Origin of the sequence: Novosphingobium barchaimii LL02 (assembly GCF_001046635.1) — a bacterium.
Taxonomy (GTDB): domain Bacteria; phylum Pseudomonadota; class Alphaproteobacteria; order Sphingomonadales; family Sphingomonadaceae; genus Novosphingobium; species Novosphingobium barchaimii.
On the sequence record NZ_KQ130457.1, the window covers coordinates 120984 to 236326 of the forward strand.

General features: G+C 63.9%; 92 protein-coding genes and 3 pseudogenes (2 of these 95 cut by a window edge). 57 read left to right on the forward strand and 38 right to left on the reverse strand.

Features of this window, described 5'->3' with window-relative positions; translation table 11 throughout:
* Together V474_RS19470 and V474_RS19475 are read left to right on the forward strand one after the other, a co-directional pair.
* Positions 1 to 467, forward strand: the 3' portion of a protein-coding gene (locus V474_RS19470) for a VOC family protein (protein ID WP_059153072.1). It extends 385 nt beyond the left edge of the window; 467 of the gene's 852 nt are visible here — the last part of the coding sequence; the start codon falls outside the window, past its left edge; it ends in the stop codon at positions 465 to 467.
* A 70-nt stretch (positions 468 to 537) separates the two neighbouring features.
* Positions 538 to 963, forward strand: coding sequence for a putative quinol monooxygenase (locus V474_RS19475; protein ID WP_082699891.1), 426 nt, complete (start codon positions 538 to 540; stop codon positions 961 to 963).
* A gap of 42 nt (positions 964 to 1005) precedes the next feature.
* On the opposite strand, the gene V474_RS19480 is transcribed toward V474_RS19475, so the two are convergent.
* The 3 genes from V474_RS19480 to V474_RS19490 form a co-directional block, all read right to left on the reverse strand.
* The gene (locus tag V474_RS19480; protein WP_059153073.1) at positions 1006 to 1905 is read right to left on the reverse strand and encodes a LysR family transcriptional regulator; all 900 of its coding nucleotides are present in this window, start codon (positions 1903 to 1905) and stop codon (positions 1006 to 1008) included.
* Between the two features lie 325 nt (positions 1906 to 2230).
* On the reverse strand, positions 2231 to 2845 hold the full coding sequence (locus V474_RS19485) for an FMN-dependent NADH-azoreductase (RefSeq protein WP_059153074.1): 615 nt from the start codon (positions 2843 to 2845) through the stop codon (positions 2231 to 2233).
* 23 nt (positions 2846 to 2868) lie between these two features.
* A complete protein-coding gene (locus V474_RS19490) occupies positions 2869 to 3660 on the reverse strand; it encodes a DODA-type extradiol aromatic ring-opening family dioxygenase (RefSeq protein ID WP_059153075.1) in 792 nt (263 codons plus the stop codon).
* Positions 3661 to 3736: 76 nt separating this feature from the next.
* Between V474_RS19490 and V474_RS19495 the strand changes: the two genes are divergently transcribed.
* From V474_RS19495 to V474_RS26995, 5 genes and pseudogenes are all read left to right on the forward strand, one after another.
* Positions 3737 to 4633 (forward strand): LysR family transcriptional regulator, encoded by an 897-nt coding sequence (locus tag V474_RS19495; protein ID WP_059153076.1) that lies wholly within the window; start codon positions 3737 to 3739, stop codon positions 4631 to 4633.
* A gap of 324 nt (positions 4634 to 4957) precedes the next feature.
* A complete protein-coding gene (locus V474_RS19500; RefSeq protein WP_059153077.1) occupies positions 4958 to 6190 on the forward strand; it encodes an FAD-dependent oxidoreductase in 1233 nt (410 codons plus the stop codon).
* Positions 6187 to 6603: a thiol-disulfide oxidoreductase DCC family protein gene (locus tag V474_RS19505; protein ID WP_059153078.1), complete on the forward strand. Its 417-nt coding sequence runs from the start codon at positions 6187 to 6189 to the stop codon at positions 6601 to 6603. The genes V474_RS19500 and V474_RS19505 overlap by 4 nt, the downstream gene beginning before the upstream one ends.
* A pseudogene (locus tag V474_RS26990) lies at positions 6492 to 6887 on the forward strand (saccharopine dehydrogenase NADP-binding domain-containing protein); the annotation flags it as partial. The gene V474_RS19505 and the pseudogene V474_RS26990, both read left to right, overlap by 112 nt.
* Positions 6888 to 7760: 873 nt before the next feature.
* A pseudogene (locus V474_RS26995) lies at positions 7761 to 8264 on the forward strand (DUF4166 domain-containing protein); the annotation flags it as partial.
* 133 nt (positions 8265 to 8397) lie between these two features.
* On the opposite strand, the gene V474_RS19515 reads toward V474_RS26995, so the two are convergent.
* Positions 8398 to 8751: a metalloregulator ArsR/SmtB family transcription factor gene (locus V474_RS19515; protein ID WP_059153080.1), complete on the reverse strand. Its 354-nt coding sequence runs from the start codon at positions 8749 to 8751 to the stop codon at positions 8398 to 8400.
* 83 nt (positions 8752 to 8834) lie between these two features.
* Here V474_RS19515 and V474_RS19520 point away from each other — a divergent pair, with 83 nt between their 5' ends.
* Positions 8835 to 9812: an acyl-CoA desaturase gene (locus tag V474_RS19520; RefSeq protein ID WP_059153081.1), complete on the forward strand. Its 978-nt coding sequence runs from the start codon at positions 8835 to 8837 to the stop codon at positions 9810 to 9812.
* Between the two features lie 804 nt (positions 9813 to 10616).
* A pseudogene (locus V474_RS27000) lies at positions 10617 to 10871 on the forward strand (SRPBCC family protein); the annotation flags it as partial.
* A 604-nt stretch (positions 10872 to 11475) separates the two neighbouring features.
* Here V474_RS27000 and V474_RS19525 read toward each other — a convergent pair.
* Positions 11476 to 12936 (reverse strand): CYTH and CHAD domain-containing protein, encoded by a 1461-nt coding sequence (locus tag V474_RS19525; RefSeq protein WP_059153082.1) that lies wholly within the window; start codon positions 12934 to 12936, stop codon positions 11476 to 11478.
* Between the two features lie 67 nt (positions 12937 to 13003).
* Positions 13004 to 13309, reverse strand: coding sequence for a hypothetical protein (locus V474_RS19530; protein WP_059153083.1), 306 nt, complete (start codon positions 13307 to 13309; stop codon positions 13004 to 13006).
* 186 nt (positions 13310 to 13495) lie between these two features.
* Between V474_RS19530 and V474_RS19535 the strand changes: the two genes are divergently transcribed.
* From V474_RS19535 to V474_RS19545, 3 genes are all read left to right on the forward strand, one after another.
* On the forward strand, positions 13496 to 14032 hold the full coding sequence (locus V474_RS19535) for an RNA polymerase sigma factor (RefSeq protein ID WP_148649476.1): 537 nt from the start codon (positions 13496 to 13498) through the stop codon (positions 14030 to 14032).
* Positions 14029 to 14982: a FecR family protein gene (locus V474_RS19540; RefSeq protein WP_059153085.1), complete on the forward strand. Its 954-nt coding sequence runs from the start codon at positions 14029 to 14031 to the stop codon at positions 14980 to 14982. The genes V474_RS19535 and V474_RS19540 overlap by 4 nt, the downstream gene beginning before the upstream one ends.
* 120 nt (positions 14983 to 15102) lie before the next feature.
* Positions 15103 to 18081 (forward strand): TonB-dependent receptor, encoded by a 2979-nt coding sequence (locus tag V474_RS19545; RefSeq protein WP_236711348.1) that lies wholly within the window; start codon positions 15103 to 15105, stop codon positions 18079 to 18081.
* 325 nt (positions 18082 to 18406) lie between these two features.
* Here the strand turns inward: V474_RS19545 and V474_RS19550 are convergent, their stop codons facing one another.
* The 5 genes from V474_RS19550 to V474_RS19570 all read right to left on the reverse strand — a co-directional run bounded on the left by V474_RS19550 (position 18407) and on the right by V474_RS19570 (position 26111).
* Positions 18407 to 20008 (reverse strand): TPM domain-containing protein, encoded by a 1602-nt coding sequence (locus tag V474_RS19550; RefSeq protein WP_082699895.1) that lies wholly within the window; start codon positions 20006 to 20008, stop codon positions 18407 to 18409.
* Between the two features lie 13 nt (positions 20009 to 20021).
* Positions 20022 to 20870, reverse strand: a complete 849-nt coding sequence (locus V474_RS19555) for a DUF3667 domain-containing protein (protein ID WP_169795100.1) — start codon at positions 20868 to 20870, stop codon at positions 20022 to 20024.
* Positions 20871 to 21155: 285 nt separating this feature from the next.
* Positions 21156 to 22331, reverse strand: a complete 1176-nt coding sequence (locus V474_RS19560; protein WP_148649477.1) for a histidine phosphatase family protein — start codon at positions 22329 to 22331, stop codon at positions 21156 to 21158.
* Between the two features lie 13 nt (positions 22332 to 22344).
* Positions 22345 to 23475, reverse strand: coding sequence for a Ca2+-dependent phosphoinositide-specific phospholipase C (locus V474_RS19565; protein ID WP_059153089.1), 1131 nt, complete (start codon positions 23473 to 23475; stop codon positions 22345 to 22347).
* A complete protein-coding gene (locus V474_RS19570) occupies positions 23475 to 26111 on the reverse strand; it encodes a TonB-dependent receptor (protein WP_059153090.1) in 2637 nt (878 codons plus the stop codon). Before V474_RS19570 ends, V474_RS19565 begins: the two co-directional genes overlap by 1 nt.
* Before the next feature lie 549 nt (positions 26112 to 26660).
* On the opposite strand from V474_RS19570, the gene V474_RS19575 reads away from it, so the two are divergent.
* Positions 26661 to 27125, forward strand: a complete 465-nt coding sequence (locus V474_RS19575) for a nuclear transport factor 2 family protein (RefSeq protein ID WP_059153091.1) — start codon at positions 26661 to 26663, stop codon at positions 27123 to 27125.
* A 44-nt stretch (positions 27126 to 27169) separates the two neighbouring features.
* On the forward strand, positions 27170 to 27724 hold the full coding sequence (locus V474_RS19580; RefSeq protein ID WP_269085157.1) for a TetR/AcrR family transcriptional regulator: 555 nt from the start codon (positions 27170 to 27172) through the stop codon (positions 27722 to 27724).
* 517 nt (positions 27725 to 28241) lie between these two features.
* On the opposite strand, the gene V474_RS19585 is transcribed toward V474_RS19580, so the two are convergent.
* Positions 28242 to 29456: an MFS transporter gene (locus V474_RS19585; protein WP_059153092.1), complete on the reverse strand. Its 1215-nt coding sequence runs from the start codon at positions 29454 to 29456 to the stop codon at positions 28242 to 28244.
* A gap of 117 nt (positions 29457 to 29573) precedes the next feature.
* Here V474_RS19585 and V474_RS19590 point away from each other — a divergent pair, with 117 nt between their 5' ends.
* From V474_RS19590 to V474_RS25745, 7 genes are all read left to right on the forward strand, one after another.
* Positions 29574 to 30164: a TetR/AcrR family transcriptional regulator gene (locus V474_RS19590; protein WP_059153093.1), complete on the forward strand. Its 591-nt coding sequence runs from the start codon at positions 29574 to 29576 to the stop codon at positions 30162 to 30164.
* A gap of 765 nt (positions 30165 to 30929) precedes the next feature.
* Entirely contained in the window at positions 30930 to 32966 is a 2037-nt protein-coding gene (locus V474_RS19595) for a TonB-dependent siderophore receptor (protein WP_236711349.1), read from the forward strand.
* The gene (locus tag V474_RS19600) at positions 32963 to 33793 is read left to right on the forward strand and encodes an alpha/beta hydrolase (protein ID WP_059153095.1); all 831 of its coding nucleotides are present in this window, start codon (positions 32963 to 32965) and stop codon (positions 33791 to 33793) included. Before V474_RS19595 ends, V474_RS19600 begins: the two co-directional genes overlap by 4 nt.
* Positions 33790 to 34065, forward strand: a complete 276-nt coding sequence (locus V474_RS19605; protein ID WP_148649478.1) for a hypothetical protein — start codon at positions 33790 to 33792, stop codon at positions 34063 to 34065. Before V474_RS19600 ends, V474_RS19605 begins: the two co-directional genes overlap by 4 nt.
* The gene (locus tag V474_RS19610) at positions 34062 to 34364 is read left to right on the forward strand and encodes a hypothetical protein (protein WP_059153097.1); all 303 of its coding nucleotides are present in this window, start codon (positions 34062 to 34064) and stop codon (positions 34362 to 34364) included. Before V474_RS19605 ends, V474_RS19610 begins: the two co-directional genes overlap by 4 nt.
* Positions 34361 to 35926 carry a PepSY-associated TM helix domain-containing protein gene (locus V474_RS19615; protein WP_059153098.1) on the forward strand — a complete coding sequence of 522 codons (1566 nt, stop codon included), beginning with the start codon at positions 34361 to 34363 and terminating at the stop codon, positions 35924 to 35926. The genes V474_RS19610 and V474_RS19615 overlap by 4 nt, the downstream gene beginning before the upstream one ends.
* 23 nt (positions 35927 to 35949) lie before the next feature.
* Positions 35950 to 36318, forward strand: a complete 369-nt coding sequence (locus V474_RS25745) for a hypothetical protein (protein ID WP_148649479.1) — start codon at positions 35950 to 35952, stop codon at positions 36316 to 36318.
* Positions 36319 to 36471: 153 nt separating this feature from the next.
* Here V474_RS25745 and V474_RS19620 read toward each other — a convergent pair whose 3' ends face one another.
* The 3 genes from V474_RS19620 to V474_RS26300 form a co-directional block, all read right to left on the reverse strand.
* The gene (locus tag V474_RS19620) at positions 36472 to 37800 is read right to left on the reverse strand and encodes a sigma-54-dependent transcriptional regulator (protein WP_059153099.1); all 1329 of its coding nucleotides are present in this window, start codon (positions 37798 to 37800) and stop codon (positions 36472 to 36474) included.
* Entirely contained in the window at positions 37797 to 39542 is a 1746-nt protein-coding gene (locus tag V474_RS19625; protein WP_059153100.1) for a sensor histidine kinase, read from the reverse strand. Before V474_RS19625 ends, V474_RS19620 begins: the two co-directional genes overlap by 4 nt.
* 215 nt (positions 39543 to 39757) lie before the next feature.
* Entirely contained in the window at positions 39758 to 39925 is a 168-nt protein-coding gene (locus V474_RS26300) for a hypothetical protein (protein WP_169795101.1), read from the reverse strand.
* 130 nt (positions 39926 to 40055) lie between these two features.
* On the opposite strand from V474_RS26300, the gene mqo reads away from it, so the two are divergent.
* Positions 40056 to 41771, forward strand: coding sequence for a malate dehydrogenase (quinone) (gene mqo, locus V474_RS19635; protein ID WP_059153102.1), 1716 nt, complete (start codon positions 40056 to 40058; stop codon positions 41769 to 41771).
* A 64-nt stretch (positions 41772 to 41835) separates the two neighbouring features.
* Here the strand turns inward: mqo and V474_RS19640 are convergent, their stop codons facing one another.
* From V474_RS19640 to V474_RS19655, 4 genes are all read right to left on the reverse strand, one after another.
* Positions 41836 to 42072: a hypothetical protein gene (locus V474_RS19640; RefSeq protein ID WP_059153103.1), complete on the reverse strand. Its 237-nt coding sequence runs from the start codon at positions 42070 to 42072 to the stop codon at positions 41836 to 41838.
* Between the two features lie 384 nt (positions 42073 to 42456).
* Positions 42457 to 43218 carry an enoyl-CoA hydratase gene (locus V474_RS19645; RefSeq protein ID WP_059153104.1) on the reverse strand — a complete coding sequence of 254 codons (762 nt, stop codon included), beginning with the start codon at positions 43216 to 43218 and terminating at the stop codon, positions 42457 to 42459.
* 143 nt (positions 43219 to 43361) lie between these two features.
* Positions 43362 to 45872 (reverse strand): TonB-dependent receptor, encoded by a 2511-nt coding sequence (locus V474_RS19650; protein ID WP_059153105.1) that lies wholly within the window; start codon positions 45870 to 45872, stop codon positions 43362 to 43364.
* 245 nt (positions 45873 to 46117) lie between these two features.
* Entirely contained in the window at positions 46118 to 46693 is a 576-nt protein-coding gene (locus V474_RS19655) for a TetR/AcrR family transcriptional regulator (RefSeq protein ID WP_059153106.1), read from the reverse strand.
* Between the two features lie 76 nt (positions 46694 to 46769).
* Between V474_RS19655 and V474_RS19660 the strand changes: the two genes are divergently transcribed.
* The 4 genes from V474_RS19660 (at position 46770) to V474_RS19675 (ending at position 50755) form a co-directional block, all read left to right on the forward strand.
* Positions 46770 to 48563 (forward strand): flavin-containing monooxygenase, encoded by a 1794-nt coding sequence (locus V474_RS19660; protein ID WP_201786072.1) that lies wholly within the window; start codon positions 46770 to 46772, stop codon positions 48561 to 48563.
* Positions 48564 to 48604: 41 nt separating this feature from the next.
* Positions 48605 to 49363 (forward strand): SDR family NAD(P)-dependent oxidoreductase, encoded by a 759-nt coding sequence (locus tag V474_RS19665; RefSeq protein WP_059153107.1) that lies wholly within the window; start codon positions 48605 to 48607, stop codon positions 49361 to 49363.
* Positions 49364 to 49397: 34 nt separating this feature from the next.
* Positions 49398 to 49814, forward strand: a complete 417-nt coding sequence (locus V474_RS19670; RefSeq protein WP_201786073.1) for a cupin domain-containing protein — start codon at positions 49398 to 49400, stop codon at positions 49812 to 49814.
* Positions 49815 to 49924: 110 nt separating this feature from the next.
* Positions 49925 to 50755, forward strand: coding sequence for an SDR family oxidoreductase (locus V474_RS19675; RefSeq protein ID WP_082699897.1), 831 nt, complete (start codon positions 49925 to 49927; stop codon positions 50753 to 50755).
* Between the two features lie 24 nt (positions 50756 to 50779).
* On the opposite strand, the gene V474_RS19680 is transcribed toward V474_RS19675, so the two are convergent.
* The 4 genes from V474_RS19680 to V474_RS19695 all read right to left on the reverse strand — a co-directional run bounded on the left by V474_RS19680 (position 50780) and on the right by V474_RS19695 (position 56395).
* Entirely contained in the window at positions 50780 to 52180 is a 1401-nt protein-coding gene (locus V474_RS19680) for a sialidase family protein (protein WP_169795102.1), read from the reverse strand.
* Positions 52177 to 53715, reverse strand: a complete 1539-nt coding sequence (locus V474_RS26305; RefSeq protein WP_059153110.1) for a sialidase family protein — start codon at positions 53713 to 53715, stop codon at positions 52177 to 52179. The genes V474_RS19680 and V474_RS26305 overlap by 4 nt, the downstream gene beginning before the upstream one ends.
* A gap of 10 nt (positions 53716 to 53725) precedes the next feature.
* On the reverse strand, positions 53726 to 54178 hold the full coding sequence (locus V474_RS19690; RefSeq protein ID WP_148649481.1) for a hypothetical protein: 453 nt from the start codon (positions 54176 to 54178) through the stop codon (positions 53726 to 53728).
* 96 nt (positions 54179 to 54274) lie between these two features.
* Complete coding sequence (locus tag V474_RS19695) at positions 54275 to 56395, reverse strand: TonB-dependent receptor (RefSeq protein ID WP_059153112.1); 2121 nt, start codon at positions 56393 to 56395, stop codon at positions 54275 to 54277.
* A gap of 284 nt (positions 56396 to 56679) precedes the next feature.
* On the opposite strand from V474_RS19695, the gene V474_RS19700 reads away from it, so the two are divergent.
* The 3 genes from V474_RS19700 (at position 56680) to V474_RS19710 (ending at position 58689) form a co-directional block, all read left to right on the forward strand.
* Positions 56680 to 57336 carry a TetR family transcriptional regulator gene (locus V474_RS19700; protein ID WP_059153113.1) on the forward strand — a complete coding sequence of 219 codons (657 nt, stop codon included), beginning with the start codon at positions 56680 to 56682 and terminating at the stop codon, positions 57334 to 57336.
* A gap of 245 nt (positions 57337 to 57581) precedes the next feature.
* Positions 57582 to 57845: a hypothetical protein gene (locus tag V474_RS19705; RefSeq protein ID WP_148649482.1), complete on the forward strand. Its 264-nt coding sequence runs from the start codon at positions 57582 to 57584 to the stop codon at positions 57843 to 57845.
* Between the two features lie 64 nt (positions 57846 to 57909).
* Positions 57910 to 58689 carry a glutathione S-transferase family protein gene (locus V474_RS19710; RefSeq protein ID WP_059153115.1) on the forward strand — a complete coding sequence of 260 codons (780 nt, stop codon included), beginning with the start codon at positions 57910 to 57912 and terminating at the stop codon, positions 58687 to 58689.
* Positions 58690 to 58918: 229 nt separating this feature from the next.
* On the opposite strand, the gene V474_RS19715 is transcribed toward V474_RS19710, so the two are convergent.
* Both V474_RS19715 and V474_RS19720 read right to left on the reverse strand, forming a co-directional pair.
* Entirely contained in the window at positions 58919 to 60211 is a 1293-nt protein-coding gene (locus V474_RS19715) for a PQQ-dependent sugar dehydrogenase (protein WP_059153273.1), read from the reverse strand.
* A gap of 2 nt (positions 60212 to 60213) precedes the next feature.
* The gene (locus tag V474_RS19720; RefSeq protein ID WP_059153116.1) at positions 60214 to 60633 is read right to left on the reverse strand and encodes a DUF2231 domain-containing protein; all 420 of its coding nucleotides are present in this window, start codon (positions 60631 to 60633) and stop codon (positions 60214 to 60216) included.
* 393 nt (positions 60634 to 61026) lie between these two features.
* On the opposite strand from V474_RS19720, the gene V474_RS19725 reads away from it, so the two are divergent.
* From V474_RS19725 to V474_RS19740, 4 genes are all read left to right on the forward strand, one after another.
* A complete protein-coding gene (locus V474_RS19725) occupies positions 61027 to 61728 on the forward strand; it encodes a glutathione S-transferase (protein WP_059153117.1) in 702 nt (233 codons plus the stop codon).
* Between the two features lie 129 nt (positions 61729 to 61857).
* Positions 61858 to 62379 (forward strand): 2Fe-2S iron-sulfur cluster-binding protein, encoded by a 522-nt coding sequence (locus V474_RS19730; protein ID WP_082699900.1) that lies wholly within the window; start codon positions 61858 to 61860, stop codon positions 62377 to 62379.
* Positions 62376 to 63362 carry an FAD binding domain-containing protein gene (locus V474_RS19735; RefSeq protein ID WP_059153119.1) on the forward strand — a complete coding sequence of 329 codons (987 nt, stop codon included), beginning with the start codon at positions 62376 to 62378 and terminating at the stop codon, positions 63360 to 63362. Before V474_RS19730 ends, V474_RS19735 begins: the two co-directional genes overlap by 4 nt.
* Positions 63359 to 65692, forward strand: coding sequence for a xanthine dehydrogenase family protein molybdopterin-binding subunit (locus V474_RS19740; RefSeq protein WP_059153120.1), 2334 nt, complete (start codon positions 63359 to 63361; stop codon positions 65690 to 65692). Before V474_RS19735 ends, V474_RS19740 begins: the two co-directional genes overlap by 4 nt.
* A 273-nt stretch (positions 65693 to 65965) precedes the next feature.
* On the opposite strand, the gene V474_RS19745 is transcribed toward V474_RS19740, so the two are convergent.
* A complete protein-coding gene (locus V474_RS19745) occupies positions 65966 to 67129 on the reverse strand; it encodes an extracellular catalytic domain type 1 short-chain-length polyhydroxyalkanoate depolymerase (RefSeq protein WP_059153121.1) in 1164 nt (387 codons plus the stop codon).
* A gap of 240 nt (positions 67130 to 67369) precedes the next feature.
* Between V474_RS19745 and V474_RS19750 the strand changes: the two genes are divergently transcribed.
* From V474_RS19750 to V474_RS19790, 9 genes are all read left to right on the forward strand, one after another.
* Entirely contained in the window at positions 67370 to 67948 is a 579-nt protein-coding gene (locus tag V474_RS19750) for an ANTAR domain-containing response regulator (RefSeq protein ID WP_059153274.1), read from the forward strand.
* Positions 67948 to 69162, forward strand: a complete 1215-nt coding sequence (locus tag V474_RS19755) for a CmpA/NrtA family ABC transporter substrate-binding protein (RefSeq protein WP_059153122.1) — start codon at positions 67948 to 67950, stop codon at positions 69160 to 69162. Before V474_RS19750 ends, V474_RS19755 begins: the two co-directional genes overlap by 1 nt.
* A 235-nt stretch (positions 69163 to 69397) precedes the next feature.
* Complete coding sequence (locus V474_RS19760) at positions 69398 to 70660, forward strand: nitrate/nitrite transporter (protein ID WP_059153123.1); 1263 nt, start codon at positions 69398 to 69400, stop codon at positions 70658 to 70660.
* 77 nt (positions 70661 to 70737) lie between these two features.
* Positions 70738 to 71958, forward strand: a complete 1221-nt coding sequence (locus V474_RS19765; protein ID WP_059153124.1) for a hypothetical protein — start codon at positions 70738 to 70740, stop codon at positions 71956 to 71958.
* Between the two features lie 228 nt (positions 71959 to 72186).
* Positions 72187 to 74721 carry a nitrite reductase large subunit NirB gene (nirB, locus tag V474_RS19770; protein ID WP_059153125.1) on the forward strand — a complete coding sequence of 845 codons (2535 nt, stop codon included), beginning with the start codon at positions 72187 to 72189 and terminating at the stop codon, positions 74719 to 74721.
* A 5-nt stretch (positions 74722 to 74726) separates the two neighbouring features.
* Positions 74727 to 75062 carry a nitrite reductase small subunit NirD gene (gene nirD / locus V474_RS19775; RefSeq protein ID WP_059153126.1) on the forward strand — a complete coding sequence of 112 codons (336 nt, stop codon included), beginning with the start codon at positions 74727 to 74729 and terminating at the stop codon, positions 75060 to 75062.
* On the forward strand, positions 75062 to 77695 hold the full coding sequence (locus V474_RS19780; protein WP_059153127.1) for a nitrate reductase: 2634 nt from the start codon (positions 75062 to 75064) through the stop codon (positions 77693 to 77695). Before nirD ends, V474_RS19780 begins: the two co-directional genes overlap by 1 nt.
* Positions 77682 to 78494, forward strand: a complete 813-nt coding sequence (gene cobA, locus V474_RS19785; RefSeq protein WP_059153128.1) for a uroporphyrinogen-III C-methyltransferase — start codon at positions 77682 to 77684, stop codon at positions 78492 to 78494. The genes V474_RS19780 and cobA overlap by 14 nt, the downstream gene beginning before the upstream one ends.
* A 4-nt stretch (positions 78495 to 78498) precedes the next feature.
* Positions 78499 to 79722 carry a molybdopterin molybdotransferase MoeA gene (locus tag V474_RS19790; protein WP_059153129.1) on the forward strand — a complete coding sequence of 408 codons (1224 nt, stop codon included), beginning with the start codon at positions 78499 to 78501 and terminating at the stop codon, positions 79720 to 79722.
* Positions 79723 to 79868: 146 nt separating this feature from the next.
* On the opposite strand, the gene ligD is transcribed toward V474_RS19790, so the two are convergent.
* From ligD to chrA, 3 genes are all read right to left on the reverse strand, one after another.
* Positions 79869 to 82406: a DNA ligase D gene (ligD, locus tag V474_RS19795; protein WP_059153130.1), complete on the reverse strand. Its 2538-nt coding sequence runs from the start codon at positions 82404 to 82406 to the stop codon at positions 79869 to 79871.
* On the reverse strand, positions 82387 to 83268 hold the full coding sequence (gene ku / locus V474_RS19800) for a non-homologous end joining protein Ku (protein WP_059153131.1): 882 nt from the start codon (positions 83266 to 83268) through the stop codon (positions 82387 to 82389). Before ku ends, ligD begins: the two co-directional genes overlap by 20 nt.
* A gap of 330 nt (positions 83269 to 83598) precedes the next feature.
* Positions 83599 to 84804, reverse strand: a complete 1206-nt coding sequence (gene chrA, locus V474_RS19805; protein WP_236711351.1) for a chromate efflux transporter — start codon at positions 84802 to 84804, stop codon at positions 83599 to 83601.
* Positions 84805 to 85255: 451 nt separating this feature from the next.
* Here chrA and V474_RS19810 point away from each other — a divergent pair, with 451 nt between their 5' ends.
* Positions 85256 to 87742, forward strand: coding sequence for a TonB-dependent receptor (locus V474_RS19810; protein ID WP_169795103.1), 2487 nt, complete (start codon positions 85256 to 85258; stop codon positions 87740 to 87742).
* A 74-nt stretch (positions 87743 to 87816) separates the two neighbouring features.
* Here V474_RS19810 and V474_RS25750 read toward each other — a convergent pair whose 3' ends face one another.
* The 4 genes from V474_RS25750 to V474_RS19830 all read right to left on the reverse strand — a co-directional run bounded on the left by V474_RS25750 (position 87817) and on the right by V474_RS19830 (position 89773).
* Positions 87817 to 88200 carry an EF-hand domain-containing protein gene (locus tag V474_RS25750; protein WP_059153133.1) on the reverse strand — a complete coding sequence of 128 codons (384 nt, stop codon included), beginning with the start codon at positions 88198 to 88200 and terminating at the stop codon, positions 87817 to 87819.
* Between the two features lie 16 nt (positions 88201 to 88216).
* Positions 88217 to 88531, reverse strand: a complete 315-nt coding sequence (locus V474_RS26310; RefSeq protein WP_236711352.1) for a hypothetical protein — start codon at positions 88529 to 88531, stop codon at positions 88217 to 88219.
* 73 nt (positions 88532 to 88604) lie between these two features.
* A complete protein-coding gene (locus tag V474_RS25755) occupies positions 88605 to 88940 on the reverse strand; it encodes a hypothetical protein (protein ID WP_148649484.1) in 336 nt (111 codons plus the stop codon).
* Between the two features lie 83 nt (positions 88941 to 89023).
* Positions 89024 to 89773 carry a MipA/OmpV family protein gene (locus V474_RS19830; RefSeq protein WP_059153136.1) on the reverse strand — a complete coding sequence of 250 codons (750 nt, stop codon included), beginning with the start codon at positions 89771 to 89773 and terminating at the stop codon, positions 89024 to 89026.
* Between the two features lie 269 nt (positions 89774 to 90042).
* On the opposite strand from V474_RS19830, the gene V474_RS19835 reads away from it, so the two are divergent.
* Genes V474_RS19835 through V474_RS19845 form a run of 3 tightly spaced genes read left to right on the forward strand, consistent with a single transcriptional unit; the run spans position 90043 to position 93929 of the window.
* A complete protein-coding gene (locus V474_RS19835; RefSeq protein ID WP_169795105.1) occupies positions 90043 to 90579 on the forward strand; it encodes an RNA polymerase sigma factor in 537 nt (178 codons plus the stop codon).
* Positions 90569 to 91543: a FecR family protein gene (locus tag V474_RS19840; protein ID WP_059153138.1), complete on the forward strand. Its 975-nt coding sequence runs from the start codon at positions 90569 to 90571 to the stop codon at positions 91541 to 91543. The genes V474_RS19835 and V474_RS19840 overlap by 11 nt, the downstream gene beginning before the upstream one ends.
* Positions 91527 to 93929, forward strand: a complete 2403-nt coding sequence (locus V474_RS19845; RefSeq protein WP_059153139.1) for a TonB-dependent receptor domain-containing protein — start codon at positions 91527 to 91529, stop codon at positions 93927 to 93929. The genes V474_RS19840 and V474_RS19845 overlap by 17 nt, the downstream gene beginning before the upstream one ends.
* A 69-nt stretch (positions 93930 to 93998) precedes the next feature.
* Here the strand turns inward: V474_RS19845 and V474_RS26865 are convergent, their stop codons facing one another.
* The 4 genes from V474_RS26865 to V474_RS19860 form a co-directional block, all read right to left on the reverse strand.
* Positions 93999 to 94133 carry a hypothetical protein gene (locus V474_RS26865; RefSeq protein WP_269085155.1) on the reverse strand — a complete coding sequence of 45 codons (135 nt, stop codon included), beginning with the start codon at positions 94131 to 94133 and terminating at the stop codon, positions 93999 to 94001.
* A 320-nt stretch (positions 94134 to 94453) separates the two neighbouring features.
* Positions 94454 to 95911 (reverse strand): efflux transporter outer membrane subunit, encoded by a 1458-nt coding sequence (locus V474_RS19850; protein ID WP_059153140.1) that lies wholly within the window; start codon positions 95909 to 95911, stop codon positions 94454 to 94456.
* Positions 95904 to 99134, reverse strand: coding sequence for a multidrug efflux RND transporter permease subunit (locus V474_RS19855; RefSeq protein WP_059153141.1), 3231 nt, complete (start codon positions 99132 to 99134; stop codon positions 95904 to 95906). Before V474_RS19855 ends, V474_RS19850 begins: the two co-directional genes overlap by 8 nt.
* Before the next feature lie 3 nt (positions 99135 to 99137).
* Positions 99138 to 100301, reverse strand: coding sequence for an efflux RND transporter periplasmic adaptor subunit (locus V474_RS19860; protein WP_236711353.1), 1164 nt, complete (start codon positions 100299 to 100301; stop codon positions 99138 to 99140).
* A 424-nt stretch (positions 100302 to 100725) separates the two neighbouring features.
* Between V474_RS19860 and V474_RS19865 the strand changes: the two genes are divergently transcribed.
* The 11 genes from V474_RS19865 to V474_RS19915 all read left to right on the forward strand — a co-directional run bounded on the left by V474_RS19865 (position 100726) and on the right by V474_RS19915 (position 114716).
* Positions 100726 to 101664, forward strand: a complete 939-nt coding sequence (locus V474_RS19865; protein ID WP_059153142.1) for an SDR family NAD(P)-dependent oxidoreductase — start codon at positions 100726 to 100728, stop codon at positions 101662 to 101664.
* Positions 101665 to 102072: 408 nt separating this feature from the next.
* The gene (locus V474_RS19870) at positions 102073 to 104739 is read left to right on the forward strand and encodes a glycoside hydrolase family 2 TIM barrel-domain containing protein (protein ID WP_059153143.1); all 2667 of its coding nucleotides are present in this window, start codon (positions 102073 to 102075) and stop codon (positions 104737 to 104739) included.
* Positions 104740 to 105048: 309 nt separating this feature from the next.
* Positions 105049 to 106233 (forward strand): acyl-CoA dehydrogenase family protein, encoded by a 1185-nt coding sequence (locus V474_RS19875; protein WP_236711354.1) that lies wholly within the window; start codon positions 105049 to 105051, stop codon positions 106231 to 106233.
* On the forward strand, positions 106230 to 107792 hold the full coding sequence (locus V474_RS19880) for an AMP-binding protein (protein WP_059153145.1): 1563 nt from the start codon (positions 106230 to 106232) through the stop codon (positions 107790 to 107792). Before V474_RS19875 ends, V474_RS19880 begins: the two co-directional genes overlap by 4 nt.
* Before the next feature lie 30 nt (positions 107793 to 107822).
* On the forward strand, positions 107823 to 108461 hold the full coding sequence (locus V474_RS19885) for a glutathione S-transferase family protein (protein WP_059153146.1): 639 nt from the start codon (positions 107823 to 107825) through the stop codon (positions 108459 to 108461).
* A gap of 192 nt (positions 108462 to 108653) precedes the next feature.
* Entirely contained in the window at positions 108654 to 109874 is a 1221-nt protein-coding gene (locus V474_RS19890) for a thiolase family protein (RefSeq protein WP_059153147.1), read from the forward strand.
* Positions 109874 to 110290, forward strand: a complete 417-nt coding sequence (locus V474_RS19895) for a Zn-ribbon domain-containing OB-fold protein (protein ID WP_059153148.1) — start codon at positions 109874 to 109876, stop codon at positions 110288 to 110290. The genes V474_RS19890 and V474_RS19895 overlap by 1 nt, the downstream gene beginning before the upstream one ends.
* 127 nt (positions 110291 to 110417) lie before the next feature.
* Positions 110418 to 111416, forward strand: a complete 999-nt coding sequence (locus tag V474_RS19900; protein ID WP_059153149.1) for a thiamine pyrophosphate-dependent dehydrogenase E1 component subunit alpha — start codon at positions 110418 to 110420, stop codon at positions 111414 to 111416.
* A complete protein-coding gene (locus tag V474_RS19905; RefSeq protein ID WP_059153150.1) occupies positions 111416 to 112414 on the forward strand; it encodes an alpha-ketoacid dehydrogenase subunit beta in 999 nt (332 codons plus the stop codon). The genes V474_RS19900 and V474_RS19905 overlap by 1 nt, the downstream gene beginning before the upstream one ends.
* 112 nt (positions 112415 to 112526) lie before the next feature.
* A complete protein-coding gene (locus tag V474_RS19910; protein ID WP_059153151.1) occupies positions 112527 to 113519 on the forward strand; it encodes a phosphotransferase family protein in 993 nt (330 codons plus the stop codon).
* Positions 113520 to 113564: 45 nt separating this feature from the next.
* Entirely contained in the window at positions 113565 to 114716 is a 1152-nt protein-coding gene (locus tag V474_RS19915) for a hypothetical protein (RefSeq protein ID WP_059153152.1), read from the forward strand.
* Positions 114717 to 114743: 27 nt separating this feature from the next.
* Here V474_RS19915 and V474_RS19920 read toward each other — a convergent pair whose 3' ends face one another.
* Positions 114744 to 115343, reverse strand: partial view of an FAD-dependent oxidoreductase gene (locus V474_RS19920; RefSeq protein ID WP_059153153.1) — the end only. The gene runs 1071 nt beyond the window's last position; 600 of the gene's 1671 nt are visible here — the last part of the coding sequence; its start codon lies off the right edge, out of view — the gene reads right to left on this strand; the stop codon is at positions 114744 to 114746.

A 115343-nucleotide genomic window follows, 5' to 3' on the forward strand; every position in this document is an offset into this window, starting at 1 on the left:
GTGACCAGCGCCTCGACGTTCGCTTCATCCAGTTCGACAATGTCGTCATCGAGCTGCTGCAATATCGCAACGCCGGTGAGCCTATGGGCGGCCCTAACAGCTTCGCGCCGCCACTGGAGAATATGAGCCCGGCGTTCCCGCGGATGATGCACATCTGCTTCTACGTGCGCGACGATGTTGACTTCAAAAAGTTCATCACGGATCTGGAAGCCGAGTCCGCGCGCCGTGGGATGACGCAGGTGCGTGCGAACCGGACCATCCGCGTGCGCAACGAAGCCGAACGGCGCGGTGCCCCGCAGAATACCAATACAAACAAGGTCACCGTCGCACCATCGGATGGCTGGGAGCTGATCTACTGCAAAGGCCCGGAAGGGGAGCAGCTCGAATTCGTCAAGGCGCTCGGCCCGGTCAAGCAGCGCTTCGCCAATGCGCTTGAAACGCATCAACACGCGCGCACTGGTCAGTGACCATGTCGGTTCAGGGCGAACGATCCTTTGTCCCGACTACCCCTGGATATTAGCTCGACAGGAGAAAAGAATGCGCATCCCGCTCAAAGTGCTCGCCATCCCCGTGCTGACCATCGCTGCACTGACAACGCCAGCGGCGGCACAGCAAACATCAGCGGCAAAGGTCACCGTCGATTATCCACGCGTCCCAGAAGGCGCCTGGTCGATCGTTGCCGAGGTTCGTGCGAAGCCCGGCAAGGCCGAACAATTGCGCGAAGCCACATTGCCGTTGGTGGAACTGGTCCGCGGCGATCCCAAGAATCTCGTCTATTTCCTGCAGGAGGACCGGGCTGAATCCGGCCACTTCATCTTCTACGAGATCTTCGCGACACGCGAAGATTTCGAGGCGCACAACGCGATGCCCTATGTGCAGGCATGGTTCGCCAAGCTGCCCGAATTGGCCGATGGCAGCGTGGACGTGATGCAGATGGGCGTGCTGGGACAAAACCAGCGTTGACCAAAGACAGCCGGGTGCCGATCGGGCAGCCGGCCGTCTCGCTCACTTCAGGAATGCCTGCATGCGGGGCACCATGAAGTCGAGGAAACTTCGCACCCGCGCCGGCAGGAATTGTGATCCTCGGTATAGCGCATGGACATCATCCACTACGCCGATGTCGCTGTCGGCCAACAGCTCCACAAGTTCCCCCCTTTCGATGGGGCCGCGCAAATGATAGTCGGCCAGCCGGATGATCCCGACCCCGGCGATCGCCATGCGGCGCAGGGTGTCGCCATTGTTGACTAACAGCGATCCACTCAGCATCCGTTCGACAATCCGACCGCCCTCACGCATCGGCCAGACCGGCATTGCCCGGCGAAAATTGAAGCCCAGGCAATTGTGGTGGATCAGATCCTCCGGTGTCTTGGGCGTTCCATGCCGCGCGAGATAGGCGGGAGACGCAACTATGCACCGCTTCGTTTCGCCGATCTTGCGTGCCATCAGATTGGAGTCCGCCAGCTTGCCCACGCGGATCGCGACATCGGTGCGTTCGAGATAGAGATCGGCTACTTCGTCCGAGAGTGAGAGGTCGATGACCACTTTAGGATAGGCCTCGAAAAAGGCGGGCAGCAGCGGCTCCAAGGCTGTCGTCCCGAAGCTGACTGAAGAGGTCACGCGGACAATTCCCTCAGCCTCGGCCCCGCCTTGGGCAATCTGTTGCTCGGTCTCATCTATCTGACCGAGCAGCACCTGACTGCGCTCATAGTAGAAGTGCCCTTCCTCGGTCAGCGCCAGTCTGCGCGTCGATCGCTCCATGAGCCGAACGCCAAGCCGCGCTTCTAGTCGCGCGATCAGCTTGGACACGGTTGACGGTGTCATCAGCATCAGGCGAGCGGCTTCCGAGAAGCTGCCCGCCTCGACGACCCGAACGAACACCATCATTTCGCCCGCGCGATTATCCATAGCTCACCTATGACATGATTTCTCGAAATCCACTTTCTATAGCATGAAGTGGGAGCGTTGGTCAGCTGATCTGTGAAACGGACTATTAAATCTCGGAAAAGGCGGCGGGCCAATCAATCTTGCGGACCCCATGAATTTTGGGTGGCGAGGGGCCGCATATGCGTCGTCTTGTTACTCACATGCAATCCTGGATAAATGGATTCCTGCCGGGCGGGTTGCGCCCGCTCCCGGCCCTTCGTAGATCGCGACAAGCTTCCGGAACTCGCCCTTCCTTACTGCGCAGCATGATGTGGGCTGCGCGGCGATGCGCAGCCCAAAAGTCTGTTCAAACGGCCGCAGCTTCGATCGCGGGCTGAAGCGTTCCGATGAAGCCGTCCATTGACGCCTCGCGCATATCGACCGCCTTCGCGCCGCCACCGGCCACCACCGTCACATCGGTGATGCCAATTACGCCCAATACCATGCGGAGATACTGTGTTGCGATGTCGCGGTCGCGGATCGGCGAGCCCTCGGTGTAGACGCCGCCGCTCGCGATCAGCACCGTGGCGGTCTTGCCCGTCACTAGGCCGTTGCCGTCGAAGCCGAGCGTCAGCCCCTTACGCACAATGCTGTCGATCCAGGCCTTCAGTGCAGCTGGCACGTTATAGTTGTAGACTGGAGTCGCGATCACGACGTGGTCGCAGGCGAGCAGTTCGCCGACGAGTTCGTCCGACAGAGCCAGCTCCGCCTTCATCTCGGGCGAGTGCTGCTCCGGCGGCGTGAAATAGGCTTGAAGGCACGGCGCGCCGATGAACTGGAGGTCAGTTTCCATAAGGTCGCGTGTCGTTACCTCGCCGCCCGGATGCGTTGCCTGCCATTGGGCGACGAAGCGGCGCGTCATGTTGCGCGAGATCGAATGGTCGCCGCGCGGGCTGGTTTCGATGACGAGAAGCTTGGTCATAAATGTTCCTCCTTGAGAATGATTCAGCCGAATCGGAAGCCGGAGATCGGCTTGCCGAGCGCATGGCCTTGGAAATCGACGGTGCCGGCTTCGCCGGACGCGGCACCTTCCGCCACCATCAGCGGCAACAGATGGTCCTCATGCGGCTGTGCAGCGCGGGCATGAGGTGCGTCTTCCCAGCGGATCAGCGACTTGTCGCGCGTTGCGCCGTCGAGCATGGTGGCACGCAGCCAGGCGTCGATGGCTTCCGCCTTCTGGTCCGCCGCTCCACCGCCGAAGAAACCGCGCATAGTGTGGTAGGTCTGGCGGCTGCCGAGGATTAGCACGCCTTCGTCGCGCAGCGGCCTCAGCGCCCGCCCGATCGCCAAGTGGGCCGCCGGGTCGAGCCCTCGCTGCATGGAGAGTTGCACGACCGGGATGTCGGCACACGGCTTCATCACCTTGAGCGGCACGAACACGCCATGGTCCCACCCCCGTCGCGTCTCCGTTGCGCTGGCGATCCCGGCGGCCGATAGCAGCGTACCGATCCGCGCCGCGACTTCCGGCGCGCCCGGCGCCGGAAAGGTCAGCCGGTAGGTGTAATTCGGGAAGCCGCCGTGGTCGTATAGCAGGGGTGGATGCGCGCCGGCGTTTACGGTGGGCACGCTCTCCTCCCAATGGCCGGACACGATCAGGATCGTGCGGGGTTGCTGGGCCAGGGTCGCCACGACGCCGCGCAGATAGGCTTCCAGCTCGCGCCACGTGTCGCGCATTGGCCCCGGTTCCAGGAAGAAACAGGGGCCGCCGCCATGGTTTATGAAGAACCTCGGTTGCATGACCCGCTATGTGGCCGCTGGACTAAGACGGTGGGAGTGATAAAGATATGATGATCCTTATCGGCTAAGGTGATGGATGATTGGCAGGCTTACCCTCGACCAGCTTCGCGTTCTGACGACGATCGCCGACACGGGCAGCTTTTCGGCCGCGGGACGCAGGCTCGGGCGGGCTCAATCCGCCATCAGCCAGGCGGTCGCGACGCTGGAGAATGTGCAGGGCGTCACGCTGTTCGACCGATCGGGGTTCCGGCCGGTGCTGACCGACTTGGGCCGTGTGCTGGTGGAGCAGGCGCGCAGGGTGCTTGCCGGCGCCGCCCGGTTCGAGGCTGTGGCGGCGGGCACGCGGGAGGGGATCGAGGCCGAGCTGGCGATCGCCATTGATCCGTTGGTGCCGACCGCCGCGTTCATCGACAGCCTGCACGCGCTGCGCGCCACTTTTCCGTTTCTCCCGGTCAGCTTCTCCACCGAGGGGCTAGGCGGGGCCGAAAGACGGTTGCGACGGGGCGATGCGGCGCTCGCGCTCTGCACCTTGTTGCCGAGCGTGCCCGACGACGTAGCGGCGCTGCCATTACTCGGGATCGATCTCGTGCCGGTGGTGTCGCCTGCCCATCCATTGGCCGGGCTGGACCGGCCGGTGACGGCCGATGATCTGGAGGAGCATGTTCAGCTCGTCCTGTCGGACCCTGCCGCGCCAGACGGGCCGAACTATGGCATCATCGGCACAAAGGCCTGGCGGTTCGTGGACCTCGCGCGGCGCCTCGATTTCTTACTGGCGGCGCTCGGATGGTGCCGGATGCCCGAGCATCTAATCGCACCCTATCTCGCCGACGGTCGTCTGGTGGGCTTGGCGATCGAGAATGACCCGGCGCGCGTGACCGGCGCGCTGACGATCTACGCGGCTCACATGCGCAACCATGTCTTTGGACGGGCGGGAAGCTGGCTGCTGAACGACTTACAGGCGCGGCTTGCCTAATCGATCGCGTGGAATCAGGCGTTCGTCCCTCAGATCGAGCTTCAACAGACCGCCGGCGGATTATGGCATGATCAGCCGCTCGGTAGAGAAATTGCGAATGACGGCTCTGTGCCATTTTAAGGCGATGAACGAAGGCCCGGAATCTGACGCCCCATTTCGGCGCGGGAACGTCCGGGATCAGGAAGGTTATCCTCCGCGCGTTCCATTCTTCCGCTCCGACAGTTTCGCAAGCACCTGCCGCTGGGCGCCGATCATCGCATATTTCGGTATGGCCATTCACGCCGCCCTATTGGACCGATCCGCATCCTCGGCTAGGCAACAGGGATGCACGGGCTGAACATCGCGATTGCCGGTTGTGGGCCGTGCGGACTGGCGGCCGCACTGCTGCTTCATCGTGCAGGGCATCACATTACCCTGTTCGAGCGGTTCGAGAATCCCCAGCCCATTGGTTCCGGATTGATGATACAGCCCACGGGAATGGCGGTCCTCGCCAGGCTCGGGTTGCTGGACACAGTCCTGGCGCGGGGCGCGCGCGTTGATCGCCTGTTCGGGATGGCGGGCAAGCGGGTGGTGCTCGACGTGCATTATGCCGCGCTGCGCCGTCCGGACACCTTCGGCATCGGGATACACCGCGCCAGCTTGTTCGCGGTCCTGCACGAGGCCGTGCTGCGCTCGGGCATTTCACTTCATTCCGGGCGCACGTTGGCCGGGAGTGCGCTGCTGGGGAACAAACGTGCCTTGCGCTTTGCCAATGGCCAGACGAGCAGCCCCTACGATCTGGTCGTGGACGCGCTGGGCACGCGCACGCCGCTCGCCCCGCCGACAGGCCGGGAACTGGCTTATGGAGCGTTGTGGGCCAGCTTAGACTGGCCCGAGGGTGCCGGCTTTGATCCCCACGCCCTGGCCCAGCGCTACGACCGGGCGAGCATCATGGCGGGTGTGCTGCCCATCGGGACACCACCGGGCGCGACTGTGCCCAAGGCCGCTTTCTTCTGGTCGCTCCGGGCGGATCGGTTGGACGTCTGGCGCGCGGCCGGGCTGCCTGCTTGGAAGGTACAGGTCGCCGCGCTTTGGCCCGATTGCGCGGCGCTGCTCGACCAGATCACCGATCCGGGCCAACTGACCTTCGCGCGATACGCGCATCGGACATTGTCCTCGCCAGCCGAGCCGGCGCTGGTCCATATCGGGGATGCGTGGCATTCCGCCAGTCCGCAGCTGGGGCAAGGCGCCAACATGGCGCTGCTCGACGCTTGGGCGTTGGCCCGTGGTCTGGACGGTGCGCAGAGCGTCGACGAGGGGGTTCGGCACGGCATCGGGCTGCGCAGCCGCCACGTTCTGACGTATCAATGGCTCACTGCGCTGTTTACCCCCGTCTATCAATCCGATAGCCGCCTGTTACCGTTGATCCGCGACCATCTAGTTGGTCCGATGTCGAAGCTATGGCCGGCCACCGCCATACAGGCGTCGATGGTGAGTGGACTGGTGGGCAATCCGCTGCGGCCGTTGGAGCTGGGCGACGATCTTCAGATCGCCCAGCCTGCCGTGGCTTCGGTATGACCGTTATTTCGGTAAGCGGCGACCACCCGGTTATCGTGTTCGACGCGATGTGCGTGCTTTGCTCCGCCAACGCTGCTTTCGTGCTGCGACACGACCGAGCAGGACGTTTCCGGCTGGCGTCGATGCAGGGCGAGGCCGGCGCCGCGCTCTATCGCCGGTTCGGGATCGATCCTGCCAATCCGGAAACGTTGATCGTGGTCGACGGCGACATCGCTTTGCGGAACAGCGATGCGGTACTGGCCATATGGGCAGGCCTCGATCATCCATGGAACGCGCTGGCGATGCTGCGGCTCGTACCGCGATGGTTCCGCGATCCCGTCTATCGCTGGGTGGCGCGGCATCGCTATCGGGTGTTTGGACGCAGGTCCACCTGCTGGATACCAACAGCCGAGCAGGCGTCTCGCATCCTGTGACCCGTATTCTGCTCCTTGGCGGATATGGTGGCTTCGGTGGCCGCATCGCCCGGCGGCTTGCTGGCGCAGGGCATGAGGTGCTGGTCGCGGGACGGTCATTCGACAAGGCGCAGGCCTTCTGCGGGCAAACGACCGGTCTCGTCCCACTGGCGCTGGACCGAAGCCGTATCGCCGAGGCGCTGGAACAGCACAGGCCTGCCTTGGTGGTGGATGCATCCGGCCCGTTTCAGGCGATGGACCACGCCATTCCCAAGGCCTCCATTGCCGCTGGAGTGCATTATATCGACATCGCCGACAGCCGCGATTTCGTATGCGGTATCGCGGGGCTTGACGCTGCAGCGAAAGACGCCAGTGTCGTCGTTCTCTCCGGTGCATCAAGCGTGCCGGCGTTATCGGGCGCGGCCGTGCGGCATCTTGCGGTGGGCATGGACAAGGTCCGCGCGGTCGAAATGGCGATCAGCGCATCGAACAAGGCGGCAGCAGGCCCGGCCGTGTCGGCGGCGATATTGGCGCAGGTCAGCCAGCCCCTGCGTCTGTGGCGGGGGCAGCGCTGGGCGCGGGCCTTCGGATGGCAGGAGATGCATTCCGCCCGGTTCTCATGCCCGGGAACGAACGCGATCGTGCAGAGGAGAGTGGCGCTCGTCGACGTGCCGGACCTTGCCCTTTTGCCAGACAGACTGGCAGGCCACCCCGCCGTCGCCTTCCGCGCGGGCACGGAGCTTGGGTTTCAGAATTGGGCGCTCTGGTGCGCGAGCTGGCTGGTGCGCACGCGCCTGGTCGCGTCTCTCGCCCCGCTCGCACGCATTCTCAACCCGCTTCAGACTTTAACCCGCTCGCTGGGCGGCGATCGCTCCGCCATGATCGTGCGGCTGTTCGGCGATGCGGCAGGACGACGCGTGGAGCGGCGATGGACGCTGATCGCCGACCAAGGCGACGGACCGGAGATACCGACATTGTCCGTCGCGCCTATCATCGCGAGCATCCTGTCGGGCAAGGAGGCGGCAGGCGCGCGTGACGCCGGAGAGGCATTGACGCTCGACGACTACGACGATGCCTTCGGCAAGCTGGCCATCCACTGCTCCACGCGGGAGCTAGTCGCATCGCCTCCCTTGTACGCACGAGTGATGGGCGACCGCTTCGCGCGGCTGCCGCCGGAACTTCGCGCGATCCACGAGGTCCACCGCGATGGCGGCGCGACGGGAGAAGCGAAAGTCACGGGCGCGGCGAACCCCATTGCCGCACTCGTCGCGCGGATCGTGGGCTTCCCCAAGCCCGGCCATCATCTGCTGCACGTCCACTTCCGGGAGAGCGGCGGACGGGAGACCTGGACGCGCGATTTCAGCGGACAGTGTTTCCAGAGCCAACTCAGCCAGCGCGGCCCTTGGTTGGTCGAGCGGTTCGGTCCCCTCCGCTTTGCCTTCGACCTTCCCAGCGACACGAAAGGGTTGAGCATGGTCATGCAGCGCTGGTGGATTGGTCCGCTGCCTCTGCCGAAATTCATGGCGCCTCGTTCGATCGCCAAGGAATGGAGCGAAGATGGGCGTTTCCATTTCGACGTCCCCATCGCGCTGCCAGTGATCGGGCGACTGATCCACTATCGCGGATGGCTAGGGAGTAACGTTGATGACGCGCTGCCCCTCTCAGAGCGCACGGAAATCTAACATACGAGCCCGGCTTCTGCGTTTCGACGAAGCCGGGGCTTACAACCCAGGTCAGGCAGTTCAACAGTCGGGTAGCTGCGACATGAAACTTGTCTGAAAGGCTATGTGGTGAGGCACGGAGCCCGAACTAATTTCACTCGGCCGATTGCGAAGTACCTCTCCCGCCACTCTCGCCGCCATCTGTCTTTTTTAACGCAATCCTGGCGCTCTCGGCCTTAAGGGGCCGCGAAACGGGGCATACTTCTTGGGCATAGGTGTTGAGCGTGTTGAGCAGGTTGTCCGGTACCAAGCGGTAGAATACGAATTGCCCCCGCTTCTCGCTGGTAACCAAACCGGCATTCTCGAGCACGGCCAGATGCTGCGATACGGCAGGCTTCGACATCTCAAAGCGGGACGCGATGTCGCCAGCGCTGAGTTCGGCATGGCTCAGATACGCAAGGATCTTGCGACGCGGGGTGGAGGCCAGAGCTTCGAACACTTTCTGCATGAGCCTTATTTAAGGAATGAGCTAATCACTTGACAAGGGGTGTCGGATAATTAAGCAATGAGTTAATTACCTCGGAGGTTGCAATGCCCGACGTGTTCCCCAGCCAAGCCCCATCCGCGCCGCCCAAAACGACGGTAAACAGCCTTATCGACATTGCCGGTTGCAGCCCGGTCGAAGGGCAGGTTCGATGGGATCCCGTCCATTCGATATGGAACGGGAGCATGATGGTGATCTCGCTCGTCGTGGCGCCGTTCTTCGCGAGTTGGTCTGCCTTGGGCGTGTTCTTCGTGCTGACGGGGGCATCGCTTCTGCTGGGACACAGCATCGGCTTCCATCGTCTTCTGATACATCGCAGCTTCGCGTGCCCGCTCTGGCTGGAGCGGGTGCTGGTTTGGATCGGCACGCTGGTGGGCATGAGTGGGCCGTTCTGGATGATCCGCACGCATGACCTGAGGGACTGGGCGCAGCGGCAAAGCGACTGCCACGACTATCTCGCGCATCGGCGTCCCCTGCTGATCGACGCCTGGTGGCAACTCCATTGTCGGCTCGAGCTTGTCGATCCGCCAGCGTTCGACCTCGGACAGGCCGGGAAGGACCGCTTCTACTGCTTCCTGGAGCGGACCTGGATGGTGCAGCAGGTACTGGTGGGCATAGCCCTGTATTTCGCCGGAGGTTTGCCTTGGTCGATATGGGGCGTGTGCGTCCGGGTGAGCGTGTGCGTGACCGGGCACTGGTTCGTCGGCCACCTCGCGCATCGGCGCGGGCCGCAGTCGTGGTTTGTGGACACCGCGGGCGTGCAGGCCCACGACGTTCCTTGGGCTGCGATCCCGACGATGGGCGAAGCGTGGCACAACAACCACCATGCCTTTCCGGGCTCGGCGCGGATTGGCATCTACCCAGGGCAAAGCGACTGGGGCTATCGGGTGATCGCGATGCTGGAGCATCTCGGCCTCGCCTGGGACGTGGTAACGCCTGAAACCATGGCGCCTCGCAAGGAACTGCGACCGGCGGTGGCCCAGGGCCAGCCCAACGGCAGGTTCTCCCAAGCGGCGAGGGCCTAAGCCATGCGCAAGCTGCTTTCCTTCGAAGGCCGGCTCTCGCCACTGCTTTATCTTCTTGCCGCGCCGATGTTGTTGCTTTCGCAAAACCTCATGGTAGCGCTCTGCTACAGCTGGCGGGGCGTTGCGCTCCATGCCGATGCCTGGTTCTGGCTCCTGCCGCTGCGCCGTCTGGCGCAGATGCCAGGTGTCACGGCCACACAGGCCGCGACGGTATTCGCGCTGGCGGTCTTGATCGCGTGGGGCTTGGCGGCGTTCTCGTTCCGCCGTGCGAACTGGTCCGGGCGTGGACACAGGCTAAGTTTGTTCGCGATCTTTCCCGTGTTCCAGATCATCGTCGTCGCACTGCTCTGCGCAATGCCGCGCCGGCAAGGCGAACCGGGTGAGCAACGAGACGACGAGGTGGATCCGGCCGAAGTCCTGCAAGGCGTGCTGGCAGGCGTGGCGATCATCGTCATCGCGGTGCTGATCTCGGCATTGACGTTTGGGGCCTATGGCTGGGGTCTCTTCGTGGCGACGCCCTTCGTGGTCGGAATGACGACCGGGTATATCGTGAACCGCCGCGCACCGTTGACCGGCACGCGTACCACGGCGCATGTCCTTGCGGCCGGTGCCCTGGGCGGACTCGCCTTGCTGATGTTTGCGCTGGAGGGCTTCATGTGCATCGTCCTGGTCGCGCCGCTCGGTCTGGCCGCCGCAGCGCTTGGAGGCGCCTTCGGCCGGGCCATCGCCCGGTTCGGACATGATGGCAGCAGGCCCTTGATGTCCGTCGCCGTGCTTCCGGTGCTGCTCGCGCTCGAAGCGAGCATGCCGCCCGCGACGCCCATAGACACGGTCGAAAGCATCGACATCGCCGCTTCGCCGGACGCGGTGTGGCAAGCGATCACCAGCGAAGCTCCCATCGGCCTGTCGCCGGGGCTTCCCGGACTTGCGGGGTTGGCCTACCCAGTCCGCAGTAGCCTTCAGGGCGAAGGCGTCGGCGCCACGCGCCTCGGCGTATTCTCGACTGGGACTGCGGTGGAACGGGTGACCGAATGGCAACCCGGCCGCGTGCTGGCCTTCACCGTCCTGTCGCAGCCCCCGGCGATGGAAGAGATGAGCCCTTATCGCCACCTCCATACTCCTCACCTGACGGGGTATGTCGTCACCGGCGACACGAAATACCTACTCGCGCCACTGAGCAACGGGGGCACCAGACTTACCCTGCAGGCGCAAACCGTGCTGCGCATCGATCCGATTGCCTATTGGCAGCCGATCGCACGCTTGGCGTTCCATTTGAACGTCCGGCGGGTACTCAACAGCGCCAAAATTGAGGCGGAGGGCAAGGCGTCAAATGAACGAACGGACGCGTTCAGCGAGGCAATTTTCAGCCGTGAACGTCGGGGATCAGATCGACACCACCGACAGGATGGGACCGGGCGCTTGTGGCAAGAAAGCTTCCGGCCTGCGCCTGCCAACGTCCGCTCCAGATTAAGCGGATATTTGACCATGGCGGATGAAACCACACTGGGGATGAAGGCGCGGACGCCCGGCCTGCTGGATGTGCGTACCAGCTTCGATGCGGCGGGGCCCATCGTCTGGCAAGGCCAGGAATACTGGCGCCGCGACGCGATCCGTATCCACATGGACATGAACGTCCGCCGATTAGGCGGGGCAGGGCGATCCCTCAGCGCCAGAAGCGCTTTGCATCCACGAGGGCCTCATAGTCTTCCGCCGCCGCTTCCAGCAGCCTGGGGTCCGGGCCTTTCCCAACCAGCGCCGCCGCATCCGGCTCGCCGGCGAGACCGAGCCTCCCCAGCAGTTCCGGGGTACCGGCATGATCGTTGAGCACACCCAAACGGTCCTGAAGGGTCTCCAGCGCCGACACGAACCGCTTGTGACGCCTCTTCTCGCGTTTCTGATCGTAGAGACCCGCGAAGAACTCGGTGGCGTAGCGCAGCTTTTTCGCCGCCTTGCGCACTGAATGGCGCGCTTCGTCGTCCAGCTGTTCGAGATGGCGGCCGCTCTTCTTGACCTTGCGGCGGAAGCGCTGGAGTGCGCCCTCGGCAAAGTCCCGCGCGGGCATCTCGCGGATGTCCACGGTCTGCTTCAGCGACAACCATTGTCCAAAGGAAATCCATTCCACCACGTCCAGCAGCAGGATGCGAGCGCGATCCGACTGCAGCGCCGCGGCGGCGTTGTCGTAGGCTTCCTTGCGGGCGAACTGCAGCCGGGCCTGAATCGTGCCCTCGCCAGCGCGTTCGATCAGGACGTCGATGTCCCGCGCCATGCCGAGTTCGCCGGCCAGCCAGCGCAGATCGTCATTGAACGGCGCGGATCGGCCGTCAATCAGCATGTCCCGGTGGATGGCAAGGGCGGAGCGCAGCCGCCGCAGCGCCACGCGGGCCTGATGGAGCGCGCCGGCGTCACGGCTGTCCAGCACCAGGGGCACGTTGAGCCGAAAATGGCGCAGGCAGGCATTGGCGATCGCCTGGCAGGCCGCTGCGGCCGTCATCGCCCGGTCGAGAACAACGGGCTCGGCCTTGGCCCGCGACACGACAGGTCCCAGCAGCCGATAGCCGCGCTCCGCCTTGCTGAGCACACCCAGATGAACGGGCGCGGCGGCGTCGATCTGCCTCGCGAGGGCGAAGAGCCCGGCTGGATCGCCGCTCTTGCGCTCCAGCTCGACTTCTTGGAGCATCGACTCCCGATCTCCCGCGATTATGCGGCCTTGGTCCAGCGCCACTTCGATGCCTTCGACGTTCCAGATGCGCCGCTCGTTCTCGACGGTGAACACCGGAGCGATCGCTCCAATTTTTTCGCCGAGCAATGCGGGGATCGGCGTCGAGTGGTCGATGATCGGCTGGTCGTCCGCGACCTCGCGCTCCCATTCCGGGCGGATGAACATGCCGGCGGCGGCGGCGCCGGCCTTGACTGTCTGCACGCGCCGCTCGCCATTGCGCCGGATGCGCAGGGAGAGCCCGGCGCGGGCGAGGTCGTGGTTCGGCGTATCGAAATATGTGGCGTATTGCCGGACCCTCTCCGCTGCTCCCCCGAACAGGCCAGACGCTTCCAGCACGTCGGCGCCTTCAGGAGACAGCTCCAGCTTCAGTTCGACTTCGATCTCGTTCGTCTCGTCTGACGTCATGCGCTATCCTTGGATAATCCATTAAAGATAACAACCCATGAGCGAGCGATTGGTCGCAACCGTTTTGCTATCTCGCGTTGCCACACATCCAGGTAGCAATCGCCAAAAGGTACTTGCTACCGCTTGCCGCAGCCTTTGTGAGCGTGCCAAAATAATCGGACATTTCAGGATTCCGATCACCCTCGGCGCGCCAATAGGCAAGGTCAGCGCAGGGGTAACACCCGTCGTAACTTTTCCAGTCCTTGTCGATGAAATCGCCGAGATGGACAACGAAGGCGAGGCGCTGATGGTTGAAGTCGGGTCGCTTGCCCGGCGCGGCCGAGGCAACCACTGCGGTACCCGCCAGCATGGCCAGGAAAATGAGATGACGCACGCTTTGCTCGCCTTTTCCCGGAGAGGACGGCGCGATCTAGTGCATCTACCCGCCGATTGTCACGCATGCTTCACGCAAGGGCCCTAGCAGTCCGGCCGAAACTGCAACGAATCGTCGATCAGGGAAGAACCAGATGAGAGCGCCCGCCCGGTGGCAGGCTCGGTCGTTCCCGGGCGCGCCGATGCCATGAACGACATGACCTCGCTGGTGAGCCGGCGGCAGGCCGCTGCCGATGACGCGGCGCTGCGCGATACGCTGCTGCGTTTCGTCACCGGACGCCTGCACGACCGAACCGAAGGCCAGGACATCGTCCAGGAAACCTACGTCCGCCTCTACGACTATCGGCGCAAGCGCTCGATCGCGGACGCGGCGGCGTTCTGCTTCGCGGTCGCCCGCAATCTCGTCCACGACCACTTCCGGCGGCTGCGCACGATGCCGCCGGCCGGCGAACTGTGCGAAGACATCCCTTGCCCGCAGCCGCGTGCGGATGAGGTTCTCGACTATCGTCAGCGCTTGGACATCCTGTCCTCGGCGCTGAAGGTGATGCCGCCGCTGCGCCGGGAAATCTTTATGCGCCGCAAGTTCGACGGGGTGCCCGGCGCGACCATCGCCGTTGACCTCGGCATGACCCAGGCCGCCATCGACAAGCACTGCACTCGCGCGCTGGCGGACCTGCGCCACGCGCTCGAGCGGCGCGGCCTTACCGTGTCGGAGCACCCATGAGCCGCCGTGCCGTCCTGATGGACGCCGCCCGCTGGGCGATGCGCGAGGACGATGCGGCGCTGGACGAAGCGCCGCCCGCGGCCGCCGCCGAGGTCCAGGCCGTGCTCGACGATCCCGCACTGGGCGAAGCTCTGGCCGAACTCGATGGCATCGGCCGGTTGTCCGATGCTCAGGTCCTGGCGATGCGGCAGGGGCGGCGCCGCGCGCTCGGCGCCGGGCTCGCCTCGGTGCTGGTCGCGTTGGTCGGCATCGGCGGCTGGAACCACGACTGGGCCGGTGTGGCGTCGGTGCCGCGCGAACACTTCGAGACCCGGCGCGGCGAACAGATGACCATCGAACTGGCCGATGGCTCGACCTTGCAACTGGACGGGGCGACTGCGCTCGACGTCGAGATCGGCGGCGGCCACCGCATCGTCGAACTCCAGCGGGGCGAGGCCTACTTCGACGTCGCCCACGATGCCGCGCACCCCTTCGAGGTGCGCGCGGGGGATTCCAGCACGCGGGTCCTGGGCACTGCCTTCACGCTGAACCGGGACAGCCGCGACGTGAAGCTGGCGGTGTACCGAGGCGCGGTGCGGTTCGGCGGCTACCGGACTGGGCGCGAAGGCGTCGTCGTCCCGGCGGGGTGGCGTTCGCGCTTCAGCGGCGGGGTGGCGCAGTCGCCTACGCGCTTCGACGCGGCCCAGCAGGACTGGCGCCAGTCGTGGATCGACACCGACGACATGCGGCTCGGCGAACTCGTGGACGCGCTGAACCGTCGTCAAGGTCCCGAGATCATCGCGCCATCCGCCGAGTTGGCGGCGATCCCGCTCGCAGGCCGCTTCAAACTCGACGACGCGCGAGGGCTGCTCACCGTAATGGGCGACGTCTACGGCTTCCGCGTGGAAACAACGCAGGGGCGCCTGCGGCTCGTGGCCGCCGCAAGTGACGCAAAAGCGCCATTAAACTGACGCTGCAACGCAACAAAATTCTTTTGTCCTGATCTTCGTCGTACCCCGTCTTCCCCTCGGAGGCGCGTCGCGCTCGAACGGAGGAAATCGATGTTGATACGGGGAATCTCTCTTAGCTCCTTGGCCATTGCGCTGGCATTCGCCGCGCCCGGCGTCGCTCAGGCGGGCACGGCCAGCACCGCGCTGAACCGCCAGATGCAGTTCGCCATCGCGCCGTCGGACCTCAGGACCGGGATCTCGCAGTTCTCGCAGGCGACCGGGCTTCAGGTCGTGGTGAAGCCGGCGGCCGTTTCCGGATTGCGGACCGGCGGCGTGCGCGGTGCCCACACGGTGCGCGAGGCGCTCGACCAGCTGTTGCGCGGCACCAACCTCTCGGCGCAGATGCAGGGCGGGATCGCCGTGCTGAAGCCAGCCGCGAGCCCGGCGCCGGTTCGCCGCATGACGCAGGTGCAGTATTCCGCCGTCTCCGCAGCCGAAGCCCCGGCAGCGACAGGGACCGACTTCGAGCCGGCATCGGAGGAGATCGTCGTCTCGGGCTACCGCCAGAGCATCGCCCAGGCGCAGGAACTCAAGCGCCGCGCGGTCGGCGCCGAGGATGACATCGTCGCCACCGATATCGCGGCCTTTCCCGACCTGAACCTGGCGGAATCGCTCCAGCGCATTCCGGGCATCACCATCACCCGTGACAGCGGCGAAGGACGCCAGATCGCCCTGCGCGGCCTCGGTGCCGACTTCACCCGCACCCAGCTCAACGGCATGGAAGTGCTTGGCAACACCGCCTCGGGCATGGACAACCGCGGCGGCGTAAGCCGTTCGCGCTCGTTCGACTACAGCCTGTTCGCCTCCGAACTGTTCAACCGCGTCGCGGTGCAGAAATCGTACTCCGCCGAACAGGACGAGGGCGGCATCGCCGGCACCGTGCAACTCTACAGTGCCAAGCCGTTCGACTACGACGGCACGAAGTTCGTCGTTTCCGCCAAGGGCCAGACCAATACCAACACCGACGGCGTGACGCCGCGCGTGGTCGGCCTCGCCTCGGGCCGCTGGGGTGACTTCGGCGCGCTGGTCTCTGTCGCCTACAGCCAGATCCGCAACAACGAATACGGCTATCGTAACTGGGGCTGGGGCCTCACCAAGTACAACGCGGCGAACATCGGCCCGAACATCGACGCCGCGACCCGCCAGCAATTGCTGAACGGCGTTTGGCAATCGACCGCGCAGTCGCCGTCCAGCTGGTACACCGACCGCAAGCGCCTCGGCATCACCTCGGCGCTGCAGTACCACCCGGGCGACAACTTCAAGCTCGATGTCGACCTGCTCTACGGCCGCCTGTCCGATAATCGCGATGACTATGCCCTCGCCACCGCCGGAGCCAACCCGCTGACCGGCACCGCGATCGGCGGAACGCAGGTCATCCAGAGCGCAACGATCGACGATTCCAACACGCTGCGCGCCGCGAGCTACACCGGCATCGACCTGCGTTCCGAGCATCACATCGTCAAGAACCACACCGACTTCTACCAGGGCGTCGCCAACCTCAGCTGGGACGTGAGCGAACGTCTGAGCATCCACGCGCTCGGCGGCGTCGAGGAATCGAAGTTCTCGCAGCCGGTGTTCGACAAGGTGTTCATGGAGCTGAAGAACACCGCCTTCAGCTTCGACATGCAGCCGACCATCCCGGTCAACACTTACGGCAAGGACCTGACCGATCCGAACAACTGGGCGCTGCAGCGCCTCGACGTCCAGGAAAACAAGGTCACCAGCCGGTACACGAACGGCAAGCTGGACGGCGCCTACAAGCTGGACGATGCGCTGACCCTGAAGGCCGGCGGCGAGTACAAGCACTTCGTCAACAGCGGCTACACCTGGGCCAACAAGGTGTTCCACAACGTGCCCACGGTTACGCAGGTCCCCAATAGCGTCAAGCAGACGGTGCCGGTGGACACGTTGCTGCAGTATATCGTCGGCAACGTCGACGGCGTCTATTCGCTCATCGGCGACAACCGGAGCCTGACCGCCGCCTATCTGCAAGCCGGCAGCGACTACCGCGTGGACGAGGAGACCTGGGCCGGCTTTGCCCAGCTCGACCTTGATACCGAGGTGGGTGGCATGCGGCTGCGCGCAAACGCGGGCGTGCGCTATTACTCGACCGACCTGACCTCGTCGGGCCACCTGGCGACGAGCGCTGGTTTCGCGCCCGTGTCGATCAGCACCAACAGCAACGGTTGGCTTCCGGCAGCCAACGTGGCGCTCGACGTGACGCGCGACGTGGTGGTGCGCCTCAGCGCCAGCCGCAACGTCAACCGGCCCGGCCTCAGCGACCTCGCCGCGGCGGGTTCGATAACGACCCGTCCGAACGGGGGGTCACTGAGCCTCGGCAACCCTTTCCTCAAGCCCTACAAGGCGACTTCGGTCGAAGGGTCGGTCGAATGGTACATGGACAGCCACGGCTTCGCCTCGCTCGGGTTCTTCTACAAGAGCATGGACAGCTTCATCACCTCGTCCTCGAAGCAGATGCCCTATGGGGAGACTGGCCTGCCGCTGTCGCTGCTGATCCAGGGGCAGGACGCGAACACGCCTTATGACGTCAGCCAGCCGATCAACGGCCCGGGCGCCGACATCAAGGGCATCGAAGCAGCGTTCCAGCACGACTTCACGTTCCTCCCCGGCGCGCTGAAGAACCTGGGCGTCTCGGCCAACGGCACCTGGTTCGACGGCCACCGCACTGCCTTCTACACCACCGGCGGCGTCACCACCTCGCGCGAGCTGCCGCTCGACAACCTCTCGAAATGGGCGTTCAACGCGACGATCTACTACGAGAATTCGCTGTGGGGCGTGCGTGTCTCCGACGCCTATCGCAGCCGCTACCTGACCGGCGCCGGCAACGCGCTCGCCAACTCGGGCGGGGGCATCAAGGCGACGAACAACGTCGACTTCCAGGCGCACTACAACATTCTGCCGGGCGTGCGCCTGATCGCCGAGGGCATCAACCTGACGAACGAGCCGATCCAGCAGTTCGCCAACGTCGATGCCATGCGACCGGAGGTTTACACCACGAGCGGCCGAACCTTCAGCTTCGGCGTCAGCGCCGAGTTCTGATGCGTGTGCCCGCCCGGTTTGCCAGGCGGGCACCGTTCTTTGTGCCGGCCGGACTTGCCGGGATAATAATTGCGCCGTGAAACACATTCGCATCGAACAGGGCATCCGAGACGAAGTCCTGATCGCGGACATGGATATCGCCGATTTTCAGACGGTGCTCGGTGTCTACGTGCGGGCGCCGGTGCTATTCGTTCAGGCAGTAATTCCCCATCTTTCGGAAGGGGCGCAGAATGGGCAAAGCCCATTCTCAAACGGTCTCTTGAGGCATCAGCCTCCGCTCGGCCATGCGAGTTGTTCAAATGGCCGAGCGGACATTGCGCGATCGTCAAAGGGGATCGTAGCTGAACAGCCACAGGGCGGACGCTTGCCGATCGTTGTCGCCAGCGCGCTGCAAGCGGCCAACGGCTGTATATGTGGTTCCCTGCCTCAATGCTCCGCCAGGCATCAAGCCGGCGAGGCGAGGTGACACGTAGAGGATCACGTCATAGCCGTCTTGGGTCTTCATGCTCACGGCCGTGTAGCCCAAAGTGCCGCCGATCAGCCGACTGTTGACTTGGCCCATCCCCGTGGGCGGCGAAAGGTCGGTGATCTTGCCACTGATCCTGATAAGATTGCCGAGCGGTTGGTCGGTGGCGGGATTGAACGTGCGCCTGGTCGCTAACCTTTCCGCGTTGATCTTTTCATAGTGGCTCAGGAGGTTTCCCAGCGAGGGATACTGGATCGTCCATTTGGTGTTGGCGGCATTCGAAAGCGTCAAATTGAAGATGTTGAAGAGGTTGTCCGTCCATCCGCCACAACCGTCCGCATCGTCACAGTACTTCCAGGCAGCATCCACCCACTGAAGGAGTTGAGCCTGCGGATCGGAGAACTCCGCCTCCTTCGCCAGCCCCGGGCCAAAGGCGACAGCGGCTTGGCGCTGGCGGGGAGCGACGACGACAACGGCGCCGTTGCCGACGTCGAGCTTGCCTACCCGTAATTGCCGCATCATAGCCCAGGCATAATCCTGCGCACTTAGACCCTTAAGGTCGTCCACAACGAGAAACGAGACTTCGACACCAACGTCCTTGGCCAGCGAGAACAGTCGTGCTTCCATGGCTTTTACCCGGGCCGGATCGAGCTTGCCGGTCTCGTCATTAACAAAGTGACCGTATTTGAAGGGAACCGAGCCCGGCGCCGGAAGCGTGGGAGCGCGAGCAACCGTCTGCGCCCTCGCTATTGTACCGGGCTTAGCAGGCGGTCCCGCAGCAGCTTGACCCGTATCGCATTTTGCGCCGCCGTTCTGCCGGCAGGATTCTTCCCACCCTTGTCGTATGGCTTCGGCCCGGCTTTGCTTGTCGGGATGGGTCGGAGAGCCGTGGGCAGAACCCACCGTCAGTATCATTCGTGTCGCATCGTTCAGCGGTGCGCCCATCTTCTGCAACACAAAGCCGCTGAACTTGTCGGCTTCCAGCTCGATTTCCGGCCGGCTGCCGCCGGGTACGATCGTGTGTCCTGAAAGATGGTGGGCGATTTCGTGGGCCATCACGCTGATAGGACCCCACTTGCTGCCGCCGACCGCCTTGGTGGCTTCGCTCATGAACTGCGGGTTAAATGCGATGACACGGCGCGGGACCCGCTTGTCATCCAGCAAGATCACGGCTGCCGCATTGTCTACCGGGCCTGAGACAACCACGAAGTTCGCCGGCAGCCCGGTGAACTCCATGATCCGCCGCACTGCCAGCGCACAGTCGTTAGGCGCCCGGCCGTCCAGAGACGACGCGGAAGCCTTCACCGGCGCGCCGTCGTAGGAGCAGGCCTGAAGCGTGGAAGCGATCGCTTCAACCTTGTCCGAACTGGACAGGCTGGTAGCCGACTGTTCTGCCTGAGGTCCGCACCCGCCGACCAGCGTTACTAACGGAGTCAACGTCAGACAAGCAAATCGCCGCATCTCTCTCTCCTCGTTATGGTATAGTTGTGTCCGTCACGAGCCACAGGATCAGTAACGCGTAGAGCCTCAGAAGCAGCCAATTCACGCCGGCGAAGATCACGCAGGCGAGCAGCAGGCGCGGCCAGTCTGTCCTGATTTTCAAGAGGAAGAACTGCTTGTACGCAGCCGCTACCACGAGCAGTTTCACGGCAGGAACGTAATACTGCGATGCCGACTTGTGCCACAGGACGAACGCGGGATCGCGCCAGATCAGGGTGGGAAGCATGTTCAGAACGATAATGCCGAGAATTACGCTCTGAGCGTAGATGCTCAGCACTGCATGCTCGATCGCATTATAGCCGGGTCTGCGGCGCAGGACCGACCATGATCCGACGTAGATCGCGATAATACCGAGCGAGAAGCTCCAGTTGGCGTAAGTCATCACGCGCGCCGCCATCAGGTCGACGTCGGCATTGCGGCCGCGGAAGGCGTAATGCCCGAAATAGCCGTTTGCCGCGAGCGTCAGGGCCAGGATCGCCACCAATGCGACCAGCAACTTGAGCGGGTGCATATTGGCGCTCCGGCGGCCCATGACGTATTCCTGCGCCACGCGGCCGGGCGTCAGAAGCAACCGGGCCAGCGTGCCCAACATCTGGCCTTCGAAGATGCGCAGGCGCTCCCAACTCTCCCGCACGGTATCATGCCAGGCGAGCCGTGCCGCCGCCTTCTGCCCGCATTGACCGCAGTAGGGCGTGGCCAGAGTTGCACCGCAATTGCGGCATGTGCTTGCGTCGAGCCAAGCCTGGTCAACGCCGTTGGTGAGCGGCAGCGAGAAATCGATCGCAGGCTCTTTCAGAACGGCATCGATTGCTCGGCGCAGCATCGGCATCACCTCTGGCGGAATGCGAACAGTGGCATATCAACGCGTCAGCCGACAGCACGTTGCGTGCGAGGCCTTTCCGCCCGTTCGTGTTCGAAATGGGGCGACGGTTGAAATTCGTGCCTAAACCGATCGCTGCTTCTGGTGCCGGTTGTTGAAACACCGTTACATCCAAGCAGTTAGACCCGATCTGAAACCTTTGGATCAGGCGAAACTGGATGAGATGGTGGCTTCCAATTAGAGGAGAGCCTCAGGTGTACCGCGACGGTGACGTCGGGCAACCTGTGGTCACTTCGCCAAGCGTTGCCCAAATGCAGCGGCGAAGGCATCGTAGCGGCACGGGGCCATGACGCAGCCGGGTATGCGCAGCGGCGTGAGCGAGACCTGCGCGCCCAGCCCGCGCAGCGTATCGGGCGGTTGGGTGCGATAGGATGCGCGCACGTAGCGTAGGCCCGAACGCACATCGCGCAGGCGCTCGATCAGGATCGCACCGCCCGGGGGGACGTCGTTCGTCGCATAACCCTCAGCGGGCAGATCGACCCCCAGCGCGGCCGCTAGAGCGGTGACGTTGGTGTCGTGGCCCATCAGCACTTCGAAAGCGGGGCCGTGGTCGAGAGTGTCGAGGATGCGCCGTCCCAGTGCGCTTGCCTGGTGCGCGGCCATATAGGGCGGACGGGTGTAGACGGCGAACAGGTCCGCGTGCAGGCGGCCGAGCCGCTGCAGCCCCGCCGCATCGATGCGTCCCCAGCCGACCTGGTCGGTGGGCATGCCTTCCAGATACTGCAACAGCAGCACTTGCGCGATGCCGGACGCGCTGCGGATCGGGCCAGAAAGCGCGATATCGTGGCCCCGCGCGGCGATGGCGGGGGCAGCCGGGGGCAGGCAATCGCCCTCGCCGCAACCCAGCACCCGGTTGAGCAGGGCGAGTTCCGCACGATCGTGCTCGGCGAGCCGGGCCATGCCGCCGGTCGAACGGTTGATATCGGCCACGGCGGCTTGGGCATCGAACGCGGTCGCTTTCGCGCGCAAGGGCTCGAAGATCGGATCGGCCTGCGGTTCATCGAGATGCGAGACCGCCAGATCGCACTGCGGCGCAAAGCCCCTGACATAGGCTACCGCGCTGGCGATCGCGCGAGGCGACGTGTTAGCGATGAACGACACCGACCCCGATTTCGGGCATCCTCCGGCGTCCATCAACCCGCGCGAGGCGAGCAGGCGGCGGTCGGTTTCGGCGACGATCTCCAGCGCCCGTTCGCCATGCGGGGTTACGACGCTTTGCGCCACGCCCCAGACGGGCCATGGCCGGTCCGTACGCGTGCCTTCGGGCACTTCGCCGTCGAGCGGTGCGCGGATGCCGTGCCGCATGACCAGCACGGCGCGCTCCGTCACCAGGTCCCCCGGCGCGGCGTGAGCGACCGCCGGGATCAGCAGCGCCAGAGCCGCAAGCAGGCCGCGCGCGATCACTTCAGGGCTTCCTTCAAGGATTCAGCGTGCAGCCGGCGGCCACGCGTACCGGGCTGCAGCCCGCCATCGCGCCGTTCGGCAATGTGACGGTGAAGTGCAGGCCCAGCGGGTCGGGCGCGCCGGGGTAGTAGTCGGTGCTCACCGCCTGCGCGCCGCTGTCTATCGCCGCGTGCATCTTGGCGAAATCGTGGGCGCGCGCCTCTACGGTGTTGGCGTCGGTGCGGGTGCGCACGATCACGCCCGACTTGACCCATTCGCGGATCTTCGCGCCATCGAGGAGCGGGTCCTGCACGATCTGGATCGCGCTTTCCGGCTCGCCATCGGGATACCATCCGAACATCGCCCGTCCCCGCAGTGAGGGGTGACCGGCGCGGTACACGTCCGAGACGGCCTTGCGCACGTCGAACAGGACATAGATGCGCCCAAGCGCCGCCTTCAGCGTCGGCCAGCCCTTCGTCTTGACCGCCCCCGCGAGTGTGGCGGCATCGCCGCGCACTTCGTCGGGGGTGATAAGCCGCTTGCCCGGCAGTGCCTTGCGGATTTCCGCGTCGAGCGCATCGAGCAGCCCCGCATCGTCGAGCGGCAGCGGCTGCGTGATCTCATGCGTGTTCGGGGTATCGGCGGCGTTGAGGGTCAGCATGATCGGCAGGTGACCAGGGTGCGCGCGCGACCACGCGTTCACTTCGGTCAGGCAGGCGACCAAGGTAGGGCACACGACGTGATAGTCGACGTCGGGAATGTGCAGCACTTTGTAGCCGGGCTTGCGCATCGCGGCCTCGTCAAAGCCGTCCTGCCTTGCGCGGGCGCGCTCGGCCGGCGAAAGCAGTGCCTGGCCCTTGGGCGCGGCATAGCGGCCGCCCTTGGGGTCTGCGAAGATGTCGATCTCCAGCTGGCGCACACCGGCGTCGAGCTGGGCGGACAGCGGCAGGTGGTAGTAATCCAGCGCCTCGGCCATTTTGGGATCGCTGCGGCGTATCTCGTCCATCACGGCCGAGGGAATGCGCGCCTTGAAGCTGTTGTGCGAACCGACGACCTGGATGTCGTTCATGCGCAGATGCGAAGCACCTGTGGCTTCCTTCGCCGAGACCGGGGAGGCCACCGCCCCCCCGAGCATCAGCGCAGCGAGAACCGCAGCGCGCAACATCAGAATTCCGCCCGCGCGCCGAACAGGATCGTGCGGCCATAGTCGTTGATATCGCCGTAGCGGATTGGCAGGTCGTTGTAGGTATACTGGCGTGCCTTGGCGATGTTGATCGCCTCGAGGCTGAGGGTGATGTTGCTGGTCAGGCGATAGGCAATCGATCCGTCGAGCGAGCCGAACGAGGCGGTATAGGTCGGCGCCTGCGTGGTGCTGCCGGTACCCGACAGGTAACGGTCGCGCCAGACATAGGACAGGCGGGTCGAGATCGGGCCTTTTTCAAAGAAGCCGACCACGTTGAAGCTGTTTTTCGACAGGCCGATCATCTCATCCTTGATGACGCGCGAACCGGCTGTGTAGTTCGCCTTTACCGAGGTGCGGGTGTAGGATGCCTGGAAGCCCAGGCCGTCGAACGGCTGCGGCAGGAAGGTGAACACTTGGCTGTAGGCGGCCTCGAAGCCGTAGACCTTGGCGTCGCCGCCATTGACCTGCGTGCTCAGCTGCACCGTCCCGCGACCCGGAATGTCGATCGGCACGTTCTGCTGGGTGATGTAGTCGTCCATCGACTTGTAGAACACCGCGCCGGTGAGTGAGCCGGACTTGTTGAAGTACCACTCCAGTGATCCGTCGAACTGCGTGGCAAGGAACGGCACGAGGTCCGGGTTGCCGCCGCTGGCGGTCGGCGCGTCGGTCGAGATGGTGATGCGCGGGGCGCTGTCGGTCACGTTCGGACGGGTCAACACGCGGCTGGCGCTGAGACGGCCGACCAGGGCGGGCGTCAGTTCGGCACGCAGGTTGAAGCTGGGCAGGACGTTGTCGAACGTCTTGGGATAGCTGACAGGGGTGATGGCATTGCCGGTGCGCAGGTTGCCGCTGGCGACCTGTTTGGTGTGAACGTAGCGCACGCCGATATTGCCAGTGACGGCCACCGAACCCAGCGAGAAGTCGTAGTCCGCGCGGGCATAGGCGCTCAGGATCTTCTCGGTGGTGCGGAACGAGGCGGCCAGATCCGCGGGGGTCAGCGCCGAGTTCTCGACATCCGGGGTGAAGAATGCGTCGAGATAGGCGCTCGTCACCGGGACCAGGAAGTTGCGCGGGATATTGCCGCCAAGGCCCTGCAGGTAGTCGTCGAAGGGAAGCTGTTCGTAAGCACCCGAACCCAGGCTTGACAGCGGGGTGCCCGCAACCGGATTCACGATGAAATCGCGGCGGGAATAGTCGCGTTTGCGAAACTGGTACTCGCCGCCGACCGCCAGCTTGGAGATGAATCCCTCGAAATCATGAGCGACATCGGCGCGGGTGTAGAAGTTCCAGTCCTTGCTGTTCTTGGGTGCGATGTTGAACTGGTAAAGCTGGTAATTGGCCGCGTTGGTGGGATCGACCGTGGTGTTGAAGTCCGGCACTTCCTTGTAGCCGCGCGTCGCGTCATACGTCAGCGGCGCGAAGAACATCGCGCGGCTGCGCACGGTGCCGACATCATAGCTGGGATGATAGCTGTGCGCGTAGGACCAGTTCACCGTCCCGGCGACATGCCAGGCGTCATGGTCCCAGGTCTGGCGCAGGCCGACGTTGAACAGGTCGTGGCGGTTGAGGCTGTACTCGCGCGAGGCCATGAAGCGCACGTCGTTGATCGTTGCCTTCACCACGGTATCGCCATCGAGCACGGTGCTGCCGGGAACGATGGTGGGCCGGTGGCCGGCGACGCTGCTGTCGTCGGGATAGATGTCGAGGCCGTATTCGTCGTAGGCCACGTCGAGGCGGGTTGCCAGGACGTTGAGCGTCGTCGTCATTTCCGGGTTCGGACGCCACTGCATGGACAACATGCCCGAGATACGCTCGCGCTTTTCGGTTTCGACCGTCGCGCGGGTACGTGTGGGCAGATAGAGACCAGTCTGGCCCAGCTGCGAGGCGAAGCGGTCCTTGTACCAGCCAGCGTTGTACCAGCGGTCGTTGCGCACGTCCTTGGCCCAGTACTGGCCGCCCACAAGGATGCCGAACGTATCGTCCTTGTTGACCCAGCTGGTGATCAGGGTTGCATTCGGTTTAACCTTGCCGGTCTGCTCGGTGTAGGTGCCGCGCACGTTGAGCGTGGTCTTGGTGCCGACGTCGAACGGCTCGAAGGTCTTGACGTTGATGTTGCCGCCCAGCGCGCCCTCGGTCATGTCCGAGGTCGGGGTTTTGACGACATCGATGCTGGAAGTGAACTCGGCCGGTAGCATCTCGAAGCGGAACTGGCGACCGGCAGCGCCGCCGTTTTCGATCACTTCGTTCACCGCGACAGGGCTGCCGTTGAGCAGGGTGTTCTGGAACTGGGGGCCAAGGCCGCGCACGCTGACGTTCAGGCCCTCGCCGCGCGGGCGGGTGATGGCGACGCCGGTGACGAGCTGCAGAGCCTCGGCGACGTTCTGGGTGGGGAATTTGCCAATGTCGGTCGAGTTGATCGAATCGACCTGGTACGAAGCGGTGCGCTTTGCCTCGGTCGCTGCGCGCAGGCTGCGGGCGTAGCTGCCGGTGACGACGATGTCCTCGCCATTGACGCCGGCTTCGGCATCAGGCGCAGTTTGGGCGGATGCCGGAAGCGCGATGGCCGCGAGCAGGATGGCCGACGTCGACGACGCCAAGGCCCGCTTGGTGATACGCATGTAAGATGTGCCCCGAAGAGATTTTTATGTTGGGGGGCCACTAGGAACCACTGGTGACGCTTCGCGGTCAAAGCCGTGACGGTTTGATGACCTCTGCAATTTTATGAAAATATATTTCAATGCGTGGCGCCCCGGGGGCTAACCTTTGGGTCGACCCGGGCGAATGCGGAATGAAAAGGACAGGGAGCGGGAATGGCCGAACCGGACGTTCACCGTCCAGAAACGAAAAAGCCGAGGCTGAACGCTCAATCGGTCAGAGATTGCCGAGCAGGGCAGGGGGCTTCCTCAGCGCTATATCCCGGGCCATTCTCTTCGCGGGCACTTATCGAACGACCGGCAACGCGATGGACGCGCAGTTCGCGCTTATCTGGCGTCTGGCAGCCGGTAAAATCGTCGGTTTTCCAGCACTATATCGATACGCTCCAGCTTTGGCGGGCGACGCAATCGGACTGACGGGCGCCGTATTTGCCCGGCGCGACGGACCACACATTGACCTTGCGCTCGCCAGGTTGTACTCAACGGTACAACTTCATTCGTCGAAAGTCCGTCATGTCCCGACCGCCGCTGCCACCATTCACCGCCGAAACCGCAGCGCAAAAGGCGCGCATGGCTGAGGACGCCTGGAACAGCCGCGATCCCGAGAAAGTGTCGCTGGCCTACACCCCGGACAGCGTCTGGCGGAATCGCGGCGAGTTCCTCAGCGGCCGCGATGCGATCGTCGCGTTCCTCACCGGCAAATGGGAGAAGGAACTGGAGTATCGGTTGATCAAGGAAGTGTGGGCGCATCACGCCAACCGGATCGCGGTGCGGTTCGCTTATGAATGGCGAGATGCCAGCGGTGCCTGGTTTCGCTCCTACGGTAACGAGAATTGGGAGTTCGACGAGGCCGGGCTGATGGCTCGGCGGATCGCCTCGATCAACGATCGCCGGATCACCGAGAACGAACGTCTGTTCCACTGGCCGCTCGGCCGTCGGCCGGACGATCACCCGTCGCTCAGCGACCTCGCGCTCTGAGCGCGAAGCGCGCGCTGACCGAGCGCACCGCCGCGCTTCCGGCGCTGGCGGAAGCCTTTCGCGCGCATGGCTTCGAGGGCGCGAGCCTGTCGATCATCTCTAAGGCGACGGGCCTGGGGAAGGGAAGCCTCTACAATTTCTTCCCCGGCGGGAAGGAGGAGATGCTGGCAGCCGTCCTTGCTGACATCGATCAGTGGTTCGACCGGATCATCTTCACGCCGCTCGAGCGGGCCGCCGATCCGGCGACGGCGATCTCCGCCATGATGCGTGACGTCGAAGCCTATTTTCACTCAGGAGGCAGGGTCTGCCTCGTCGGCTGGATCGGGCTGGGCGCCGCCCGCGATCCTTTCGCACTTCAGGTAAAGGGATATTTTGCCCGCTGGATCTCGGCGCTGACCCATTGCCTGGAAACTGCGCGCGTCCCCGCATCGGCCGCCGGGCAACTGGCCGAAGAGGCCGTCGCCGGCATTCAGGGAGCGATCATCCTTTCGCGGGCATTGGACGATGGCGGTGCATTCACACGGCTCGTCCGTCATCATCAGTCTTGCCTGCTCGATGCGACGGCAGCTTTCGGCTCAGCGACAGTCATAGAGCTATAGCTACCCGGAACAAGCCGCCCGGCCAGTTGCCCGTTTCGCTCGTTAACGGCACTACGCCGCCGATGTCTCGAGCGTCGGCTTACGTCGGCAGCTGCCGGTAGGCCTCTGCTGGAGGAATGACGGCAAATTCCCTCGATCAGGCGTTCGGTTCCGGCGGCAGTCGACCAACTTACGTTGGTCCAACTCTGCTACGTGAACGACAAGTTATGTCGACAGCTGACGTAGTGGATTCACCTGCTTGCAGCCGCGATCCTGATTGCCGTCACCCGTCGCTTTCTCGATAGCCAATGTGAACCGGGAATGCGTAAGCCTCCCATGATCCTTCTTCGTCGCATGCTGGCGGTGATGGCCGCGCTAAAAACGAGGTGATCAGCGGATTAAGCGTTGCAGCACATTCCTCGGGAACCCAGTGACGAAGCCTCTAGTGGCGCTCCCACCATCGCAAGCGCGGCAAGAGCAAGGGGAATAACGGATAACCTCATGTCGACACCTCGTATTGAAAATGGCTTGGGGCGGGTCAGCAGCCTGACGGTGCTCGATAACCGGGCGGGAAGGCGAAACGTCGTGCGGCCATCGCAATAAGGAAAGCGATCACGGCCAACGCGGCGACAGCGGGCGGAAGCAGCGTCGTCCCTCCGGTCGTGAGGAGCGCCCCGCCGAGCGCACCACCGGCGGCAATTGCCAAGTTCCACGCCGTGGTCACCATAGCCTGCGCCAGATCCATGCCATCTCCGGCTGCGTCCGCCGACGCGGTCTGCATCATCGCCCCGGCACCACCGAAGCCAAGGCCCCAGATAATGGCTGCCGCATAGATGGCAACGCCGTCTTCTCCGACGATCGCCAGGAGAACCGCGATTGCCGCAAACGATCCTATCGCGAGCAATACCAACGCGCGCAGCATCCGGTCCACAAGTCGGCCGACGATCCAGATGCCGGCGAGCGAACTGAGGCCGAACACCAGCAGAACAAGATCGACCCGCACGGACGCAGCCGTAACGAACGGCGCGATATAGGTGTAGAGAATGTTGTGGGCCGTCATCCAGGTAAGGATGACGAGCAGGATCGGCACGATACCCGGCGTAGCGATGACGCGGCGTAGTGACGGACGATCGTCGCTTGAGCGACCGGGGGCATCAGGCACCTTTGCGATGATCCAACCGATCAGCACGATACTAAGTGCCGAGAGAATCAGGAAAGAGCCGCGCCACCCAAACAGGTTTCCCAGGAAGGTCCCCAGAGGAACACCCACCGAAAGCGCCAGCGGCACGCCGACCATCGCGAGCGCCATCGCCGGCCCGGTCTGGTCAGGGCGCACAATGCTGCGTGCATAACCCGCAAGAATTCCCCAAGCGAGCCCTGCCGCGCATCCAGCGACGAACCGCGCGGCCAGCACCACGCAGATCGATCCGGCCCATGCCGTCAGCGTGTTACCGACAACAAAGCAGATGATCGTAGCAAGCAGTAGCGGTCGTCTGCGAAATCCTTGGGTTAGGCTTGTGAGCGGGATCGCTGCCAGCAAGGACCCCAGCGCATAGACTGCGACGAGTTGTCCCGCGATCGCCTCGGAGATACGCAGGCCAGAAGCGATCTGCGGTAGCAAGCCAGCAGGAAGCGTTTCGGTGACGATGCATAAAAAACCACTGGCGGCGAGGCCGGCCAGTGCCGCGGTCGGGAGAGCGTTGTGCGCCGCCGACCCCGCCTTGATGCGGTCTTGGTGGAGAGAAGGCGGCATAATCGTCCTTGTTCATCGGTTTGATGCCCGCTTCCGCATCACGTGGATTCGAGGCGTGGCCATTTCCATTAATGGGCGCTATATAAATGCGAACCACAAAGGCAAGAATATTCTGTAATGACCATTAAAGGAAGTGCGCGGCTAAGGGGACGACCTCGGGGATTCGCGCTGGAAGCAGCGATCGAGGCCGGGCAGCACCTGTTTCACGAGCATGGCTATGACAACGTCAGCGTCGCCGCGCTGACAGAGGCGATTGGGATCACCCCGCCAAGCTTCTATGCGGCGTTCGGTAGCAAGTCCGCGTTCTTCAAGGATACGTTGCGGCTTTACTCAGCTTCAGTGGTGCCGCTGGACCGATTCCTGACGCCAAGTGCATCGCCTCTAACTGCGCTCGGCGACATGCTGCGGGCTGCGGCACATGCCTACACCGCCCATCCGCAGCGGCGTGGTTGCCTGATTCTGGAACACGCAAAGGCCGGGGCAACGGATTGGGGTATCGCAGCCGCACAAATTGCGGGCGAGAACCGGGTTAAAGTGCAGGCGTTTCTTGAAGCGGCCGATATCGAGACTTCCGGGCGCATTGCAGATTACGTCGCCACGACAATGCTTGGTCTGTCGGCCGCTGCACGGGAAGGATGGGACACAGCGAGACTGCTCGCCGTCGCGGACACGGCTGCGGGGGCGCTACTTTGTCGCTCAGTTCCATGAGGAGCATTCAAGCCTTCGCTGAAACGGCTTGCCCGATTGGGAACCTATAGAGAAATTGTTGCCGCGACGAACATGCCAACGGTCGTTGAAAGCAAGCGATTTCCCCAAATTTGCCCGTCCGTTCAAGTAGCCCGACATGCAAGCGTCGAATAGTGGCTGTCGTCGAATTCAGTCCTTCGGCAAGTCCATGGAGAACGGCGAATCTGTTGTCTAATTGATTTCTGCATTGAAGCGCCAAGGCAACTTCGTACGATGCACGAGGGTGGCTAAATCAAGCACGCGGTGCCCCGTTTTAAGGCGGTGAACGAAGGGCCGGAATCGCGCACCTCATTTTGGCTCGCGAACGCCCACAAGGAGGGCGGTCGAACGCGAGTCATCGCCGAGCAATCCCTCGCTCGAGCTCGCTCCCAACAAGCCCATCGGTAGGGCAGCTTGGAGTTACTGTTTTGCGGCGACGTGGCCATCCGGCGATCCCAGTAGGGATTCAAGCGAGGGCTCCCTTTCCGTTTTGAGGGTTGCGAATGCGACTGACTCGCAGTAGCGAAGCGGCGCGACGTACAAGCATGAGGGGTTAAGATGCGCATCACTTCCACGGCTCTGGCTGTTATCTTGGCATGCCAAGCAGGCAGCGCGTTGGCGCAGGCCGCTGCGGGTGCAGCGCCTGCCGACCGTGAGATTGTTGTCACTGCCACGGGCCAATCCTCGGCAACCTCCAGCACGAAGACGAGCTCACCGATCATCGAATCGCCTCAGTCTATTTCGATCGTGAGCCGTGAAGAAATGGACCTCAGGGCCTCGCCGACCATCGCAGATGCGCTGGCCTATACAGCAGGCGTTCAAGCCGAGGCCTTCGGCATAGACAGCCGCGTTGATGAGGTTTCGGTGCGCGGGTTCGGTGCCGGCGGGTTCTCATCCAACAACAATTTCGTCGATGGCCTCCGCTTGCCCTCGGGCGGCCAGTGGACCCGCCCAGGCTTCGATCCGTTCGCGCTCCAGCAGGTTGAAGTACTGAAGGGGCCGTCGGGGGCTCTCTATGGCCAGACCGCTCCGGGCGGCGTGGTCAATATCGTGAGCAAGCGCCCGACCGACACTTTCCAGGCGCAGTTTATGCTGCAGGCCATCGGCACGACCGAGCTGGCGAACTGGAACTACCAGGCCGCCGCGGACGTGTCGGGGCCCATCACCGACACGCTGTCGGCACGCGTTGTGGGGCTTGCCCGTTATGGCGATACGCAAGTCGAGGATGTGACGATCGGGCGTCAGTACATCTCTCCCAGCCTCACCTGGAGGCCGGACGAGGACACCACCTGGACGCTGCTGGGCCAGTACCAGCGCGACGAAGGCGGATCGACGTTCCAGTTCCTTCCCGCGCTAGGCTCACTGACGGCCAGCAACGGCCAGTACATCGCCAACGATGCAAACATCGGCGAACCAGACTGGAACACTTTTGACCGAAACCAGTATCTCGCCGCTAGCTTCTTGGAGCACAAGTTCGGGGACAGCGGCCTGACGGTGCGAAACAACACCCGCTACACGCATCTGGATACGCTTTATCAAGTCGTCGTCCTCTCGGGGAACACACTCACGGCGTGTCCGGCCACCATAGCAGGCTGCGTTCCCGGCCAGACCGTGGCGCGGCGCGCGGTCCAGGGCGTCGGAGAAAGCGACGGCATCGCCACCGACACCCAGCTCCAGTTCGAATTTGAAACGGGACCGGTCAAGCACACGGTGCTCGGTGGTTTCGACTACTTCCATACCGAATGGCAGCATTATCGCGACTCCGTGGCATCGGCCCTTGTGCTGCCGGTGCTCGACATCTTCGACCCCGTATCTCGAGGCTCTGCGGGCTATGCGGCCAACCTGTCGCCGCAGATCTATACCGAGACGGTTAGCCGTCAATCTGGCGCCTATCTGCAGGATCAGATTTCTCTGGGACGCCTGCGGGTCACCGTGGGCGGGCGTCAGGACTGGGCGCGCGACAAGACCACGAACCCGATCACGGGGCGTAGCTATGTCAACAAGTCCGACGCCTTCACATGGCGCGCGGGCGCGGTCTACCTCTTCGACAACGGCCTTGCGCCCTACGCAAGCTACGCCGAAAGCTTCCTGCCGCAAGTCGCGGATCCCTCCACTACCCTTGACGGAGCCGGCTTCGTACCCACCACCGGACAGCAGTACGAGGCAGGACTCCGGTATCAAAGCGGACAGAATATCTACCTGAGCCTGGGCGCCTACCAAATCACCCAGCAGAACATCGTCACGCCGGCTACGTTGGCGGACATGCCCGCAGGCAGCACTCAGGCGCTGTTCGAAGCCCAGGCATGCTATCCCAATTGCCAGGTCCAGACCGGCGAGGGCCGCATCCGCGGCATCGAGTTCGAAGGCAAGGCCTCCCTTCCCTGGGGCATGGCGGTGATCGCGACGACCACCAAGAGCTGGAGCAAGATCACCGAAACCAATACGACCGCGCAATTGGGCAACAAGCTGCCCCAGGTGCCGGATTGGATGGCCTCCCTGTTCCTTGACCAACGCATAACCGCCGGTCCGCTAAGCGGGCTCGGCCTTGGCGGCGGCGTACGCTATACCGGCAAGAGCGTCGGCGAAAGCGCCAATACGCTCGACATTCCCGACTATGCGCTGTTCGACCTGTTCGTGCGCTATGATTTCGGCAACGGCATGGTCGCCTCGGTCAATGCCCGCAACATTGCCGACAAACGCTATGTCGCGACCTGCACGGCGGTCTCGGCTTGCTACTACGGACAGGGCCGCAGTGTCACCGCACGTCTGGATATGCGTTGGTGATTAAGCTGCGGCAGCTTCTGGCGGCCTTCGTGTTGATGGGGGCGGCGCCACTTGCGGCCGATCCGTGGCAACTGGAGCGTTCCGACGTAGAAACCGTCGCCGCGCCTGACGGCCATGATTACCGCGTGATGATCGCATGGCCGCAGGGAGAACCACCGGCGAAAGGCTGGCCGGTGCTCTGGTTGCTCGATGGCGAGGACAACTTTGCCATCGCAGCGATGACGGCGCGCAGGCTCGAGCGCGCCGGTGCCCGATCAGGCATCGAACCTGGCGTGATCGTGGCGATCGAGAGCGGCGGCCTTGCGCGCCGCGTGCTGGACTATACGCCACACGTGCCTGGCTATGCGATACCCAAAGGCATGCCAGCGCATGGACTCGCGGTCGGCGGGGGCGATGCCTTCCTCGACTTCATCGACCAGCACCTGCGCCCGCAGATGGCGGAGCGATTTCGGATTGATCCACGTCGCCAGACGCTGATGGGGCACAGCTTCGGCGGCCTGCTGGCGCTCGATGCCATGTACGAAGGGCGGGCCTACTCACGCATCGTCGCGGTCAGTCCCTCACTTTGGTACGGGGATGGGGTGCTGGCGAAGGCGGAAGCGAAGGCCGCACCCCTCGCTGGTGCTGCACTGCTGCTGGCGAGTGCCCCTAACGAGCGGACGGCAGCGGGCCTGTCGGGTGCCGATGGCGAGGCACTCGTCGGCCGCTGGGGCGCCCGCGGGTTTGCCGCCCGTTACCTGCCGCTGTCAGGTCAGAACCACGGATCGACGATGATGGCGGCGATGCCGGCGGGGATCGCAGCAGCATTCGGGAAGGATGAGAGATGACGATGTTCTGGATCGGGGCGGTGCTGGTCATGGCGGGGGCCTTCCTGCTGTACCTAGCGTCACCGAACCAGTCGGTCACCGGCACCCCGCTTCCGCGCGGAGCCTGCGGCTGGGGCGGAGCTGGGGGCCTGTTGGCGGGGCAGGCGGCGCTGCTGAGCTGGGCAGGGTTGGCAACGGCGGTCTTCATTGCGCTGACCTTCGCCTGCCTGGTCTGGAGCATCGTGCCGTTGGTCTTCATGTGGCTGCGCGCGCGGAAAGAAGCCGGACGATGAATACGCAACTGACGAGCCGTCACTGGCTGGGTAAGGCCAGTGCGGGGCTGATCCTGGGCTTCACGCTGGCGCTCGGCTTCAGCGGGTTGCTCGCCTGGGCGATCGGAGTGAGCGACACCTTCTTCTCGACCAAGGGGCAGGTGACGATGTGGTCGATATCGCCGGTCTGGTGCATCGTCCTTAGCCTGTGCTTCTTATTCCGCTCGGGCCTGCGTGCATGGATCGTACTGGGCCTTGCCAACGCCGTAGTCTGGGCCGCGCTTTTCGCCACCGGTTTGCTGGGAGGAATGCCCGCATGAAGGTGCGCACCGATATCGTGCGGATGTATAAGGACATCCACGGCTGGGTCGGCATCGTTTCCGGCCTGGCGTTTTTCATCGCATTTTACGCCGGCGCCATAACCATGTTCGAAGAACCCCTCCAGCGCTGGGCTTCGCCGCCGAGCACGCTGGCAGCGCCGGTGTCGATCGAACGAACTCCCGAACTGGTGGAGGCCGTGTTGGCGGCGTACCCGGAGGCCGCCAAAGGCTATCAAGTGAATCTCGGGACCGGGCGTGAGCAGCCCGCGCGCGTCAGCTGGCAGGTCGCAGATCGAGGCGCCGACGAGCATGGCGAGCGAAAGACGTTCTACGCCGCGCTCGATGCCGATGGAAAGCTACAGGTCGAGGAGCGTGGACCCTCTCCGGTGGCGCAGTTCATCGATGTCCTGCACCAGCAGGTCGGGCTTATGCTCGATCACGAGATCGCCATGCCTGTCATGGGGGCGATCTCGCTGCTCTATGCAATCGCACTGGTTTCCGGGGTGATCGTGCTTTTGCCCAGTCTCGTGAAGGATCTCTTCGCGCTGCGCAGCGGGAAGAACGTCAAGCGTATGTGGCTGGACGTGCATAACCTGCTGGGAGTGCTCAGTCTGCCGTTCCATATCATCATGGCGCTGACCGCGGTCGTCTTCGCGTTCCACGATCAGTTTTACGACGCGCAAAGCGCGACCTTCGCGCATGCTGAGGAACGGCCAATAGTAGCAGCACCAAGGCAACCGGTGCAAACTGAACCGCTCCCGCCCGCCGTGCTCGTCCGAACGCTTGCGCGTGAAGCGCCGGGTTTCACTCCGATAGCGCTTGCTTATGGTAAGGGGCGGGACGGATCATTGGCGCTGCGTGCGATGGGGCAGGATCCGCGCTACGGCCTGCGCGCACCGACCTATACGCTGGCGATCCTGGACCCGCTGACTGGCAATGTCACGGGCGCCGACTATCTGGGCGGTAAGCAGGATGGTTGGGGTGCAACGATCACCAGCTTTTTTGCGCTGCACTTCGGCAGCTTCGGCGGGACGGGGGTACGCTGGGCTTATTTCCTGCTGGGACTGGCCGGCGCGTTCCTGTTCTACACGGGCAACCTGTTATGGGTGGAAAGCCGCCGCCGGCGTGAGCGCAAGTCTGGGGCGGTGACCCAGACCCGTTCTACGCGCATACTCGGTGCCCTTACGGTTGGCGTGCCGCTGGGGTGCATTGCGGGCATCTCGGTAACTTTGGCTGCGGCCAAACTTCTCGGCGCAGGGGCAACCGAGGGTGCACATAGCCTGATCTATCATGTGGTATTTTTGAGCTTCGTTCTTTGGGCGATAGTGCGGGGAAGTGCGCGCGGTGCAACGGAGCTGTTGCCAGCCACTGCATTGGCGATGACCTGTGTCCCGGCGATAACGATCCTGCTCTCGGCTAACCATCCTGCTGACGTTCTCCTTGTGGATTTCGTAGCCGCCGCCGCTGCCGCCATCTTGTTGGCGGCATGGTCGTCGACGCGCCGTCGCGCCGTTCTCGGGCCGACAGACAGTGTTTGGAGCGCGCGAAAGCAGGCGATGTAATCCCGCCCTCGTCAGGGACCACCATGACATATTCGAACCGGGCCTTGTATCGCCGGCCGCGCACCGAGCAGGCTGTCTTAGCCATGCTCCGTGGTGAACGAAACTCGCTGCGCGGCGCCGATCAAAACTGCGCATTCGGTCGGTTGCGTTATCTGGCTCGGCAGAGTGGGCTCGTAATATACGATGCTGATACCGGCTATCTGGGCGATGACGAGCTTACTGTGTTGTCGTGGTTGGCAATATCTCAGCGTCCAAGGACCAAGGCACTTCAGCCCGCTGATCCGGCGCTTGCTTCCGCCATCAATGACTGTGCTAGTCGGTTGATCGAAGCAGGAATGCGCCTCTATCCGATCACCATCTATCAATATCATCTGTTTAGCCGCCTGACGTGAACGAATGCACAGCTCGGGCTGGGAACGTCCAGGATCAGGGCGCTTCGCAGGTGGCAAGTCGTTTGCGTGAGACTGTGGCCAACACAAATTGCCCGGTCGGGAATTAATCAGCTTGTTCGTCGCCGCGGTTTTTCCACACCGGCGGGCTATGGCCTAGTATGCGCGCTCGGCTAGCCGGCGCCGGATTTCGTTGAGGTCGATGCCGTGACGGCCGACCTTGTAGTAGAACGTCTTGCGGGCAAGACCGAGGCTGAGCATCGCCTTGCTGATGTTGCCGCCGGCCGCACGGATCGCCGCCACCATCACGCTGCGTTCGAAGGCGTCCACCTGTTCATTCAGCGGCAAGGGGGCGCCGGCGACGGAGACTTCGTCCTCCAGCCCCAGGATCACCCGTTCGGCGAAGTGGGCCAGTTCGCGCACGTTGCCCGGCCAGTCGTGATCGACCAGGTGTCGCCAAGTCTGCTTGCCGAGCGTCGGCACGTCGCGCCGTAGCCGGGCGGCCGCCGCATCGACGAGGTGGGCGAAGATGAGCGGCACGTCCTCGCGGCGTTCGCGCAGCGGCGGTATGCGCAAGCGGATCGCGGCGAGGCGATAGAGCAGGGCGGGCTGAACCTGCGTTTCGGCGGCGTTCTCGCGGATGCAGGCGATCACCCTGAGATCGACGGGTTGCGGTTCGCGCGCGCCTTCGGGCAGCACGACCCGGTCTTCCATGAACTGCACGAGGTTGGCCTGGAGCGCGTCGCCCGCCTGGTCCACGTCGTCGAGAAACAGCGTGCCGTCATGCGCCTGCAGCAGCTTGCCGTCCACGGGGCCGTGTCCCGATCGCCCTCCGTGCAGCATGGACCCGGCAAGGGCATCGGGCACCGCGCCGCACGGGATGGTGACGAACCGCTGGCGCGATCGCAGGCTGCGCTTGTGGATCATGCGGGCGACGAGTTCCTTGCCGGTGCCGGTCTCTCCTTCGATCAGGACGTCGATGTCCGTCGCTGCCAGGCTTTCGATCGTGGCGCGCAACCGGACGATGGCGGGAAAGTTGCCGATCAGCGGCGAGGTCGGTTCGCTGACCATGCGGCGCAGCACCCGGTTTTCAAGGACCAGTGCGCGTTTTTCGCTGGCCCGGCCGATGGAGGCGACGAGGCCGTCGGGGTCGAACGGCTTGGTCAGGAAATCCCACGCGCCCGCCTTCAGTGCGTCGATCGCCATAGGCACGTCGCCATGGCCGGTGACCAGGATAACCGGAAGCTCCGCGTCGAGTGCGGTGATGGCGCGGAACAGTTCGATGCCCGACATGTGCGGCATCCGCACGTCGCTGACCACGATGCCGCGAAAGTCCGCGTCGATGGCCTTGAGCGCGTCGCGCGGGTCGTGAAACGCCATGACCTCATAGCCGGCGAGCATGAGCGTCTGGCGCATGGCGTCGCGCACGTCCGCGTCGTCGTCGATCAGGGCGATGCAGCGGATTTCGGGCAGCGGATCGATCATGGTCTGCGCAACTCCACTTCGAACAAGGCGCCGTTTTTGCTGGGAACCAGGCGCAGGGCGCCGCCCAGATCGGCCATGATGTCGCTGGCGATGACCAGGCCAAGGCCCAGCCCGGCGGGCCTGCTGGTGGCGAACGGGGTGAACAGCCGCTCGCGCATTTCGGGCGCGATGCCCGGGCCATTGTCTTGCACCTGCAGCACCACTCTGTCGTCCCGGACGTGCGCATCCAGCGCGATCGACGGGGCGGGCGTGCCTGCCAGCGCGTCAAGCGCGTTCTGGAGCAGGTTGACCAGCACTTGTTCCAGACGCACGGCATCGGCCATGACGCGCAGATCTTCGGGCATATCGGCGATGGTCAGCCTGACCCCGTCCATGCGCGAGCGCAGGATCAGCAGGCTGCCCTCCACCGGTTCGCGCAGCGCGATCGCCGATACGGCGCCGGTGGCCTTGCGCGAAAAGCCGCGCAATTCGGATGTCACCCGGCCGATCCGTTCGGTCAGCCGCTCGATCGTGGACAGGTTCTGCACGACGGAATCGACATCCCCGCGCGCGATCAACTGGCGGCTGTTGGCGGCATACGTGCGGATCGCGGCGACCGGCTGGGCGGTTTCGTGCGCGATGCCCGCGGTGATCTGCCCGAGCGAAGCCAGGCGGTTGGCCTGCCGCAGCCCTTCGCGCAAGGTATCGGCGCGCGCTTCCCCGGCAGCGCGTTCCTCCATTTCCCGGCGCAATTCGCCCGTGCGTTCGGCCACGAGGGCTTCGAGTTCGCTGGTCCGGGCCGCGGCCAGCGCGGTGCGTTCCGCGCGGCGCTGCGCCCGGTCCCGCGCGATCCAGGCAAGCGCCGCCAGAACCATAAGCGCCAGCCCCGTGGAGATGCGCGCGGTGCGCACGGCGCGGTCCACGCTGTCCGTCGAAGTCAGCAGGTTGAGCCGCCATCCCCAGCCTTCGATCGGCTCCGACGTCCACAGCAGGCGCGCGCGCGGGTTGCCGTCCACACGCACGATGCCGGTGTCCGCCCCCACGATCGGGATCGGGCGCAACGAGCCTTCGCCGGATTGAAGTTCGGCGCGGAACCGCCGTTTCGCGGCCGGCGAAAGCGGCCGCGTGGTGGTGAAACGCCACTGCGGCCTGCTGGTGATCAGGACGATGCCTTCGCGCCCGGTGACGAACGTGATCTCGCCCAGTCGCGCCCACTCGCGCTCGATCCGTTCGAACTCCAGCTTGACCACCACATACCCGTCCCCGCGCGTGCGGTGGGCAAGGTAAAGACCCGCCCGTTCGCTGACGGTGCCCAGCGCGAACTGCGTTCCGACCCCATGCACCGCAGCCGTGCGGAAGTAATTGCGAAAGGCGTAGTTCTGCCCCACGAAGCTGCGCGGAGCGGCCGCATTGCTGGAGGCGAGCGTCGTTCCGCCGGCATCCAGCAGGTAGATCTGCGCGGCTCGCGTCGTCCTGGCCAGCGTCGCCAGCTTGCGGGCCACCTGTTGCAGCGCCGGCTGCGATCCGGCCAGGCCGGCGACGATGTCGCTGTCGTCCGCCAGCGTCACCGGCAGCAGGCGGAAGCGCTCGATCTCGCTTTCGAGGTATGCTTCGCGAAGCGCGGCGGCGTTGAGCGCGTTCTGCTCCAAACGGCTGCGCTCGCTGCGCGCGGCGATCACGCCGCTGCCCCAGACGATCGCCCCCCCCAGTGCCAGCAGGGCAGCGACGCACAGCGCGCGAATCCAGGGACGAGGCAGGGCCATTACCACCCGTTAGCGGGTCCGACGAGGTGTGCCAATAGTTGCCCCATGGTATACCGATCATGTGTTGAAATTGGCACGAATGGTTTCGTCTGAAGTGGCCTCGATCCTTTCTAGTTATTGATATATAATGATTTCATACATGCAATGGGACAAATTGCATCAGCATCGCGGCTGTAGATAATGCCGCGCAAACCCACGTTTGCCGGTCGCGTGCGTCAGTGCGGCGGCTTCGGCCGGCCCGAAAGAACCGATGTCATGCCCGCCGTCCCATCCTGCGCCTGTCCGGTGACGGCAACATGAACCACCGCGATCGCGATGACATGGGCTGCGAGCCGGCGCCTGCGCACGCGCTTTGGTTCCGCCAATTGCGCCATCTTCGCCACCTGGCCGAACCTGCGTTTGTGACGGACGGCCCGCAGATGCGCACCGGCGATTTCCAGCCCCCCTGATCCGGCGCATCGCGGAATGCCCTGTCCGCCAAAGCCCAGTCCTTCGCAAATCGGAAAAAAACACATGAACGATGTATCCAAGCCGGAGCCGCGATCGCGCTCCCGGCGTGGCCTCAAGATCGCCGGGGCCGTGGTCCTGGCGCTGCTGCTCGCCTTCGTCGCATTCCTTTATCGCCCGCTCTATTTCGGACCGGCGCCCGTGGCCGATAACGAAAAGCCGGTGGACGTCGTGGTCATCGGCGGCGGCATCATGAGCGTTACCCTGGCCACCTATCTCCAGGAAATGGAGCCGGGCTGGCAGGTGCGCCTGTTCGAACGCATGGACGAGGTCGCGGGCGAAAGCTCGAACGGCTGGAACAATGCCGGTACCGGCCATTCCGGCTTTGCCGAACTCAACTACACGCCCGAGGAAAAGGACGGCTCGATCTCGACCGGCAAGGCCGTCGACATCGCCGAGCAATTCGAGGTTTCGCGCCAGTTCTGGGCTCACGAAGTCGCGCAGGGCCGCCTGCCGCAACCCTCCGCCTTCATCAACGCAACGCCGCACATGAGCTTCGTGTGGGGTGACGAGAACATCGCCTACCTGCACAAGCGCCAACTGGCGCTGGCGAGCAACCCGCTGTTCTACGGTATGCAGTATTCGCAGGACCACGACCGGATCGGGCAGTGGGCCCCGCTGGTGATGGAAGGCCGCAATGCCTCGCAGAAAGTTGCGGCGACCTACATGCCGCTGGGCACCGACGTGAACTTCGGCGTCATCACCCGCCAGTTGACCAGCGCGCTCCAGCGCAATCCCAACTTCCGCATGCAGTTGTCGCATGAAGTGCGTGGCCTGCGCCAGAACGCCGACAAGACGTGGAACGTCACCGTCCACGATCTCAGGACCAAGCAGGACACCACGGTCAAGTCGCGCTTCGTGTTCATCGGTGCGGGCGGCGCCTCGCTCAAGCTGTTGCAGCTTTCCGGGATCCCGGAAGCGAAGAACTATGCCGGTTTCCCAGTCGGCGGGCAGTTCCTGGCGTTCCAGTCCCCCGCGGTCGCCGGGCGTCACGACGTGAAGGTCTACGGCAAGGCGGAAGCCGGCTCGCCGCCAATGTCGGTGCCGCACCTCGACGCACGCAGGCTCGACGGGCATGACGTGACGCTGTTCGGTCCGTTTGCGCTGCAAAGCACCAAGTTCCTCAAGAACGGGTCGTGGACTGACCTGTTCGGCTCGGTCAACCATGACAACCTCGGCGGCATGGCGAAAGTCGGCGCGGAAAACCTCGACCTCGTGCGCTATCTCATGCAGCAGGCCATGCTGTCCGACGCGGATCGCCAGGCCGAACTGGTGAAGTATTATCCCAAGGCCCGGCGCGAGGACTGGAAGCTGGTCACCGCAGGGCAGCGCGTGCAGATCATCAAGCGCGATCCCAAGAAGGGCACCGTCCTGCAGTTCGGAACCGAGATCGTCACCGACAAGGACGGCACCATCGCCGCGCTGCTCGGTGCGTCGCCGGGCGCATCGACGTCGCCGGGGATCATGATCGCGGTCCTGGAAAAAGCCTTCCCGGACCAGATGAAGGGCGCATGGGGAGCGCGCATTCGCCAGATTGTCCCGTCCTACGGAATGAAACTGAACGAAAGCGCGGAACTGACCAACCGTATCCGCCGGATGACCAGCAAGGCCCTGAACCTTCCGTACATCGAAGTTCCGGCCGGGCTCTCGAAGGCGGCACCGTCCGCACCGACGCCTAGGCAGGAAGATCGAAACCTCAATCGCGAGCAGCAGGCTCTGTGAATGGATGGATCGCCGGGCGGCAAGCCACTCGGCGATTTGTTCGGGTACCAGCAACTGGTCATGGCTACATTCCTTCCCGTTGGGAAAGCTGTGCGCGCAACTGGGTAATCTCGTCCAGCAGTGGCCGGGTGATCTGTGTAATTTGCTGTTCGTTGAAGAGAGCCGGGATGTGCTGGGGGCAGTTCCAGTCGAACCCGATGATGTCGATCACGAAGGCCCGATCCAGCTCGGCATCGTAACCCGGAGCCACCAGCGCTGCGATATCGTCCGGGTCGTCGCTAGTGTGCGCGTGGCCGATCATCTTGAGCCGGCGCGGAGGAAAAAGGCTGTGATCGCAACAAGTAGCGTTGGCCGGTAAGCTCGCCGACGGGTTGGGTTCACGGATAGCGGCAACACATGGAGTATCACGCTACGTTGATCGTGGCGCTGGGCAAGTGATCACCAGGGCCGTGCTCAACAAACGATGGCAGGGACGCTTGGCCGGATACAACTGCAGTTCTCGATCCCAATCGAGGCGGATGCGGGCCGGTAAACGATATCGTTCTGGCCACCACCCGGCAGAGACGCCAACCGGTGGCCGATCCTGAGGACGCGATAGCGAGGTTGCCAAAGGACTGAGCAATGGCTTGGCCAGTGAGAGCCCGGTTGCGCTCAGCCGCCGATCGCGTCACGGTCGGGGCGAAGGTCAGTCCCGGGCGGCGAAGACTGGCGGGCGCTTCTCGAAGAACGCGGCGAACGCTTCCTGGGCTTCTGGCGATTGCATCGCGTCGCGGAACAGGGCGGCCTCTTCTTCAATGCGAGCGGCGATTGCCGTTGGATCGCCTTTCATCAGGCGGCGGGTTGCCAGTAATGCCTCCGGGGGCTTGGCGGTTAAAGCTCGTGCTTTGCTACGTGCGTGGTCGAGCAGACCATCTTTCGCTACGATGCCGGTGATCAGGCCGGCCTGATCTGCGCCGTGGGCATCCAGCGCCTCGCCGAGCAGCAGCATTGCTGCCGCCTTGGCATAGCCGATGGTTGCCGGTGCCAGCAGGCTCGACGCTGCTTCGGGAACGATCCCAAGGTTGACGAAAGGCATGATGAACTGTGCGTCCGGCGCTGCATAGATGAGGTCGCAGTGGAACAGCAAGGTCGTGCCTACGCCCACCGCGAGACCTTGCACGGCCGCAACGATAGGCTTTGGGAAGGCGGCGATGGCCCGGATGAACTCGAACGCGGCTATACCCCCGTCCGGACCGGAGATGAAATCGGCCAGGTCGTTGCCGGCACAGAAGGCGCCGCCCGCCCCATGAACGAGAACCGCCCCGATTTCGCGGCGCTGCGAGGCATCACCGAGGGCGTTCGTCATGGAGCGGTACATCTCGCCGGTCAGCGCATTCTTCTTTTCAGGCCGAGCGATCTCGATCTCCAAGACATGGTTGTCTTCGGTTATCCTGATGGACTCGATCATGCGCGGTTCTCTTCCTTACAACTTCTCGTGGTTCTCGCCCCATACAGATATCGTGCGCGTATCGCACCTCCTACCGTCGGCCTGTGCTGACGGCATGCGCAAGTCAGTCGGTCTTGGATTTGACGAGAACCGGCGCAGCGCTGTTATCTCGAACCGAAGGCATAACGAAGTGTCACGCCGATCTCCCGCGGGAGTGTCGTACGCACGACGTCGTATCCGGCTGGCGCTGCGAAGTTGGTGTATATGCTGTTGATCGTCGCGACCCGCGACAGCTCGTTCTTTTTATCGAAAACATTCTTGGCGTAAACGCCCAGGTCCCAGACCCCGGCATTGCCGGTCAGGCCTGCAAACAGGTCGACGATGGCGAAAGACGGTGTCGACCTGAATTCGGTCCCCGACTTGAAATTGCCGAAATTGGGGTTCTTACCCTTGAAGTTTACATTGAACCGGAAATACCCCGCCAGCGCGTCGGTGAACGGCATTTCGTAGCCGCCATTGACCGTGGCCTGGAATGGTGGCTGGGTGTTGAGCACCTGGCCTTTCGTCGAAGGGCACAGGTTGATCGGGTTTTCCGGGCCGACCGGCCCCGCTCCTTCGCAGCCGCCGGGATTGGCGGGGATCAGGCCGCCTTTCGACTTGATCTTGGAATAGCTGGCATTCACGCCCAGCGTCAGATTGTCGATCGGGCGGGCCGAGATTTCCACTTCGAAGCCGCGCACCCGGGCGTCCACGTTGCGATAGAAGGCATAGCTGGTCTGGCTCGTCTGCAAGGTGGAGGTGTTGTAGTAGCTCACACCCTCGAACGTGGTGAGCTGGTTTCCGTAGTCGATCTGGAAAACGTCGGCATTCACGGTCAGGTGCCTGCCGAAACTGGACTTGACGCCGATCTCGTAGGATTTCGCCTTTTCCGGCGCAGGGGTCACAAGGTCTTCGGGAAGGCCGGGGTTGTTGATCGCCGGCAGGCCGGTCCTGAACGAACTGCCCGTCGTGGCGTAGACCAGGAGGTCATCCGTGATCTTGTGGGAGAACGAGAAATTGTACAGCGCTGCGGTATACCGGTCGTTGTTGTTCTGAACCGCATTGCCGATCCCTGCCGGCAAGCCGACCTCGCACACCACGCCGGCGGTATAGACCGGGCTGGCGATCGCACCTGGCACCGCGAACGGGCAGAATGCCGTTGAAGGCAGCGCCGGGTTCGAGAAGGCGTTGAAGGCTGCGTCGGTCTGGATATCGAGGTCCGTCTGCACCCGATCGCGGACGATGGCGAGGCCGCCGCTCAGTTCGGTGCGATCACCGATGTGAAGCCGCACGTTGCCATAGAAACTATCGAAGACCTGCTCGAGGTGGATGGTCGTAAGGCTGTTGAGGACATAACGCGGATTGGGCGTGACCAAATCGCCGGGTGCGGCGGTCGCAGGGCTTCCGAAGGCTCCGGAAAGATAGGTCGGCGCATCGAAGTACTGGATTCCGTTGCTGTGCTTGGAGAACCAGCCGATGTCATAGTCGAACGGACGATCGGGATCGGCCAGCGAAGACAGGCGAATTTCGCGCGTCTCGAACTTGGGAATACCCACGTTCCCGAAAGTGGCGGGCTTTTCGAAACCCGGCACGATGTTGAGGTAGTCGTAAGTGTTGAACTGCTGGCCGCTCCGGTTGAACTGACGTCCGTAGTTCACGCTGATGTTGTGACCGAAGACTTCCCAATTGGCGTTGACGGTCAGAAGATCGATATGCTGCGGCGATAGGTCGGGAAGGTCCTGTACCGCCCGCCGATCGCCGGGTGTCAGTTCCGGCCCGTTGTAGTTCGCCGGGATGGCAGGCAGTGCCCCCGGAAATCCCGCGAACCCTGGGCTGCCGGGGCCGGCGACCTGGGTGAAGGTGCGCGTATAGGATTTACGGCGCTGGTACATTGCCTGGATCGACAGGGTATCGGTCGGCTTGAACAGCAACGACGCGCGATAGGTGCGGTCCTTGAACTTCGGTTTGATCGCACTGTTCACGCTGGTGATGCGGTTGGCGCGGCTGTCTTCGATGTTGGCGGCCAGCCGCACGGCCAGCACTCCGTCGATGATGGGTACGTTGACGGCACCCTGCACGTCGGAATGCCTGCCCGAACCGTAGAGCCCCTGGACGTAGCCGCCGAACTGATCGACGTCGGGCTTGCGCGTCGCGATGGTCACCGCGCCGGAAATCGAAGGCGCACCGCGCGTCGTGCCTTGCGGCCCGCGCAGGACTTCGATCTGGCCCACATCGAACAGCGACACGATTGTATTGCCCGGATCGAACGGGACTTCATTGAAGTAGATCGGAGTCGCCGGCGTTCCCGATGCCGGCTGCCAAGTCACACCGCGCAGCGTGACCGACGTCGTGGTTCCGCCGTTCACCAAGGTAAGCCCGGGTGCCAGCTTTGACACTTCCTCGACAGAAGTGATCGCCAGTTTCTGTAACCGGTCGCCGGTCACGACCTGGACGCTGACTGGAATGTCCTGGAGCACTTCGGATTCGCGACGCGCGGTGACCACGATATCGTCGATGCTCGACGATGCTGCTTGAGGGGTGGCCGGCGGTGCGGTTTGCGCCGTTGCGAGCGCAGGCAGGGCGCTGGTCAAGGCCGATGTCAGAAACAGCGAATACAGTGTCTTCTTATGATCCAAGGCCCGTCTCCCAACAGTCGCCATCTGCGTGGCATTCGTATGTCCTCAGTTGTAGACATAGGGCGAGGCAAGTCAACAATGGAATGGACCATATTCATTTCACTAATGGAGCGGGTATGTACTGGGCAGTCGCGCTGTAGCCGTAGATATGGCGGCCGGCGCCGCGGGACGCTTTCGCCAGCGATGCCAAAGTTGGAATGGGGGCGGGCCGTGCAATGCGGTGACTAGATCGGCGCATTGCCGAGTCATGGCCGATCGACGATGGCCTGTATCGTTTCAGCAAGCCAATCCCGGGTGGCGTCCAGCGCGTCGCCCTCAAGGCCGGTGAGCGGCAAGACCTGGCGCGCACCCATGTAGCCAAACCACAGCATGTTGATCTGCGATGCGCGAGCCATCGCGCCGGCCCCCCCGCCCAGCCATTGCGCGAGAGGCACGGTTATATGGCGGTGCATCAGTTCGCTGCAAAGTTCTCTTGCGCCGGTATCTGCTGTGGCGAGCATCATCATCGCGAGCGCGCTGGTGACGCCTTCGCCATATATCAGCAGTTTCACGGCCCGCTTGCCGAAGTCTTCCCGGTTACCTTCGATGAACACATCGACCCGAAGGAATTCCTCTACCGCTGCGCGGAACAACCCTTCCTTCGATACGAAGTAGCGCCGGATCAAGGTCGAGTTGACGCCTGCCGCTGCGGCAACTTCACGCACGCCGGTCGTGGTATAGCCTTTTTCCGCAAAGAGCCGTTGGGCGGCGAGGAGGATGTTGCTGCGCGTGCGTGTCGCATCGCGCAGGCTGAGGGTCGGGCTTGTATCAGGCAACGTCATAAGCCGTTTACCTAAGGGCGCGGCGATGCTAAGTCCACCATGTACACATCTGTAGACATGTGGCGGAGAGGATCGAATGACACAGGCCCACGACGATTCGGCAATCGAGAAGCTCGAAGCCGTGCGAGCGAAATACCAGGCGGAAAGGGAGAAGCGGTTGCGTGCGGATGGCACGGACCAGTATCGCCCCCTGTCCGGGATGTTCGACGACTTCGACCGCGATCCCAATGCCGATCCCGGCTTCATGCGGGCGCCGGTGGACGAAGAGGTCGATGTCGCGATCATCGGTGCCGGGATCGGCGGGCTGATGGCGGCGGCCAAGCTGGTCGAGCAAGGTGTGACCAGCCTGCGCATCATCGACAAGGCCGCGGATTTCGGCGGAACCTGGTACTGGAACCGCTATCCCGGTGCGGCGTGTGACATCGAATCCTACATCTACATGCCCATGCTCGAGGAAACCGGGTACATTCCGACAGAGAAGTACGCCAAGGCGCCGGAGATATTCGCGCATTGCCAGCGCATCGCAAAGCAGTACGATCTATACTCCAAGGCGCATTTCCAGACGCTGGTGGAAGACGTGCGGTGGCAAGACGATGCTTCGCACTGGCAAGTATTCACCAACCGCCAGGACATCGTCCGCGCGCGCTTCGTGATCATCGCGGGCGGAATCCTGCACAAGGCCAAGCTGCCGGGGATACCGGGCGTCGAAACCTTCAAGGGCAGGAGCTTCCATACCAGCCGCTGGGACTACGGTTACACCGGTGGCAGCCCGACCACGCCGATGGACAAGCTTGCCGACAAGCGCGTGGCGCTGATCGGGACGGGGGCGACGTCGGTCCAGGTGATCCCCAGACTGGCGGAAACGGCGGGCCAACTCCTCGTTGTCCAGCGCACTCCGTCGACCGTGGGCGAACGCGGAAATCGTGCCACTGATGCCGAATGGGCGAAATCGCTGCAGGCGGGGTGGCAGACCGAGCGGATGGAGAACTTCACCCGTATCGTGGCCGGCCAGTCGGCGGAGGCGGATTTGATCGAGGATGGCTTCACGAAGATCTTTGGCAATAATCCCAATGCGTTGGCCATTTCGACCGTGGACGAGGAACTCATAGACCTGGCGGCCATGGAGGCTGTTCGTGGCCGGATCGAAAGTGTAGTGGCGGACCCCGCCACCGCCGAAGCCTTGAAGCCGTGGTACAACCAGATGTGCAAGCGGCCCTGCTTTCACGACGAATACCTGCCTGCCTTCAATCGGCCCAACGTCACTCTGGTGGATACCGGCGGCAAAGGTGTCGAGCGGATTACCGAAGACGCCATCATCGTGGACGGGGTCGTGCATCCGGTGGATTGCATCATCTACGGTTCCGGGTTCGAAGTGGGCTCGGGCTACCGCAGCAGGCTCGGCTTCGAAATCCATGGTCGCGGCGGGGTCGGCATGACCGAAGCCTGGTCGGGCGGGCCGGGAACGCTGCACGGGATGCTGGCCAGGGGCTTTCCCAACCTGATGATCTTCGACCAGCTGCAGGGTGGTATCGCGATCAACTTCGCGCATTTGCTGACCGAGCTGGCGAACCATGCCAGCTGGCTGATCCGGCACTGCATCGACGCGGGCATTGCCGAGATCGAGCCCACTGCCGAAGCGCAGGAAGAATGGTTCCAGACACTACTCGGCAAGTTGGGGCCGCAAGCGATGTTCTTCGCGCAGTGCACGCCGGGCTATTTCAACTCGGAGGGGCGCATGGATCCGTCCGCGATCAGGTCGATCCCCTATTTCGGGCCGCTTCTCGATTTCATCCAGGTCCTGCGCGACTGGCGAAGCGCAGATAGTCTGGCAGGTCTCGAACTGCGTAGCGGGACGGTCGATGCAGGCTGAACGTCAGGCCGGTCAACCAGGTGCATAAGGGACAGAAAAAGATGAGTTCACGCGAATTCGATGGCAAGGTCGTCATCGTCACGGGCGCCGCTTCCGGGTTGGGACGGGCCACCGCGGTCGCTTTTGCCCAGGCGGGCGCGCGGCTCGCGCTTGCGGATGTCGATGCGCAAGGATTGCAGGAGACGGCGTCGTCGATCGGGGATCTGGGCGGTGAGGCTGTGGCGCTGCCGACCGACATCAGCGATGTCGCGGCGTGCGCCGCCTTGGTCGAGGCGGCTCATGCACGGCTGGGACAGATCGACGTGCTTTGCAACGTCGCAGGGGCGTTCGGTTTTGCCAAGGCGACGGAGATCAGCCCTGAGGCCTGGAACCGCATTTTCGCGGTCAACGTGCGGGGTCCCTTCTTCCTGATCCAGGCCGCTTTGCCGCATCTGATCCGGGCGGAGGGGGCTGTGGTGAACGTCGCGTCTGCTTCCGCGTTCCTCGGTCACGCCTACCTGTCACACTATGCGGCGAGCAAGGCGGCGCTGGTCAATCTTACCAAGTCGCTGGCGATGGAGTTCATCGACCAGCCGGTGCGCATCAATGCCATCGCCCCCGGGGGGATCAATACCGCCATGACGGCGACGCCGTCGGTTCCCGAAGGTATCGATTTCCGCTTGCTTGGGCGTTACACGCCGCTGCGCGGTTCGTCGGAACCGGAGGATCTCACGGATCTAATACTGGTCCTCGCCGGCCCCCGGGGCAAGGCGATACACGGGGCGTGCCTGAATGCCGATCGTGGCATCACCGCAGGCTGAAACCTAAGAAAAATCAACGAAGAGGAGACGAAGGATGCCACACAGCAAATTGGACGATCTTCCCAATGGCGGCGACCGTTGGCCAGCGATCGGCAGGGAGGGCTTTCGGACGGTGAAATGGGGCGACATGGAGGTTGGACTCACTACCGTCCATGCTCCTCTCGACTGCACAGAGTCCTACAAGTTCGGCGGGTTGCCCGGCGGTGTGTGCCCATGCCCGCACTACGGCTACATCTTCGAAGGTCGCATGCGCGCGCAGTATCCCGGAACGGACTGGCCGGAAGAGGTCATAGAGGCGGGGGAGGCCTATTTCATCCCCGCCGGCCACGTCCTGATCTACGACGAGGCGAGCAGAGTGCTTGAGATTAATCCGGCCCATGCGCTGCAGACCTGCATGGACGCGATGCAGCGCGCCCTGGAAAAGGCCGGCGCTTCGGCAGCGCAGGAGTAAGGGCGACGGGCTGGCGGACGAAAACGGCCAGCCCGCTTACCTGCGGACCCGAGGCCATCCGGGCGTCTCTTGCCTCTTCGATTTTCCTCGCGTCATAAGGGTAATGGTCGATGAAGGATCGAGCGGCCAGTGTAGCCGTGGTAACCGGCGCAGCCGGCGGAATGGGGGTTGCGATCGCGCAGAGCCTGGCTGAGCTTGGCCATTCGCTGATACTTTGCGACCTGCAGCCTGCACCGCTGGCGGCAATTGCCAAATCCTTGGAGGGCAGATCGCAAATCACTACCGTATCGGGCGACATAAGCGATCGGGATTATCCCCAACAAGTGATCGCGGCACTGGCGGGCCGCAAGGTTGCGGTGCTGGCGCACGCCGCCGGTGTTTCACCATCGATGGCCAATGGCGACCAGGTCTTCGAAATCAACTTCATGGCCACGAAGCGCCTGGTCGAAGCCTTGCTTTCGAAGATGGCGGTGGGCGGGGTCGCAGTCCTTATCGCATCCAATTCAGGTCAGATCATAGCGCGCCCCCTTTTCGACAAAGCGATCAGAAAGTTCCTGCGGGGCGGAAAATCGCTCGTCCTTCGCCTTATGCTGCGCAATCCGCGGACCGCGTACCCGATATCGAAACGTGCCGTACAGCTCTATGCCCAGGCGGCGTCGCCAGCGTTCGGCAGGATTGGCGCGCGGATCGTGTCGCTATCTCCCGGCATCATCGATACGGCTATGGGCCGCCTTGAGCAACGGGCAGGTCCCGAGATCGACACGATGATAGCGGTCACCCCGATGGGGCGAATGGGGGCGCCTCAGGAGATCGCCTCCGTCGTCGCATTCCTGTCTTCTTCAGCCGCGAGCTACATCACCGGGACCGATATCCTGGTTGACGGTGGGACGGTGGCAGGCATTCAGGAAATGGGCGGCGTGCTGAAACTTGGCCGTGGCTAGGTCGGCTCCCGATCGACAGCCGCATCATTCCTGGATGCGTGCCGCCGTGATGCGCGAGCCCTTGCCGAGCTTTCCGCCATGGCGGGAGAACGAGGCCCAGACTTCGTCGGACGGAGAGATGCCGAGATAGGCTTCCGCTTCCGATGGCGACTCGCCTTCGCGCAGCGACGGGTCGCCATCGCGGTCCAGCGCCACGGAGCGGAACAGCGGCGCGGCGTCGTCGGCGTTGAACGACTCCGCGAGGTAGGCTCCCCATTCGCCGTGCCCGTTGGTGATCCAGACGCGCGGGTTGGTAGGACTGCGCGTGTTCTGCGAACTGATGACGACGTGGCCTTTCTCGCCGGCGATGATGTTGGCCTGGTTGTTGTTGAAGGTGGCGCCCACTGGCATCACCTGGACCCGGCGCGACCAGGTCCGGGCCTTGTCGTGCGAGACGACCATGTAGAGCTTCGCATCGCGGTCGTCGCTCCACAGGGCGTAGACGGTGCCGGCCTTGTCCACCGCCACCCGCTGCTGGCCGTTGAGCAGATTGCAGGCACGCGAATCCGGAAGCGGCTGCTGGCGCCAGGTTTCGCCGAAATCCTCGCTGACGGCGATCATCTCGCGGCAGGTGTTGGCCGGTACGAACGGGTAATCCGAGCGCAGCATCCGCGCCGGCCAGAAACCGATGTATTCGGGGTAGTCGAAATAGATCGTGCCATCCGGCGCCGTCACCCCGGCGCCGCCTTCGGTGGTGACCGAGGCTAGCTGCCTGAGCTTTTTCCAGGTCTCGCCGCCATCGCGCGATCGGTAGACCGGGCGCAGGCCGCCCACCAGCCGCGGTGCTACGCCGAAGTAATAGAGCGAGCGGCCATGAAGTGCGCGCGGATCGTGCCCGGTGACAAGGCGCCCCCAGTCGTACGTGCCGCAACCGACCGCCTTACCGTGCCACGTCTTGCCGAGATCGTCGCTCCACGAAACCACCGCCCCGTCCTTCAAGGGCCCGCAAGAGGCCGCCGTCATGCTGGTGAGGTAATAGAGCCGGTCGGTTACCGCATCGATGTGGACGTAGCCATGTGCGCCCTTGGCTGGATCATCGCCGTTGGCGAGCGCGGGCACGTCGATCCTTGCCCAGCTGAGTCCCCGGTCGTGCGACACCAGCACGCCCCCCGAACCACGGGCGATGACGAGCGTGCCATTGCGGCTGATCTGGATCGAGGGGGACTGGTCGTCGAACCCGGTGTCGTAGCTGCAGCCGATCCCTTCGCGCGCCTGCGCGCGATCTCCGTGCGGCGTAACGGTTCTAGCGCAATAGGGCTCGCGGCGGGCTTCGACCGGACGCTCCGCCTCGGGCCATGACTGGAAGCCGAGCGTGCCCAGGGCGAGGACGGCCATAGCCCCGAACGCCCATGCACGTTGGCGAGAGGTCTGCTCCGCGCGGTTCATGGCCTGTCCGCCTTGATGGGCGAGGCAGCGCCGCCGGGGTGTTCTTCGGCCCTGACGAGGTGTCCCATTATAGCGCGTGCATCGCCCGTGGGGGTGGTCGCGACGAACGCTGCCCACAGCGATCCATCGGGGGCCCACCGCGCGGCGGTGTATTCCTGCGGGCCGCTTGCCCAGCAACAGGGCTCCGGCATGAGCGGCGCGTCGGGCAGGGTGATCGCGGCGGTCTCGAACACCGGCGCGGGCCCCGACACGGCATCGCCGATCGCCATGTAGCCGGTCCAGACCCTCCGGTCGGTGGTGCCGTAATAGGAAACGCCGATCCGCCCGTTCGCGGCTACGGCGAGCGAGGGCAGCACGGCCTGAGCAAGCCCGGACGGTCCGATCCGCGCGGCCCGCGTCCAGGTCCGCGCCTGATCGTTCGACCAGGCGATCACCGGCTGGAACGCCGCGTCGAGCCACACCATGTAAAGCCTGCCGGCAGCGTCGATCCCGATCGCGTCGCTGGCCTGGTTGGCGGCCATTTCCACCGGCACGATGTTCTTGCGGCCATACAGCAGTTGTTCGCGCCAGGCTGGCGAGGCGAGTGCGGCGATGAGCGCGGTGCCGCCGCTGCCCTTCTGCTTCTGAACGCGGCGACGTTCCCATGTCGCGCCTTCGTCGCGCGAGACCGCGACTTCCAGCACTCCGCAGAAATTGACCGGCAAGTAGATCGTGCCGTCGCGCGGATCGACGAGGCCGCGCGCAGCGCCCGAGCCCTGCGGCTGGGTGTAGTCGGTGCAGTCGCCCCGTTTGTAAGGGTCGGAACCCGATGTCCGGAAAGTCCGGCCGCCGTCGCGCGAGGCGAAGCAGCGGGTGCCGGTGAGAAATCCGCCAGGCTGGGTCATGTTGCAATAATAGATGTTGGTGGGATAGCCGGCGCGGCGGGGATGCACCGGCCTGCCCGAGAAGACCTTGTTCCAGTCGTAGCGTTCGTCGGAATCGAAGCTCCCCGATTGCCAGGTCCGCCCCTTGTCATCGCTGCGATAGACCGGCGACGCGCCCAGACCGCTGTAGAAATAGCGATCGGTCACCGGGTCGATGTAGCCGTCGGGAATGCCCTCTCGCGCTTCGCGTGGCAGGTTCCTCCGCGTCCAGGTTTGGCCCTCGTCCGCCGAAACGGCGATCCCGGCAGGATGCAGCAAGACAGACCGCAGCAACGTACCGTCGCGGGCGATCGCAAGGCCGGGCTCTCCCGAGGACACGCCCAGGTCGACGAGGCAGGGCCGGTAGCGCCCCCCCACCAGCGTCTGGCCGCCGGCATGGCGCACGGAGCGGATCGCGGGCAGGCAGCCTGTGGTGTGAGGCTTGAATACCGGCCAGCGCGCCTTCGGAAAGAGCAGCGGCGGCGCGACGAACAGCGCGGCAAGCGCGGCGATACCGGCCAGTCCCAAGGCCAGCGGCATGCGGTTTGCCGTTATGCCATGCGCGGGAGAACCGACGCGATCGCCCCGTTCACGCATCCTGTCGACGGCGACTTTGGTGAAGATGTCGGACATGGGGGCCCGTTCAGACGGGGGAGACTGCGGGCGTACGGGTACGCGCCGCCGGGGCGTTATGGCCGAGCATCAACCACATGCTTGCGGCCGTGATGTAGGCAAACGAAATGATCGCCAGATGGGTCGTCAAGGCGACGGCGAGCAGCGAGGCGATGCCGCAGGCGATGGCAGCCCCGATCGCAGGCGCGATCACGAAACTGCGCAGGCCCGTGAACCCCCGCCAGCGGCAAAAGGCGGCGATCGGAAACGCCAGCACGAACGTGATCAGGCTTGAAATCAGCAAAGTGAACAGCAAGGTGATGATGAGCGATCCCACCGCGCCGCCGAAACTGGCGCCGTCGCCGCCCCGGACGGCGAACTGGACGATCAGGATGGCCAGATAGCCGAGTGTATAGACCAGAGCGTTCACGATGCCGGCAGCGAATACCGCGGTCGCGACTGCCATCATGCGAGGATTATTCATGCCGGTTCCCATTTGCTGAAGCCTTGTACGGTCGCCTGCCTGTGTTCCGGGCGCATTCGTGGAGCGCCCGGAACACAAAGCCCGGCTCCGGTAGTGCTAGAAATGCGCGCTCAGGCGCACGCCGTATTCCGCACCGCGATTGAGCAGTCCCAGCGCGCTGGTGCGCAGCGCCGTCGATGTGCGCGGGATGAAGCTGGTGTAGTATTTTTCGTCGAAGATGTTCTTTCCGAAGATGGTGAGCGTCGCGTTGGCATAGTTGATGTCGAATGAGGCATCGACCAGCGTATGGGCATCGCGCCATTCGACCTCGGTGCCGATCGGGGTACGGCCGATGTAGTTCGCGCTGGCGTGGGCGGCGATCGACCAGTCTTCGGCGATGTCCTGCACAAAGTCCGCCTGGACGTTGAAGGTGTGCGGCGAGAAGCTGCTGACCCTGCGCCTGATCTGGCCTAGCGGGATCTCCTTGTTGCGGATATCCAGGTAGGTGTAGCCGCCGGTCAAGGTGAAGCCCTTGGTTACCCGCCAGGCGCCATCCAGTTCCACGCCGTAGCTGCGGGCCTTGCCGCCGTTGCGCGAGACGACCGTCTGGCCGCCGGTCGGATTCAGGAATATATCGCTCTGCAGGATGTCGCTGTAGTCGGTGTAGAAGCCCGCGACGTTGAGGCGCACCCGTCGATCGAAGAACTCGCTTTTCAGCCCCGCCTCGTAGTTGGTGGTCTTTTCCGGCTGGTAGGAGCGAAACGCGGCCGGCGCGGTGAGCGCGTTGAAGCCGCCGGCGCGGAACCCGCGCGCGACCAGGCCATAGACCATGACTTCCGGGGCGAAGTGGTACGATGCCGAAACCTTCGGCTGCCACGCCTTCGAGACGACGCGCTCGTCGAACCGGGTCACCCCGGCCAGCCCGATCTCGCTACTGACGTTGGTCCTGGTCTCGCGGTCGTACCGCAGGCCGCCGACCAGTTCAAGGTCGCCAAGACTCAGTGTTGCCTGGCCGAACCCGGCGTAGTTGTTGCCGTCCTCGGCCTTGGCGCCGACCGAAAGGGGGCGGAAACCGACCACCGGGAAGCGGGCTTCGGACAGGCTGTCGGACCGGATCTTGTCGTCGGAATAGTAGCCGCCGACCAGCCAACGCAGCGCCGAACCGCTGGCGGGCGAACTGGCGAGGCGCAGTTCCTGCGCATAAGTGTCGCGCTTTAGCAGGCCGGACACGCGCAGGGCCGAAACCCCGGTGAAATCGGCATCTCCAAGCGTATCGACGTTGGCATGGTCGTAGGAACTGAGCGAGGTGATCGTCGCTGTGTCCCCCAGTTCGAGGCTGTTGGTGAAATTCACGCTCGTGTATTTTGACACGATCTTGCCGTTGATGTCCTTGGTGACGTTGTCGATCGGGTCGTTGAGGCCCAGGTTCGTCGTCGAATAGGCGAACGGCGCGGATTGAAGATCGGCGTGGAACAGCGACAGCATGCTGCGCAGGCCGCCCAATCGGGCGACGAACTTGGAGCGGACCGCGAAATCCCGGCGCTCATTCGCGTTTTCGCCCGTCGTCCGGTTCTTTTGCAAGCCTTCCGAATAGCGGTAGAATACCGAGGTACGGTTGCCGAATTCCTCTCCGGCGATCGGAAGGTTGACTGCGGCATTGGCGACGATCTGCGGTCCGCTCGACCCTTCGACCATGAAATCGCCGCCCAGGGTGTCGGTCGGATCGCGCGACACGATGCTGATCGCCCCGCCCATTGTGTTCTTGCCGTAAAGCGTGCCTTGCGGTCCCTTGAGCACTTCGATCCGCTGGGCATCGAAGAAGGGCACCGTGTAGAATGCCGAGGAAGGCTGGTAGACCCCGTCGATGAACATGCCCACGCCGGGCGCCGCGTTGACGTCCGACGATTGCCCGACGCCGCGAATGGAAACCCCGGCGCGCACGTCGGCATCGCTGTCGAACTTCATCGATGAAGCCAGCTTCGTGATCTCCGAGAGGTCACGGATACCGCGCTTCTCGAGCGTTTCGCCAGTAACCGTCGTCACCGACACCGGGGCATCCTGCAGGCGTTCCTCGAACTTGCGAGCGGTGACGATGATGTCTTCGAGGCTGACGCCGTCGCCGGTGCGCGTGGACCGGGTTTCGCTTTCCTGCGCCATCGCGACCGGTGCTGCCCCTGTCATCAGGCCGGTCAGGAACATGGTGCGCGCAGTGATGCCCATCATTTTCAGGTTGTTCATGCTCTCTCCCCCCAAAAGCCCCAACGGCCCTTGTTCTTGTCTGGACTGTGCCTGACCTCGTTCCGGGCGGCGTCAGTCCTTTATTGTCTTTATCCGACGAAGTTATTCCAAATGGAAAATATCTGTCAATTGAAATTCGCATGCGGCATTGCGGCGTCGTTTCTTCGGCCACGGCGTCGCGGGGTGGCGACGGGTGGAGCGGGCCGGGGCAAGAGGGCTTCACCTGATTGGCGAAAGCCCATATTGGGATGATCTCAATGGAAGCTCGAATCAGGAATATTGCGGTGTATGCGCGGGGAGAGGAGACGCGCTCGCGTATCCTGGGCGCCGCAATGCGCCTCTTCGCCACAGTGGGCTTCGACCGGGTCACCACCAGGGCGATAGCCGCCGAAGCAGATGTTCCGGCGCCGTCCCTGCGCTATTACTTCACTAACAAGGAAGGCCTGTACATCGCCTGCCTGGAGCATATCCGGGGGCAGCTGCACGAGGCGATGGAACCGGCGCTGGACGCCGCCGAGCGCCTGCTGGCGCGGGCTGACGCCGAGCGGATGCTGCTGATCGATTCGTTCTGCGCGCTGCAGGAGGAGTATTTCGATCACATGATTTCGCGGCCTGATTCGGCGACGTTTTCGCTGTTCATGGCGCGCCATGACCTTGCCGCCTCTGCGGGGGGCAAGCGCCTGCCCACGGGCGATGGCGCGCCCGCCTACCGCATGGTGAAATGCTTCACGCAGACCATAATGCGCATCAGTAACGGCTCGCTGGACTGGCAGGGCGCCCTGCTCGTGGCGGGCATGGTCAACGGACAGATGGAACCGCTTGTCGCCAAGCGTAGAGGCCTTGCCGACGTCGGCATAGAAATTGCCGGAGAAAGGATGCGCTGGATCAAGCGTACCCTCCGCCAGCAGACGATCGCAGCCCTCCTCCTCCACTGCGACTGACCCCGCAAACTCCAGCTCGTCCCCTCCAAACCGACGGAGAGCACCGTCTCACGGCGATCCGTTTACCACTAACCGGCCTTGGACTTTGGCTGCGTTGGGTGGATGAGTCCGCAAGTCATGGACCTTGCGGTCCGTAAATTTATTCCATATGGAATAAATTGTGGGCCTGGCGTGATCCGGTATCACGCTCTGGACCTTCGTGAGAGGACGTCATGCGCAAACTATCGATCATCACCGCAATTTGCTTGAGCACGCTTTCGGTCCCCGCGCTGGCAGGGACAGAGCATTATTCGACCGCTAAAACGCCGATCAGGGAACTGCTCGCAGATCCGGCGGCAAAGGCTGTTCTCGCCAGGCACTTCCCCGAGTTCGTCAACAATCCTTCGGTTGCCCAAGGTAAGGCCGACCGCTTCACGATCCGCTTCATCAGGAAGTTCAAGCCAAGGATCTTCACTGACGCGCGCGTAAACGCCGCCGATGCCGACCTGGCTAAGCTGCCCGCGCGCTGAACCTTCGAACCGCTTGCATCCATCGACACGGGCCCGTTCGAGGCCATCTCCAGAGGAAATGATCATGAGCCATAAAACCTCGAGTGCGTTTTCACGGCGTGAAGCCATTGTCGCTGCAGGGGCAGGCGCCGCTCTTCTGGCTACCGGTGCGGCCGAAGGTAAATCGTCTGTTCCGCAAGACAAGGTTACCATCTACCACATCGAAGGACGCCGCTCTCAGCGGATTATCTGGCTCTGTGAAGAACTGGCGATTCCTTACGAGGTCAAATTCAAGCGCGGCGATACAATGGCATCGCTCAACATGCTCAAGGCTGTCAATCCGAAGATGGCCATGGCGCCGACCGTGGTTTTTCGCGGAAAGACAATGGTCGAATCGGGCGGCATCATCGAATATCTCATGTCGCAATTTCCGGGAGGCGAACGGCTTGCTCCCAAAACAAGCTCGCCTGACTATGCCGACTATAAGATGTGGATGCATTACGCCGAGGGCACCGCAGCCTGCCGCATCAACGCCGAAGCCATGCGTGAGTTGGCGGACCGTGACCGCACGATCAAACCTGCCACGATAGGCGGCGTTTTCAGGATAGTAGGCGCGCAAGATGTGGTCGATTTCCTCGAAGCCTACATCGCAACCCACCCCTACTTCGGCGGCAACACATTTTCCGCAGCGGACATCATGATGGATTTCGTGGCGACTTACATCAAAACTTTGCCATTCGACCCCGCGACATATCGTAATCTCGATCTATGGCAGGCGAAAGTTCAGGCACGACCGGCATGCCAGCGGGCTTTGTCCATTGGCCTTCCCGATGGCCCGGAAAAACTTCGTTCGCAGCGCAAGTGACTTATCGGGGCTTTATGTCGGACGAATACTGCCTGTCCTCCCCAATCAGTCACCAATCAACATCATGATGTCGGGCGTGTTTGGGGGGCGTTGAAGCTCAGGGCCATTGATTAGTAGCTTAGATCGGATTCAGGCTCCGCGAGGAGACCGAGAATGAGCGCCTTGTATTGGCTGACGAATTATGGCTCCGGCCGGCGCAAGCCTCGCCCAGCCGGGGCTGTATTCGTCATCAGCGAGCGGGCGTGATGCGCCAAACCGTGTTCGAAAGGTCGTCGGCGACCAGCAGCGCGCGGCGGACCGGATCGTAAGTCACGCCGACCGGACGGCCTCGCGCCTTGCCGTCGGGGCCGATGAAGCCGGTTACGAAATCGCGTGGCTTTCCGGAGGGGCGACCGTTGGTGAAAGGAATCCACACGACCTTGTATCCCGCCAGTTGGCGACGGTTCCAGCTGCCGTGCTCGCCCACGAAGGCGCCGTCGGCGTAGTTGCCCCCGAAGCCGCCCCCGGTCAGGAACGTCAGGCCGAGCGCGGCGACGTGTGAGCCGAGGGCATAGTCGGGGGCAATGGCCTTGCGCACCATCTCGGGCTTCTGCGGGTGGACGCGCGGATCCACGTGATTACCGTAGTAACTGTAGGGCCAGCCATAGAACGCGCCCGGCTTCACCGACGTCATGTAGTCCGGCACGAGATCCGCGCCGAGTTCATCGCGCTCGTTGACGACCGCCCAGAGCGCCTGCGTTGCCGGATTGATCGCAAGCGCAGTCGGGTTGCGGATCCCCGAGGCATAAGTGCGATGCGCGCCGCTCTCGCCGTCGATCTCCCAGACGACGGCGCGCTCTTCTTCCAGCGCCATGCCGCGTTCGCCGATGTTGCTGTTCGAGCCGATGCCAACATAGAGGCGGGTGCCGTCGGCGCTGGCGGTGAGCGACTTGGTCCAATGGTGGTTGGGATTGGCGGGAAGTTTCGTCACCACCTCGCCGGGGCCATCAATGCGCGTCGCGCCGTCGCGATAGGAAAAGCGCAACAGGGCGTCCTGATTGGCGACATAAAGATCGCCGTTGATGAGGGCGAGGCCGTAAGGCGCATTGAGGCCGCCGATAAACTCGGTCTGCAATTCGTATTTGCCGTCGCCATCGCGGTCGCGCAGCAGCGTCACCCGGTCGCCGCCCTTGGTGCCGCTCTTGCCGAGGCTCTTGATGTACCCCGCGATCACGTCCTTCGGGCGCAGCTTGGGCGCGCTGCCGCCGAGCCCTTCGGAAACGAGTACGTCGCCGTTCGGCAGGACCAGCATCTGGCGCGGAACTTTCAGGCCGGTCGCGATCGGCGTGATCGTGAAGCCCTGAGGGACACTCGGCGCGGCGCCGTTCCAGCCTGCGGGCCGCGCGATCTTCATTGGCGGCAGCAGCGTTTCCTTCTGCTCGGGTAGCTGCGGGCGGGCACCGGTCTGGTCAAGGTCGGGCGCCTTGCCGCAAGCGGTGAGGGCGAGCGGTGCGGCCAGTGCCAGCATGGTATGTCGCAGCATGGTCATGGGCGCACCTTCCCTGGCATGGTGTAGGCGATCCAGCCCGCAGCCAGCGCGAGCACGGTGGAGATCAGGGAAAGTGCTAGACCGGTAGTGCCAACCGAACTCCAGCCGTCATGGCTGTGCTGGAAGGCATTGACCAGGCCGAACACGAACAAACCCGCCAGCATCGCCGCAAGCCAGCGACCGCCGGCACGGCGCATGGCTATCCGCACGAGCGTCCATGCCAGCGAGAGGCCGGTGAAGACCAGCGCGCCCGCAATCAGCCATGCGGCGAAGTTCGACCACTGTATCTCCGAACTGTTGAGATAGGTCACGTCCGCCGCCAGCGCGCCGGGAAACAACGCCACCGGAAATGCGATCAGGATGCTGTGGATAGGATGCAGCGCCGTGGTAGCGCCGCGCGGAAAGGCTGCTGGCAAGTCGGGTTCCTTCGGTGCCTCGGATCAGGACATGGTCTGCAAATGCGCTGGATCGCGATGGGTTGCCGACTATGCCTTACGGCCCGGCCCACATGGTTCGAAATGGCGGCCGTTGGCGGACAACTCGTGGCTGCTGCTGGCGGCGACCAGCGTTGTCCACGCGCTCGTTCCAGTCGGGGAGGGGTGGAACGCAGATGGCCGAACGGTTGCTTGGGTAGCATAATGCAATGGTCGAGAACTCCCAATTCATTCGCCGGTCGATTAACCGTCAGCGGGCGAGGAGTTCGCGCCGTGTTTTGTGCCAAGGTGAGCGAACGTCGGGTCGGGGCGTGCAACAAGCGGGAAGCGTGGAGCATTGCGTTTGGCGATGTCTTTCACGGGAGCTTGCATACAATGGCCGACTTCGACCTGTATTACTGGCCTGCTCCGTTCCGCGGGCAGTTCATCCGCGGTATCCTCGCTTACGCCGGAAAGGAATGGACGGAACACGACAGCGACGAAATCGGGGAGCTCACGGCCCGCTCGCCCGCCGACCAGCCGGTGCCCTTCATGGGGCCGCCGGTCCTCATCGATAACGCGGGCAAGTTCGCGATCGCCGAAATGCCTGCCATCGCGGTATACCTCGGCGAGACGCTGAATCTCCTGCCGCCATCACCCGAAGGCCGGGCACGGTCGATCAAGGTCGTCAACGATGCCAACGATGTGCTGGACGAACTGACGCTTGACGGTGGGCGCGAGATGTGGACTCCCGGCAAATGGCAGGACTTCGTGCCGCGGCTGGGCCGATGGATGGAAATCTGGGAGGTCACCGGATCGGCGCACGGGCTCCGGGCGGAAAACGGCACTCTGCTCGGGAGCGAAGAACCCGGAGTGGCGGATATCGTCACCGCCGTTCTATGGTCGACGATGGCCGACCGCTTCGGCGTCATCGCGGGACTTCTTGCGGACACGGCACCTCGGGTAGCGGCTCTCACGCGGCGGATGCAGGCGACGCCGCGACTCGCCCGGCTGGCCGAAGACAGCCGAGAGAAATATGGCGACGCCTATTGCGGCGGCGAGATCGAGAAATCTTTGCGCGCCGTCGCGACCGAATGAGCTGCCGTTTAACGCACTGTCGCACGCATCGGTCCGATGAGCGGAGGCCGGGCACCAAATGTGCTCCGGCGGGTTGTGCGAATGCGAGGTAAGGCCACGCATGGCATGCCTGATGCGAAAGGTTCATGCATGACCATGATCGTCAACGGTGAGGCCGCCGAAATCCCGCGCGACCCGCGCGTCTCGCTGCTCGATTTCCTGCGCGACGATCTGAACTTGTCCGGTACGAAAAAAGGCTGCGACCAAGGCGCTTGCGGGGCCTGCACAGTACTCGTCGATGGAGAGCGCGTGCTGTCCTGCCTGTCGCTTGCCGTCCAGATGGAGGGCCGTTCGGTGACGACCATCGAGGGACTGGGGACGCCGGGGCATCTGCATCCCTTGCAGCAGGCCTTTATCGAGCATGACGGCTTTCAGTGCGGCTATTGCACGCCGGGGCAGATCTGCTCGGCCATCGGCATGGCGGCTGAGATCGCGCGCGGGGTGCCTAGCCACGTTACCACCAATCTCGGCGACGACGCCATCCGACTGAGCCACGACGAACTGCGCGAGAGAATGAGCGGCAACCTGTGCCGCTGCGGGGCTTACAACGGCATCGTCGCGGCGATCGCCGAAACCTTTGCCGAAGCCCCCCTTGCGGAGGCGGCCGAATGAACCGGTTCACTTACGCGCGCGCCGCCGATACTTTCGATGCCGTCCGGCAAGGCAGTGATGCCGGGGTGAAGTATCTTGGCGGCGGCACCAATCTCGTCGATCTGATGCGCGAGACGATCGAAAAGCCGGCGAGCCTGGTCGATGTCACCGGCCTTTCGCGCGAGATCGAGGAACTGCCCGGCGGCGGCCTGCTGATCGGGGCGGGGGTGCGCAATACCGCTCTGGCCGAGCATCGTCTGGTGCGCCAACGCTACTCCCTGCTCACCCGTGCGGTGGTTTCGGGCGCCAGCGCGCAGATCCGCAATATGGCGACCGTGGGCGGGAACGTCCTCCAGCGCACCCGCTGCGCCTACTTCTACGATGACGCGGGATCGCGCTGCAACAAGCGCAGTCCCGGCTCTGGTTGCGACGCTATCGACGGCTTCAATCGCAATCACGCAATCCTCGGCGCATCGACGTCGTGCGTGGCGGTCCACCCGTCCGACATGTGCGTGGCGCTCGCAGCGCTGGATGCGATGGTCCATCTGCGCGGGGATGGCGGCGAACGCCGCATCGCGCTCGCAGACCTGCATTGTCTGCCCGGCGACCGGCCGGACATCGAAACAATGCTGGAACCCGGCGAACTCATCACCGGCATCGAACTGCCCCCGGCGTCTGCCATTTCGCGTTCGACTTATCGCAAAGTGCGTGACCGTTCGAGCTACGCCTTCGCGCTGGTTTCGGTAGCGGCGGTGCTGGAGGTCGAGGAAGGACATGTTCGCAATGTGCGCATCGCGCTTGGCGGAGTGGCGCACAAGCCATGGCGCGCGATGCGTGCCGAAGCTGTGCTGCGCGGCGGTCCGGCCGCATCGCTGGCCTTCGCCACGGCGGCCGATGCGGAACTTGCCGAGGCCAGGCCTCTGTCGGGCAATGCCTTCAAGATCAAGCTGGCGCGTCGCACAATGGTCGCCGTGCTTGAGGAACTCGCTGGAGAAATCGCATGAGCATCGTCAGCGACGCCAAGCAGGCGATACAGGGTGCGGTGCAAGGCGCGATGGCGAAGGCCGTCGCACTGGCGCCGGACAACTGGATTCCGGGAGGCGAGCCCGATCCCCTGATCCGAGAGCGCTACGGTCACGTCGGCAAGCCGCTGTCGCGCATCGACGGCCCGCTCAAGGTGTCAGGACAGGCACGCTTCGCGGCGGAATTCCCGATGGATGGCATGGTCTATGCCGCGCTGGTTTTCAGCACCATCGCGAAGGGTCGCATCGCGACGATCGATACGGCGCTGGCCGAAGCCTCGCCGGGCGTCGTCGCGGTGATGGACCATCGCAATGCCCCGCGCCTCGCGCCGCCGCCGGTGTTCATGTCCGCTCCCAAAGCGGCGGGCGGGGATAACCTGCCTATCATGCAAGGCAACGACGTCCGCTGGAATGGCGAGCCTGTGGCGGTCGTGCTCGGCGAAACACAGGAGCAGGCTAATCATGCGGCCTCGCTCATCCGCGTGATTTATGAAGAAGCGCCCGCGCTGACCTCCTTCGCCGAGGCCCGCGGGCAGGGTACTCGGCCCGCAGTGTTCATGGGCCAGTCCCTGCATGACGAGCGCGGCGATGCCGAGGCAGCCTTGGCCAAGGCCGAAGTGCAAGTCGATGCCACGTATCTGACGCCTCGCCACAACCACAATGCGATCGAACTTCACGGTGTCACCGCCGCATGGCAGGGCGATGTCCTGCGCATCCATGATGCCTCGCAGCTGGTTGCCCATACCGCCTGGTCGATCGGGCAGATGTTCGGAATGGCCGAAGACAAGGTGGTCGTTACCTCGCCCTTCGTAGGCGGAGGTTTCGGCGGCAAGTGCCTGTGGCAGCATCAGGTTCTTGCGGCCATGGCTGCGAAAGTCACGGACCGTCCGGTACGACTCGTCCTTTCGCGAGAGGGGGTATATCGCGTGGTCGGCGGTCGCTCGCCCACTGAGCAACGTGTCGCGCTCGGCGCCGACCGCGAGGGACGGCTCAAGGCGTTGATCCACACGGGCGTCACCATCAAGACCGCCACAAACGCGATGCCCGAACCTTTCATCCTGCCGACGCGCAGCGCCTACGCCTCTGACACGCTCAAGCTCGATGTGCAGGTGGTCGAACTGGACATGCTCGCCAACACTTTCATGCGCGCGCCGGGAGAATCGGTCGGCACGTTCGCGCTGGAAAGCGCGATCGACGAACTGGCTGAGGCGCTGGATATTGACCCGATCGAACTACGCATCCGCAACGAGCCTGAGAAAGACCCGAGCACCGGACTGCCGTTCTCGTCCCGCCATATCGTGGAGGCATGGCGCGACGGCGCGCAGCGCTTCGGTTGGGCGCGGCGCGATCCGAGGCCCGGTTTGCGCCGAGAAGGCGAATGGCTCATCGGCATGGGCTGCGCCACCGGGACGTATCCCTATTACCGGATGCCTGGAGGCGCTGCGCGGATCACCCTTACCCGAGACGGCCGCGCCATCGTTGACATCGCGGCGCACGAAATGGGCATGGGCACCGCGACGGCGCAAACACAGGTCACGGCCGAGCGCCTTGGGCTGCCGCTCGACAAGGTGAGCTTCAACTATGGCGACTCCACGCTGCCCGGTGTCGTCCTCGCGGGTGGATCGCAGCAGACCGCCTCGATCGGAGCGGCGGTGGGCGCTGCGCATCGCGATCTGGTGAAGGCGTTGCTCAAGCTCGCAGGCAACGAGTCCCCCGTCGCCGGGCTCGGGCCAGGCGATGTGGTCAGTCGCGAGGAAGGGCTGTGCAAGGCCGACGAACCGTCCAGGCACGAAACTTACACCTCCATCCTTGCCCGTGCGGGACGGGAGACGATCAGTGTCGAGGCCGAGGGGCCGCCGCCCCTTGAGACAATGCACTGGTCGATGCACAGCCATGCTGCGATGTTCTGCGAAGTGCGCGTGAACGCGGTGACCGGCGAACCGCGCGTCAGCCGCTTCCTGGGTTCGTTCGACTGCGGGCGCATCCTCAACCCCAAGACGGCTATGAGCCAGTTCCGCGGCGGCATCATCATGGGGCTCGGCCTCGCGCTGATGGAGGAGACGCAGTTCGACGAGCGAAAGGGCCGTGTGATGAACCCCAGTCTGGCGGAGTATCATGTGCCGGTGCATATGGACGTGCCCGAGATTGATGCGATCTGGACCGACATTCCGGATCCCCATGCCCCGATGGGCGCGCGCGGCATTGGCGAGATCGGCATCACAGGCACCGCCGCCGCGGTTGCCAACGCCATCTATAACGCCACCTGCAAGCGCGTCCGCGACTTACCGATCACCCTCGACAAGCTTCTCTGAGGGGATGGTCATGGCGCATCTTTCCTTTCCCAGCGAAAGCGCAGCCTGGCGGGAGGCACGAACAGGTGCGAACCCATACTAGTTAGGACGGGAAGGAGCACGCGAAGCAATGTGCTCCGTTTCATGCGAGGGAGGAATGAAGCTCACCTGCGCTTTGCGCAGTGATCGTTTGCTTTGTTCAGGCCAGTAAAGGCGGGGAGGGCATGGTTATGAGGGGCGGTGTCAAAATACCCCGTGCGCCTGAACATGGCCAATAGCCTCTGGCGATCGAAATCATCGCATCAGTCCGGCCGCCCGCAGCGCATCCTCGATGACCTTGCGCACACCGCCGGACCGCTGCGCATCATGGGCATGGCTGGCGGGGCGGTGTCTGAGCATCGGCGCCATGGCTTCGCCGATCGAGTTCGCAACCGGCTCCTTCTCAGGCGGGGCGGGTGTGGGCTCGGCGGCTACCTTGGCGGGGGACTTGGCGATACTGCGCGCCAATCCCCAGAAGCGGCAGATCAGCTGCGTCGAGGAGATGTTCGCCTCAAGCATGTAGGCGCCGCTGGCACCGCAGCCATCATGGCTCAGGGTGTCGAGCGGAGTGCCGTGGCCCATGCCGCTGATGGCATATTCCTCGATCACTTCGCGCCCGGATGCGTCAGTCCACGCGCGGCGGGCATGGCCGCCAACGGTGTCGACATGATCCGGCGCGGCACCCGCGCCGTGCAGGGGACGCCACTGATCGATGATCGCCTGCGCGTTGCCGTGGCTCACAGTCGCATCGGCGGTGCCATGCCAGATCGAGACGGTGGGCCACGGGCCGTCATAACCCGAAGCAGCGCGAACCAGCGCGGTAAGTTCCGAAGCGCGCGGGATGCCGTGCCCGCGCATCCGGTCAAACGCCTGCGGGACCGTGCTGGCGCATCCGTATGGCAGGCCAGCGATTATCGCTCCGCCCGCGAACACCTCGGGATAGGCAGCGAGCATGACCGAAGTCATCGCTCCGCCTGCGGACAGGCCGGTCATGAACACGCGCGCCGGATCCAGCCCGTGCTGCGCGGTGACGGCGGCTACCATTTGGCGGATCGAGAGCGCCTCGCCCGCATCGCGGCGGTTATCGCCCGGTGAGAACCAGTTGAAGCACAGGTTGGGATTATTCTGACGCTGCTGCTCGGGGAAAAGCAGAGCGAATCCGAACCTGTCCGCCATGTCCGACCAGCCCGCGCCTATGTCGTAGACGCCGGCGTTCTGGGTACAGCCATGCAGGACGACGACGAGCGCCGCGTTTTTTTCCAGCGCCTGCGGGACGTAGACATGGCCGTTCAGCGCGCCTGGATTCGAGCCAAAATCGGACAGCCTCGTCAGCCGGCTGCCAGCTGCAGGAAAAGCGCTCATGGCTCCGGCGGCGCGCAGGGCTGCGAGCCGATTGATCGTGTCGGAAATCGTCCGCATGCCAATTCCTTTGGGTCAGGGCCGCTGTTACGGCGCCGCGGAGCTTATTTATGTTGCAATGCACAATAGGTGGGGCGCCGCCGTTAGGCTGCAAGGCCGAAACCCGAAAAAGTTGCCCCCGTGCATGGTTCAGCTCTCCTTTCGAATTTGTCCTCAGGCCTCTGGCCGACGTCATGTACTGAAGTCCGGCGTTGACGAGCGATGCCTACCTGCTGCAAGTGCGAGGTGAAGGGGTTCGCGATGCGCATTGTCATTATCGACGACAGCGGCTTGCGTGCGACCGTGCTCGAGGAGGGCCTGCGCGACGCGGGCTACGAAGACATTCACATCGTGCCTCCACGCGGTGCGTTCGTGGCGCGGCTGGAGCGTATGGCCCCCGATGTGGTGCTTATGGACCTTGGCAGCCCCAGCCGCGACACCCTCGAGGAGATGCTTATCGTCAGCCGGGCGCTGGCACGCCCCATCGCGATGTTCGTGGACCAGTCCGACGAGGCGATGATCGGCGCGGCGATCGATGCGGGCGTCTCCGCTTATGTCGTCGACGGGCTGCGCAAGGAGCGGGTCAAGCCTGTACTGGAACTGGCGGTACGCCGCTTCAACGCCTTCTCGCGCATGCAGACCGAGCTGGAGGAGGCGCGCACCGCGCTTGCGGATCGCAAGGTGATCGACCGCGCCAAGTCCATTCTGATGAACCAGCGGGCTCTGTCCGAGCAGGACGCCTATGCGCTTCTGCGCTCGACCGCGATGAACCAGGGCAAAAGGATCGTGGAGGTGGCGCAGGCGCTGATTACCGCCAGCGACCTGCTGGGAGGGATATAATGACGACCAATCTTCGTATCGCCTTCTTGCCGTTGAATGATGTCGCGGTGCTTGCCGCCGCGCGAGAGCGTGGTTTTGCGGAGGACGAGGGCCTTTCGCTCGACCTTGTGCGCACCACAAGCTGGGCGACGCTGCGCGACCGCCTGGTCTACGGCCAGGTGCAGGCCGCGCACATGCTGGCGCCGCTGGCGGTGGCGGTGACGCTGGGCCTCAGCCAGCAGCCGGCCGCGCTGGCGGCGCCGTTCAAGTTGGGCGTCAATGGCAACATGCTGGTCATGGCAAAGGACTTCGCCGCCGCGCTCGCGCCAGACCCCGTGGCCCGCCTCGCCGACCCGCTGGGCACCGCGCACGATTTCGCCGCCGCCATCGGGCTGTGGCGCAGAAAGCCGATCATCGGCGTCGTCCATCGCTTCTCCAGCCACGCGCTGATGCTGCGTTACTGGCTTGCCAGCGCGGGGGTCGATCCCGACCGCGACGTGGTGCTGCGCGTGCTGCCGCCCTCGCTGACGGTGGAGGCGATCCATGCCGGTGAGATCGACGGGTTCATCGCGGGTGAGCCCTGGGGCAGCGCCGCGATCGATTCCGGTATGGCAGAGGCGGTGGCGATCGGTGAGCGCATCTGGCAGCGCGGTGTAGAGAAAGTGCTGGCGTTCCGGGAAGAATGGCTGGAGGAAAACACGGAAACGACCGACCGTCTGCTGCGCGCTCTGGCCCGCGCCGCCGTCTGGTGCGATGCGCCGGAAAACCGCGAGGCGCTGGCCGACATCCTCGCTGAATCACGCTATGTCGGCCAGCCTTCGGACCTCATTCTGCAGGCGCTGCGCGGTACGATCGTCCCGCGCGCGGGCGATGCGTCGGTTTCCAGTCCCGACTTTATCCTGTTCTCGCGCGAAGCGACCCCGTTCCCGTGGCGCAGCCAGGCGCTCTGGATCTATTCGCAACTGGTACGCTGGAAGATGGTGGAGGCATCTGCGGAAACGCAGGCCAGGGCGGCGGCTGTATTCCGCCCGGATGTCTACCGCCGGGCGCTGGCGGGCAGCGATCTGCCTATGCCGGGCGCGAGCATGAAGCTGGAAGGCGCGGTGGGCGCACCGCTGGGCGTAGGTTCGCGCAAAGGCGACCTTATGCTCGGCCCGGACCGGTTCTTCGATGGACGAATCTTCGACCCGGAGCGGATCGAGGACTATCTCGCCGGTTTTGCATCGCAGCATTGAAAATGCCATTCCGTTGAAATCGAGGCAAATTTTGTACCTTGCCAGCATCGCCGAAACGCGGGACTATGGGGATGTCGCGCGATGAAGCGCAACCACATCGGATAGGCCGTCCCAAAGGCGGGACGCCATCCTCACCGACATTCGCAGCAAAGCCGCTGACCGGATTCACCACCATGGTGACATCCGGCCTGCGGCTTTTTTCGTGTTCGCTTCCTGTTTAAATGGGGGACCTACCATGGCAACCGCATTCTGGCGCCCTGACCAAGACAACGATAGCCTTGCAGCAGAAGGCACGGGCACGCCCGCCGTCGGCTTCTGGAAGGCTGGCCATACGCCGACGCTGATCGCAGCTTTTCTCTATTTCGACCTGGCCTTCATGGTTTGGGTCCTGCTGGGCCCGCTCGCCCCCGAGATTTCCAAGACGCTGGGGCTGACGCCGGCGCAAAAGGGCCTGATGGTGGCGCTTCCCACGCTGGCTGGGGCGCTGCTGCGCGTAGTCAATGGCCTGCTTGTCGACCGCATCGGGCCCAAGCGTTCGGGCGCGATCAATCAGGTCATCGTCATCATTGGGCTGTTCTGCGCCTGGTCGATGGGCGTCACCAGTTTCGGCGGCACGCTGGCGCTGGGCGTCATCCTCGGCTTTGCGGGAGCCAGCTTCGCGATCGCGCTGCCGCTGGCCAGTCGCTGGTATCCGCCTGAGCATCAGGGCAAGGCCATGGGCTTTGCAGGCATGGGCAATTCTGGAACCGTCTTCGCAGCGCTGTTCGCGCCGACGCTGGCCAGGATGTTCGGCTGGAACGCGGTGCTGGGCCTAGCCTGTATTCCGCTGACCCTGGTTCTGGCGGTGTACCTGATGCTCGCCAAGGACGCCCCGAACCCGCCCGCCCCGCGCAAGCTGGTGGACTACGCCGCGCTTCTCAAGCAGGCAGACGCATGGTGGCTAATGGCCTTCTATGCCGTGACATTCGGCGGTTTCGTGGGCCTTGCGGCGTCACTGCCGATCTACTTCACCGACCAGTTCGGCCTCAGCAGCGTGGTCGCCGGATATTGCACCGCGGGCTGCGTTTTCGCCGGCTCGCTGGTACGGCCCATGGGCGGGGCGCTGGCTGATAAAATCGGCGGCGTGAAGGCGCTGATGATGGTCTATGCGGTGGCTGCCATCGCGCTTGTCGGCGTATCCCAGGCGCCAAGCCTGATCGCGGCGCTCTGCCTGTTCGTGGTCGCCATGCTGGCACTGGGCACAGGGAACGGATCGGTTTTCCAGCTGGTCCCGCAGCGCTTCCAGGCAGAGATCGGCGTGATGACTGGCCTTGTCGGCATGGCGGGCGGTATTGGCGGGTTCTATCTCGCCAGCTCGCTCGGCCTTGCCAAGCAGTTCACCGGCAGCTTTGCGCCCGGTTTTCTCATCTTTGCCGGCCTCGCGGTCGTGGCCCTTGCCTCGGTGGCGAGGGTCAGGGCCCGCTGGCGCGCGACCTGGAAAACCGGCGCGCGCATCTGAGCCGGTGACAGGGGCGGCGGCACCCAGGCGCCGCTGCCCCATTTTCTTGCTTTCGTCCTGAGGGGGGCGCTTTCACAATGAAGAAGATAACAGAAGCGGCGGCCGCGTTCGCCGTCGGCGGGATAGCTTGCGCCGCGTCCGCGCAAGGCCAGGAGATCACCGTCAAGCCGCTCGCGGAAGCACGGGTGCGCTACGAGCACGTCGATCAGGACGGCATCGCCGCCAAGGGCGACGCGCTCACCGTGCGGGTGCGCGGTGGGGCGCAGGCCAGCAGCGGGGCCTTGAGCGTCGCCGTGGTCGCGCAAGGCAACCTGGCGGTTGTCGATGACTACTACGACGGGCTGAACGGCGCTGCTACGCGGCCGCTGGTTGCCGATCCGCAGAACGTGGCGCTTTACATCGCGCAGTTGCAGTACAGGGCGAAGGGCGTGACGCTGACCGCCGGGCGCCAGAAGATTGCGCTGGATGACGAGCGCTTCGTCGGCAATGTCGGCTTTCGTGACAATGCGCAGACTTTTGATGCGGTGCGTGCCGAGCTTGCCCCGGCCAAGGGGCTGAAGCTCGACGTTTCCTATGTTTGGAGCGTTCGCACGATCTGGGGCATCGACGGCAATGCCGCGCGCCAGCAGGCAGTCAGCGGGGACAATGTGCTCGCCAACCTGTCATGGGAGACGCCGCTGGGCACGCTGACGGGGTTCGCCTATCTTGTCGACCAGGACGAAGCGGCGGTGCAGGCTTTCCGTCTTTCGAGCCAGACTTATGGCGCGCGGCTGGCGGGCTCGCGGGCTTTCGGCAAGGCGGTGAAGTTGATCTGGCAGGCAAGCTACGCGCGCCAGTCAGACTGGCGCCGCAACCCGAACGACTACAGCGCCACCTACTGGCTGGCCGATGTGACGCTTGACCTGAAGGGCTGGAAGATAGGCGGCGGCTACGAAGTTCTCGGCGCTGACAAGGGCGCGGCTCTGACGAGCTTCCAGACGCCGCTGGGCACCAATTTCAAGTTCCAGGGATGGGCGGACAAGTTCCTCACGACGCCTGCGAACGGCGTGCGCGATCGTTACATCGGCGGCGGGTATGGCGCAAAGCAGATGGGAGGGCTCTCCGCTGTCATTTTGCAGGCAACCTGGCACCGCTTCGACAGCGACCGGTCGGACCAGCACTACGGCAATGAAATCAATCTCCTCGCCTCGGCAAAACTGCGCAAGACGACGGTCGCCTTGCGCTATGCCCACTACGACGCCAAGGCGCTGAGCGCCGATGCCGACAAGGTCTGGGTCCAGCTCGACTGGGCGATCTGACGAATTGCGTGACGGAATCGCTTGAGCATTCGGGCGATTCCATTTATGTTGCACTGCAAGGGACAGCGTTGTCCTTCAAAACCGCCGAAATGTCCCACTGACGGGGCGTGTAGGCACCAAATGATGGCAAGGCCGCCATCCTGACCCCCGGTTTCGCGCCGGGGGTCAGGATGGCGGCCTTTTCTCGTTTTCAACTCCTTTTCCCATGACACTGCCGGAGTTTCGTACATGGACTTTCAGGACGGGATCGAACCCACCGCCGAATACGAGGATACGCTGATCGTCCCGAGCGACGATGTGCGCGAACATCTCGTGGTCGTCGGCAACGGTATGGCAGGCTGCCGCGCGGTCGAGGAATTGCTGGCGCGCGACGCGGACCGCTACCGCGTGACCATCTTCGGCGCCGAACCGTATGTGAACTACAACCGCATCATGCTGTCGCCTGTGCTGGCAGGGGAGAAGACTTTCGATCAGATCGTCATCAACACCCGCGAATGGTACGACGATAACGGCATCGACCTCATCACCGCCGACCCCGTCGCAGCGATCGACCGGGGCGCGAAAACCGTTACGTCGCGCTCGGGCCGGACGGTCCATTACGACCGCCTGCTGATCGCGACGGGCTCCGATCCCTTCATTATCCCGGTCCCCGGCAAGGACCTGCCCGGCGTCATTTCGTTCCGCGACATGAACGACGTGGACGCCATGTTGGCCGCCGCGGAAATGGGCAAGGCGGCAGGTGGCGGCTCGGCGGTGGTCATCGGCGGCGGCCTTCTTGGCCTTGAAGCTGCACATGGCCTGACCCTGCGGGGCATGAAGGTCACAGTCATCCACCTGATGCCCACGCTGATGGAGCGCCAGCTGGACGAGGCGGCTGGCTGGCTGCTCAAGTCCGCGCTGGAGGGCAGGGGCCAGACGATCCTTACCGGCGCGGACACCGCCGAGATTTACGGCGAGGGCAAGGTCGAGGGCGTGCGCCTCAAGGACGGGCGCGACATCCCGGCCAGCCTAGTGGTCATGGCGGTAGGCATCCGCCCCGCGGTGGCCCTTGCGCGTGAGGCCGGGCTGGACATCGGGCGGGGCATCAAGGTCGACGACCACATGGTCACCAGCGACCCCTTCGTGCTAGCGGTCGGCGAATGCGTGGAGCATGACGGCAACGTCTACGGCCTCGTCGCGCCGCTGTGGGACATGTGCCGTAGCCTGGCCGATGGCCTGACCGACCGCCACACCGGCTATCGCGGCTCCGTCACCTCGACCAAGCTGAAGGTCGCCGGGCTGGACGTGTTCTCGGCTGGCGATTTTTCGGGCGGTGAGGGCTGCGAGGATATCGTGCTGCGCGACGCGGCGCGCGGTGTCTACAAGCGCGTGGTGGTGAAGGATGATCGGATCGTCGGCGCCGTGCTTTACGGCGATACGGCGGACGGCGGCTGGTACTTCGATCTCCTCAAAAAAGGCGAGGATGTTGCGGAAGTTCGCGATCTGCTGATCTTCGGGCAGGCCTATGCGGTCCTTGGCGCCTCGGGAGGGGGCGCGCTGGACCCTAAGGCGGCCGTTGCGGCGCTCTCGGCAGATGCCGAGATCTGCGGTTGCAACGGCGTTTCCAAGGGTCAGGTCGTCGGCTGCATCGAGGCGGGGGCATGCAGTCTGGATGCCGTGCGTACCACCTGCAAGGCTTCGGCCAGCTGCGGGCAGTGCACCGGCCTTGTCGAGAGCCTGCTTGCGCTGACGCTGGGCGAGGAGGTCGAGTCCGGTCCCAAGACCCTGTGCAAGTGCACCAGCTTCACTCACGAAGATGTGCGCCGCGAGATCGTTGCGCAGGACATGCGCTCTATCCCCGAGGTGATGCACAAGCTGCACTGGTCGACGCCGGACGGGTGCTCGTCGTGCCGCCCGGCGCTCAACTACTACTTGCTCTGCGCGCTGCCCGGCGAATACGTCGACGACCAGCAGAGCCGTTTCGTCAACGAGCGCATGCACGCCAACATCCAGAAGGACGGCACCTATTCGGTCGTTCCGCGCATGTGGGGCGGCCTCACCAACCCGCGCGAACTGCGGGCCATCGCGGATGTGGTGGAGAAGTACGATGCGCCAATGGTGAAGGTAACCGGCGGCCAGCGCCTCGACATCTTCGGGATCAGGAAGGAGGACTTGCCCGCCGTCTGGGCGGACCTCAACGCCGCCGGTATGGTTTCCGGCCATGCCTATGGCAAGTCGCTGCGCACGGTGAAGACCTGTGTTGGTTCGGAATGGTGCCGCTTCGGCACTCAGGATTCCACGGGCCTCGGCGTGAAGACCGAGCGGATGACCTGGGGCAGCTGGATGCCGCACAAGTTCAAGATCGCGGTCTCGGGCTGCCCGCGTAACTGCGCGGAGGCGACCATCAAGGACTTCGGCGTGGTCTGCGTGGATTCGGGCTACGAACTGAGCGTGGGTGGTAATGGCGGCATCAAGGTGCGCGCTACCGACTTCCTGTGCAAGGTGGCGACCGAGGAGGAGGCGCTCGAATACTGCGCTGCCTTCATCCAGGTTTACCGCGAGGAAGCGCGCTATCTGGAACGCACCGCGCCGTGGATAGAGCGGGTCGGCGTCGAATACGTGAAGTCCCGCGTGGTCGATGACGAGGCAGGCCGCAAGATGCTGGCCGAACGGTTCCTCTATTCGCAGAAATTCAGCCAGGACGATCCTTGGGCGGAACGCGCCTCGGGCGATCGCACCGACCTGCACCAGCATCTCGAACCCCTCAGCATCGCGGCGGAGTGAACACCATGACCGACTGGATCGATATCGGAACCCTTGGCGACATTCCCCAGCGCGGCGCGCGCACCGTGCGCCTTGACGGGGAGCCGGAGATCGCCGTCTTCCGCACTGGCGACGACAGGGTCTTCGCGCTGATCAACGAGTGCCCGCACAAGAAAGGACCGCTCAGCCAGGGCATCGTCCATGGGCATGCGGTTGCCTGCCCGCTGCACAACTGGAACATCTCGCTGGCCAGCGGCGAGGCGCAGGGGGCCGACAGCGGCTGCACCCCGACCATCGCCGTGCGCGAGGAGAACGGTCGTATCCTGCTGGCGCGTCCCCAAGCGATGAAGGACGCCGCCTGATGCGCGCGGCGGTCCGCACGACCTGCGCCTACTGCGGCGTGGGCTGCGGCATCTCCGCGACGCCCACGGGCGAGCGGGAGGTGACGATCCGGGGCGACGAAGCGCACCCGGCCAATGCGGGCCGCCTGTGCTCCAAGGGCACGCATCTGGGCGAGACGGTGGGGCTGGCCGGGCGGCTCCTCCACCCGATGATCGGCGAGAGGCGCGTGAAGTGGGACAAGGCGCTGGATCTCGTCGCGAAGCGCTTTCGCGACACCATCGCGCGGCATGGCCCGGACAGCGTAGCCTTCTACGTTTCGGGCCAGCTGCTGACCGAGGATTATTACGTCGCCAACAAGCTGATGAAGGGCTTCATCGGCTCCGCCAACATCGACACCAATTCGCGCCTGTGCATGTCGAGCGCGGTCGCCGGCCACAACCGCGCTTTCGGCGAGGATGTGGTGCCCGCCAGCTACGAGGATCTGGACAAGGCCGACCTTGTCGTCCTGGTCGGCTCGAATACCGCGTGGTGCCATCCGGTCGTCTACCAGCGCATCCAGGCTGCCCGCGCCGAGCGGGGCACGAAGCTGGTCGTCATAGATCCGCGCCGTACCGAAACCTGCGAAGGCGCGGACCTTCATCTGCCGCTGCGTCCCGGCAGCGACGTGGCGCTGATGAACGGGCTCCTCGCCTGGCTGGCCGAGCAGGGCATGGTCGACAAGGCGTTCATGGAGAGCCACGTCGAGGTGCCCGAGGGCTTTTGGGAGTATATCGCGGCGGGCCATGACCTGTGGACCACGGCGAAGACCTGCGACCTTAATCCCGCGCTGCTGCTGCGCTTTTACGAACTGTTCGCGGAAAACCCGCGAACTGTGACGATGTTCAGCCAGGGGATCAACCAGTCGATCCGGGGCACCGATCAGGTCAATGCGATCATCAACGTCCACCTTGCGACCGGGCGTATCGGCCAGCCGGGCGCGGCGCCGTTCTCGATCACCGGCCAGCCCAATGCGATGGGCGGGCGCGAGGTCGGCGGGCTCGCCTCGACGCTGGCCGCGCACATGGACTTCGCCCCCGGGAACGTCGCCCGCGTCGGCCGCTTCTGGGCCGCACCGACGATGGCGACGAAGCCGGGCCTCAAGGCTGTAGATATGTTCCGTGCCATCGGCGAGGGGCGCATCAAGGCGCTCTGGGTCATGGCGACCAACCCCGCCGTCTCGCTGCCCGATGCGGGCAATGTGCGCGCGGCGTTGGAGAAATGCCCCTTCGTCGTCGTCTCCGATGTCATCGCGAATACCGACACGACCGCCTATGCCGATGTGCGCTTCCCCGCCGCCGCATGGGGCGAGAAGGACGGGACCGTCACCAATTCGGAACGAATGATCAGCCGGCAGCGCCCGTTCATGGCGCTGCCCGGCGAGGCGAAGCCGGACTGGTGGATCGTCAAGGAAGTTGCCCGCCGCATGGGTCAGGGGCAGGGCTGGGGCAGCGCCTTCGCATATGACACGCCCGCGGATATCTGGCGCGAACATGCGCGTCTGACCGCATACCAGAACGAGAGCCGGTATGGGGCCGCCCGCGTGCTCAACCTCGCCGCCTGTGCCGCGATCGGAAACCCGGCCTATGATGCGATGGAGCCTTTTCGCTGGGGAGGCACGCCCTTTGCCGATGGGGTTTTTTCCACGCCGAGCGGGCGGGCGCGCATGCTCAAGGTTGGGCAGATGGATCTGCAGGCCCCGCTCGCGGACTGGCCGCTGACGCTCAACACCGGGCGCTACCGCGACCAGTGGCACACGATGACCCGTACGGGCCTCGCGCCCAAGCTGGCCCGCCACCGCGAGGAGCCGATGGTCGAGGTCCACCCCGCCGATGCCGCCGCGCTGGAGTTGAAGGAGGGCGACCTTGCCCGCGTCTCGACGCCCCGGGGCAACAGCACCTTTCGCGTAATGCTCAGCGACGGCCAGCGTCCGGGCGAGATATTCACGCCGATCCATTGGACCGACCAGACTTCCACGGGCGGGCGCACAGGCGTGCTGGCGCGCCCGCTGGTCGATCCCCATTCAGGTCAACCGGGTTTCAAATCCACGCCCGCCGCGCTTGCCAGGGTGGAGACCGAGTGGAAGGGCTTCCTGATCCTGAGAGGCGACGAACCTGCCCGGGTCCCTTGCATGTGGGCCACGCGCATCGCGGTGACGGGCGGCGCGCTCTATGAGATCGCGGGCAACGGCGATCCCGCGCGCATCGAAGCCTGCCTGCCGAAAGGCGAACGCATTGAGGCTGTGGACCCGGCCCGCGGCACCCGCCGGGTTGCGGTGATCGTGGAGGGGCGGCTGGCGGGCGTGCTGTTCGTCACCCGCAGCGGCCTCCTGCCTTCGCGCGACTGGCTGATCGGGCAACTCACGGCCCAGGGCGTGGGCGCTGCGGTGCTCGCCGCGCGCGGACCCGGTAGCCAGCCTGACAAGGGTGCGACCATCTGCGTGTGCTTCGACATCGGCCTCAACCAGATCGTCGCCGCAATTCGCGAGCAGGCGCTGGTGGACGTGCCAGCCATTGGCAAGGCGATCGGCGCGGGAACCAATTGCGGTTCGTGCCGCCCCGCGCTCGCCAGGATACTCACCCAGACCCATGAGGAGGCCCTCGATGCCGCAGAATGATTGCAAGCATGAGCTTATCGCCCCGGGCGAAGTCTGGCTGGTCGGCGCCGGACCGGGCGACCCGGACCTGCTTACGCGCAAGGCCGAAAAGCTGATCCTGGCCGCCGACGTGGTGTTCTACGATGCTCTCGTCGGGGCGGGCATCCTCGATCTGATCCCCGATGGCGTCGAATGCGTCAGCGTCGGCAAGCGCTCGGGCCGCCATTCGAAGCACCAGCAGACTATCGACGAGATGCTTGTCGCCGCTGCGCTCGCCCAGAAAAGAGTGGTGCGCCTGAAGGGCGGTGATCCGGCGCTGTTCGCCCGCGCGAGCGAAGAGATTACAGCCTTGCGCAAGGTGGGCGTGCGGGTGCGCATCTGCCCGGGGATCACGGCGGCCAGCGCGGTAGCGGCATCGGCGGGGCTTTCACTTTCCCTGCGCGGTATCGCCCGCCGGGTCCAGTTCGTCACCGCGCACAGTCGCAATGGCCAGGCGCTCGATCTGGACTGGCATGCGCTGGCCGATCCCGCCTGCACGCTGGCGATTTACATGGGCCGCGAGGCCGCGCCGGAACTGAGCATGAAGCTCATCGCGGCCGGTCTGCCGGGATCGACCCCGGCCCTGATCGCCTGCGACGCATCGCTTCCGCAGGAACAGCAACTGCGGACCCGGCTCGACCTGCTGCCGCTGGTGGCGCAGGCCTTTGCCGCAGACCGTCCCACGCTGATCCTGATCGGCGAGGCCGCGGCGCAGGCTGACGGTACGGTTCCTGTCAGTTCGGCAGGGGCGGTGCCGGCGGCCTGCGAAGCGAGGGCGTAGCAGGATGGCAACGGCGCCCGAACTGCCTTGTTATGCCGCCACCGGCTTCGCGGATGCTCAGGCGATGGTGCGGGCAAACTGTGCGCCGCTGGGGATCGAGTGGGTTCCGCTTGCAAAGGCGGGACGCCGCGTTCTGGCATCCGACGCCGTGGCGCAGATCGATTCGCCCAGGCGCGACAGCGCGGCGATGGACGGGTTCGCCGTCAGGTCGCAGGATCTGGTCGATGATTTTACGCGCCTTTCCTTGCAGGGGGAAAGCGTTGCCGGAGGCAGCCATCCTGAGCGGCTGTGTGCCGGCACTGCCATCAGGATATCAACCGGCGCACCGATGCCGCCGGGGGCCGACCGCGTTGTGATGCGGGAACGCGCCCGCGTCGAAGGGGGCACGGTAATTGTCCCGAAGATGGCGGGAAAGTCGCACGTAAGGCCGCGCGCATCCGATTTTGTGCGCGGCACGGCATTGCTCCCTGCAGGTACGCGGATGGACCCGCGTGCGATGGTGGTCGCTGCTGCAGCCGATATCGAAAGGCTTCCTGTCTGGCGCCAGCCTCTCCTGCGGGTCATCACCAACGGCGATGAACTTGTCGCCCCCGGCAATGCCGGGCCGAACATCGATGCCATCCCCGACAGTCTGAGCGAGGCCCTGTTGCTGATGGCGCGGCAATGGGGGGCAAAGCCGCTGGGCGCACTGCGATCGATAGACCGGATAGAGGGCCTGAAGGCAATCGCGCGGCAGGCATTGGAGGATGCGGACCTGATCGTCGTGGCAGGCGGGGCCTCGCAGGGCCACCGTGACCTCGCCCGGACGGCGATGATGCCGCTGGGACTGCGCATCTCTTTCGCGGGTGTGGCGATGAAGCCGGGCAAGCCGCTATGGTACGGGATGATCGGCCGGACCCACATCCTGGGCCTTCCCGGAAACCCTACCGCTGCTCTCACCGCTGCGCGTCTGTTTCTGGCTCCGATGATCTGCGCACTGGCGGGAAAAGGCTTCGACCACGCCCTGCGCTGGCGCGAGCGCAGGCTGCTCCACGACGTTCCGGCCGGAAGCGATCGCGACCAGTTCCTCTGCGGCGTCTCGGACATAACGGGAGACGCGGTAAGTGTCATCGAGCGTCAGCAGGCATCGAACCAGATGATGCTTGCCCGCGCAGACATGCTCGTCGAACGATGCGCGGGCGCTGCTCCGGCCAAAGCCGGGGATATGCTGCGATGTCTGCGCTTCTGATTTGTCCGTGCGCCCTGCAATCATAGCTGAAGAATATCCCGCCGCTTCGGCATCGGATAGGGTCGATGCGGTGATCGTTCGCGGCAGGTAACGGCGGCACTTCGGAGCGTACCTGATCTGCGCGGTTCCGGCGCCGGGGCGGGGCGTCAAATTTCCGGAAGCTGTTGATCGGCAAAACCCCAGCCATGCAACATGTCGGAACGCGAGATCAATTCGGAAGCATCGCGGATCGAAAACGTCTGCGCTGTTTTCATGCTTTCCAGTTCGTCCCAGCTTACCGGCACCGCGACCGGAGCTCGTTCCCGTGACCGCGCCGAATATGGCAGCACGGCCGTCGCCCCGCGCTGATTGCGTAGCCAGTCGATGAAGATGCGGCCCTTGCGCTTGGCCTTGCTCATGGTCGCGACATAGCGGTCGGGCTCGGAGAGGCTCATGGCTTCGGCGAAGCGGCGCGAGAAATCCTTGTGCGTATCCCAGTCGTGGCCCCGCTTCAGCGGCACGACGACATGGATACCCTTGCCGCCGGAGAGCATGGCGAAGGTAATCAGCCCAAGGTCAGCCAACCGGGCGCGGATGTCGCCGGCGGCTCGGACGCATGCCTCGAAATCCAGCCCCTCGTCGGGGTCGAGGTCGAAGATCATGCGGTCGGGACGTTCCACGTCGTCGGTCTTCGCCGCCCAGCCATGCAACTCGATCGTGCCCATCTGGACGCAGGAAAGAAGACCTTCGGCATCATCCAGATAGAGGTAGTCCTCCGCGCCGCCGCCCTTTTCGCGGATCGGTACGTGATGAACGTGATCGCCGAAAGTGCCGCTGTCGTGCTTCTGAAAGAAGCATTTCTTCGCTCGTCCTTGCGGACAGCGCACGAGGCTGATCGGCCGGTTCGCGATAAACGGCAGCATGAGCGGCGCGACGGCGGCATAGTAGTCGGCAAGGTCGCCCTTCGTGTCGCCGCTTTCGGGGAAGATCACGCGCTCACGGTTGCTGATCTTCACGGCGATCCGTGCCTGCGGCGCGGCCTGAGCTTTCTGCGGTGTCACCGCCTCAGCCTTCTTGTCCGTCCTGAGGCCAAGGAAGCTGCCATGGCGCACGCGTCCCTCGCTGGTCAGTTCGGCGAAGGCCACTTCGGCCACCAGTTTCGGAGTGACCCAGCTTGCGCCGCGTGCCTCTGTCCGCTCGACGTCGAGCGGCGCGGTCTTGCGCGCCAGCTTCTCAAGCCGTCGGGCTATGTCGGCAAGGCCCTCGGCGTCGAAGCCGGTGCCAACCTTGCCGCGATAGACCAGCGTTTTGCCCTCGTATTGCCCCAGCAGCAGGGAGGAGAACGGGCGGCCCCTGGCGCTCGACTTCGCCCAACCCACGATGACGAACTCCTGCCGCCTGGTGCACTTCACCTTGACCCATGCCTTGGTGCGGCGGCCGCTGTACGGCGCATCGATGCGCTTGGCGATGATCCCTTCCTGCCCGGCATCGCACATCGCTGCGTAGAGCTTTTCGCCCGCGCCAATCATGTGATCGGCGACGAAAACGGGCGGTGCGGCATCCGCCAGCAGTGCCTCGAGCCGCTCCTTGCGTTCGATATTGGGCATCGCCGTCAGATCCTCGCCGCCCAGTTCGAGGAGATCGAAGGCATGGAATTCCAGCGGCTGGTCTTCGCTTTGGCTGCCCTTGCCGCGCTTGAGCACGGCCTGAAGGCTGGAGAAATCGGGGTTGCCGTCAGATCCTCGGGCGATGATCTCCCCGTCGATCAGGCAGGCGGGCAGGTCCAGCGCGGCGATGCGCGCGGCCAGCGGGCCGAACTTGTCGGACCAGTCGAGGCCGCTGCGGGTATGGACGACGACCTTGTCGCCCGCCGCCGCGACGAGAGCCCGGTAGCCGTCGAACTTGATCTCGTGCATCCACAGGTTGCCGGTGGGCACGGCATCGACCAGCGTGGCGAGTTGCACGGGCCGGAATTTCGGCGGCTTGCCCGCCGTCTTGCGCGTGGGACGCGCCTTGCGCGCATTGCGAGCCGAGGCCTTCTCCATGACCTGCGCGAAGGCATCGCCTTTCTTGCCTTTCAGCGAATGCGTGCCGCCCTTGTCGGCTTCGATCTCGGCCATGGTGCGGCCAGTGAGAACGCTGGTGAGGCTCTGCTCGACGAGGCCATCGCCCGCCTGCGCATGAGTATCCTGCACCTTGCGCAGCAACCAGTTCTCCCGCTTCTCGCCGGGTCTCGGCTTCATGCGCACGAGGAGCCATTCGCCTTTCATCCGCTCGCCGTCGAGGGTGAAGTGGAGGTGGCCGTCCTCGATGTCCTTGGCACTCTTGCCCGCGATCGGCGCCCAGGTTCCGCGGTCCCAAAGCATCACCGTGCCGCCGCCGTATTCGCCCTTGGGGATGCCGCCCTCGAATTCGCCGTATGAAAGCGGGTGGTCCTCGGTGCGTACGGCGAGGCGCTTGTCGTCGGGATCGGTGCTTGGCCCCCGGGTAACCGCCCAGGACTTGAGCACGCCATCGACTTCGAGGCGGAAATCCCAGTGCAGCCGCCGTGCCGCGTGCTTTTGCACGATGAAGCTGTTGCCGCCGGTCTTGCCGCTCTTTCCTGCGGGTTCGGCGGTTCTCGCAAAGTCACGCTTGCGGTTGTATTCGGCGAGGAGGCCGGCGGCGCGGGCGCCGGCCTTGCCGCTATGCCCGCGTGCGGGCACGGCGGCCTCCCGAGGACGTGGCCTTCTTCGCTGCAGGCTTGCGTGTTGAGGAGGCCGACTTGCTGCCCGGTTTGCCTTCGCCGACCGACTTCTTCAGCGCCGCCATCAGGTCGATGACGTTGCCCTTGCCGCTGACCGGTTCCTCGACATCCTCGAGGATGCGCTTGTTGCTTTTGGACTTGGCCTTCTTGTCGATCAGCCGGTGGAGGGCATCGACATAACGATCGTGAAACTCGGCGGGTTTGAACGGCGCGGTCTTCTTGTCGATCAGCGTCGTCGCGAGATCGAGGAGGTCCGCGTCGGGCTTCGCGTCCTCGATGTCGCGGAAGTAGCCCTGTGCCTTGTGGACCTCGTCGGCATAGCGCAGCACTTCCATCACCAGGCCGCGCCCGCAGGGCTTGATCGAGACAAGTTGCTCGCGCCCGCGCACCGCGAGTTGGCCGAGACCTACCTTGCGCGTCTTGCGCAGAGCTTCGCGCAGCACCGTATAGGCTTCTTCGGCGAGGTCGTCGGCCGGGACGATGAAGTAGGGCTTCTCGTAATAGAGCACGTCGATCTCGTCGGCATCGACGAACTGGACGAGTTCCAGGGTCTTGCGGCTCTCGATCTTGACAGCCTCGATCTCTTCCTCATCGAGCAGGACATAGCTGCCCTTGGAGACCTCGAAGCCCTTGATGATCTCGTCGCGGTCCACGGGGCCAACGCCGGGCGCGACCTTCTCGTAGCGGATGCGCTGGCCGCTAGGCTCATGGATCTGGTGGAAGGCGATCGCCGCCCCCGAACGCGTCGCGGGGTAGACCTCTATCGGGATCGAGACGAGAGCCAGACGGATCTGGCCTTTCCAATATGCGCGTGCGGGCATGGGCAGGCTCCTTCCTCGGCATATCAAGCCGGATCAGGGCATGGTTGTTCCCGGTGGCATCAAGCAACAAGGAGCGACCGTTGGTTCGTTGAATTCGCGTTGCGGATGCAAACACCCAGTCTGAGGAAGTCGACCAATCAATAAAAATACGAAGGGCTACATTGACACTGAAGCCTGACGGTCGTCACTCTTCTGAATGTGGGGTGCTGGCAAAACTCCACATTCAACGGGTGGATAGGCGACGGCATGAATGTCCTGCTTCATTTCCCTGGCGCAGGACGCGATGTCCGCGGCGGCGGGGCTCTCGCTCCGAACATAGCCAGGTGATCGCTAAAAGACGATCCATCCTGTTATCGCCCCGGCCGCGATGATAGCCGGCGTCACCCATGCTCCCTTTACGCGCCATGCCACCGCAAGCGCCGCGGCGAACAGCACGATCCCCAGGGCCGGAGCCGGCAAGCGCGAACCGGTCGCTTGGCCGAGATGCAGCAACGTGGCGGTGATGACCCCCACGACTGCCGCGGCAATGCCTTCCAACACCCGGTGCAAAGAGGGGTTCTCGACGATCGCCTCCAGCCGCTCGAACAGAATGAGCGAGAATGCGAATGCCGGCAGGAACATGCCCGCCGTGATCGCAAGTGCTCCGGTTGGACCGCCCACGACGTAGCCGACGAAAGTCGCGAAGATGACCAGTGGCGCTGGCAACACCCCCGCCAGCGCAATCCCGTCGAGGAAGGTGGCATCGCCGATCCATCCGCGTCCCACGGTATCCGCGCGGACATAGGGAATGGCGGTATAGGCCCCGCCGAAGGTCAGCATCCCGCCTTTGAGCCCCGCAAGAAACAATGCGATCGACGTGACGGAAGTGCCCGTCGCCGCATGCAGGCTTGCGGCGGGAACAGCGAACAAATGAACCGCCGTCGCCAGGCCTGCTGCTGCGACCAGCACCAGCGCGGCGGCCCCCGGGCGGTGGGACAGGGCGTAGGCCAGCCCGCCTGTAGCCAGTGGAATCCAGAATGGGACATCCGCCAGTGTCACGGCGAGGCTGGCAAGCGCAATCAAGCCAAGCAGCCAGTTCTCGATGATGTGCTGGCCGATCCGGACCACCGCACGCGCGATGATGGCAAGGACGACGACCTGCACGCCCAGCAGCGCCACCGACAGGTGGGTATCGCGGACCACGAAGCCGACGTAGAACCAGCCGGCCAGTAGCATCAACGCCAGCCCCGGCAGCATGAAGCCAAGCCCGGCAACCAGTCCGCCGATCCGCCCGCGCGCGATCATCCCCAGATGCACGCATAGCTCATGCGCCTCGGGACCCGGCAGGACCTGCAGGACCGCCAGCAGGCGGTTGAACCGCGCCTTGCCGATCCATCGCTCCTCTTCGACCAGCGCCTGGCGCAGCATCGCGATCTGCGCCACCGGGCCGCCGAAAGCGAGCGCACCGAACCGGAGAAACTTGAGGAAAAGCGTCACCAGCGTGATCGGTGGGGGGCCGGGCTCTACGGATGGCATCGTGGCAGTTTCCGTCGTCATTCACACGCTCCCCTTGCCACATGCGCGGCAGATGGAGCGGACTTGGACGGGTGCCGTCTGAACGGGCGTCCGCGCGTGCCCGTTGCTTCATATCACTTGGACGGCCCCGCGAAGTCAATATCCGTATGTCCGGCGACCATCTTCGACGCCGGCTGAGGGCGAGTGCCATGGATCGGCAGATAGGGCAGCAGTACGCGCGATTTTACATAAGGGCGCCCCGGTTCGGGTCCCTGCAAACGCCTGGTGGCATCAAAGCCACGCAAGAGCCTCAAACGAAATTATTATGATTGCAACGGCAGCGGTGTATTATATTAAGCCGGTCACGTAACGCATGGTTCGTGGCTGGGGCGCTTTGCCTTTTCAGGCCACGGGACGGCGACAAAAAATCGGTTAGGGAAAGATCAAGATGCTGCGAAATAATGCCGCCCGTTTCGTCGATGGGAAGATAGCCATGTCGGCGTCCGTCGCGGTGATCGCATTGGTGATGCCGGCCTGTGCGAATGCGCAGGACGTATCCAGCCCGGCGCCGGCTCCGGCCACTGCCACGGCTGCGCAGTCGCCTTCGGATTCGCTGGGTGACATCGTCGTCACCGCACGGCGGGAATCGGAAAGCCTTCAGAATGTCCCGGTCAGCGTACAGGTCGTGACCGGCGATGCGATTCAGAAGCTGGCGATCGTCCAGCCATCGGAAATCGCGAAGCTCGCGCCCGGGCTCAGCATCCGCCTTGCCGAACCGGGAAACCCTTCGCTCGTGCTGCGCGGTGTGCGCTGGGTACAAGCGTCCGGGACACCGGCGATTCCGATCTATTTCAACGAAATCGGCTTCGATCCCGTCCAGAGCTTGCAGACGATGTACGATGTCGGGCAGGTCGAGGTGCTTCGCGGACCGCAGGGGACAAGCCGCGGCGCGCCATCGATTTCAGGTGCGGTGACGATCACCACTCGTCTCCCCGATCTGGATGAGATGGGCGGCTATGCTTCGGGGCTGATCGGCACGCATGATCACCAGAACGTGCAGGGTGCCATCAATTTCCCGATCGTGCCGGGCGTGTTCGCCGTTCGCGTCGCGGGAAGCTACGACAACAGCCAGGGAAATCGGGTCAGGAGCATCTATGCGGCGGCCGATCCCTCGCTCAAGACGTGGAGCGGACGTGTGTCCGCCCGCTTTGAGCCCACCGATACGCTGTCGATCAATGCGATGTACCAGCGGCTGAACCAGTCATCCGATTTCTACACGCAAGTGGCGGGGGCCGGCAGCAGCGGGCTTTACGCATCTCCTTACCCGACGACGCTGCGGTTCGCGCCGGCAGGCTACAACATCGATGGCCGTTCCGCGATCAGGCCGGGGGAGCGCCTTTCGGTTCAGGAGACGCCCAACAAGCAATATCTCAAGACCGACCTGGTGACGGTCAATGCGCGGTGGGAGGTCCTTGGCCAGGTTCTCAGCTACAATTACGGAATCCAGAGCAACAATCGCCCCAAATCGTTCGGGACGTCCGTGGATCAGGCAAACGTACTCATTGGATATGACCAGATCCAGGAAGGCTTCTTCGCCGATCGGGCATACAAGAATTTTCATGAACTGCGTCTTTCGTCGGATCGCGCCGCAGGCCGCTTCTTCGATTACGACATCGGTTTTTACCGCGAGCAGGCAAGGAGCAGCCAGCATACGCTGATCCCCAACGTGTTGCCCGGCGCACGAGGCAATCCGTTCGGTCTTCCCAACCCGGTGGTCAATCCGGCGGCGATCGACCGCTACTTCCTGACGGCCGATACGAATATCCAGCTGCGCACGAAGACGTATTCGTTCTACGGAAATCTTCAACTTCATCTGCCGTCAGACTTCGAATTGAGCGCTGGCGTACGCCGTATTCACGACAGCCGGCCCAGTTCGATCGACGTTACCACGTCGTCGGGGTATGCAGCCGCTGGCCTGGCCAGCAGCTTCGGCGGTACCTGCCCGACTGCCGCTGGCCTGGTCGCCAGCCCGGTTTACGCGGGCGTGTGCGATGCGTTCGTTCCTGCAGGGACCCGGCCAACCCAGAGCCTCGGCAAGGTCTATACGCCGACGATCTACAACGTGTCGCTGTCCCGCAAATTCGGCCCGGATGTCCTGGTATACGCAACGGTCGGCAGTTCGTGGCGGTCGGGCCTGCCCGCGCTGGCCAATGCGCTGCCCGATGATCTCCTGTTCCCCACCCCTGAAAAGGCGACCTCCTACGAACTGGGCGTCAAGACCAGCCTGGGCCGGCGTGCCCGGTTCAACGCAGCCGTATTCCAGATCGACTACAAGGGTCAGCTAACCCAATTCCAGGGTATCAGCTACTTCAGAACCGACACGAGCCGGGTCGATACGACCAACGTGGCGTTCCTGTACAACGTCGATGCGCGGGTGCGCGGTGCGGAAGCGCAACTTACCGTCAAGCCGCTTCACGATCTCACCCTCGACTTCAACCTGAGCTACGCGAAGATCGAATCGCAAGGCGGTCAGGTTCCGTGCAACGTCGGTCCTGCCGTGTCAGCGTCCAATCCGATGAATTTCTGCGATTCGGCCAAGGGCAGTTCGTTGAATGCCGCCTCGCCGTTCACGGCGAGCGTGAACGGCGACTACACGATTCCGATGGACAACTTCGATGGTTATCTGCGCTTCGTCGGCAGCTATCAGGGGCGTAATCCGGCTTTCGGCATTTCCGACCCGGACTTCAAGGCAAAGCGCAACATGATCGTCGATCTGTTCGCCGGTCTGACAGGGCCCGACGCGGGCTGGGATGTGGGTGTGTTTGCGAAAAACGTCTTCAATACGAAGCGTCTTTTGACGAGCACGACGTTGCAGAACACCATTGCTCCGGAATTCGGTGCGACCGGACTGAGCGCGGTGACCGTGACGCCGGGCCGAGAGATCGGTTTGCAACTGCGGTACGCGTTCGGCTCGCGCTGAAGCGTTTCGGGATAGGGAAAGGCGGCAAGCGGGTCCTCATCAACGACGTTGTTGAGGACCCATGATTTGCCGATTTACTGAGCGGCAGCCTGCGATGTCTGTGCAGCGATCATGGCGGCGCGCAACTCGTCCTTGGACAGAGCGCCGTCCTTGTTCGTGTCCACTTCCGAGAAATGCTCGGCGAGCAACGGATTGCCCGCCGCAGCTTCGGCTTTGCTCAGCGATCCGTCGGCGTTCTTGTCCAGCTTGGTGAACGCAGCGTCGAATTCGGCACCCTGTTGAGCGAGGCGCTTGCGCATGAAAGCGGCGAATTCGGTCCGATCGACATTGCCGTTCTTGTCCGTGTCCATGGCCGCGAACCCTGCGTCCACGTAAGTATTGAAGGCGTCATCGGTCTGCGCCGAGGCTGCGTCGACGCAGCCGAGCGCCAGAACAGCGAAACATGCAAGATACTTCATAGTTTTTCTCCTTGAATCAACGGCGACGATCGTACCGGCCATCGCGATCACGACGGTCCCAATCCTTGCCTCTGCGGTCCCGATCATTGTCCTTGGACGCCACATTGCCGATCGCGCCGCCTGCTGCGGCGCCCGCGACGGTGGCCCATGGATCGCCCTTCGACAGGATCGCGCCGCCCAGCATTCCAAGACCCACGCCAAGCAGCGTATTTCGGGTCTTGTTATTATCGCTTTGATGCCTGTCGTGGCGCGGTTTGGCCTGGGACAGGGTAGGCGCTGCCATACACAGGCTGATTGCCACGAGGCAGGCAATTCCTCTGATTTGTCTCATTTGCAACTCCTTTGGTCGAGTGGAAGGAAGGGAGCCGCGCCCCCTTCGGATTGATGCACGTGGGCGGTTCATCTCAGCGTCGATCCACCCAGTCGCGACGTTCGAGCTTGAGGCGCGTGCGCAGGCTGTTGACCCGCTCTTCAAGTTGCTCGACTTCGCCGCGGTCGAGCCCATCGCGGCTCAGACGGCTGAAAGCCCGCTCCAGTTGTGCGGTATCCCGGCGCAATTGGGCCGCGTCACGCAGGGCGATGGTCCGGCGCGCGACCGCACGGTCGATTTCCCGGCCCAGTCCGCTGATGTCGCTTTGAATTTCCCGTTGAACCCGGGGTTGCAGTCGCCATGGTTGGGCATGTGCGGGTACCAGGACCAGAGAGCTGAGTAGCATCGTCGACAAGACCGGAATTCGCATCGTTGCCTCCCCCGCGGCTTTGTTGTCCTGATGTAGTGCCGGCCGGAAGCAAGGCTTCCGGCCGGCGTGCGACCCGTCGGCTCTTATGAGCCGAGGCGGTATGACAGGGACACAGTGCCCACCGGCCTGGTCTTGTGTTCGACCAGGGGGCTGTCGACCACGTCGCCGACAAGCGTCGTGACTCCGCCCGAAACGGTGAGGTTCACGCGGCTGTTCAGGCGATAGTTCGCTGCGATCGTGGCCGAAATGTCCTTGAAGCCGGCGCGTCCGCGAAAGCGCGGGAGGCCCGAGGCTAGGGCTTCATCCGCGTCGATGCCGAAGTAGCGGTCGTTGTGCTTGCGGTTCGCCCACGTCGTCCCGACCGAGGGAATGAGCATGAGGCGCGACGATATCGGTAGGGGATAGGCGATGCTGGCATCGGCGATGAAGCCCTTGGTGCTTCCTGCAAAACCCTGGGTTCCGCCGAGTGTTGCGATCATTCCACCCGCCTTGATGCTGGTGAACATCCGTCCGCCGGCGCCGAAGTTCAGCTTGTCCACGCCTTCGGGCACGTCTTTTCGGCGATAGCCGGTCATGAGGGCAACGCTGCCGCCGATGGTGAACGTATCCGTGTCGATGACGTTGACACCGATGCCATTGCGCAAGTTCGCGAAGAACGGGCCGGATACGATGTCGATCGCGGGCATCGGCAAGGTGCGATAATCGTCGGCGCCCTGGTACACCGGCGCATAGACAGCGCCGATGCCAACGATCGTATGATCGGCCGTCTGCGCCTGCGCCGTGCCGAACGAGAGGGCAACTGCTGCGCCGGCGGCGATAATAAGAGACTTCATAGGGGACGTGTCCTGCGCTGTGTGCGTAAGCGGCCTTCATCGTGACCGTCATCCTAGAGACACCACCCTTGCGGTGTTTCCTCAGCAGAAAATAACCGTAGGAGGGCGGCCACGCGCACGCCGTTCGATGGGCACTACAGCGCCGTCCCGCGCAACTGATCGCCATAACGATTGTTACTAGCCCACGCCGCCGCTAGGAGCGTGTTCGGATGGCCGGATCAGGGACGCACAATACGATTATGGCGAACAGCGGGCTTCTTGAGGCCTTGATGGCTTTGGGCCCGGCCTTGCTGCGCTATCTCTCCTTGCAGGGAGCGACGGCGGACGAGGCAGAGGACATCCTGCAGGACGTCCGCCTGAAGGTATCGACGGAAAGGGTCGCACCCGTAAGCCAGCCGCGTGCCTACCTTTACCGGATGACCCACAACCACTTCCTGCTTCACCGGCGGGCAGCGACCCGCCGGGAGCGGCGTGAGCAGGACTGGTCCGATATCAACGGCGGCGATCCGCCCGAGATCGACGAGGAACCTTCAGTCGAAGCCAGGCTGGTGGCCCGCGAACAGCTGGCTATTCTGCAAGGCGTCCTTGACAGGCTGCCCGAACGGACGCGGTTGATATTCCGCCGCTTTCGGATCGAAGGCTTGCCCCAGCGCCAGATCGCAGCGGAGTTGGGGATCAGCGTCAGCGCAGTGGAGAAGCATCTCGCGCACGCCTATGAGGCCGTAGCGGCGATGAAGAAAAGATTTGATGAGGGCGGCGGTACAGCGCGGAGTCTCAAGGGCGAAAGGGATCGTCATGGGGTTTGATGTGGAGGAGGCAGTCCGAGCCGACGCCATCAGATGGCATATCCGCCTGCGGGATGGCGGTGATGCCGATTGGGCGCAATTCGAGGCGTGGCTGGAACTGGACGCTGAACACGTCAGGGTGTTTCAGCAGGTCGAAGACATGGATCTGGAACTCGAACCGCTCTTGCCGGAACTCGTTTTCCGCGAGGCTGCCAACGACGCTGGTGAACCGCAGGTCGATGCTCCCCGCCGGGCAGGATGGGGAAGGTGGTATGCCATAGGCGGGGGTGCGCTTGCGGCGTGCGTCGCCGGCGTGCTCGCTATAACTCTCGTTTCGCCTTCAGACCGTTACGAGGTCGCGACGAGCGCTGGCGAGAACCAGATCGTCACCCTCGATGAAGGCACGCGCATCACCCTCAATGGCTCGACGCGCATGGAATTCGACCGCGGCGACCCCCGGTTTGCCAGTTTGCTGTCGGGAGAGGCGCTGTTTCATGTCCGACACGACCAGAACCGGCCGTTCCGCCTGAAAGTGGGCGACAATGAGATCGAGGACGTTGGAACGGTGTTCAACGTGGTTCGTGGCCGCGGAGAATTGCGCGTTTCCGTCGCGGAGGGAGCGGTGTTCTACCGGTCGGGCCGCGAGGGAACACCTTTGGTTGCCGGGCAGGCCCTGCGGACGGAGGAAGGCGGCACTGCCATCCAGGTCAGCCGGACCCCCGTTGCGGCGGTGGGCGCATGGCAGAGAGGGCAACTGGTCTACCTGGGTGAGCCGCTATCGCAAGTCGCGGCAGACTTGTCGCGCGGGCTCGGGACACATATCGTCGCAGCACCTGCCATCGCCGCTCGGCCCTTCTACGGCACCATCGCGGTGGAGGGGACAGGCCCCCGGCAGATCGACCAACTGAAGCTCGTCCTCGATGTGACGTTCAAGGCAGATGGCGATGGCTGGAGCATGAACCCCGTCAGTGACGGTGATCGTTAGGCCGGGAGCCGCCTCCTTCGCGGCTTGCATCTTCGTTGCTCTCTTTCCGGTCCGTGCGTGTGCCGCGAATTACAGCGTCCCGGCTGGCCGGCTGGGCGAGGTCATCGTGGCTCTGGGAGTTCAGGCACGGGTCACCATCGTTCTGGCCGATCCGGACCTTGCAGCACAGCGTTCACCTGGTGTCAGGGCAAACGTCTCGTTACGGACCGCGCTGGACAGAGCGCTGAGAGGCACCGGCGCGGAAGCTGTATTTCACGGCCCTTCGACCGTTCAGATTCGCCGCCGCCGCCTGGCCCCGCCGCCCCGCAAGGCGCCGGTATCCACGCGCTCCCCGGTGAGGCGGTCCATCGAACAGACGGACATCGTCGCCGGGCCAGATATCGTCGTCACGGCGAGCAAGCAGGAGCTGACCCTCGATCGTTACCCGGGGGCGGTAAAGATCGTGAAACCGGAACGCGGATGGATCAGCAGCCATGCTGCCGACGGCATGTCTGCGATCACTCAGCTATTGCCCGCTATGGGCGCGACCAACCTGGGAAATGGCCGGAACAAGCTGTTCATCCGGGGTATTGCGGACAGCAGCTTCAGCGGCCCCACGCAGGCGACCACTGGCCAGTACCTTGGCGATATAAGGCTCACCTACAATGCGCCGGACCCGGACCTGAACCTTTATGACATGAAGCAGTTCGAGGTGCTGGTGGGCCCCCAGGGATCGCTCTATGGCGCGGGGTCGCTCGGCGGCATCGTCAGGCTGGTGCCAAATGTGCCGGATGCCGAAAAGTTCTCGGCCAGCGCCGCCGCCAATACCAGCGTCACCCGCCACGGATCGCCCAGCGCGGACGGAGCGATCATGGTCAACGTGCCTCTGGCCAAGGGCCGGCTCGCAGTCCGCATTGTCGCTTTTGGCGGGATGAGGGGAGGATACATAGACGCGCCCGTTCAGGGGCGCCGGGACATCAACCGGACTGCCAGCTACGGCCAGCGCTTGAGCCTGCGGGCCGATGATCTGGAAGGATGGACTGTCGATGTCGGCGCGGTTCTCCAGAACATTCGAAGCGAAGACGGTCAGTACGTTCTGCGGGACGAGCCGATGCTGACGAGGAATACGTCGATGCGGCAGCCTTTCGAGAACAATTATCGCCTCGGATATGTTTCGGCGAACCGTTCGATCGGCGCCCTTGAACTGCGTTCGGTGACCTCGGTCGCGCATCATGAATTATCGAGCCTGTACGACGCCACGGGATACGACGGGGCAGGATCGCCCGCACGCTACACCGAAAATAACGAAATCGAGCTTTTTTCCCATGAGACGCGCTTGTCCGGAGGGCAGCCCGGTGCCCCATGGGTCGCGGGCATTTCTCTGACGAAAAGTATAAGCACGTTGATCCTTGGATTCGATCCGCTGGTCTCTCCTATCAGCCAGGGAGGCATTCGTAGCAGCCAGGCGGAGGCCGCCGCATTCGGGCAGATGTCCCTGCCTGTCACGTCCACACTGGCGGTAACCGCCGGCGGGCGCATGACTTTCGCGCATAGCGCCCGTAGACTGATCGATGCCTCGATAGAGGGCCTGGATGACCCCCAACGCAATGAACTGCGTTTCTCCGGTACGTTCGGCGTGAACTGGCGACCGGGCGGACCGATTTCCGCGTTTTACCATTACCAGCAGGGTTACCGTCCGGGAGGCCTCGGAATTGCGCTGTCCGACACGGACCTCACGACCCGCCAGTTCGTCGCCGACGATCTGCAGATCCACGAGTTGGGAATGCGCTGGCATGATCGAGATCATGATCGCTTTTCGGGGCAGATGGCGCTGTTCATTGCCGATTGGCGTAATATCCAGGCCGATCTGATTGGAGATTCCGTGGTGCCGATCACCAGTAATATCGGCCGCGGCATCATTCATGGGCTCGACGTGGAGATGACCTGGAAGCCGGTTCCGTCGTTGACGTTCAGTGCGTCGGCGTTTCTCAACGAGAGCCGGCTGATCGAACCGGCGCCGGGGTTTGTGATAGACGGCAGTTCGCCCAACAAACTCACGCGCACGTTGCCCAACGTGGCGCGAAACGGCGGCCGCTTCGGGGCGTCATGGCGCGGAAGCATCGGGAGCAATGCAACGTGGTCGCTGGACGCCTCGATACGCTACGTTGGACGATCGCATCTGGGCCTGGGCGAGCTTCTGGATGTTCCACAGGGCGATTATACGGTTGCCGATGCGGGCGCCCGTTTGGAATTCGGGCGCTTGGGAGTGTCCCTCGCCATCACCAACATCGCCGATTCCTATGGCAACACTTTCAGTTATGGCAACCCGTTCGGCCTCGCTGCCAGAAATCAGATGACGCCGGTCCGTCCGCGTACCCTCCGCATGGGCGTGGACATGCAGTTCTAGGATTGCCGTGGACAAGGGTGGGCGGCGCTGGTGAAGCCGTGCCGGTGACGCCGCCGACCCTTTCAGGACTCAATTGGTCCTCACGCTGCACGCGATCTCGACCTCGCTGTCCAGGGCGATGGTGTAGGGGCAAACCGATAAGGCGATCCGAACGATCTCTTCCGCACGCTCGATGTCAATGCCGCCGAGCAGGATGTCGAGCATGATGCTGGAAGGTGGACCCCATCGGTGACCGGGTGGAAAGGATACGTCGACGGCCACTTCTATACTCGTTCCATCCATATTCAACGCAGGAAAATGGCCGTCCCGCGATTGTGCTATGCGAATGACGGCATTTTCGATGGACGCGGCATAGCCGGCAGCGAGCAGCCCTCCCGGACTTATGGCGCTCTGCCCCGTCCACACGGGTCCCCAGGCCGCGCCAAGAGAAAGCTCGGCAATGCCGGATCTTTCATGGATACGCTCGCCATGGTGCTTAAACGCGCGCCGCGGGGCGAGTGGAGTGAGAAGGCGACGTATCGCACTCACGGCACATCGAGCTTCGCAGGCGTCTCGTCCCATCGCTCGCGCAGGCCGCCGCCCAGGGCGACGTAGAGGGACACTTCATTCTGGAGCGCGGTGGAGCGAAGTTCGATGAGTTGCTGCTGCGCTGCGAACAGGCTGCGTTCCGCATCGAGGACCTGCAGGTAGATCGACAGTCCCTGCTCGTAGCGACGCCGCGCCGTGCCGGTAAGCCGCTGCTGGGTTGCGACGGTGTTGGTTACGGCCTGGATCTGGTCTCGATAACCGCGTCGGGCCGCAAGCGCGTCGGCGACTTCGCGGAACGCCGTCTGTACGGCTCCTTGGTAGGCGGCGGTCAGTTCGTCGGCCTGGGCCTTGCTCAGCTTGAGTGCAGCCGAGCGACGACCCCAGTCGAAGATCGGCAATCCCACGGCGCCGCCGTAGGACCACGACTTGTTGCTGCCCTTGAACAGGTCGTCGAGGGCAGCGGCGGCAAAGCCGAACTGGCCGGTCAGCGAAATGCTCGGGAAGAACGCGGCGCGCGCGGCACCGATATTCGCATTTGCCGCCCGCAGCGCAAATTCCGCCTGAAGGATGTCGGGCCGGGCTGACAGGACGCTGGAGGGCTCCCCCGTTTCCAGTCGCGGGAACTGGCGGCTACCATCCAGCGCACGCCCTTCCGGCAAAGCATCCGTGATCGGACCCCCGACCAGCACCGTCAGCAGGTTGCGCGCCTGTTCGGTCAGCCGCTGCAGATCCGCGAGATCGGCGCGGGCCTGCGTGGTCAACAGCACGGTCTGGTCGTAATCGACCGTGGATGTGACACCGGCATCCAGCCGTCGCAGAGCGATGCGCTGTCCTTCGATGCGGCCCTTGAGCGTCTGCTGCGCCAGAGCCACACGCTCCTCGCCGGAGCGCACCGAGTAGTAGGCGGCCGCGACCTGGCTGATGAGCGAAAGTCGAAACGCACGGGCGCCCTGGACGGAGGCCAGGTACTGCGCGCGTGCTTCCTCGGACAGGTTGCGGACACGGCCCCACAGATCAAGCTCGAAACTGGTCACGGCCGCATTGGCGGTGAAGGTCTCGTATGTCACCGCCTGTTGACTGTCACCGACCGCATCGCCCAGGCCGAGCGCGCTGGTCGGCTGGCGGGTCTTGGTATAGTTGCCGTTCGCGTCCAGCTGCGGAAGCCGCTGCGTATCCTGTATCCTGTATTGCGCACGAGCTTGCGCAACGCGGGCAAGCGATTGCGCCAGATCCCGGTTGTTCGCGAGCGCAGCGGCGATGTAGGCCTGGAGCCGCTCATCGCCGAAGTAATCGCGCCAGCCCAGATCGGTTGCCAGCCGTGCATCCGAACTGCGTGCCGCGTCCCCGGCAGGAAAGGCAACGGGCACGGCTGCGACCGGCTGGTGATAGACCGGGGCGAAATTGCAGCCGCTTACGATCAGGGTACCCGTCAGGGTGAGAATAGCCTTACGCATGGGCCGGCCCTCCCGCCTGCGTACCGTCATGGCCGGCGCGGGCGTCTTCTTGCGCGTCCTCCGCTTCAGGATCATGGGGGCGAACCAGCCATCGGCGGGCCGCGATGTAGAAGACGGGAGTGAAGAACAGGCCGAGCACGGTCGCGGCGATCATGCCGCCCATGACGCCTGTGCCTACCGCGTGCCGGCTTGCGGCACCGGCGCCTGACGCGACTACCAGCGGGATCATGCCCAGGATGAAGGCGAGGCTGGTCATCAGGATCGGACGCAGACGCTGGCGTGCTGCTTCGACGGTCGCCTCATCGGCAGTGGTGTCACCCTTTTCGTCGTCGATCGCGAATTCCACGATCAGGATCGCGTTCTTGGCGGCAAGGCCGATGATGGTGATGAGCCCGACGTTGAAATAGACGTCAGCCGAAAGCCCGCGCAGCATTGTGAACAACACCGCGCCCAGAACGCCGAACGGTACCACCAGCAGCACTGAAACCGGGATGGCCCAGCTATTGTAAAGCGCCGAGAGCAGCAGGAACACGACCAGCATGGACAGGCCCAGCAGCATCGCTATCTGCCCGCCAGCCTGCTTTTCCTCGTAGGCGGTGCCGGTCCATTCGTAGGCCATGCTGCCCGACAGCGTCTCGCTGGCGATCTTTTCCATCGCGGTCAGCGCTGCACCCGAAGATTGGCCCGGAGCCGCCTGGCCGGAGATGCTGAGCGAGGGATAGCCGTTGTAGCGCTCGACCTGAAGCGGCGCGGTCTTCCAGCTTACCTGCGTGAAGGCAGAGAAGGGCACCAGCTTGGTTTCGCTGGCACCGGATGCCGTGGCGCCCGTTACCGGAACGCGCAGGTTGAGGACGTCCTGCGCGGTCATGCGATGGGCGGCGTCGGCCTGCAGGTAGACCCGCAGCACGTTGCCGTCGCGGCTGAAGTCATTGGCGTAGGCGGAGCCGAAATTGATCGCCAATGTCGCATTGACGTCGGCTATCTGGAGACCCAGCGCACGCGCCTGGACCCGGTCGATATCGACGTAAAGCTGCGGCGCATCGCCCTGGCCGTCGGGGCGCACTCCGGCGAGTGCGGGATCCTTGGCTGCCTTTGCGAGTATGGCGGCGCGCGCGGCAAGCAATCCGGCCCGGTCGGTCCCGCTGCGGTCTTCGATCTTCATGGAGAAGCCCGTGGCATTGCCCAGCGACTGGATCGGCGGCGGGTTGATCGGGAAGATCGTCGCGCTGACGATGTTGCTGACGGCGGCCATGGTTCCGCCGATCAACGCATCGACGCCTTCGGCGCTACCGGTGCGCTCGTCCCACGGCTTGAGGTCCACGAACGACATCGCAGCGGACTGACCCTGGCCAAAGAAGTTGTAGCCGATGATCGACATGACATTGCGGACCTTCGTCTGGCCGGCGAGATAGGCTTCGGCCTGCTTGACCGCGCCTTCCGTCATGGCGATCGTCGCGCTGGGCGGAGCGTCGTAGCTGACGAGGAAGTAACCCTGGTCCTCGTTGGGAAGAAATCCGCCCGGCAGGCGGGTGAACAGCAGCGCGGTAACGCCCAGCATGGCGACGAACACGACCAGCCAGCGTAGCGGTGCGGCGGTCATCCGTCCGACGGCGCGGCCGTACTTGTCAGTCGCGCGGCCGAAGCGGTCGTTGAACCCGTTGAAGAAGCGGCGCGGCAGTCCGCGTATGCCGGTGGGCGGCGGCGTGTCCTTGTCGTGATGCTTGTGCGGCTTGAGCAAAGTGGCGCACAGAGCCGGCGTCAGCGTGAGAGCGAGCACGGCCGAGAAGAATATCGACACGGCAAGCGTGACCGAGAACTGGCGATAGATGCCGCCAGTCGATCCGGGAAAGAAAGCCATCGGCACGAACACCGCGATCAGCACCAGCGTGATGCCGATGATCGCCCCGCGGATCTGGCCCATCGCCTTCACCGTCGCGCGGCGGGGCGATAGTCCTTCGTTCGCCATGAGGCGCTCGACGTTTTCGACCACGACGATCGCGTCATCGACGAGGATGCCGATGGCGACGACCATCCCGAACAGGGACAGCGTGTTGATCGTAAAGCCGAACAGATAGAGGCCCAGGCACGCGCCAAGCAGGGCGATCGGCACGACGACGGCGGGGATCAGGGTCGAGCGCCAGTTCTGCAGGAACAGGAACATGACGATGAACACGAGCACCATCGCCTCGATCAGCGTCTGGATCACGCTGTCGATCGAGGCATTGATGAACGGTGTCGTGTCGAACGGCACCGACCACGTCATGTCTGCGGGGAAGTTCTTCTGCAGTTCGTCCATGCGCGCGCGGATCGCCGTGGCGGTCTGCACGGCGTTGGCTCCCACCGCCAGCTGGACGCCCATCCCGGCGATCTGCTTGCCGTTGAGCTGCGCCTTGAAGGCATAGCTGTCATTGCCCAATTCGACGCGGGCAACGTCGCGCAGGCGCACCATCGAACCGTCGGTGTTGGCACGGATGATGATGTTGCGGAACTGCTCGGGGTCGGAAAAGCGGTTCTGGGTGACGATCTTGGCGGTGAATTCGGTCTCGCGCGTTACCGGCTGCTCACCCAGCCCGCCGCCGGCGGTCTGGCTGTTCTGTTCGGTGATCGCATTGAGAACGGCCGAGGGGGACAGACCGAAACCGGAGAGCTTGGCCGGGTCGAGCCAGACGCGCATGGCATACTGCGAGCCGAACAGCTGGACGTCGCCGACGCCGGGCACCCGGCGCAGTTCATTGACGACACCGTTGGCAGCGAAGTTGCCCATTTCAAGCGGGCTCAGCTTGCCCGTCTTCGACGACAGCGCCAGCATCATCAGGAAGCCGGAACTGTTGCTGTTGATCTGGATACCGAGCCGGCGGACTTCCTCGGGCAGGCGTGCCTCGGCGCGGCTGACGCGGTCCTGCACCTGGGTGCGGGCCACGTCGATGTCGGTGCCGGACTGGAAGGTTAGGACGATCGATGCCGAACCGTTCGAGCGGCTGGTCGAGGTCATGTACAGGAAGCCGTCGATGCCGTTCAGCTCACGCTCGATCACCGAGGTGACGTTCTTGTCGAGCGTCTCTGCATCAGCGCCGGTATAGGTGAAGGACAGCGTAAGCGAGGGCGGAGCGACAGAAGGGTATTGCTCGATCGGCAGCGATACCAGCGAAATGACGCCGGCAAGCGCGATGAAAGCGGCGATCACCCAGGCGAAAACGGGCTTGTAGACGAAGAACCTGTCCATCGATCAGCGCCCCGCCGCCGGAGCGGCAGGCTGGGCTTTGGGAGCACCCTGGATGCGAACTTTCTGCCCGGGCCGGACCTTCTGCCAGCCATCGACGACGACCCGCTCGCCCGTCTTGAGGCCCGACCGGATGATCCAGCGCCCCTTGACCTGGGCACCAAGCTGGACCGGACGTGCAGCCACCACATCGCCATCGCCCACGACGATGACACTGGCCTGCTCACCCTGAAACTGGATGGCCCTTTCTGGAACCGCGACGCTGCCGCCGACCGTCCCGACCTGCAGGCGTCCGCGCACGAACTGACCCGGAGTGAGAAGGCGGGACGGGTTGGGGAACACCGCCCGGATCGTCTGGGTACCGGTCTGCGGATCGACAGACTGGTCGGTGAAGTCCAGCTTGCCCGGGCTGCCATAGTCGGAGCCGTTGTCGAGCACGAGGTGTACCTCGACAGCGTTGAGGCTGGCGATCTTCAACTGGCCGGAGCGGACCTGTTCGATGAGATCGAGGATTGCCGAGTTCGATTCCGTGAACACCGCATAGAGCGGCGCCATCTGATTGACGCGCGTCATCAGCGTGGCTTCGCCGCTGCTGACCAAAGCCCCTTCGGTGACCTCGGCGCGGCCGACACGGCCGGCGATCGGGGCGCGAATGGTGGTATAGCTCAGTTCGAGCTGGTTCTGGGCCAGCGCCGCGCGTGCCTCGGCCACTTGCGCTTCGGCCTGGCGCAGTTCGGAGACGGCGGCGTCGTTTTCCTGCCCGCTCACAGACCTGTCCGCGACCAGTGGCTTGTACCGGGCCACCACTGAGGCGGCATTGGCCCGCGCAGCCAGTGCCCGCTGAAGCGCGGCCTGCCCCTGCTGGACCTGAGCGCGATACTGGCTCGGATCGATCTGGAACAGGGGCGCGCCTTCGCCTACGTCGGTACCTTCCTTGTAAAGCCGCCGCTGCACGATGCCGTTGATGCGGGCGCGCACCTCTGCCGTGCGCACGGCCTCGATGCGGCCGGGCAGTTCGATGATGTTCGGAAGCTGTTCGCCCTTGATCGTCACCACTGCCACCATGGGGGCCGGGGCGGCCTGCTGCTGGCTTTGCTCCTTGCTGCAGCCTGCCAGGGTTACGGTCGCCAGGCCAAGCGCCAGGTAGGGTGAAAGCAAGCGATACGGCACTGAGTTCTCCTGACGGGGCAGTCGTGGCAGCGATGGCAAAGGCTCCATCACTGCCTCAGACACCGCACCGGCCAAGGGTCCTCAGCAAAAAAATTTCCTGCGGCCATATTTGGCCCATTCCCACTCGTCTGCAGCGGCGTCGACTTCACATAATCCGGTATAATATCTATATATAACAATCTATTATCGGATATTTTAGGGCCCGAAGAAAACGCGGGCCGGATGTCTGGATTGTGTCTGGGGGCGCGGGAACCTCAAGCAAGATTGGCGAGTATTGTAGCCTCATGCAGCGCAGCAAGCAGCTGGCGCCGCACGGAAGGCCAGACCGGATCCTGGGTTGCAGACCTTCCGATCCCGGACCGCCGCGTTGCGGATGTTCCTGCCTGCCGCTGCCGTAAATCCACTAACCGAGGAGAAAAACATCATGGGACGCCTTAAGGGAAAGACGGCGATTGTATCCGGCGCCGGCGGCGGCATCGGGCGAGAGCACGCGCTGCTTCTGGCGATCGAGGGCGCCAATGTCGTCGTCAACGACATCGGCACGCGGGAAGGTGCCAATGCGGCATCGGTGGTCGAGGAAATTCGCTCAGCTGGCGGCATTGCGGTTGCGAACACACGATCGGCCACGTGGGAGGGTGCGGAGCAGCTGATCGCCGATGCCGTGGAGGAGTTCGGCTCGATCGACATCATCGTCAACAATGCCGGTACGGCGGTAATGAACGATCTGTGGCGCTTCACCGAGGAGGAATGGGACAAGACCTTCAATGTCGAGCCCAAGGGCTATTTCGCGCTGATACGCGCCGCGACCCCGCATATGGCCCGCCAGGGTTCCGGCAGTATCGTCAATACCAGTTCCGGCTCCGGGTTCGGGCATCCCGGTGCGATTGCCCATGCCGCCTCGCGCGAAGGCGTCATTGGGCTGACACGTACCGTCGCGAAGGAACTGGGCCGGTTCGGGATCCGCTGCAATGCGATCCGGCCTTTCGCGACAGGTGCATCGACCGAGGAGTTCGCGGATGTGTCCCGTCCCTGGGAGCAACTCATGACAGTGACCATGGGCGCGCACCCCGGCACCGAAGAGAAGCCGTCGTTCGATCCGGAACTGTTCTCGGCGAAGAAGATTCCGCCCTTCGTGGTGTGGCTTTGCACGGACGCCGCCAGGGACGTCAACGGTCGGACCTTCGAGGTTCGGGGGGATGAAGTGTCGCTGCTTTCGGAGCCTGAAATGCAACGCACGATTCATCAGCAGGGCGGCTGGAGCCTCGACCTCCTCGACGCCGCGGCGCCTGCAGGGCTGACCGCAGGCCTGAGCAATCCGTTCACGCTGGACGACTATCCGCACCTCAAGGTCTTCAAGGCCTGATCCAGTCCAGACCCCGCACGCACCGGCGGCAAGTCGCCGGTGCGTGACACTGCCTTTGCGCGCAGACATTCCACATGCGCGCGCACGCTATTGGCGCGGCCAAAAAGCAATGACCGCGAATTTTGTGCTTCACAAACCCCGGCGGCAAGATCATACGGACACTGTAATGACATAGGTCAATTGCATTGTTTCGGCGTTTAGATGGCGGGATTCGTTATCGTGCCGCCGGAACGGGAGAGAGGTGTCAGACTGCCCGAAGCAGGCCTGTTCCGCGATGGAGGGCAGGAGCGAGCGTCATGCCCGCGCGACCGGCGGTGCGGACAAGGCACGGCGCTCCACCGGGCGATACCTGCTCCATCCTTTTGATATAACGTATCCGTGACAAAGACGACAGGGCGAGACGATCGAATGGCTGATACTTCTTCTTCGCTGGACCGACGCCGACTTCTTCAGGCGACGGCCGTAGGTGGCACGGCGCTGGCGGTGCTCGGCGCTACTTCCGCGATCGCCCGCGATGAAGCCGGCGATGCCGGCGGCAGGCGGGTGCGTGACCTGTCGTTCGACGATGGCTGGCGCTTCTTGCTGGGCGACCCGGCGCAGGCCGAGCAGCCACAGTTCGACGATACGTCCTGGCGCAAGCTGAGCCTCCCTCATGACTGGAGCATCGAGGACCGGCCCGGTGCGCCCAAAACTACCGATCCGTGGGTGCCGCCGGTCGCGCTGTGGAACCCGGGCGGCCATCCCAAGGACGCCAAGCCGGTTTCGCCCGAACTGCCCATCGTCATGGCCTCGGTTCCTCCCGCGACCGCCGACGGCCCGCCGCACAAGGTCGGCCCGTTCGACACCGATGCCACCGCTTTCGGCTGGGGCACCGGCTGGACTGTCGGCGGCATCGGCTGGTATCGCAAACAGTTCACGGTAAGCAATCTCGCGCCCGGAGAGCAGGTGGAAATCCGCTTCGACGGTGCCTTCATGATCACCGAGGCGTGGCTCAACGGGGTGAAGCTGGGCCGTAACGTAAACGGGTACCTGGGCTTCGTGTTCGACCTGACGCCGCACGTGCGCAAGGACGGGCCGAACGTGCTTGCGGTGCGCGTCTCCAATGTCGGCGAGACGGCGCGCTGGTACTCGGGCTCGGGCATCTACCGGCACGTCTGGTTCAATCGCACGGGGTCGGTGCGCATTCCCTATTCCGGCGTGGCGATAACCTCCCCGGTCGCGGGGGCCGACAATGCCCGGGTGCTGGTGGGCACCGAGATCGAGAACCGTTCCGCCCAGCCCGCGAAGGTCGAATGCCAGGTGGCGCTGCGCGATTCGGGCGGGCGCGTCGTTGGAACCGGCAGCGTCTGGGTCACCCTGGCTGCCGGGCAGGTTGGACGGGCCGACGTTGAGATCGTCGTGGCCAATCCCGCACTGTGGTCGCCGGAGGCACCGAACCTGCATCACGCGGACATCACCCTCTCCGTCGATGGGAAAGTGTCCGATCAACTGCGCGAACGCTTCGGCATCCGCACCATCGCGGTATCTCCCAAGACCGGCTTCCGTGTGAACGGAAAGACGTACCAGTTGCAGGGCGCGTGCCTGCACCACGACCACGGCATTCTTGGCGCCGTGGCCATCGACCGCGCGGAGCGGCGCAAGATCGAACTCATGAAGGCGAACGGGTTCAACGCGATTCGTTGTTCGCATAATCCGCAATCGCCGTACTTCCTCGACGTCTGCGACGAGCTGGGCATGATCGTCATCGACGAGGCGTTCGACGTCTGGGAGAAGCCCAAGCTCCTCAAGGATGCCTACAATGTCTACTTCAAGGACCACTGGCGGACCGACCTGACCGCGATGGTCCGGCGCGACCGCAACCATGCCAGCGTGGCGTTCTGGAGCATCGGCAACGAGATTGCCGAGGCGATCTCGCCGCGCGGCGTGGAAATCGCCACCCAGATGCGCGCGGCGATCAGGGCCGTGGATACGTCCCGCTTCATAACACAGGCGCTGACCGCCTCGTTCGCCGGCCAGAAAGGCGAAGCCGCCCGCGCGCAGCTCGACGTTACGAGCTACAATTATTCGTTCAACGCGGTCGAGAAGGATCATCAGACCTATCCTGAGCTGACATTCCTGACCACCGAGACGCACACTGCCGACGCCTACGACATCTGGGAGCACATGCAGCGCAACCCCGCCTACATGGGCGAGTTCGTCTGGACCGGGATGGAATATATTGGCGAAGTCGGATCGGGTTCGTCGCGTCTGCGCTCCGACACCGCCGCGCCGAACGAAGAGAAGAAGATCATCTTCGGCATGGATGTCAGCATGTTGAACTTCTACGTCTGGGATTATCCGGCCTATCAGGCCGGCTCGGGCGAGATCGACCTGATCGGCCTGAAAAAACCGCCGAGCGTCTATCGCGACGTGGTGTGGGGACGCAATTCGCTGGCGCTGTTCGTGCAGCGGCCGGTGCCGGCGGGCTTCCATGAGGAACAGACCGCCTGGGGCTGGCCTGATGTCCTGGAAAGCTGGACCTGGCCTGATGCTGGCGAACGGGCGATGGCGGTTCACGTCTATGCGCGGGGAGACGAAGTCGCCCTGGTGCTCAACGGCGCGGAAGTGGGCCGCAAGGCGTTGACCGCGGCGGACAAGCGCAAGGCGATTTTCCCTGTGCCGTACAAGCCGGGCACGCTCGTCGCAGTCGCCTACGAGAACGGAAAGGAAATCGCTCGTCAGACGCTGGAGACCGTCGGCGCACCCACGACGGTGCGGCTTCGCGCCGAGCGTGCGGCAATAGCGGGCTCCGCGGCGGACCTCGCCTATGTTTTCGCCGAAGTCCTCGATGCGAAGGGGCGCATGGTGCCCGACGCCGCTGTGCCCCTAAGGTTCGCCGTGACTGGCAAGGGTGCGCTGCGCGCGGCCGGTTCCGGCAATCCCTACGGCATTGAAAGCTTCCAGGACGGCGATACCCGCTCCTTCCATGGCACCGCGCTGGCGATCGTCCAGCCGACAGGGCGGCGCGGCGATGCGAAAGTGAGCGTGTCCAGCCCGGGATTGAAAGGCGATGCGCTGAATATCCGAATTGGCTGAGAAACCGTTTGAAAATGCGCAGAAGAGCGCATTTTGAATGGGGCGGCAGAATAGGCAAAGCCCATTCTCAAACGGTCTCTGAGGGCCGCGACTTGCGCGGCGACTGTTGAGGCAGGAAACGGACGGGTTATCGCAATGCGTGATGGGCATTGCGGTTATCCGGCGGGCTGGTAATGCTGTGGCGAGGCAGAAAAAACGGTAGCCTTGGGACGGCGCTCGATGTGGGCAGGATGTCACATCGGGCTTTGACGATCGGGACGGTACGAACGGGCTGCCTGGCTGGGCGGTACACGGCGAAAGAGGATGACGATGCTCGACTGGTTGAACGACGAACAACGCGCGCTGCGCGACATGGCGGCCACTTTCGCGCGAAAGGAAGTGGAGCCGCTCGCCAACCAGATCGATATGGACGAACGCACGCCCGATGCGCTGGTGGCCAAGACCGCCGAGCTGGGCTTCTACGGGCTTTACACACCAGAACAATACGGCGGCTCGGGCGCGGACATCGTATCTGTCTGCCTCGTGTGCGAGGAGATCGCCAAGGCCAGCCCGGCTTTTGCGGGAATGCTGACGGTGCAGATCGTGCTGTGCCCCAAGACCGTCGAACTGCTCGGCACCGATGAGCAGAAGGAGCGCATACTGCCCAGAATAGCGTCCGGCGAACGCCTGATGGCCTATTCGCAGAGTGAGCCGGCTGGCGCTGCCAACGTCGCCGCGCATCTCACCCGCGCATTGCCGGACGGCAATGGCTGGCGGCTGGACGGCTCGAAGCTGTTCTGCACCCAGGGCTCGGCCCAGACTTACCTGGTTATGTGCAAGACCCGCACGCAGGAAGGCGCGGAAGGCTATGGTTGCCTTATCGTCGAGAAGGGCGCGGAAGGCTTCACCGTCGCTCCCTACGAGCACAAACTTGGCTGGCGCGGCACGAACACCGGGCCGATCGCCTTCGACAACGTGCGGATCGAGCCGGACGACGTGCTGGGCGATATCCTGACCGGCGGTTTCTCGCATCGGGCCGCGAACCACGCCAACCTGCTGGCTCATGTCTCGACCTCCATCGGCTGCGCGCAGGGCATGTTCGACAAGACGCTCGAATACGTGAAGGAGCGCCGCCTGTACGGCCGCGACATGGCCGAACTGCAGCCGGTGAGCTACTGGATGGCGGAAGCCCATGCGCGCATTTCTGCCTGCCGGGCGCTGCTTTACGATACCGCCCGCGCGTTCGATGCGGGCACCATGGAGCCTGGTGCGGGCAGCGTATGCAAGGCTTTCATCGGTGACACCTGCTTCGAGGTATGCGCCAAGCTGCTGCAATTGTGGGGAGGCAGCGGGATCATGGATTCCACCGGGGTCAACCGCTACATGCGCGATGCCAAGGCGAAAAACATCGCCGAGGGCGCGTCCGAGATGCATTACGCGATCATCGCCAACCAGCTCTTCACCGGCGTACCCTCGCTGGTGCGCCCGGCTGCCGTCGTGAAGGAAGTCGCATGAGCGCGTTGCTGCACCAGCAGATCAGCACGCTGGACATGATCGCGCAGGCGTTGACCCGCGATACCGATCGTCTGGTCGTGATCGGGGCAGGCGGCGAACATGTCACCGCGCAGGGCCTTGCCGATGAGATCAGCCGCTACCAGCAGAGCTTCGAGGCGCTGGAGCCGAGACCGCGCCGCGCAGCGCTGCTCTCGCGCAATCGGATCGAGGTCCTCTATGCTTCGAACGGCCTAAATTTTGCGGGAGTCGTCAACACCGCGCTGCACCCGATGGGTTCGGTTGACGATTATCTCTACGTCATCGAGGATGCGGGTATCGACACATTGCTGTTCGATCCCGATCACTATGCGGACATCGCCGCGCAGCTGAAGGCGCGGGCGCCAGGCCTGCTCCACCTTCTCGCGCTGGGCCAGACGGACGTGGGCACCGATCTTGCGGAAAAGGCGCGGTCCCTGGCTCCCCGGCCGCTGGTGGCACCGCCCTGCGATCCCGACGCGCTGTTCCGCATCGCCTATTCAGGCGGTACGACGGGCAAACCTAAAGGTATCATGACCACGCATCGCGCGGCGGCGACCTCGACCCTCATCCAGCTGACCAGCTGGGAATGGCCGAAGGAGGTGCGACATCTCATCTGTGCCCCGCTCAGCCATTCGGGAGCGGCGGTATTGAGCGCCGTGCTGGTGAAGGGCGGTTCGATGGTCGTGCTGCCCGGCTTCGACCCGGTGGGCACGATGCAGGCGATCGCCGACCATCGCATCACCTCGGTACTGATGGTGCCGACGATGGTGCTGGCCATGATCGACCACCCCCGCTTCGGCGAGTTCGACCTGTCGAGCCTGGAAGTGATCTTCTACGGCGCCTCGGCGTTTCCGACCGCCCGCCTCAAGGAGGCTATCGGCAAGCTCGGCCCGATCTTCTTCCAGTTCTACGGACAGGCCGAGGCGCCGATGTCGGTCACCCTGTTGCGCCGCGACGAGCACGACGTCGATGACATGACCCGGCTGTCTAGCTGTGGACGGCCCTCGCCGCTGGTGCGCGTGGCCTTGCTGGACGATGCGTGCAACGAAGTGCCGGAAGGCGAACCCGGCGAAATCTGTGTGCGCGGGCCGCTGCTGATGGCGGGGTATCTCAACAAGCCCGAAGAGACCGCGGCCGCGTTCGAAGGCGGCTGGCTGCACACCGGCGACGTGGCGGTCCGCAGCCCCGACGGCTTCCTGCGGATAGTCGATCGCAAGAAGGACATGATCGTGACGGGCGGCTTCAACGTCTACGCCCGCGAGGTCGAGGACGTGCTGGTCGAGCATCCGGGCGTGCGTCAGGCAGCGGTGATCGGCGTGCCGGACGAGAAGTGGGGCGAGGCGGTGAAGGCGGTCGTCGTCCTGGAACCGGGTGTCGAAGTCGATCCCCAGGCCCTGATCGCCAGGGTACGCGAAAAGAAGGGTGCGGTGCAGGCACCCAAGACGGTCGAGTTCGTCGACGAGCTTCCGCTGTCGCCGCTGGGCAAGCCGGACAAGAAGGCGCTCAGGGTACGGTATGCGGCGGTGACGGCACCGGCCTGACGCTGCGGCCCTCAATAAAGGAAAGAACAGATGCTTACCGTTCATCACCTGGGGATGTCGCAATCCGACCGGATCGTCTGGCTGTGCGAGGAACTGGGCATAGCCTATGACTTCGTGCGCTACGATCGCGATCCGGTCACGCGCCTGGCCCCGCCGGAATACAGCGCCCTCCATCCGGCCGGTACGGCACCCGTCATCACCGATGGCGATTTCGTTCTGGGCGAATCCGCCGCCATCGTCGAGTACATCATCCACCGCTACGGCGACGGTCGCCTCGCGGTGGCGCCGAACGAGCCGGGCTATGCCGATTACCTGTTCTGGTTCCACTTCGCCAACGGCTCGTTCATGCCGGCCGGCATGATGGGGATGATCACCGGCCTCATTCGCGAGGACGCCACGGCCGCCTTGCATAGCCTTACCCGACGGCTCGACCGGGCTTGGGACAATGTCGACGCCAGACTGGCGCGGAGCCGTTTTCTTGCGGGCGATACGCTGACCGCCGCCGACATCATGACGGTGTTCCCGCTGACCACAATGCGGCTCTTCGCCGCGCGTGACCTTGCGGCCTATCCCAATGTTCGCCGCTACCTGAAGGAAATCGGCGAGCGTCCGGCATTCCAACGCGCGATGGCGAAGGCGGACCCCGGGTTCACGGTGCCCCTGGACTGAACGCGGGGGGTATCCGGAAAAAATGAATCACAGGGTGTGCATTTAGCGCTTCCCCTTGGCTCCCCGGTGTAATATCCCTGATCGCGGAGAAGGATCAACGAGACACGCGGCCCGCAGGTCGGCTCGCGTAGTCAACCCCGTGATCGAATTGGCAATGCCGGGAAAATCCTGGCGAAACGACGGGAATCCCGCATGTCATACATGTCCTTGTTCGATGTTCCGACGCCGGCGCGTGAACTCGCCGGGAAGGCGGCCATCGTCGGGTTGGGCGAAACGGACTTCCACCGCGATTATCAGGCCGCGCGCGCCAAGACGGAAGGGTATGAACCGCCAACGGCCGAAGGTCTGGCGGCCACCGCCTTCGAACGCGCGCTCGCCGACAGCGGGCTGGAAAAAAGTGATATTGACGGCATTTCGGTGTCGTTCCTCTACGGCGGGCCTGATGCAGCGTCGATGGCGGCTTCGCTGGGGCTGACCCCGCGCTATCTGAACGACAGGGGCGGCGGCATCTGCGCCGGGCCCATCCCGGTCGCATGCGGCGCGATCGCCGAGGGCAAATGCGACACGGTGGCCCTGATCTTCTCGGTCGCGACCCGCTCGATCGGCCGCAAGTTCGGCGGGCAGAAGTTCGACAGCGACGCTCCGAGTTCGTACTATTATCACCACCCCTGGGGCTGGAGCTCGCAAGCGGCCCACTGGGCGATGATCTGGCAGCATTACCAGCAGGTCTACGGCGCGAGCGAGGCCGATCTGGGCTCAGTCGCGGTGCAGATACGCCATAACGCAACGCTCAATCCCAATGCGGTCATGCAAAAGCCGCTGACCATCGAGGATTACCTCGCCTCGCGCTATGTGGTGAAGCCGCTGCATCTGTTCGACCTGTGTCTGGTCAACGACGGAGCGGTGTGCCTGATCGTACGCCGGGCCGATCTCGCGCGGGATCTGCCGCATACGCCCGTGTCGGTGGAAGGCTGGGGCCGTGCCAGCGTCACGCGTGACAAGATGCGCACTCTGGTCGTCGATCGGATGCGGCCGCAATATCAGGAAGCCGGCCGGCAGGCGCTGGACATGGCAGGGGTGGCGCTGGCCGACGTTCGGCATTTCGAGGGATATGATGCCTCGACCATTCACCTGATCGACCATGTCGAAGGCCACGGCTTTGTCGATCCGGGCGCGGGCCTGGAGTTCTGCAAGGGCGGCGGCATGGCGATCGACGGCGCCTTGCCGGTCAACACGGGCGGCGGTATTTTGTCGGGAACCTACATGCACGGCTGGAACCATGTCGCCGAGATCGTGCGCCAGCTACGCCACGAAGCAGGCGCACGGCAGGTTGACGGCGTCGATGTCTCGATGTTTTCGCTGGCGCAGACCGACCAGGTCCATCCCATCATATTCAGGCGGGGAGAGCGGTGATGGTGCAGAAGCGACCCGACCGGACCCTGGGGCCCGGCCACGACACGTTCTGGAACGGTTGCGACAGGGGCGAGTTGCGGCTGCAGCGTTGCACCGGGTGCGGCACCTATGCCTGGCCGGTCGTGCAGAAATGCGAACAGTGCGCCGCCGACGATCTTGAATTCCAGACGGTTTCGGGACGCGGCAAGGTGGTTAGCTGGTGCAGCTTCGTTCAGGACTACTATCGCGGCATCCTCCCGGTTCCGTACGACACGATCATGGTCGAACTGGAGGAAGGACCGATGTTCCTGAGCAACCCCCATGAATTCGGCGAGAACGAAATCGCATTCGGGATGCCGGTCGAGGTTGCGTTCATCGCCTGCGAGGACAGCGCCGGCCGCTTCCAGCTGCCGGTCTTTCGCAAGGCGAAAGTCTGACGGCGTCGCAGGGATGCCGCACAGCGCAACCTTGTTACTAACACTAAGCGCGACTTGCGCGATGGCATAATGAAATGCCAAAAGCGCATAACGAAAAAAAGATCGAATCGGAAGGAAGTCTAAGGACATGGTTTCTCCCACACCGAACCGTCCGGTGCCGGACGCGGCGACGCAGCTGGACATCTACCGGCGCATGTCGACCATCATGCAGAACGACGTGGCATCGCGCAGGATCGTCAAGACCGGGCGGCTTGTCATGCCGTATTACTCGCCGCGCGGGCAGGAAGTCATTCCCTCGGCAATCTCGGTCAACCTGAACGACGACGACAAGATCTGCACGATCTATCGCGGCATTCACGACATGATCGCGAAGGGCGTGCCGCTGCGCGCGCTGTGGGCTGAAATCGCCGGCCGCGTCACCGGGACGTGCAAAGGCAAGGGCGGCCCGATGCACATCACCCACCCCGCTTCGGGTGTGATGGTGACCACGGGCATCGTCGGCTCGTCGATGCCGATCGCCAACGGCATCGCCTGGGCTGCCAAGCTGGAAAAGAGCGAACGGGTGACGATTGCCTATTTCGGTGATGGCGCATCCAACATCGGCGCTTTCCATGAAAGCCTCAACATGGCCTCGGTATGGAAACTGCCGGTGATCTTCGTGTGCCAGAACAACGGCTTTGCCGAGCACACCCGCTACGAAAACGCCACCTCGGTCGATTTCATCTCGAAGCGCGCGATCGGTTACGGCATGCCGGGCTTCACGGTAGACGGCAACGATCCGCTCGAGATGTACGCTGCGGCGAACGAGGCCGTGGCCCGCGCCCGCGCCGGGGAAGGTCCGACGCTGCTCGAATGCAAGACGTTCCGTTTCTTCGGCCACGTCTTCGGTGACGACGATCACTACATGACCAAGGAAGAAAAGGCCGCGGCCATGGAAAAGGATCCGGTGCCTGCCTTCCGTGCGCGCCTGATCGCCGATGGTCACGCCAGCGAGGAGCAGCTGGTGGAGATGGAAACGCAGATCGCCGCCGAAATCCAAGACGCGATCGACTTCGCCCTCGGCAGTGAGGTCGCCGGCCTCGAAGAACTGACCCTCGACGTTTACGCTGCGACCGGAGCCGAATGATGACTGCTCAGACCAAGAAGATCAACATCATCCAGGCGATCAACGAAGCCATCGCCGAAGCCATGGAGGCAGACCCGAAGGTCCTCGTCCTGGGTGAAGATGTGGCCGACCGTGAAGGTGGCGGCGTCGTCGGGGTCACGCGGGGCCTGTCCACCCGCTTCGGTGACGAGCGCGTTCGCTCGACCCCGATCTCGGAGCAGGCGATCATGGGCGCTGCCATCGGTGCGGCGATCAGCGGCTTCAAGCCGGTCGCCGAGATCATGCTGATGAATTTCACCACGGTGGCGATGGACATGATCGTCAACCACGCGGCCAAGCTGCGCTTCATGTCGGGCGGTCAGACCGGAGTGCCGCTGGTCGTGCGCATGATGACCGGCGCGGGCATCGCCAGCGGCGGCCAGCACAGCGACTTCCTGGAAGCGTGGTTCGCGCACACCCCTGGGCTCAAGGTAGTCGCGCCGTCCAACCCGGAAGACGCCAAGGGCCTGATGCTGTCCTGCATCGCCGACCCCGATCCGTGCATCTTCGTCGAGTGTTCACGGGCCTATGGCACCACTGCCGAAGTCCCGGTCGATCTGGCGCCGATTCCGCTCGGCAAGGCCAGGATCGACCAGGAGGGCACCGACGTGACGATTGTCAGCTATTCGGAAATCTTCGCCCGGGCCAAGGCGGCGGCGGCGGAACTGGCCAAGGAGGGCGTTTCGGTCGAGTTGATCGACTTGCGCACGATTTCGCCATGGGACCGCGAAACGGTGCTGGCTTCGGTCGCCAAGACCGGGCGCGCGGTGATCGCCCATGAAGCCGTGCGCAGCTTCGGCGTCGGCGCCGAAATTTCTGCCACGATCCACGAAGAACTTTTCGACGTGCTCAAGGCCCCCGTCCAGCGCCTTGGCGGACCGTTCACATCGGTCCCCTTCGCCAAGGCACTGGAGGACGCCTTCGTGGTCAAATCGTCGGATATTGCCGCCGCCGCCCGCGCGACCCTGGCCACCGGCTGACGGCCGAAGGCCCGGGGGGGCGGTCGGCGCCCGCCCCCCGCCACGGAAATGGCCTTGCCCGTCCCGGGAACGACCGGCGGCGTTGAAACAAAAAGATGAGGGGAGGCGCAGGATGATCGCCACGCGGGATATCGACGCTTTATGCGCCGCATTGCGCCGTGACCTGGCTGACGGGAGCCAGATCACCGACCTGCGCCCCGTGACGACAGGCCATTCCAACGAGACCTACGTGATCGAGGGGCTCGAAAGGGTACTGCGGCTTCCGCCTGTGAACACCCCGCTGATGACGGCGCACGGTATCGTCACGCAAGCTCGCATCTATGCCGAGCTGGGGGCGGCCGCAGATGGCCCGCCGGTTCCGCGCATATTCCACGTGTGCGACGATACGTCGGTCGTCGGCGCTCCGTTCTTCGTGATGGAGCAGGTGGCAGGCGATAGCGTAAACGATTATCGCCTGCCTCTCTGGTTCAAGGCCGTAACCGCTGCGGCGCGGGCACAGATGTGCGGGGAATGGATCGACGCGATCGGGGGGCTGGGCCGGCTCGCCTCTCTGCGCTCGCTGGGTTTGCCCGTGGCGCCGCAGGATGAGGCCAGGCGATGGCGCAAGATTGGCGAACGGGTCGAATTTTCCGGCCTGGTCGAACAGTTGGACCGACTGCTCTCGCTTCCGGCGGCCTGTTCGGGTCCTGCCAGCCCGGTTCACGGGGATTGCAAGCTGGCGAACATGATGTTTGCAGACGGCCATTTGTCTGCCGTCCTTGACTGGGAGCTGGGCTACAACGGTGAGCCGCTCTCAGATCTGGGCTATCTGCTTTATTTCTTTGCCAGTGCCACTCACGGTGCGGCACTGGCATCGCGCGAGGCGGGCATGTTCCAGCGCGCCCAGGTCATCGACGCATGGGAACGATCGTCGGGGCGTTCTGCCGAAGGCATCGCCTGGTACGAGGCGCTGGCGGTGGGCAAGATGACCGCAATCCTGGCCGAAGGGTACCACAACTATGCCACCGGGCAGACCGAGGACGAACGGTTCGCATATTTCCGGCTCAAGCGGGATGAGAACCTGACGATCCTAACCAGGATCGTTGATGCCATGACGGATCGCTGACAGTTCGTACCGCGCTGTCCATCGCCTAGATTGAAGGATATTCAGATGGTTCCCACGATCGCTCAACTCGTCGCGGCCGATGAATATCTCAGCCATCAGACAGCGAACACTTTCGATACGGTGGCGACTGAAGACCTCAGCTGGACGGAGAAGGTCTGGTTCACCCTGGCCCGAAAGGATGGCACGCTGCAGGCGTCCTTCGGGCTCGGGAAATATACCAACCGCAACCTGATCGACGGGTTCGCCGGCGTTCAGATCGGGACGCAGCAGCGCACCGTGCGGGCCAGTCGGGTGCTGCGGCCCTGTCTGGATCTTGTCGTGGGACCATTGCGCTACGAGATCATCGAGCCGATGCGTCAGTTGCGGCTCTCGCTTGCACCCAATGCGGCGCAACCGATCAGCTACGACCTCGTCTGGACCGCGCACGCGCCGGCCTTCTTCGAGGACCGGGATCTGGGCTATGCCGCACATCGCAATTCCTCCAACGTGGTGCGCTACCACCAGGCCGGTACGGTATCGGGGTGGATCGAAGTGGATGGCGAAAGACACCACGTCGATCCGGAGGAATGGTTCGGGTTTCGGGACCATAGCTGGGGTGTGCGCGAACACGTCGGCAGCGACCCTGCGGACCTGCCGCCTGCGGTGACAAGCAAGATCGCGGCCGATTACCAGTTCAACTGGTTCGTTTCGTGCCTCTCGCGGCCGGACGGCAGCCGCTACGAACTGGCTTACTACTTCCGCGAATTTCGCGAGCCGCGCGGTCTCGACTGGTTCACTGCCTACATCAACGAGGAGAACGGGCGGCAGATCCCGATCCTGCAGATCCACCCCGAACTGACGTATCGCAAAAGCGACCACGCCGTGATGGGGGGGCGGATATACGCGTTGATGCGGGGTGAGGGGCGGCGCACCGTCGAGCGGGTGTTCGAGGTCGAGGCGCTCGACAGCGAGATGGGTTTCCGCCTCAACCCCGGTATGTACGGCGCCTGGAAGGGCCAGATTCACGGCAGTTACATGGGCGAGGATTTCCTCGACGGCGAATGCATCGACAACGTCAATGACCCCGCCAGGTTCGCCGCCAGCCGCCGCTGGGAAATCCGCGATCGGCCCCTGCGCATCCGCGAGGGCGACGCGGTGGGGTTCGCCAACATCGAAAGCATCGTCATCGGGGACTGGCCGGCTGCGACGTTCGTGTGACGTCGCAGCCTTTTCGTCAGACGCGGGTCAGGCCGACTTCGCCAGCACGTGCTTGGCGGTGACGTAGCCCCACACGAACGATGGCCCTACGCTGGCGCCCGCCCCCGGATAGACCCGTCCCATGGAGGAGGCGGTCGATACGCCCGTGGCATAAAGGCCCTCGATCACCGAGCCGTCTTCGCGCAGGACGCGTGCATTTGTGTCGGTGACGACGCCGCCATACGTGCCGACATCGCCGGGAAGTACTTCCATCGCATAGAAAGGTCCCTGGTCGATCGACCCCAGCGACGCGTTCGGCGCATATTTGTCGCCCAGCCAACGGTCGTATGCCCGGTCGCCGCGCTGGAAGTCGTCGTCGTGGTTCTGCGCCACGAACCCGTTGAAGCGGTCGACAGTCCCGCGCAGCGCTGCCGGGTCGATCGAGATCAGCTTCGCAAGTTCCTCGATGGAATCCGCCTTCTTGAGGAACCCGGTCTCGAACCAACTCTTCGGCTTTTTCGTCCCGGGCATGGTGTTCGCCAGCATGTACTTCTTCAAGAACTGCTGATCCATGATCGCCCAACTCGGCACGGCCGCAACCTCGCGGTTGCGGATCAGCATGTTTCGGCAATAGGCCATGTAGGAGCC

What these genes read in the sequence shown, in the direction of transcription:
- V474_RS19885 (WP_059153146.1), top strand. Translation starts at nt 107,823, where the DNA reads ATGCTTACCGTTCATCACCTGGGGATGTCGCAATCCGACCGGATCGTC.
- V474_RS19895 (WP_059153148.1), top strand. Translation starts at nt 109,874, where the DNA reads ATGGTGCAGAAGCGACCCGACCGGACCCTGGGGCCCGGCCACGACACG.
- nirD (WP_059153126.1), top strand. Translation starts at nt 74,727, where the DNA reads ATGACCGACTGGATCGATATCGGAACCCTTGGCGACATTCCCCAGCGC.
- V474_RS19590 (WP_059153093.1), top strand. Translation starts at nt 29,574, where the DNA reads ATGACCATTAAAGGAAGTGCGCGGCTAAGGGGACGACCTCGGGGATTC.
- V474_RS19480 (WP_059153073.1), bottom strand. Translation starts at nt 1,905, where the DNA reads ATGGATAATCGCGCGGGCGAAATGATGGTGTTCGTTCGGGTCGTCGAG.
- chrA (WP_236711351.1), bottom strand. Translation starts at nt 84,804, where the DNA reads ATGACGACGGAAACTGCCACGATGCCATCCGTAGAGCCCGGCCCCCCA.
- V474_RS19505 (WP_059153078.1), top strand. Translation starts at nt 6,187, where the DNA reads ATGACCGTTATTTCGGTAAGCGGCGACCACCCGGTTATCGTGTTCGAC.
- V474_RS19680 (WP_169795102.1), bottom strand. Translation starts at nt 52,180, where the DNA reads ATGAACCGCGCGGAGCAGACCTCTCGCCAACGTGCATGGGCGTTCGGG.
- V474_RS19620 (WP_059153099.1), bottom strand. Translation starts at nt 37,800, where the DNA reads ATGATCGATCCGCTGCCCGAAATCCGCTGCATCGCCCTGATCGACGAC.
- V474_RS19570 (WP_059153090.1), bottom strand. Translation starts at nt 26,111, where the DNA reads ATGCGTATCACCAAGCGGGCCTTGGCGTCGTCGACGTCGGCCATCCTG.
- V474_RS25745 (WP_148649479.1), top strand. Translation starts at nt 35,950, where the DNA reads ATGACATATTCGAACCGGGCCTTGTATCGCCGGCCGCGCACCGAGCAG.
- V474_RS19660 (WP_201786072.1), top strand. Translation starts at nt 46,770, where the DNA reads ATGACACAGGCCCACGACGATTCGGCAATCGAGAAGCTCGAAGCCGTG.
- V474_RS19715 (WP_059153273.1), bottom strand. Translation starts at nt 60,211, where the DNA reads ATGCTGCGACATACCATGCTGGCACTGGCCGCACCGCTCGCCCTCACC.
- V474_RS19565 (WP_059153089.1), bottom strand. Translation starts at nt 23,475, where the DNA reads ATGTTGCGCGCTGCGGTTCTCGCTGCGCTGATGCTCGGGGGGGCGGTG.
- V474_RS19485 (WP_059153074.1), bottom strand. Translation starts at nt 2,845, where the DNA reads ATGACCAAGCTTCTCGTCATCGAAACCAGCCCGCGCGGCGACCATTCG.
- V474_RS19640 (WP_059153103.1), bottom strand. Translation starts at nt 42,072, where the DNA reads ATGATCGGCCACGCGCACACTAGCGACGACCCGGACGATATCGCAGCG.
- V474_RS19835 (WP_169795105.1), top strand. Translation starts at nt 90,043, where the DNA reads ATGGCTTTGGGCCCGGCCTTGCTGCGCTATCTCTCCTTGCAGGGAGCG.
- V474_RS19830 (WP_059153136.1), bottom strand. Translation starts at nt 89,773, where the DNA reads ATGAAGTCTCTTATTATCGCCGCCGGCGCAGCAGTTGCCCTCTCGTTC.
- V474_RS19475 (WP_082699891.1), top strand. Translation starts at nt 538, where the DNA reads ATGCGCATCCCGCTCAAAGTGCTCGCCATCCCCGTGCTGACCATCGCT.
- V474_RS19690 (WP_148649481.1), bottom strand. Translation starts at nt 54,178, where the DNA reads ATGAATAATCCTCGCATGATGGCAGTCGCGACCGCGGTATTCGCTGCC.
- V474_RS19605 (WP_148649478.1), top strand. Translation starts at nt 33,790, where the DNA reads ATGACGATGTTCTGGATCGGGGCGGTGCTGGTCATGGCGGGGGCCTTC.
- V474_RS19750 (WP_059153274.1), top strand. Translation starts at nt 67,370, where the DNA reads ATGCGCATTGTCATTATCGACGACAGCGGCTTGCGTGCGACCGTGCTC.
- V474_RS19675 (WP_082699897.1), top strand. Translation starts at nt 49,925, where the DNA reads ATGAAGGATCGAGCGGCCAGTGTAGCCGTGGTAACCGGCGCAGCCGGC.
- V474_RS19910 (WP_059153151.1), top strand. Translation starts at nt 112,527, where the DNA reads ATGATCGCCACGCGGGATATCGACGCTTTATGCGCCGCATTGCGCCGT.
- V474_RS19515 (WP_059153080.1), bottom strand. Translation starts at nt 8,751, where the DNA reads ATGCAGAAAGTGTTCGAAGCTCTGGCCTCCACCCCGCGTCGCAAGATC.
- cobA (WP_059153128.1), top strand. Translation starts at nt 77,682, where the DNA reads ATGCCGCAGAATGATTGCAAGCATGAGCTTATCGCCCCGGGCGAAGTC.
- V474_RS19645 (WP_059153104.1), bottom strand. Translation starts at nt 43,218, where the DNA reads ATGATCGAGTCCATCAGGATAACCGAAGACAACCATGTCTTGGAGATC.
- V474_RS19625 (WP_059153100.1), bottom strand. Translation starts at nt 39,542, where the DNA reads ATGGCCCTGCCTCGTCCCTGGATTCGCGCGCTGTGCGTCGCTGCCCTG.
- V474_RS19495 (WP_059153076.1), top strand. Translation starts at nt 3,737, where the DNA reads ATGATTGGCAGGCTTACCCTCGACCAGCTTCGCGTTCTGACGACGATC.
- V474_RS19765 (WP_059153124.1), top strand. Translation starts at nt 70,738, where the DNA reads ATGAAGAAGATAACAGAAGCGGCGGCCGCGTTCGCCGTCGGCGGGATA.
- mqo (WP_059153102.1), top strand. Translation starts at nt 40,056, where the DNA reads ATGAACGATGTATCCAAGCCGGAGCCGCGATCGCGCTCCCGGCGTGGC.
- V474_RS19490 (WP_059153075.1), bottom strand. Translation starts at nt 3,660, where the DNA reads ATGCAACCGAGGTTCTTCATAAACCATGGCGGCGGCCCCTGTTTCTTC.
- V474_RS19555 (WP_169795100.1), bottom strand. Translation starts at nt 20,870, where the DNA reads ATGCTGCGCCGAGCAATCGATGCCGTTCTGAAAGAGCCTGCGATCGAT.
- V474_RS19760 (WP_059153123.1), top strand. Translation starts at nt 69,398, where the DNA reads ATGGCAACCGCATTCTGGCGCCCTGACCAAGACAACGATAGCCTTGCA.
- V474_RS19665 (WP_059153107.1), top strand. Translation starts at nt 48,605, where the DNA reads ATGAGTTCACGCGAATTCGATGGCAAGGTCGTCATCGTCACGGGCGCC.
- V474_RS19575 (WP_059153091.1), top strand. Translation starts at nt 26,661, where the DNA reads ATGTCCCGACCGCCGCTGCCACCATTCACCGCCGAAACCGCAGCGCAA.
- V474_RS19710 (WP_059153115.1), top strand. Translation starts at nt 57,910, where the DNA reads ATGAGCCATAAAACCTCGAGTGCGTTTTCACGGCGTGAAGCCATTGTC.
- V474_RS19875 (WP_236711354.1), top strand. Translation starts at nt 105,049, where the DNA reads ATGCTCGACTGGTTGAACGACGAACAACGCGCGCTGCGCGACATGGCG.
- V474_RS25750 (WP_059153133.1), bottom strand. Translation starts at nt 88,200, where the DNA reads ATGAAGTATCTTGCATGTTTCGCTGTTCTGGCGCTCGGCTGCGTCGAC.
- V474_RS19790 (WP_059153129.1), top strand. Translation starts at nt 78,499, where the DNA reads ATGGCAACGGCGCCCGAACTGCCTTGTTATGCCGCCACCGGCTTCGCG.
- V474_RS19550 (WP_082699895.1), bottom strand. Translation starts at nt 20,008, where the DNA reads ATGCGGCGATTTGCTTGTCTGACGTTGACTCCGTTAGTAACGCTGGTC.
- V474_RS19610 (WP_059153097.1), top strand. Translation starts at nt 34,062, where the DNA reads ATGAATACGCAACTGACGAGCCGTCACTGGCTGGGTAAGGCCAGTGCG.
- nirB (WP_059153125.1), top strand. Translation starts at nt 72,187, where the DNA reads ATGGACTTTCAGGACGGGATCGAACCCACCGCCGAATACGAGGATACG.
- V474_RS19810 (WP_169795103.1), top strand. Translation starts at nt 85,256, where the DNA reads ATGTCGGCGTCCGTCGCGGTGATCGCATTGGTGATGCCGGCCTGTGCG.
- V474_RS25755 (WP_148649484.1), bottom strand. Translation starts at nt 88,940, where the DNA reads ATGCGAATTCCGGTCTTGTCGACGATGCTACTCAGCTCTCTGGTCCTG.
- V474_RS19745 (WP_059153121.1), bottom strand. Translation starts at nt 67,129, where the DNA reads ATGCGGACGATTTCCGACACGATCAATCGGCTCGCAGCCCTGCGCGCC.
- ku (WP_059153131.1), bottom strand. Translation starts at nt 83,268, where the DNA reads ATGCCCGCACGCGCATATTGGAAAGGCCAGATCCGTCTGGCTCTCGTC.
- V474_RS26305 (WP_059153110.1), bottom strand. Translation starts at nt 53,715, where the DNA reads ATGTCCGACATCTTCACCAAAGTCGCCGTCGACAGGATGCGTGAACGG.
- V474_RS19900 (WP_059153149.1), top strand. Translation starts at nt 110,418, where the DNA reads ATGGTTTCTCCCACACCGAACCGTCCGGTGCCGGACGCGGCGACGCAG.
- V474_RS19840 (WP_059153138.1), top strand. Translation starts at nt 90,569, where the DNA reads ATGGGGTTTGATGTGGAGGAGGCAGTCCGAGCCGACGCCATCAGATGG.
- V474_RS19890 (WP_059153147.1), top strand. Translation starts at nt 108,654, where the DNA reads ATGTCATACATGTCCTTGTTCGATGTTCCGACGCCGGCGCGTGAACTC.
- V474_RS19755 (WP_059153122.1), top strand. Translation starts at nt 67,948, where the DNA reads ATGACGACCAATCTTCGTATCGCCTTCTTGCCGTTGAATGATGTCGCG.
- V474_RS19695 (WP_059153112.1), bottom strand. Translation starts at nt 56,395, where the DNA reads ATGAACAACCTGAAAATGATGGGCATCACTGCGCGCACCATGTTCCTG.
- V474_RS19905 (WP_059153150.1), top strand. Translation starts at nt 111,416, where the DNA reads ATGACTGCTCAGACCAAGAAGATCAACATCATCCAGGCGATCAACGAA.
- V474_RS19855 (WP_059153141.1), bottom strand. Translation starts at nt 99,134, where the DNA reads ATGGACAGGTTCTTCGTCTACAAGCCCGTTTTCGCCTGGGTGATCGCC.
- V474_RS19850 (WP_059153140.1), bottom strand. Translation starts at nt 95,911, where the DNA reads ATGCGTAAGGCTATTCTCACCCTGACGGGTACCCTGATCGTAAGCGGC.
- V474_RS19780 (WP_059153127.1), top strand. Translation starts at nt 75,062, where the DNA reads ATGCGCGCGGCGGTCCGCACGACCTGCGCCTACTGCGGCGTGGGCTGC.
- V474_RS26865 (WP_269085155.1), bottom strand. Translation starts at nt 94,133, where the DNA reads ATGCTCGACATCCTGCTCGGCGGCATTGACATCGAGCGTGCGGAAGAG.
- V474_RS19535 (WP_148649476.1), top strand. Translation starts at nt 13,496, where the DNA reads ATGAACGACATGACCTCGCTGGTGAGCCGGCGGCAGGCCGCTGCCGAT.
- V474_RS19585 (WP_059153092.1), bottom strand. Translation starts at nt 29,456, where the DNA reads ATGCCGCCTTCTCTCCACCAAGACCGCATCAAGGCGGGGTCGGCGGCG.
- V474_RS19500 (WP_059153077.1), top strand. Translation starts at nt 4,958, where the DNA reads ATGCACGGGCTGAACATCGCGATTGCCGGTTGTGGGCCGTGCGGACTG.
- V474_RS19670 (WP_201786073.1), top strand. Translation starts at nt 49,398, where the DNA reads ATGCCACACAGCAAATTGGACGATCTTCCCAATGGCGGCGACCGTTGG.
- V474_RS26310 (WP_236711352.1), bottom strand. Translation starts at nt 88,531, where the DNA reads ATGAGACAAATCAGAGGAATTGCCTGCCTCGTGGCAATCAGCCTGTGT.
- V474_RS19880 (WP_059153145.1), top strand. Translation starts at nt 106,230, where the DNA reads ATGAGCGCGTTGCTGCACCAGCAGATCAGCACGCTGGACATGATCGCG.
- V474_RS19870 (WP_059153143.1), top strand. Translation starts at nt 102,073, where the DNA reads ATGGCTGATACTTCTTCTTCGCTGGACCGACGCCGACTTCTTCAGGCG.
- V474_RS19525 (WP_059153082.1), bottom strand. Translation starts at nt 12,936, where the DNA reads ATGACGTCAGACGAGACGAACGAGATCGAAGTCGAACTGAAGCTGGAG.
- V474_RS19915 (WP_059153152.1), top strand. Translation starts at nt 113,565, where the DNA reads ATGGTTCCCACGATCGCTCAACTCGTCGCGGCCGATGAATATCTCAGC.
- V474_RS19520 (WP_059153081.1), top strand. Translation starts at nt 8,835, where the DNA reads ATGCCCGACGTGTTCCCCAGCCAAGCCCCATCCGCGCCGCCCAAAACG.
- V474_RS19740 (WP_059153120.1), top strand. Translation starts at nt 63,359, where the DNA reads ATGAGCATCGTCAGCGACGCCAAGCAGGCGATACAGGGTGCGGTGCAA.
- V474_RS19735 (WP_059153119.1), top strand. Translation starts at nt 62,376, where the DNA reads ATGAACCGGTTCACTTACGCGCGCGCCGCCGATACTTTCGATGCCGTC.
- V474_RS19615 (WP_059153098.1), top strand. Translation starts at nt 34,361, where the DNA reads ATGAAGGTGCGCACCGATATCGTGCGGATGTATAAGGACATCCACGGC.
- V474_RS19730 (WP_082699900.1), top strand. Translation starts at nt 61,858, where the DNA reads ATGACCATGATCGTCAACGGTGAGGCCGCCGAAATCCCGCGCGACCCG.
- V474_RS19725 (WP_059153117.1), top strand. Translation starts at nt 61,027, where the DNA reads ATGGCCGACTTCGACCTGTATTACTGGCCTGCTCCGTTCCGCGGGCAG.
- V474_RS19540 (WP_059153085.1), top strand. Translation starts at nt 14,029, where the DNA reads ATGAGCCGCCGTGCCGTCCTGATGGACGCCGCCCGCTGGGCGATGCGC.
- V474_RS19865 (WP_059153142.1), top strand. Translation starts at nt 100,726, where the DNA reads ATGGGACGCCTTAAGGGAAAGACGGCGATTGTATCCGGCGCCGGCGGC.
- V474_RS19655 (WP_059153106.1), bottom strand. Translation starts at nt 46,693, where the DNA reads ATGACGTTGCCTGATACAAGCCCGACCCTCAGCCTGCGCGATGCGACA.